106 protein-coding genes (2 of these 106 cut by a window edge) are annotated in these 113407 nt (G+C 71.7%); 53 read left to right on the forward strand and 53 right to left on the reverse strand.

The window, feature by feature from the left end; genetic code table 11:
* From DMB42_RS45775 to DMB42_RS45795, 5 genes are all read left to right on the forward strand, one after another.
* Positions 1-170, forward strand: the end of a protein-coding gene (locus DMB42_RS45775) for a DUF3000 domain-containing protein (RefSeq protein WP_125646279.1). Its footprint begins 427 nt before the window's first position; the window shows 170 of its 597 coding nt (coding positions 428-597); its start codon lies off the left edge, out of view; its stop codon occupies positions 168-170.
* Between the two features lie 45 nt (positions 171-215).
* Positions 216-1442, forward strand: coding sequence for a ribonuclease D (locus DMB42_RS45780; protein WP_125646280.1), 1227 nt, complete (start codon positions 216-218; stop codon positions 1440-1442).
* A 150-nt stretch (positions 1443-1592) separates the two neighbouring features.
* Entirely contained in the window at positions 1593-2738 is a 1146-nt protein-coding gene (locus DMB42_RS45785) for a Gfo/Idh/MocA family protein (protein WP_125646282.1), read from the forward strand.
* Positions 2735-3895: a DUF993 family protein gene (locus tag DMB42_RS45790; RefSeq protein WP_125646284.1), complete on the forward strand. Its 1161-nt coding sequence runs from the start codon at positions 2735-2737 to the stop codon at positions 3893-3895. Before DMB42_RS45785 ends, DMB42_RS45790 begins: the two co-directional genes overlap by 4 nt.
* Complete coding sequence (locus DMB42_RS45795) at positions 3892-4791, forward strand: sugar phosphate isomerase/epimerase (protein ID WP_125646286.1); 900 nt, start codon at positions 3892-3894, stop codon at positions 4789-4791. The genes DMB42_RS45790 and DMB42_RS45795 overlap by 4 nt, the downstream gene beginning before the upstream one ends.
* Here the strand turns inward: DMB42_RS45795 and DMB42_RS56190 are convergent.
* The 7 genes from DMB42_RS56190 to DMB42_RS45830 form a co-directional block, all read right to left on the reverse strand.
* Positions 4788-5831, reverse strand: a complete 1044-nt coding sequence (locus DMB42_RS56190) for a glycoside hydrolase family 88 protein (RefSeq protein ID WP_125646288.1) — start codon at positions 5829-5831, stop codon at positions 4788-4790. The genes DMB42_RS45795 and DMB42_RS56190 overlap by 4 nt on opposite strands.
* Before the next feature lie 57 nt (positions 5832-5888).
* Positions 5889-8564: a PEP/pyruvate-binding domain-containing protein gene (locus tag DMB42_RS45805; RefSeq protein ID WP_125646290.1), complete on the reverse strand. Its 2676-nt coding sequence runs from the start codon at positions 8562-8564 to the stop codon at positions 5889-5891.
* A 36-nt stretch (positions 8565-8600) separates the two neighbouring features.
* A complete protein-coding gene (locus tag DMB42_RS45810) occupies positions 8601-9479 on the reverse strand; it encodes an alkaline phosphatase family protein (protein WP_260478341.1) in 879 nt (292 codons plus the stop codon).
* A 44-nt stretch (positions 9480-9523) separates the two neighbouring features.
* Entirely contained in the window at positions 9524-10297 is a 774-nt protein-coding gene (locus tag DMB42_RS45815; protein WP_125646293.1) for a sugar phosphate isomerase/epimerase, read from the reverse strand.
* Between the two features lie 37 nt (positions 10298-10334).
* A complete protein-coding gene (locus DMB42_RS45820; RefSeq protein ID WP_125646295.1) occupies positions 10335-11336 on the reverse strand; it encodes a LacI family DNA-binding transcriptional regulator in 1002 nt (333 codons plus the stop codon).
* 132 nt (positions 11337-11468) lie between these two features.
* The gene (locus DMB42_RS45825) at positions 11469-12536 is read right to left on the reverse strand and encodes a hypothetical protein (RefSeq protein ID WP_125646297.1); all 1068 of its coding nucleotides are present in this window, start codon (positions 12534-12536) and stop codon (positions 11469-11471) included.
* 156 nt (positions 12537-12692) lie between these two features.
* On the reverse strand, positions 12693-14120 hold the full coding sequence (locus DMB42_RS45830; RefSeq protein ID WP_260478329.1) for an FAD-dependent oxidoreductase: 1428 nt from the start codon (positions 14118-14120) through the stop codon (positions 12693-12695).
* 94 nt (positions 14121-14214) lie between these two features.
* Between DMB42_RS45830 and DMB42_RS45835 the strand changes: the two genes are divergently transcribed.
* A complete protein-coding gene (locus DMB42_RS45835) occupies positions 14215-14508 on the forward strand; it encodes a helix-turn-helix transcriptional regulator (protein ID WP_125646299.1) in 294 nt (97 codons plus the stop codon).
* 28 nt (positions 14509-14536) lie between these two features.
* Here DMB42_RS45835 and DMB42_RS45840 read toward each other — a convergent pair whose 3' ends face one another.
* A complete protein-coding gene (locus DMB42_RS45840) occupies positions 14537-16018 on the reverse strand; it encodes an LCP family protein (protein WP_260478330.1) in 1482 nt (493 codons plus the stop codon).
* A 214-nt stretch (positions 16019-16232) separates the two neighbouring features.
* Between DMB42_RS45840 and DMB42_RS45845 the strand changes: the two genes are divergently transcribed.
* The 4 genes from DMB42_RS45845 (at position 16233) to DMB42_RS45860 (ending at position 20754) form a co-directional block, all read left to right on the forward strand.
* On the forward strand, positions 16233-16970 hold the full coding sequence (locus DMB42_RS45845; RefSeq protein ID WP_148109023.1) for a hypothetical protein: 738 nt from the start codon (positions 16233-16235) through the stop codon (positions 16968-16970).
* 1 nt (position 16971) lies between these two features.
* Entirely contained in the window at positions 16972-18195 is a 1224-nt protein-coding gene (locus DMB42_RS45850) for a thiolase family protein (RefSeq protein ID WP_396985835.1), read from the forward strand.
* Positions 18192-20279 (forward strand): 3-hydroxyacyl-CoA dehydrogenase NAD-binding domain-containing protein, encoded by a 2088-nt coding sequence (locus DMB42_RS45855; protein ID WP_125646305.1) that lies wholly within the window; start codon positions 18192-18194, stop codon positions 20277-20279. The genes DMB42_RS45850 and DMB42_RS45855 overlap by 4 nt, the downstream gene beginning before the upstream one ends.
* Positions 20280-20367: 88 nt before the next feature.
* Complete coding sequence (locus DMB42_RS45860) at positions 20368-20754, forward strand: SSI family serine proteinase inhibitor (protein WP_125646307.1); 387 nt, start codon at positions 20368-20370, stop codon at positions 20752-20754.
* A 38-nt stretch (positions 20755-20792) separates the two neighbouring features.
* Here DMB42_RS45860 and DMB42_RS45865 read toward each other — a convergent pair whose 3' ends face one another.
* A complete protein-coding gene (locus tag DMB42_RS45865) occupies positions 20793-22058 on the reverse strand; it encodes an amino acid permease (protein ID WP_396985839.1) in 1266 nt (421 codons plus the stop codon).
* A 296-nt stretch (positions 22059-22354) separates the two neighbouring features.
* Between DMB42_RS45865 and DMB42_RS45870 the strand changes: the two genes are divergently transcribed.
* Positions 22355-22993, forward strand: coding sequence for a DedA family protein (locus tag DMB42_RS45870; protein ID WP_125646309.1), 639 nt, complete (start codon positions 22355-22357; stop codon positions 22991-22993).
* On the opposite strand, the gene dxs is transcribed toward DMB42_RS45870, so the two are convergent.
* Entirely contained in the window at positions 22938-24821 is a 1884-nt protein-coding gene (dxs, locus tag DMB42_RS45875; RefSeq protein WP_125646482.1) for a 1-deoxy-D-xylulose-5-phosphate synthase, read from the reverse strand. The two genes, DMB42_RS45870 and dxs, sit on opposite strands and share 56 nt — an antisense overlap.
* A 148-nt stretch (positions 24822-24969) precedes the next feature.
* On the opposite strand from dxs, the gene DMB42_RS45880 reads away from it, so the two are divergent.
* The 3 genes from DMB42_RS45880 to DMB42_RS45890 all read left to right on the forward strand — a co-directional run bounded on the left by DMB42_RS45880 (position 24970) and on the right by DMB42_RS45890 (position 27506).
* Positions 24970-25854 carry a neutral zinc metallopeptidase gene (locus tag DMB42_RS45880; RefSeq protein ID WP_125646310.1) on the forward strand — a complete coding sequence of 295 codons (885 nt, stop codon included), beginning with the start codon at positions 24970-24972 and terminating at the stop codon, positions 25852-25854.
* Between the two features lie 53 nt (positions 25855-25907).
* A complete protein-coding gene (locus DMB42_RS45885) occupies positions 25908-26720 on the forward strand; it encodes a neutral zinc metallopeptidase (RefSeq protein ID WP_125646312.1) in 813 nt (270 codons plus the stop codon).
* Between the two features lie 69 nt (positions 26721-26789).
* The gene (locus DMB42_RS45890) at positions 26790-27506 is read left to right on the forward strand and encodes a neutral zinc metallopeptidase (protein WP_185845211.1); all 717 of its coding nucleotides are present in this window, start codon (positions 26790-26792) and stop codon (positions 27504-27506) included.
* Positions 27507-27530: 24 nt separating this feature from the next.
* Here the strand turns inward: DMB42_RS45890 and DMB42_RS45895 are convergent, their stop codons facing one another.
* From DMB42_RS45895 to DMB42_RS45910, 4 genes are read right to left on the reverse strand one after another with little or no spacing between them, the layout of a single operon-like run.
* A complete protein-coding gene (locus DMB42_RS45895; protein ID WP_125646316.1) occupies positions 27531-28736 on the reverse strand; it encodes an ROK family transcriptional regulator in 1206 nt (401 codons plus the stop codon).
* Positions 28737-28771: 35 nt separating this feature from the next.
* Entirely contained in the window at positions 28772-30034 is a 1263-nt protein-coding gene (locus DMB42_RS45900) for a sugar ABC transporter permease (protein ID WP_125646318.1), read from the reverse strand.
* Positions 30031-30795: an ATP-binding cassette domain-containing protein gene (locus tag DMB42_RS45905; RefSeq protein WP_125646320.1), complete on the reverse strand. Its 765-nt coding sequence runs from the start codon at positions 30793-30795 to the stop codon at positions 30031-30033. Before DMB42_RS45905 ends, DMB42_RS45900 begins: the two co-directional genes overlap by 4 nt.
* A 60-nt stretch (positions 30796-30855) precedes the next feature.
* A complete protein-coding gene (locus tag DMB42_RS45910; protein ID WP_125646322.1) occupies positions 30856-31974 on the reverse strand; it encodes a sugar ABC transporter substrate-binding protein in 1119 nt (372 codons plus the stop codon).
* A 655-nt stretch (positions 31975-32629) separates the two neighbouring features.
* On the opposite strand from DMB42_RS45910, the gene DMB42_RS45915 reads away from it, so the two are divergent.
* A complete protein-coding gene (locus tag DMB42_RS45915; RefSeq protein WP_125646324.1) occupies positions 32630-32848 on the forward strand; it encodes a hypothetical protein in 219 nt (72 codons plus the stop codon).
* Positions 32849-33092: 244 nt separating this feature from the next.
* On the opposite strand, the gene DMB42_RS45920 is transcribed toward DMB42_RS45915, so the two are convergent.
* Positions 33093-33398 carry a DUF1330 domain-containing protein gene (locus DMB42_RS45920; protein WP_125646325.1) on the reverse strand — a complete coding sequence of 102 codons (306 nt, stop codon included), beginning with the start codon at positions 33396-33398 and terminating at the stop codon, positions 33093-33095.
* Positions 33399-33586: 188 nt separating this feature from the next.
* On the opposite strand from DMB42_RS45920, the gene DMB42_RS45925 reads away from it, so the two are divergent.
* Together DMB42_RS45925 and DMB42_RS45930 are read left to right on the forward strand one after the other, a co-directional pair.
* Positions 33587-34489: a LysR family transcriptional regulator gene (locus DMB42_RS45925; RefSeq protein ID WP_125646327.1), complete on the forward strand. Its 903-nt coding sequence runs from the start codon at positions 33587-33589 to the stop codon at positions 34487-34489.
* A 284-nt stretch (positions 34490-34773) separates the two neighbouring features.
* Positions 34774-35313, forward strand: a complete 540-nt coding sequence (locus tag DMB42_RS45930; protein WP_125646329.1) for a DinB family protein — start codon at positions 34774-34776, stop codon at positions 35311-35313.
* Between the two features lie 9 nt (positions 35314-35322).
* Here DMB42_RS45930 and DMB42_RS45935 read toward each other — a convergent pair whose 3' ends face one another.
* Together DMB42_RS45935 and DMB42_RS45940 are read right to left on the reverse strand one after the other, a co-directional pair.
* Positions 35323-36012 (reverse strand): sulfite exporter TauE/SafE family protein, encoded by a 690-nt coding sequence (locus tag DMB42_RS45935; protein WP_260478331.1) that lies wholly within the window; start codon positions 36010-36012, stop codon positions 35323-35325.
* 272 nt (positions 36013-36284) lie between these two features.
* Positions 36285-37511: an MFS transporter gene (locus DMB42_RS45940; RefSeq protein WP_125646333.1), complete on the reverse strand. Its 1227-nt coding sequence runs from the start codon at positions 37509-37511 to the stop codon at positions 36285-36287.
* An 86-nt stretch (positions 37512-37597) separates the two neighbouring features.
* Here DMB42_RS45940 and DMB42_RS45945 point away from each other — a divergent pair, with 86 nt between their 5' ends.
* Together DMB42_RS45945 and DMB42_RS45950 are read left to right on the forward strand one after the other, a co-directional pair.
* The gene (locus DMB42_RS45945) at positions 37598-38755 is read left to right on the forward strand and encodes a GlxA family transcriptional regulator (RefSeq protein ID WP_185845212.1); all 1158 of its coding nucleotides are present in this window, start codon (positions 37598-37600) and stop codon (positions 38753-38755) included.
* A complete protein-coding gene (locus DMB42_RS45950) occupies positions 38701-39420 on the forward strand; it encodes a neutral zinc metallopeptidase (RefSeq protein ID WP_125646335.1) in 720 nt (239 codons plus the stop codon). Before DMB42_RS45945 ends, DMB42_RS45950 begins: the two co-directional genes overlap by 55 nt.
* A gap of 28 nt (positions 39421-39448) precedes the next feature.
* Here the strand turns inward: DMB42_RS45950 and DMB42_RS45955 are convergent, their stop codons facing one another.
* A complete protein-coding gene (locus tag DMB42_RS45955) occupies positions 39449-40081 on the reverse strand; it encodes a TetR/AcrR family transcriptional regulator C-terminal domain-containing protein (protein ID WP_221762663.1) in 633 nt (210 codons plus the stop codon).
* A 71-nt stretch (positions 40082-40152) separates the two neighbouring features.
* On the opposite strand from DMB42_RS45955, the gene DMB42_RS45960 reads away from it, so the two are divergent.
* Both DMB42_RS45960 and DMB42_RS45965 read left to right on the forward strand, forming a co-directional pair.
* A complete protein-coding gene (locus DMB42_RS45960) occupies positions 40153-41073 on the forward strand; it encodes an ATP-binding cassette domain-containing protein (protein ID WP_125646337.1) in 921 nt (306 codons plus the stop codon).
* 64 nt (positions 41074-41137) lie between these two features.
* Complete coding sequence (locus DMB42_RS45965) at positions 41138-41932, forward strand: ABC transporter permease (RefSeq protein WP_125646339.1); 795 nt, start codon at positions 41138-41140, stop codon at positions 41930-41932.
* 147 nt (positions 41933-42079) lie between these two features.
* Here DMB42_RS45965 and acnA read toward each other — a convergent pair whose 3' ends face one another.
* Positions 42080-44809 carry an aconitate hydratase AcnA gene (acnA, locus tag DMB42_RS45970; RefSeq protein WP_125646341.1) on the reverse strand — a complete coding sequence of 910 codons (2730 nt, stop codon included), beginning with the start codon at positions 44807-44809 and terminating at the stop codon, positions 42080-42082.
* A 145-nt stretch (positions 44810-44954) separates the two neighbouring features.
* Positions 44955-45683 carry a metal-dependent hydrolase gene (locus DMB42_RS45975; protein WP_125646343.1) on the reverse strand — a complete coding sequence of 243 codons (729 nt, stop codon included), beginning with the start codon at positions 45681-45683 and terminating at the stop codon, positions 44955-44957.
* 310 nt (positions 45684-45993) lie between these two features.
* On the opposite strand from DMB42_RS45975, the gene DMB42_RS45980 reads away from it, so the two are divergent.
* The 4 genes from DMB42_RS45980 to DMB42_RS53845 all read left to right on the forward strand — a co-directional run bounded on the left by DMB42_RS45980 (position 45994) and on the right by DMB42_RS53845 (position 49093).
* Positions 45994-46746: a PadR family transcriptional regulator gene (locus DMB42_RS45980; protein WP_125646345.1), complete on the forward strand. Its 753-nt coding sequence runs from the start codon at positions 45994-45996 to the stop codon at positions 46744-46746.
* A gap of 55 nt (positions 46747-46801) precedes the next feature.
* Positions 46802-47296, forward strand: coding sequence for a DUF1707 domain-containing protein (locus DMB42_RS45985; RefSeq protein ID WP_125646347.1), 495 nt, complete (start codon positions 46802-46804; stop codon positions 47294-47296).
* A gap of 90 nt (positions 47297-47386) precedes the next feature.
* Positions 47387-48067, forward strand: a complete 681-nt coding sequence (locus tag DMB42_RS45990; RefSeq protein WP_125646349.1) for a DUF6879 family protein — start codon at positions 47387-47389, stop codon at positions 48065-48067.
* 153 nt (positions 48068-48220) lie between these two features.
* On the forward strand, positions 48221-49093 hold the full coding sequence (locus DMB42_RS53845; RefSeq protein WP_185845213.1) for a CAP domain-containing protein: 873 nt from the start codon (positions 48221-48223) through the stop codon (positions 49091-49093).
* Positions 49094-49132: 39 nt separating this feature from the next.
* Here the strand turns inward: DMB42_RS53845 and mug are convergent, their stop codons facing one another.
* The 6 genes from mug to DMB42_RS46020 form a co-directional block, all read right to left on the reverse strand.
* The gene (gene mug, locus DMB42_RS46000) at positions 49133-49630 is read right to left on the reverse strand and encodes a G/U mismatch-specific DNA glycosylase (RefSeq protein WP_125646353.1); all 498 of its coding nucleotides are present in this window, start codon (positions 49628-49630) and stop codon (positions 49133-49135) included.
* Positions 49631-49661: 31 nt separating this feature from the next.
* Positions 49662-51056, reverse strand: a complete 1395-nt coding sequence (locus tag DMB42_RS46005; protein WP_125646355.1) for a sugar porter family MFS transporter — start codon at positions 51054-51056, stop codon at positions 49662-49664.
* Positions 51057-51141: 85 nt separating this feature from the next.
* Entirely contained in the window at positions 51142-51267 is a 126-nt protein-coding gene (locus DMB42_RS55700) for a hypothetical protein (RefSeq protein ID WP_260478332.1), read from the reverse strand.
* Between the two features lie 67 nt (positions 51268-51334).
* Positions 51335-53794, reverse strand: a complete 2460-nt coding sequence (locus DMB42_RS46010) for a polynucleotide kinase-phosphatase (protein ID WP_125646357.1) — start codon at positions 53792-53794, stop codon at positions 51335-51337.
* Positions 53778-55277, reverse strand: a complete 1500-nt coding sequence (locus DMB42_RS46015) for a 3' terminal RNA ribose 2'-O-methyltransferase Hen1 (RefSeq protein ID WP_125646359.1) — start codon at positions 55275-55277, stop codon at positions 53778-53780. Before DMB42_RS46015 ends, DMB42_RS46010 begins: the two co-directional genes overlap by 17 nt.
* Before the next feature lie 54 nt (positions 55278-55331).
* Positions 55332-56246 (reverse strand): LLM class F420-dependent oxidoreductase, encoded by a 915-nt coding sequence (locus tag DMB42_RS46020; RefSeq protein ID WP_125646361.1) that lies wholly within the window; start codon positions 56244-56246, stop codon positions 55332-55334.
* 119 nt (positions 56247-56365) lie between these two features.
* Between DMB42_RS46020 and DMB42_RS46025 the strand changes: the two genes are divergently transcribed.
* Genes DMB42_RS46025 through DMB42_RS46040 form a run of 4 tightly spaced genes read left to right on the forward strand, consistent with a single transcriptional unit; the run spans position 56366 to position 60218 of the window.
* Complete coding sequence (locus DMB42_RS46025; RefSeq protein ID WP_125646363.1) at positions 56366-57370, forward strand: hypothetical protein; 1005 nt, start codon at positions 56366-56368, stop codon at positions 57368-57370.
* A gap of 36 nt (positions 57371-57406) precedes the next feature.
* Positions 57407-58525: a sensor histidine kinase gene (locus DMB42_RS46030; protein WP_125646365.1), complete on the forward strand. Its 1119-nt coding sequence runs from the start codon at positions 57407-57409 to the stop codon at positions 58523-58525.
* Entirely contained in the window at positions 58522-59622 is a 1101-nt protein-coding gene (locus DMB42_RS46035) for a sensor histidine kinase (protein ID WP_125646367.1), read from the forward strand. The genes DMB42_RS46030 and DMB42_RS46035 overlap by 4 nt, the downstream gene beginning before the upstream one ends.
* On the forward strand, positions 59619-60218 hold the full coding sequence (locus tag DMB42_RS46040; RefSeq protein WP_125646369.1) for a response regulator transcription factor: 600 nt from the start codon (positions 59619-59621) through the stop codon (positions 60216-60218). Before DMB42_RS46035 ends, DMB42_RS46040 begins: the two co-directional genes overlap by 4 nt.
* Positions 60219-60220: 2 nt before the next feature.
* Here the strand turns inward: DMB42_RS46040 and DMB42_RS46045 are convergent, their stop codons facing one another.
* The 3 genes from DMB42_RS46045 to DMB42_RS46060 form a co-directional block, all read right to left on the reverse strand.
* Complete coding sequence (locus DMB42_RS46045; protein ID WP_125646371.1) at positions 60221-61363, reverse strand: DUF418 domain-containing protein; 1143 nt, start codon at positions 61361-61363, stop codon at positions 60221-60223.
* A 114-nt stretch (positions 61364-61477) separates the two neighbouring features.
* Positions 61478-61834 carry an STAS domain-containing protein gene (locus DMB42_RS46050; RefSeq protein ID WP_185845214.1) on the reverse strand — a complete coding sequence of 119 codons (357 nt, stop codon included), beginning with the start codon at positions 61832-61834 and terminating at the stop codon, positions 61478-61480.
* A gap of 697 nt (positions 61835-62531) precedes the next feature.
* Positions 62532-62852, reverse strand: coding sequence for a GYD domain-containing protein (locus tag DMB42_RS46060; RefSeq protein ID WP_125646375.1), 321 nt, complete (start codon positions 62850-62852; stop codon positions 62532-62534).
* A gap of 73 nt (positions 62853-62925) precedes the next feature.
* Here DMB42_RS46060 and DMB42_RS46065 point away from each other — a divergent pair, with 73 nt between their 5' ends.
* Positions 62926-63198, forward strand: coding sequence for a hypothetical protein (locus DMB42_RS46065; protein ID WP_125646377.1), 273 nt, complete (start codon positions 62926-62928; stop codon positions 63196-63198).
* Between the two features lie 193 nt (positions 63199-63391).
* Here DMB42_RS46065 and DMB42_RS46070 read toward each other — a convergent pair whose 3' ends face one another.
* On the reverse strand, positions 63392-64642 hold the full coding sequence (locus DMB42_RS46070; protein ID WP_125646379.1) for a class I SAM-dependent RNA methyltransferase: 1251 nt from the start codon (positions 64640-64642) through the stop codon (positions 63392-63394).
* Between the two features lie 97 nt (positions 64643-64739).
* On the opposite strand from DMB42_RS46070, the gene DMB42_RS46075 reads away from it, so the two are divergent.
* On the forward strand, positions 64740-66380 hold the full coding sequence (locus tag DMB42_RS46075; protein ID WP_125646380.1) for an alpha/beta-hydrolase family protein: 1641 nt from the start codon (positions 64740-64742) through the stop codon (positions 66378-66380).
* Here DMB42_RS46075 and DMB42_RS46080 read toward each other — a convergent pair.
* Positions 66367-68412 (reverse strand): APC family permease, encoded by a 2046-nt coding sequence (locus DMB42_RS46080; RefSeq protein ID WP_125646382.1) that lies wholly within the window; start codon positions 68410-68412, stop codon positions 66367-66369. The genes DMB42_RS46075 and DMB42_RS46080 overlap by 14 nt on opposite strands.
* Positions 68413-68513: 101 nt before the next feature.
* Between DMB42_RS46080 and DMB42_RS46085 the strand changes: the two genes are divergently transcribed.
* Genes DMB42_RS46085 through DMB42_RS46095 form a run of 3 tightly spaced genes read left to right on the forward strand, consistent with a single transcriptional unit; the run spans position 68514 to position 70254 of the window.
* The gene (locus DMB42_RS46085; protein ID WP_125646384.1) at positions 68514-69179 is read left to right on the forward strand and encodes a TrkA family potassium uptake protein; all 666 of its coding nucleotides are present in this window, start codon (positions 68514-68516) and stop codon (positions 69177-69179) included.
* Entirely contained in the window at positions 69179-69838 is a 660-nt protein-coding gene (locus DMB42_RS46090; RefSeq protein WP_125646386.1) for a TrkA family potassium uptake protein, read from the forward strand. Before DMB42_RS46085 ends, DMB42_RS46090 begins: the two co-directional genes overlap by 1 nt.
* An 8-nt stretch (positions 69839-69846) precedes the next feature.
* Positions 69847-70254: a TIGR03668 family PPOX class F420-dependent oxidoreductase gene (locus DMB42_RS46095; RefSeq protein ID WP_125646388.1), complete on the forward strand. Its 408-nt coding sequence runs from the start codon at positions 69847-69849 to the stop codon at positions 70252-70254.
* On the opposite strand, the gene DMB42_RS46100 is transcribed toward DMB42_RS46095, so the two are convergent.
* The 4 genes from DMB42_RS46100 to DMB42_RS46115 all read right to left on the reverse strand — a co-directional run bounded on the left by DMB42_RS46100 (position 70220) and on the right by DMB42_RS46115 (position 72909).
* Positions 70220-70702, reverse strand: coding sequence for an NUDIX domain-containing protein (locus tag DMB42_RS46100; RefSeq protein WP_260478333.1), 483 nt, complete (start codon positions 70700-70702; stop codon positions 70220-70222). The two genes, DMB42_RS46095 and DMB42_RS46100, sit on opposite strands and share 35 nt — an antisense overlap.
* A 301-nt stretch (positions 70703-71003) precedes the next feature.
* Positions 71004-71801 carry an SDR family oxidoreductase gene (locus DMB42_RS46105; RefSeq protein WP_125646390.1) on the reverse strand — a complete coding sequence of 266 codons (798 nt, stop codon included), beginning with the start codon at positions 71799-71801 and terminating at the stop codon, positions 71004-71006.
* Positions 71802-71846: 45 nt separating this feature from the next.
* Positions 71847-72518, reverse strand: a complete 672-nt coding sequence (locus DMB42_RS46110) for a DUF3159 domain-containing protein (RefSeq protein ID WP_260478334.1) — start codon at positions 72516-72518, stop codon at positions 71847-71849.
* 4 nt (positions 72519-72522) lie between these two features.
* Positions 72523-72909 (reverse strand): OB-fold nucleic acid binding domain-containing protein, encoded by a 387-nt coding sequence (locus tag DMB42_RS46115; protein WP_103955393.1) that lies wholly within the window; start codon positions 72907-72909, stop codon positions 72523-72525.
* A 205-nt stretch (positions 72910-73114) separates the two neighbouring features.
* On the opposite strand from DMB42_RS46115, the gene DMB42_RS46120 reads away from it, so the two are divergent.
* The 7 genes from DMB42_RS46120 to DMB42_RS46150 all read left to right on the forward strand — a co-directional run bounded on the left by DMB42_RS46120 (position 73115) and on the right by DMB42_RS46150 (position 80376).
* Positions 73115-73912 carry a hypothetical protein gene (locus DMB42_RS46120; RefSeq protein ID WP_125646392.1) on the forward strand — a complete coding sequence of 266 codons (798 nt, stop codon included), beginning with the start codon at positions 73115-73117 and terminating at the stop codon, positions 73910-73912.
* Positions 73912-75636 carry a peptidoglycan-binding protein gene (locus DMB42_RS46125; RefSeq protein WP_260478335.1) on the forward strand — a complete coding sequence of 575 codons (1725 nt, stop codon included), beginning with the start codon at positions 73912-73914 and terminating at the stop codon, positions 75634-75636. The genes DMB42_RS46120 and DMB42_RS46125 overlap by 1 nt, the downstream gene beginning before the upstream one ends.
* Positions 75629-76303, forward strand: coding sequence for an ABC transporter ATP-binding protein (locus DMB42_RS46130; RefSeq protein ID WP_125646396.1), 675 nt, complete (start codon positions 75629-75631; stop codon positions 76301-76303). The genes DMB42_RS46125 and DMB42_RS46130 overlap by 8 nt, the downstream gene beginning before the upstream one ends.
* A gap of 2 nt (positions 76304-76305) precedes the next feature.
* On the forward strand, positions 76306-77481 hold the full coding sequence (locus tag DMB42_RS46135) for an ABC transporter permease (protein WP_125646398.1): 1176 nt from the start codon (positions 76306-76308) through the stop codon (positions 77479-77481).
* Between the two features lie 15 nt (positions 77482-77496).
* Entirely contained in the window at positions 77497-78189 is a 693-nt protein-coding gene (gene cseB / locus DMB42_RS46140) for a two-component system response regulator CseB (protein ID WP_125646399.1), read from the forward strand.
* Positions 78186-79388: a HAMP domain-containing sensor histidine kinase gene (locus tag DMB42_RS46145; protein WP_125646402.1), complete on the forward strand. Its 1203-nt coding sequence runs from the start codon at positions 78186-78188 to the stop codon at positions 79386-79388. Before cseB ends, DMB42_RS46145 begins: the two co-directional genes overlap by 4 nt.
* Before the next feature lie 115 nt (positions 79389-79503).
* Positions 79504-80376: a D-alanyl-D-alanine carboxypeptidase family protein gene (locus DMB42_RS46150; RefSeq protein WP_125646404.1), complete on the forward strand. Its 873-nt coding sequence runs from the start codon at positions 79504-79506 to the stop codon at positions 80374-80376.
* A 19-nt stretch (positions 80377-80395) separates the two neighbouring features.
* Here the strand turns inward: DMB42_RS46150 and DMB42_RS46155 are convergent, their stop codons facing one another.
* The 5 genes from DMB42_RS46155 to valS all read right to left on the reverse strand — a co-directional run bounded on the left by DMB42_RS46155 (position 80396) and on the right by valS (position 85986).
* Positions 80396-81037 (reverse strand): DUF3710 domain-containing protein, encoded by a 642-nt coding sequence (locus DMB42_RS46155; protein WP_229823258.1) that lies wholly within the window; start codon positions 81035-81037, stop codon positions 80396-80398.
* Positions 81038-81101: 64 nt separating this feature from the next.
* On the reverse strand, positions 81102-81542 hold the full coding sequence (dut, locus tag DMB42_RS46160) for a dUTP diphosphatase (protein WP_125646406.1): 441 nt from the start codon (positions 81540-81542) through the stop codon (positions 81102-81104).
* On the reverse strand, positions 81539-82093 hold the full coding sequence (locus DMB42_RS46165) for a PaaI family thioesterase (protein WP_125646408.1): 555 nt from the start codon (positions 82091-82093) through the stop codon (positions 81539-81541). Before DMB42_RS46165 ends, dut begins: the two co-directional genes overlap by 4 nt.
* 11 nt (positions 82094-82104) lie before the next feature.
* The gene (locus DMB42_RS46170; protein WP_125646410.1) at positions 82105-83349 is read right to left on the reverse strand and encodes an AI-2E family transporter; all 1245 of its coding nucleotides are present in this window, start codon (positions 83347-83349) and stop codon (positions 82105-82107) included.
* Between the two features lie 129 nt (positions 83350-83478).
* Positions 83479-85986, reverse strand: a complete 2508-nt coding sequence (valS, locus tag DMB42_RS46175; protein ID WP_396985875.1) for a valine--tRNA ligase — start codon at positions 85984-85986, stop codon at positions 83479-83481.
* A gap of 78 nt (positions 85987-86064) precedes the next feature.
* On the opposite strand from valS, the gene DMB42_RS46180 reads away from it, so the two are divergent.
* Positions 86065-86349 carry a DUF4235 domain-containing protein gene (locus DMB42_RS46180; protein WP_125646414.1) on the forward strand — a complete coding sequence of 95 codons (285 nt, stop codon included), beginning with the start codon at positions 86065-86067 and terminating at the stop codon, positions 86347-86349.
* Here the strand turns inward: DMB42_RS46180 and DMB42_RS46185 are convergent.
* The 3 genes from DMB42_RS46185 to DMB42_RS46195 are packed head-to-tail and all read right to left on the reverse strand — an operon-like array spanning position 86282 to position 90219.
* Positions 86282-87715, reverse strand: a complete 1434-nt coding sequence (locus DMB42_RS46185; RefSeq protein ID WP_125646416.1) for a trehalose-6-phosphate synthase — start codon at positions 87713-87715, stop codon at positions 86282-86284. The genes DMB42_RS46180 and DMB42_RS46185 overlap by 68 nt on opposite strands.
* Before the next feature lie 9 nt (positions 87716-87724).
* Positions 87725-89275, reverse strand: coding sequence for an FAD-dependent monooxygenase (locus tag DMB42_RS46190; RefSeq protein WP_125646418.1), 1551 nt, complete (start codon positions 89273-89275; stop codon positions 87725-87727).
* Positions 89272-90219, reverse strand: a complete 948-nt coding sequence (locus tag DMB42_RS46195) for an MBL fold metallo-hydrolase (protein WP_125646420.1) — start codon at positions 90217-90219, stop codon at positions 89272-89274. Before DMB42_RS46195 ends, DMB42_RS46190 begins: the two co-directional genes overlap by 4 nt.
* Positions 90220-90394: 175 nt before the next feature.
* Here DMB42_RS46195 and paaI point away from each other — a divergent pair, with 175 nt between their 5' ends.
* Positions 90395-90763: a hydroxyphenylacetyl-CoA thioesterase PaaI gene (gene paaI / locus DMB42_RS46200; RefSeq protein WP_125646491.1), complete on the forward strand. Its 369-nt coding sequence runs from the start codon at positions 90395-90397 to the stop codon at positions 90761-90763.
* Complete coding sequence (paaK, locus tag DMB42_RS46205) at positions 90760-92058, forward strand: phenylacetate--CoA ligase PaaK (protein ID WP_125646422.1); 1299 nt, start codon at positions 90760-90762, stop codon at positions 92056-92058. The genes paaI and paaK overlap by 4 nt, the downstream gene beginning before the upstream one ends.
* A 34-nt stretch (positions 92059-92092) precedes the next feature.
* Here the strand turns inward: paaK and DMB42_RS46210 are convergent, their stop codons facing one another.
* The 4 genes from DMB42_RS46210 to DMB42_RS46225 form a co-directional block, all read right to left on the reverse strand.
* On the reverse strand, positions 92093-92896 hold the full coding sequence (locus DMB42_RS46210) for a hypothetical protein (RefSeq protein ID WP_260478336.1): 804 nt from the start codon (positions 92894-92896) through the stop codon (positions 92093-92095).
* A gap of 90 nt (positions 92897-92986) precedes the next feature.
* Positions 92987-93286, reverse strand: a complete 300-nt coding sequence (locus DMB42_RS46215; RefSeq protein ID WP_020542847.1) for a DUF4193 domain-containing protein — start codon at positions 93284-93286, stop codon at positions 92987-92989.
* Positions 93287-93626: 340 nt separating this feature from the next.
* On the reverse strand, positions 93627-94937 hold the full coding sequence (locus DMB42_RS46220) for a cell wall metabolism sensor histidine kinase WalK (protein ID WP_312024807.1): 1311 nt from the start codon (positions 94935-94937) through the stop codon (positions 93627-93629).
* Positions 94934-95587 carry a response regulator transcription factor gene (locus DMB42_RS46225; protein WP_125646423.1) on the reverse strand — a complete coding sequence of 218 codons (654 nt, stop codon included), beginning with the start codon at positions 95585-95587 and terminating at the stop codon, positions 94934-94936. The genes DMB42_RS46220 and DMB42_RS46225 overlap by 4 nt, the downstream gene beginning before the upstream one ends.
* Positions 95588-95810: 223 nt before the next feature.
* On the opposite strand from DMB42_RS46225, the gene DMB42_RS53850 reads away from it, so the two are divergent.
* Complete coding sequence (locus DMB42_RS53850) at positions 95811-95975, forward strand: hypothetical protein (protein WP_185845215.1); 165 nt, start codon at positions 95811-95813, stop codon at positions 95973-95975.
* 60 nt (positions 95976-96035) lie between these two features.
* On the opposite strand, the gene DMB42_RS46230 is transcribed toward DMB42_RS53850, so the two are convergent.
* Positions 96036-96836 carry an inositol monophosphatase family protein gene (locus DMB42_RS46230; protein ID WP_125646425.1) on the reverse strand — a complete coding sequence of 267 codons (801 nt, stop codon included), beginning with the start codon at positions 96834-96836 and terminating at the stop codon, positions 96036-96038.
* The gene (locus tag DMB42_RS46235) at positions 96836-98812 is read right to left on the reverse strand and encodes an alpha/beta fold hydrolase (RefSeq protein WP_125646428.1); all 1977 of its coding nucleotides are present in this window, start codon (positions 98810-98812) and stop codon (positions 96836-96838) included. The genes DMB42_RS46230 and DMB42_RS46235 overlap by 1 nt, the downstream gene beginning before the upstream one ends.
* A 117-nt stretch (positions 98813-98929) precedes the next feature.
* Between DMB42_RS46235 and DMB42_RS46240 the strand changes: the two genes are divergently transcribed.
* Positions 98930-99889, forward strand: coding sequence for a ferrochelatase (locus DMB42_RS46240; protein WP_125646430.1), 960 nt, complete (start codon positions 98930-98932; stop codon positions 99887-99889).
* Here the strand turns inward: DMB42_RS46240 and DMB42_RS46245 are convergent.
* On the reverse strand, positions 99880-101061 hold the full coding sequence (locus DMB42_RS46245; protein WP_125646432.1) for a lytic transglycosylase domain-containing protein: 1182 nt from the start codon (positions 101059-101061) through the stop codon (positions 99880-99882). The two genes, DMB42_RS46240 and DMB42_RS46245, sit on opposite strands and share 10 nt — an antisense overlap.
* Before the next feature lie 92 nt (positions 101062-101153).
* Between DMB42_RS46245 and DMB42_RS46250 the strand changes: the two genes are divergently transcribed.
* The 3 genes from DMB42_RS46250 (at position 101154) to DMB42_RS46260 (ending at position 104453) form a co-directional block, all read left to right on the forward strand.
* Positions 101154-102356, forward strand: a complete 1203-nt coding sequence (locus DMB42_RS46250; RefSeq protein ID WP_125646434.1) for an MFS transporter — start codon at positions 101154-101156, stop codon at positions 102354-102356.
* 100 nt (positions 102357-102456) lie between these two features.
* Complete coding sequence (locus tag DMB42_RS46255; RefSeq protein ID WP_260478337.1) at positions 102457-103131, forward strand: polysaccharide deacetylase family protein; 675 nt, start codon at positions 102457-102459, stop codon at positions 103129-103131.
* A gap of 44 nt (positions 103132-103175) precedes the next feature.
* On the forward strand, positions 103176-104453 hold the full coding sequence (locus DMB42_RS46260) for a D-arabinono-1,4-lactone oxidase (RefSeq protein WP_125646438.1): 1278 nt from the start codon (positions 103176-103178) through the stop codon (positions 104451-104453).
* A 34-nt stretch (positions 104454-104487) separates the two neighbouring features.
* On the opposite strand, the gene DMB42_RS46265 is transcribed toward DMB42_RS46260, so the two are convergent.
* Entirely contained in the window at positions 104488-105396 is a 909-nt protein-coding gene (locus tag DMB42_RS46265; RefSeq protein ID WP_125646440.1) for a hypothetical protein, read from the reverse strand.
* Between the two features lie 112 nt (positions 105397-105508).
* Here DMB42_RS46265 and DMB42_RS46270 point away from each other — a divergent pair, with 112 nt between their 5' ends.
* Both DMB42_RS46270 and sepH read left to right on the forward strand, forming a co-directional pair.
* Entirely contained in the window at positions 105509-106459 is a 951-nt protein-coding gene (locus DMB42_RS46270) for a protease inhibitor I9 family protein (RefSeq protein WP_125646442.1), read from the forward strand.
* Positions 106460-106620: 161 nt separating this feature from the next.
* Positions 106621-109614, forward strand: coding sequence for a septation protein SepH (sepH, locus tag DMB42_RS54530; RefSeq protein WP_221762664.1), 2994 nt, complete (start codon positions 106621-106623; stop codon positions 109612-109614).
* A gap of 111 nt (positions 109615-109725) precedes the next feature.
* On the opposite strand, the gene DMB42_RS46280 is transcribed toward sepH, so the two are convergent.
* Together DMB42_RS46280 and DMB42_RS46285 are read right to left on the reverse strand one after the other, a co-directional pair.
* Entirely contained in the window at positions 109726-111285 is a 1560-nt protein-coding gene (locus tag DMB42_RS46280) for a PH domain-containing protein (RefSeq protein ID WP_260478338.1), read from the reverse strand.
* Positions 111282-111803, reverse strand: a complete 522-nt coding sequence (locus DMB42_RS46285) for a PH domain-containing protein (RefSeq protein ID WP_229823246.1) — start codon at positions 111801-111803, stop codon at positions 111282-111284. Before DMB42_RS46285 ends, DMB42_RS46280 begins: the two co-directional genes overlap by 4 nt.
* Positions 111804-112525: 722 nt before the next feature.
* On the opposite strand from DMB42_RS46285, the gene DMB42_RS46290 reads away from it, so the two are divergent.
* Both DMB42_RS46290 and DMB42_RS46295 read left to right on the forward strand, forming a co-directional pair.
* The gene (locus tag DMB42_RS46290) at positions 112526-113038 is read left to right on the forward strand and encodes a YbhB/YbcL family Raf kinase inhibitor-like protein (RefSeq protein ID WP_185845216.1); all 513 of its coding nucleotides are present in this window, start codon (positions 112526-112528) and stop codon (positions 113036-113038) included.
* Between the two features lie 198 nt (positions 113039-113236).
* Positions 113237-113407, forward strand: the 5' portion of a protein-coding gene (locus DMB42_RS46295; RefSeq protein ID WP_125646448.1) for a hypothetical protein. It continues 1263 nt past the right edge of the window; the window shows 171 of its 1434 coding nt (coding positions 1-171); the start codon lies at positions 113237-113239; its stop codon lies off the right edge, out of view.

The raw sequence follows: 113407 nt of genomic DNA on the forward strand, positions 1-113407 counted from the left end.
CCGAGCTCGAGCTGCGTGCGTCCTGGTCGCCCGCCGAGGAGGATCTGTCCGGCCACGTCGCCGCCTGGTGCGACCTCATGTGCCTGGCGGCGGGGATCCCGCCGCTCCCGCCCGACGTGGCCGCGCTGCCGCGCCGACGTGATGATCCGGAGAGTGACCGTACGAAGTGAGGGCACCAGTCAAGACAGCACCAGCGTCATGAGGTCGGTGAGCTCATGACAGAAGAACGCACCGTCGAGCCCCTGCTCGAACCCCGCGAGGGCATCCCCCCGGTGATCGCCGACGCCGAGGCGCTGGCGCGCGTCGTCGACGCCTTCGCCGCGGGCACCGGTCCCGTGGCGGTCGACGCCGAACGGGCCTCCGGCTACCGCTACGGCAACCGCGCCTACCTGGTCCAGCTCCGCCGGGCCGGGGCGGGCACCGCGCTGATCGACCCGATGGGCTGCCCCGACCTGTCGGCGCTCGACACGGCGCTGAGCGGCGCCGAGGTCGTGCTGCACGCCGCGTCCCAGGACCTGCCGTGCCTGATGGAGGTCGGCTTCAAACCGCGCGAGATCTTCGACACCGAGCTGGCCGGGCGACTGCTCGGCTACGAGCGCGTCGGGCTCGGCACGATGGTCGAGACCGTGCTCGGCCTGCGGCTGGAGAAGGGCCACTCGGCCGCCGACTGGTCCACCAGACCGCTGCCCGAAGACTGGCTGCGCTATGCCGCCCTCGACGTCGAGGTGCTGGTCGAGCTGCGCGACCTGCTCCGCGAGGAGCTGGCCGGGTCGGGGAAGCTGGAGTGGGCGCGCGAGGAGTTCGCGGCCGTGCTCAACACCCCGCCGCCGGTGCCGAGGTCCGACCCCTGGCGGCGTACGTCGGGCATCCACAAGGTGCGCAACGTGCGCGCGCTGGCGATCGTGCGCGAGTTGTGGACCATGCGCGACACGATCGCGAGGGAGAGCGACCTGGCCCCCGGCCGGGTGCTGCCCGACGCCGCGATCGTCACCGCCGCCCTTGAGGGCCCCCGTACGAAGAAGGCGCTGACGGAGATCTCGGCCTTCACCGGCCGCAGCGCCCGCCGGTACATGAACGACTGGCTGGCCGCCGTCAACCGGGCGCGGGCGTTGCCCGACGGCCAGCTCCCCCAGCCCAGCACGCCCGGCGACGGTCCGCCGCCGCCCAACCGCTGGGCCGACCGCGATCCGGCCGCCGCCAAACGCCTCGCGGCGGCGCGGGCCGTGGTGGCCGCGCTGGCCGAGGAGTACCGCATGCCCACGGAGAACCTGCTCCAGCCCGACGCGGTGCGCAGGCTCACCTGGGAGCCCCCGGCCGACATCACCGACGAGAGCGTGACCGAGCGGTTGCGTTCGCTCGGGGCGCGTGAGTGGCAGCTCTCGCTCGCGGCCCACCCCATCACCAAGGCGCTGGCCCGGCTCGAAGGCCGGGGCGACAGCTAGCCGCCCGCCGGTGCACGGGCGGAGGGCCTGCCTCCGCCCGCCGGCGCTCCCACGCACCTCGCCATGCCAGGCGGCCACTTGACGCTCGGCCGGGCGCAGCCGTACGTTTCGGGAAAGCGCTTTCCTTGCCCGATTCCTGAAGGGATCCCCATGAGCGTGCGCATCATCGGCGTCGTGATGAACGGCGTCACCGGACGAATGGGCTACCGCCAGCACCTCGTCCGGTCCGTGCTGGCCATCAACGAGCAGGGCGGCGTCACGCTCTCGGACGGCGACCGGGTGCAGCTGCGACCGGTTCTGGTCGGCAGAAACGCCGACAAACTCGCAGATATCGCGAACAAGCATGGAATTTCGGATTTCACCACCGACCTCGACGCCGCCCTCGCCGACGGCGACAACCTGATCTACTTCGACGCCCAGGTCACCAGCGCCCGTGTCAAGGCCGTGCTCAAGGCCATCGAGGCGGGCAAGCACGTCTACGCCGAGAAGCCCACGGCCGAGTCGGTGCAGGAGGCCGTCGCGCTGGCCGAGGCCGCAACGGCCAAGGGGGTGAAGAACGGCGTCGTCCAGGACAAGCTGTTCCTGCCGGGCCTGCTCAAGCTGAAGCGGCTGATCGACGGCGGGTTCTTCGGCCGGATCCTGTCGGTGCGCGGCGAGTTCGGCTACTGGGTGTTCGAGGGCGACTGGCAGGAGGCCCAGCGCCCGTCCTGGAACTACCGCGCGCAGGACGGCGGCGGCATCGTGCTCGACATGTTCCCGCACTGGCACTACGTGCTGGAGAACCTGTTCGGCCAGGTCAGGTCGGTCTACGCCAAGGCCGTCACGCACATCCCGTCCCGGGTGGACGAGCGGGGCCGCACGTACGAGGCCGACGCGGACGACGCCGCGTACGGGATCTTCGAGCTCGAAGGGGACGTGATCGCACAGATCAACTCCTCCTGGGCGGTCCGCGTGAACCGGGACGAGCTGGTGGAGTTCCAGGTGGACGGCACGTACGGAAGCGCCGTCGCGGGCCTGCGCAACTGCCGCTTCCAGCACCGCGCCGCCACCCCCAAGCCGGTCTGGAATCCCGACCTGCCCGCCACGGCCCGCTTCCGCGAGGACTGGCAGGAGGTGCCGGACAACGCCGAGTTCGACAACGGGTTCAAGGTCCAGTGGACGGAGTTCGTCCGGCACGTGCTGGAGGACGCGCCCTTCCCGTACGACTTCGCCGCCGGGGCACGCGGTGTGCAGCTCGCCGAGCTGGGCCTGCGTTCGAACGCCGAGGGCCGCCGGATCGAGGTGCCGCAGCTGTGAGGATCGACCTGCCGGGCGGCGCGTACGTGCCGCTCGAGCCGGTGACCTGGCCGGTCGTGGCCATCCCGGCGACCAGCCGGGTCGTCTACGCGGCCGCGCACGTCGTCGCCGACCCGCTCGGCGACAACACCCCGGGCTCCCCCGCCGCCGTGGACTGGGAGGCGACGCTGCGCTTCCGCCGCCACCTGTGGTCGCACGGCCTGCGCGTCGCCGACGCCATGGACACCGCCCAGCGCAACATGGGGTTGGACTGGGCCGCGACCAGGGAGCTGATCCGGCTCAGCGCCGAGGAGGCGCGCTCGTACGGGGACCCGGCGGCGCTGGTGGCCTGCGGCGCGGGCACCGACCACGCGCCGGACGCCGCCGACCTGCACACGATCACCGCCGCGTACGCCGAGCAGGTGGAGACCGTCCAAGCGGCCGGCGCGGGCGTGATCGTCATGGCCTCCCGCGCGCTCGCCCGGGTGGCGGCCGGGCCCCGGGACTACCACCAGGTGTACGGCAAGGTCCTCGGCCTGGCCGACCGCCCGGTGATCCTGCACTGGCTGGGCGAGATGTTCGACCCGCAGCTCGCCGGCTACTGGGGCGCGCCCGGCGTGGACGCCGCGACGGAGTCGTTCCTGGAGCTGGTCCACGCCCACGCCGCGATGGTGGACGGCGTGAAGGTGTCGCTGCTGGACGAACAGCACGAGGTGCGGCTGCGGGCCGCGCTCCCCGAGGGCGTCCGGCTCTACACCGGCGACGACTTCAACTACCCCTCCCTCATCAGGTCGGGCTCGCACGCGCTGCTCGGCATCTTCGACGCGATCGCCCCGGCCGCCGCCGCGGCCCTGCGCGCGCTGGACGCGGCCGAGGCCGCCACCGGCGAGGAGGCGGCCCATCACCTGGCCCGCTACGACGAGATCCTGGCCCCGACGGTCGCGCTGTCACGCAAGATCTTCGAGACGCCGACGTACCACTACAAGACCGGCATCGTCTTCCTGGCCTGGCTGAACGGCCACCAGGACGCGTTCGCCATGGTGAACGGCGCCCAGTCGGCCCGGTCGGTACGCCATCTGGCGGAGGTGTTCAGGCTGGCCGACCAGGCCGGGCTGCTGGCCGACCCGGAGCTGGCCGTACGCAGGATGCGGGCGCTGCTGGAGGTGAACGGCCTGTGAGTCTGTCGCTGAACCAGTGGACGACCAGGCGCTGGTCGGTCGCCGAGGCCGTGGACGGCTGCGTGCGGCACGGCCTGGAGGCGGTCGGGCTGTGGCGCGAGAAGGTGGCCGAGCAGGGGCTCGCGCGCAGCGCCGCGCTGGTGCGGGAGGCCGGGCTGCGGGTGTCCTCGCTGTGCCGGGGCGGCTTCCTCACGGCGGGCGGGCTGCCCGGCGAGGAGGGGCGGCTCGCCTTCGGGCGGGCGCTCGACGACAACCGGCGGGCCGTGGACGAGGCGGCCGAGCTGGGGGCCGCGTGCCTGGTCATGGTGGTCGGCGGCCTGCCCGGGGTCCGGCCCGGCGAGCCACTCCCGTCCGGCTCGTCCAGGGACGTCGCCGGGGCATCGGAGGTGGCCGGTTTCTCCAAGGATGTCGCCGGTGCGCGGGAGCGGGTGGCCGAGGCGTTGTCGGTACTGGCGCCGTACGCGGGTGAGCGGGGTGTCAGGCTGGCGCTGGAGCCGCTGCATCCCGTCTACTGCCCGGACCGGGCGGTCCTGTCCACGCTGGGCCAGGCGCTCGACCTGTGCCTGCCGTACCCGGAGGAGCAGGTGGGGGTGGTGGTCGACACCTTCCACGTGTGGTGGGACCCCAGGCTGTCGGAGGACGTCGCGCGGGCGGCGGGGCGGATCGCGTCGTACCAGGTGTGCGACTACCTGCACCCGCTGCCCGCGGACGTGCTGCTCGGACGGGGGATGATGGGCGACGGCGTGATCGACTTCGCGCCGATCACCCGGGCCGTGCTGGCGGCGGGCTACACGGGCGACATCGAGGTGGAGATCTTCAACGCCGACGTCTGGGCCGCCGACCCGGACGAGGTGCTGGCCACGATGAAGGCCCGCTACGCCGAGCTGGTGGTCTAGAGGCGGCTGGTGTCGATCGCGCCGTCGAGGACGAGGGCGGCTTCGAGCAGGAAGTAGTCGCCCCAGATCAGCTCGTGGCCGACGGCCAGGCCCTTGCGGCGGTTGTAGCAGCCGTCCACCAGGCCGCCGTGCTCGTTGAGGTGGTCGCGGGCCAGCGCGGCGAGGGTGTCGGCGGCCTGCTCGCGGTAGCCGTCCTTGGCCAGCGGCGCGAGCTTGGCCAGGGCGGCGGCGGCGATGGCGGTGGCCGAGGTGTCACGGGGCGCGTCCGGGATGCCGGGGTCGTCGAAGTCCCAGTAGCAGACCAGGTCGGACGGTACGTGGGCGGTGTACCAGTCGGCGACCTCGGCGGCCGGCTCGGTGAACTCCGGCGACAGATGAGCGGCCTGGGCGAGGCCGAGCATGGCCCACGCCTGCGCGCGGGCCCAGGTGCTGCCCGGCGACGAGCCGTTGACGGCGCCGGTCGAGGTCTGGGCGACGGAACCGTCCTCGCGTACGCAGATCGCGCGGCAGGCGCGGGCGTGGGACTCGGCCATGACGAGCAGTTCGCGGGCGCCGGTGCGTTCGGAGGCGAAGGCCAGCAGCGGGACCGTGCCGGGCAGGCCGTCCACGCAGGCGCCGGGGCGGGGCCAGCCGTACTTGGCGACGTCCTCCTCCTGGGGCGGCAGCAGGCCGGCCAGCGGGTCGAAGCCGATGCTCAGGGACTGGGCCGCGGCCAGGGCGGTCGGGGCGCCGGGCTCCTCGTCGCCGGCGAGCACGGCAGGGAGCGCGGCGCCGTACCAGAACAGCAGGCCGCGCAGCAGGGTGGGGGCGTCGGTGCGGGCCGCCAGCCGCCCGGCGACCTCGCCGGCGGCCAGGGCGAAGCGCGGGTCGCCGGTGGCGACCGCGGCCAGGGACAGCAGTCCGCCCCAGAAGCCGCCGCACCAGTCTCCGTCCTCGGACCAGGTCCATTCGCCCGTCACGGGGTCGGCGTGCACGGGGAAGCGCCCTTGCGACTGGGCGAGCGTCGCCTCGACCCTGCGCACGAGCTCTGTGACCACCATGGGACCGCCTCATCCGGAAACGTAGTGCCTTCTCCGGTTACCCCTGGCGGCACGTGCCTAACGGAGCTCGTCCCCGGAACGCGCGGTCACGGTGCCCGCCGCGCCGTCGACGGTGATCTCCTGGCCCGTGGTGATCCGGCTGGCGGCGTCGGGGACGCCGACGACGGCGGGGATGCCGTACTCGCGGGCCACCACGGCGCCGTGCGACATGGCGCCGCCCATCTCCATCACCAGGCCGCCGGCCGTGAGGAACAGCGGGGTCCAGCCCGGGTCGGTCGAGGGGCAGACGAGGATCTCGCCGGGCTCCAGGTGGGCGCCGGTCGGGTCGAGCACCACCCTGGCCACGCCGGTGACCGTGCCGGCCGAGGCGGGCGTGCCGGTCAGCGCGCCCTCGGGGGCGGGACCGGCCAGGGCCTCGGGCTCGGTGCCGTCGGAGAGCATGATCCGGGGCACGTGCCTGCGGCGCGACTCGCGTTCGTACGCGGCCCGCCGCTCGCGTACGAGGTCGCGCAGGTCGCCGCCGGCCAGGGCGGACCTGGCCTCCTCCAGGCGCAGGAAGTACACGTCGTCGGCGGTGTCCAGGACGCCCGTACGGACGAGGTGGTCGCCGACGGCGCGCAGGCTGTGCCGGACGGCGGCGATGCTCCTGACCGCGTAGAACTTGGGCAGCTCGCGCAGCCCGGCGTACGCGCGGGTGCGGCCGAGCGCGAGGCGCACCACGGGCGCCCGCCACCGGCCCTTGGCCGCCGCCAGTGCCGCGGCCCGGTCGGTCTCCGCCCGCGCGGCCCGCGCGCCCTTGGCGAACAGCGCGGCGGGTGCGAGGTCGGAGCCGGCGTCGATGCGCAGGTAGTTGGCCAGTACGCCGAGGATGTGCGTGGGGTCGTCGGACCAGCGAGGCACGCCGAGGTCGATCTCGGCCACGCCGCGGTGTCCGTACTTGTCCAGGAACGCGGCGATCCCCCGCTGGGCCCGCGGCGGCAGCTCCCCCGCCCGGTAGCGGCGGGCCAGCTCGGCCGCGGACGCCTCCCGGAACGGCTCGGGCTCGATCCGGGTGGCCAGGTCCCACAGTTCGAGGTCCATCTCGGTGGTCGGGTTGTTCGGCACGGCGCGCAGGACGTCCTGGAGGTCGCCCACCCGCAGTCCGGCGAGCCGGGCGGCCAGGCCGAGCAGGGCGTAGCCGGTGATCACGATGGGCATGACCGAGACGATGGCCGGGAACAGGCCGCCGAGCACGCGTTCGGCGTGGTCGAGCCGCTGGGCCGGAGTCGCGGCGGCAGGCAGGTCGAGCCGTCTGTCCAGCGCCTCGCCGACCCGGGCGGCGTGGGCGAGCGCCCTGGCCGGGTTCAGCAGCGCGTCGCGGACGCGCGCCGGCGCGTGGACGCGGCGGGCGAAGCGGCGCAGCCCGCGCAGGAACGGCCGGCGCGAGGTCTGGACCACCGACAACCGCGGGTCGTGGACCAGCTCCCGGACGACGGCCGCGGCCCGCGCCTCCCCCAGGGGCATCAGCCGCGTCAGGACCGCCCGGCCCATACGGCTGCGCACCGGCGTGGTCAGGTCGATCCACAACCGCTGCCCCGCCTCGCCCAGGAACGCCGGGCCGTCCAGCGGGTCGGCGGGCCCGTGCCCGAACAGGCTCGCCGCCCCCGAGCTGACCAGGTTGAACGCCGACACCCCCATCGGTGTGAACGGCCCCATCACGCCCTGGGCGACGTTGAGCGACAGGTGCACGCGAAGGCCGGGCCGGGCGGGCTCGGGCAGCGGGTAGAGCGTGGTGATCGGCCTGGCCTGGGTGAGCCAGAGCGTGCCGTCCGGGTCGATCGCCCACTCGATGTCCTGGGGCGCGCCGTAGTGGTCCTCGACGCGGGCGCCGAGCGCGGCCAGGTCGAGCACCTGCGCGTCGGTCAGGCAGAGACCGCCTGTCTCGCCACGTTCGGCGTCACCCACGGATTCCACGCGCTCGACGTGTTCGACGCCGCCGCCGGGCAGGGGTCGGACGGACAGTCGTTTGTCGCCCGCGTGCCGTTCCCGCACCTCGCCGCCGAGGACGACGAACCGGTCGGGGTTGACCGCGCCCGAGACGACCGCCTCGCCCAGGCCGGGGGCGGCGTCCACGACGGCCTGGTGTCGCCGGCCGGTCACCGGGTCGGCCGTGAACAACACCCCGGCCACCCGCGCGTCCACCATCACCTGGACGACCACCGCCAGCCGGACGCCGGCGTGGCCGATGCCCTCGGCCTCCCGGTAGGCCACCGCGCGGTCGGTCCACAGGGAGGCCCAGCAGCGGCGTACGGCTTCGAGCACCGCCTCGGCGCCCACCACGTTGAGGAAGGTGTCCTGCTGACCGGCGAAGCTGGCGAACGGCAGGTCCTCGGCGGTGGCCGAGGAGCGCACGGCCACCGGTACGTCCGCGCCGAGCCCGGCGTAGGCCTTCACGATCGCCTCGCGCACCGGTCCGGGCACGGTGGCCTGGAGCAGGTGCCGCCTGGCGCGCTCGGCGAGCCCGTCGCCCGGGGTGAGGTCGAGCCCGTCGGCGGCCTGGCGGTAGGCGTCGGTGGTCAGGACCCAGCCGGGCGGGACGGGCAGGCCGGCCCTGGTCAGCTCGCCGAGGTTGGCGGCCTTGCCGCCCACGTCGGCGAGCGTCGCGGCATCGAACCCGGAGGCCCGGGAAACGCCGGAGACCCCGGAGACGCCGGTGATCGCGGAGATTTCGGAGAAGTCACGTGTGAGGCTCATGGAGGCACCCCCTCTCCGAAGTCTGCCATAAATTCATCAGCTGTTGAACAGCGGTGTCCCGTCCAGTTCCCAGGCGGGGTCGAGCGGCACGCCGAGCAGGGCGAGGGCCGTCGGGCCGACGTCCACCAGGCGGGGCTCGCCGAGCGGACGGCCGCCCAGGTCCTCGCCCAGGCGGTTCGCGATCACGAACACCGTGCGCTCCTCGTCGGACGTGCCGCCGTGGCCGCCCTCGTCCACGTGGCCGTGGTCGGTGGTGACCAGCACCGTCCAGCTCTCGCCGGGGCGGGCGCGGACGGCGTCGAGGAGTCTGCCGAGGTAGGCGTCCTGGGCGTGCAGGGCGGCGGCGTACTCGGGGCAGTGGGGGCCGAGGGCGTGGGCCACCTCGTCGGTGTCGCCCAGGTAGACGAAGGCGAGGTCGGGGCCGGTGTCGGCGAGGTGGCGCTCGGCGGCGTCGGCGATCCGCTCGTCGGCGACGGTCCAGGTGAGGGCGTAGCCGTCCAGGACCATGCGATGGTCGATGGCGGGGCCGAAGGCGTTGTGCTCGCCGAGGGCGGCCCAGGAGAGGAAGGCGGCGGTCGTGAGATCAGGACGGGCATCCTTCACACGACTCAAGAAGTCCGGAAATTTCGTGAACTGGGGGCTGGTGAAGCTGTTGTCCACAACGCCGTGCTTGTCCGGCCAGGCTCCCGTGGCGATCGACGACCATCCGGGGCCCGAGTCCGTACGTGAGCTGATCACGCGGCCGGCCGACCGAGGCTCCGGAGCCTTGGGCACGACCTCGCCGGGCGCCTCGGTCCTGGGGGCCGCCGCCTCGCCGTACGGGAGTTTGCTGGTGCCGTACGCGCCGGAGGCCATCAGCGACGACAGGACCGGGGGCGCCAGGGCGACGAGCCGGTCGAAGCGCAGGCCGTCCATTCCGACCACGAGGACTTTGTTCTTGTTAAGGGGCATTCCCCTATCTAAGCGGTGAACCGTCGTACCCAGGCGACCGCGCCCGGCAGGATCTCCTCGACCGGCGCCACCTGCGGATACCAGGTCCGCTCCCACTCCAGCGAGACCCATCCCGCGTACCCGGCCGCGCGCAGCAGTTCGCCGGCCTCCTCCAGCGGGACCGAGCCCGTCCCCATCGGGACCGGAGTGGTGTCCTCGGCCGAGACGGCGTCCTTGACCTGGACGTAGGCCAGCGAAGGGCCGAGCGCGGCGAGCGTGCCGGCCGGGGGCTCGCCGTGCCGCCACGGGTGCAGCAGGTCCCACAGCGCGCCGGTCGACTCCGGGCGTCCCGCCTCGGCCAGCAGCCCGGACACGGCCGCGCCGGTCGCCATCCGGTCGTGCGTCTCGACCAGGACGCGTACGCCCAGAGCGGCGGCCGTACCGGCGACGGCCCTGAGCCTGCGGGCGCCGACCGCCGGATCGTCGCCGCGCGGGAACACCCGCACGCCGGGCGCGCCGAGATCGGCGGCGAGCCGCAGGTCGGCGAGGAGCGCCTCGGTGACCGGTTCGTCCGGCCCCGGCTCGCAGATGCCGACATAGCCGGCCAGGGCGGCGATCTCCAGCCCCGCCCGTTCCACCCGCTCCCGCACGCCGTGCCTCTCCGGCGCCGTCAGCCCCGCATGGACGCCGGTGTCGGGATGCAGCCGCAGCTCAAGCCCCTGGCAGCCGTACGCGGCGGCGACGGCGACCGCCCGCTCCAGCCCCTCGCCAGGCATCCCCAACGTGCTGACCGCCAGCTTCACACCGCTCTCCCGCCCCCGGCGGCCCCGCGGGGGCCGCTCATGCCATCTTCCTGACGCTCTCCCGCAGAACGACCTCGCCCGCGACCTGCTCGACCACGGGCTCGGCCGCGCCGTCCTCCCGGCCGAGCGCGAGCTCCAGCGCCCGTGCCCCCATGTCCTTCAACGGCAGCCGTACGGTGGTCAGCGCGGGCACGTGGTCACGCAGCGTGACGATGTCGTCGAAACCGGCCACCGAGACGTCCTCGGGCACCCGGATCCCGCGTTCCCTGTAGGCGGCCAGCGCCCCCACGGCCATCACGTCGTTGACCGCGAACACGCAGGTCGCCTCGCCGATCTCGGACGCGGCCCGGTGGCCGCCGTCGCGGTCGAACGCGCCGTGGACCACGACGGGCTCGGGCAACCCCAGCTCCCGCAGCGCCTCGGCGAACCCCTCGCACCGGTCGGCCGCGGTCACCAGGTGCGGCGGCCCGGCCAGTACGGCGAAGCGGGTGTGCCCGAGCCCGGCCAGCGCGCGGGCCAGGTCGGCGGCCCCGGCCCGGTTGGCGGGCGCGACCGTGTCGACGCCGAGCAGGTCCTGGCCCACGCACGCGGCCCGGCCGCCGCCCTCCCGGTAGCGGGCCAGCTCGTCGCGCAGCCGCCCGGTCACGACGGGGTCGGCGACCCGCGAGCCGACCAGCAGCACGGCGCGGACGCGCTGGGCGTTCATGGTGGCGACGTAGGCGATCTCCTGCTCGGGGTCGCGGTGGGTGGTGCCCACCATGACCAGCAGGCCCTCGGTGGCGGCGGCCCGCATCGCGCCGTCGGCCAGCGCCGCGAAGTAGGGGTCGGTCAGGTCGTGGACGACGATGCCGATGACGTTGCTCGCCCCGCGGGCCAGCGTCTGGGCGGCGATGTTGGCGCGGTAGCCGAGCTCGTCGGCGGCCCGTTCGACACGGGCCCGCAGGGTCGCGCCCACCTGGCGGGTGCTGCCGTTGAGCACCCGCGAGGCGGTTGCCAGGGAAACGCCCGCCTGCTTGGCGACGTCCTCAAGCGTGACCACGAGACCTCCCCGGAAAGCGGTTTCCAAGTCTGCCAGACGGCGACCTGGCTCCGCATCCTCGCACGCCCACCCCCCACCCCGACAGAACCAGAAGCGCGCCGCACAAGGGAACCGCCGGGGCTCAGACGGGGGTCAGGCCCAGGGGAACAGGATGTCGAAGAGGCCCTTCTTCTCGCTCGGCGTCGGGTCGGGCTGCTGCTGCTGGCTCGGCGGGGGCGCCTGCGTGGGGGCCGAGTCCTCCTGCTCCGGCTGCTTGGTGGCGGCCGGGCGGCCGGCGTCCTCCGGAGCGCCGTCGGAGGTGTCGTTCATCTCGCCGCGCGGCCCGTGGGTGGTCTTGCCCTCGGGCGTGTCCGTCGGACGGCTCTCGCGGGCGGGGGTGGTGGGCCGTACCGAGGGCTCGCGGGTGGGGCGGGCGCGGTGGACGACGGGGGTCGGGGTTACGGTCTCGGAAACGGTCGGCTCGGCCGTGTCCGTATCCGTGGGCTCGGGCACGACCTCCTCGGTCTCCTCCGGGGCCGCGGTCTCCGCCGGCGCGCTCACCTCGCTCGCGCCGGCGCAGCGGCCGGCCGCGCACGGGTCGTCGGCGGAGGTGCCGGTGAGCAGCCATCCCGCCCCGACGCCGACCAGCACCACCGCGGCCGCCGCCAGCACCAGCACCCTGGTGCGGCAGCGCACCTGCCTGTCGCCCCCGGAGCCGCGCCGGTCGTCGGAGTCGTCGGTCCAGCCCGAACCGAGGAAGCCGCGCCTCGTACGGTCGGCGTCCTCGTCGCGGTCCGGCTCGTAGCCCTGGTCCAGCGGCAGGTACGGCAGGTCGTCGTCGCCCGCCGCGCGCTCACCGGCGGGCACCTCGAACGACTCCGCGCCCAGGACGGCGTGCGGCCCGCTCAAGCTCCCCAGAGTCTCGTGCGGCCCGCTCAAAGCCTCGTGGGACCCGCTCAGCGTCTCGTGCGGCCCGCTCGCGCCGTCCAGCACGTCATGCGCCCCGCTCACGCCGCCGAGCACGTCATGCGGCCCGCTCAGGCCACCGTCGAGCACGTCGTGCGACCCGCTGGGGGCGTCGAGCACGTCGTGCGCCGGTTCGGCCGGCTGCGCGCCCTTGTCGGCCGGGAGGATGTAGGTCTCGTTGCCGGAGACCTGGATGGCGGGCTGCTCGTCGGTGTCCTCGGTGCTCCACCGCGGGGACAGCACGTCTCCGGTCATCTCCGGATTTAACGACTTCTTACCCTGCCCATCCTCGTACGGCCTGTCGTTCTCGTCGCGCGCCACGGTGGAACCCCTCTAGCTCGAATACGGACCGCGACCTTTCTTAACAGACTTGTCCGGAAATTTCACACGTTTCCCTAAGGTTACTTTCTGTCACATTCGTCCCAGCCACCTGCCCAATGCCGCCTCCAGAGAGTGCCCCCGCGCCTCCGACGTCCAGGCCGTATACCCGTCGGGACGCACGAGCAGCGCCTCGGCGTCGTGGTCCGCGCTCCCCCGTACGATCTCCAGCCGGTCCGCCCACGGAGCCGCCGCGGCCACCACCGCCTCCCGCCCGGCGAGGTCCAGCAGCAGGGCCCGCCCGGCGTGCAGCAGCTCCACCGTGCGCACCACGCCGTCGGCGGTCTTGACCGGCAGGTCGGGCGCCATCCGCCCGGCCCCGGGCACACCCACGTCGTACGCCGTGTCCATCCCGCTGATCATCCCGCTCAGGTACTCGTTGACCTGGTCGAACCGCATCAGCTCGGCGAACAGCTCACGCAGCGGGTCGACGGCCGGATCGGGGTCGGCCAGCGCGCTCTGGGCCCGTACGTTCCACAACACCCGCGCGCCGACCGGGTGCCGTTCGGCGTGGTAGCTGTCCAGCAGCCCGGCGGGCGCGTCGCCGCGCACCTCGGCGGCCAGCTTCCAGCCCAGGTTGAACGCGTCCCCCATCCCGGTGTTCAGCCCCTGGCCGCCCCACGGGAAGTGCACGTGCGCCGCGTCCCCGGCCAGCAGCACCCGGCCGGCGCGGTACGTCTCGGCCTGGAGGGCGGCGTCGCCGTACCGGGACAGGTTGCGCGGGTCGGCCATGGGGACCGGGACGCCGAGGATGTGCTCGGCCGCCTCCCGCAGCTCCTCCAGCTCGACGGGGGCCTCCCGGTCGGTGTGCGGGGCGCGGAAGTCGTACGTGGTGACGCGGCTGTGCCCGGCGGGGTCGAGCCAGACGATGATCCACCCGCGCGGGGTGCGCGTGTAGCCCGGCGGCACCGTGTACGGGCTGAGCAGCCGTACGTCGCCCATGAGCGCGGCGACGCGCGCCCCCGCGCCGCTGAACGGGATGCCGGCCGCCTTGCGCACCGAGCTGCGTGCGCCGTCGGCGCCGACGACGTAGCGGGCGGGCAGTTCGCGGCCGTTGACGGTCAGGACGACGTGGTCGTCCCGCTGCTCCAGGCCGGTGACCTCCTGGCCGCGCCGGATCTCCGCGCCCAGGTTCGCCGCGCGGCGCGCGAACACCTGCTCGGCCCACGCCTGCGGGCTGCCCACGATGCTCGGGCCGCCGTCCGACACCGCGCCCAGGTCGAGCCCGAACATGCCGGAGAAGTGGAAGCTCACGCTCCCGTACGTCGAGCGTCCCACGGCCTCCAGCAGGCCGCGGCGGTCCAGGCTCTGGGCGATGCCCGCGTGCAGCGTCCCGGCCTTGGACTGGCCGGTCGGGACGGCCAGCCGTTCGAGCACCAGCGGCCGTACCCCTTGCAAGCCCAGCTCGGCGGCCAGCAACATGCCCACGGGCCCGCCACCCACGACGGCGACATCGAACACGACACTCCTCCTCAGACCCGGATGAGTACGTAATTCTCGTACAAACGAACAATTGGCGTCAAATCATCGTTCGTGTTTTCCGTACAATGGCCGCATGCTGCACCCGTCGCGTGACCAGATCCAGTTGGTGGAGGTGCTCGCCGCGCTCGGCCATCCCGTACGCGCCCAGATCGTGCGCGCCCTGGCCTCCGGGGACGAGCTGTTCTGCGGGGAGGTGGTGGCCGACGTGCCGAAGTCCACGCTGACCGCCCATTGGCGGGTGCTGCGCGAGGCGGGCGTCATCTGCCAGCGCCCGGAGGGCCGCAAGCTGTTCATCCGGCTGGCCGACGGCGACCTCGACACCCGCTTCCCCGGCCTGATCGCCCTGCTCCTGGCCGAAGAGCTCTAGCCCCCGGCCCGGAGGTCCGGGCGAGTGGTCACATGCAGGGGTTCGTGGTGGAGTCGACCACCTTGTCCTTGAGCGAGTCCGGGATCGCCGACACCACCCGCACGCCCGGCCAGTCGGCCCCGATGACGAGCTGGATGATCGGCCCGCCGGGCGTCCGCGTGGCGGCCTTGCCCGCGTACGGCTTCGGGTTGACGGGGGCGACCTTGCCCGCCTCCGGGGTGCGCTTGTCCTTCGACAGCCGGGCCGCCACCGCGTCCCCGTAGGCGATGCCGTTGTCGGCGTCCTTCTTCGCGTACCTGATCGACGTGGTGGCCGCCGAAGCCGCGTTGCCGACCTGGACCACGACGAACCCCTGATCGGCCAGCTCGTCGGCCACCAGGGCCGCCTTGCCCGCCTCGGCGGTGCCGTTGAGCACCTGGACGCGTACCTGGTCGTTGGCGACCTTGGGCTTGACGGCGGCCGTGGTCGGGGTCACCTCGACGTCGGAGCGCACGGCCTCGAAGAAGTTCCGGGCGTCCGGCTGCTTGAGCTGCACCCGGTTCTTGTCGACCGGGTACGCCTCCACCGGCACGGTGACGCCCTTGAGCTCCTTGGCGGTCAGCCCCTTGACGCTGTCGCCGATCTCCAGCATCCGGGACAGCGTGAGGTCGTCGTCCAAGGTGACGGCCTTGGTCGCGGCCTCGAGGAACCCCTTGAGCTTGATGGGGTCGGTCAGCAGCCCGCCGTCGGTGACCTTGGCCAGCACCTTGTTGAGGAAGACCTGCTGGCGCTGGATGCGGCCCAGGTCGCTGCCGTCGCCGAGGGTGTAGCGGGTGCGCACGTAGCCGAGGGCCTGCTCGCCGGAGACCACGTGCTTGCCCGCGCTGAGCTGGAGCTTGGCCTTGGGGTCATCGACCGCCTTGGGCAGGCAGATCTCGATGCCGCCGAGGGCGTCGACGATGCCCTTGAAGCCGGTGAAGTCCACCTTCACGATGTGGTTGATCTTGATGTTGGTGAGCGATTCGAGCGTCGCGACCGTGCAGTTGATGCCGCCGTCGTTGAAGGCGGAGTTGATCTGGCGCAGCCCCCCGGCCAGCACCGCGCCGGTGCGGCTGCGGCACTGCGGGATCATGACCATGGTGTCCCGGGGGAAGCTCATCATGGTGGCCTTGTCCCTGTTGGGGGAGATGTGCAGCATCATGATCGTGTCGGTGCGCTCGCCGAGGCCCTGCGACTTGGCGCCGTACTTCTTGTTGTCGCCCTCGCGCGAGTCCGAGCCGACGAGCAGCACGTTGAGCGCGCCGGTCTCCGGCGGCCGCGTACGCCCGGGGTCGACGGCCACGCGCGGGATGTTGCCGTCGAGGCTGCGCCAGTACGCGTACCCGCCCAGCGTGACCGCCACCAGCACGAACGTCAGGGCGATGCTCACCCAGCCCATCGGGGAGACACGCCGAGCACGCCCCGGACGGTCGTCGTCGCGGCGACGGGCGCCGTGCTGCGGCCTTACCGCCGTGTCCCAGCCCTTGCTCACAGCTCCCCCTCCACCCGCGCGCCCCAGCAGTGACGCGGCCCCCTCCGGTGTGACGCGCAGCATACTGAAAAATCCTCCGTTTCACGGAATGTCGCGCATTTCATGGGATGCCAGGAAGATGCCGGACTGCCACTGTTACCTGCCGCGAGCCGCCGGAAAGGGCTCCATCCAAAGCACGCGAATCCGGGGCGTCGCTACGGTATGTGACGCCATCATGACGTTCATGCTTCTGACCGAGATGGCGCCCCCTCCAGGCGCCGAGGTGCTGGCCGGACTGCGGGCGCGGGCCCGAGCCGACCGCCGGGCCGTCTTCGTCACGCTCTCCAGCTCGATCGCCCTGCTGGCCACGGCCCAGATCCTGGCCGACCGGGCGCCGACCAGGGAGCAGACGTCGCCGCTCGCCGTACTGTCGCTGGCGGCCTTCGCGGGCGCGCTGCCCGCGCTGGCGCTCACGCAGCTCCTCTGGGGCGCGCGGGCGCGCGCGGTGCGCCGCCGCGAGCGCGAGTTGTTCGCCGTGCCGCCCTCCGCGCGCCGCCGCCCGCTGAGCCGGCTCGCCCTCGCGTGCGGCTGGGCGGTGTTGCTGCTGCTCGGCTGCACCGCTCCCGGCCAGTTCCGGGCGGCCGCCCTGTACGCCGTCGCCGACGCCCTGAGCTGGGGCGTCGAGGCCGTCATGCTGCTCGGCCTGGCCGCCGGGGTGTCGTTCCTGCTCTGGTGGGCACGGGACACGCTGGGGATAGTGGCGCGTGCCGGTCGGCCGGGTGGATCACCTGGCGATCCGTGGGATCCCGGCCGGGGCACGCGCCCACGAGGGGGCGCGGCGCTCTGGACGGCCGCGGCCATGGCGGTCGCCGCCCTGCTCGGAGCCCGCGCCCATCTCTGGGAGCCGCCCATGCCGATCGTTTACGCGCTGCTGACCGCCGCCCTCGTCTGCGGAGTAGTTACCGACGAGTAGCATGGGCCCGGAACCCCATCCAGGAACGAGGAGCGAATCCGTGCCTTCCTCTCGTGACGTCGTGTTCGTCGACGGCGTACGCACGCCTTTCGGCAGGTCAGGACCGAAGGGACTGTACGCGGAGACCCGCGCCGACGACATGGTCGTCCGCGTCATCCGCGAGCTCATCCGGCGCAACCCCGGCCTGCCTCCCGAGCGCGTGGACGAGGTGGCCATCGCCGCGACGACGCAGATCGGCGACCAGGGCCTGACCATCGGCCGCTCGGCGGCGGTGCTGGCCGGATTGCCCAAGACCGTGCCCGGCTACGCGATCGACCGCATGTGCGCGGGCGCGATGACCGCCGTCACCACGGTCGCGGGCGGCATCGCCTTCGGCGCGTACGACGTGGCCATCGCCGGCGGCGTCGAGCACATGGGCCGCCACCCGATGGGCGAGGGCGTGGACCCCAACCCGCGCTTCCTGTCGGAGAAGCTGGTCGACCCGAGCGCGCTGGTCATGGGCATGACCGCCGAGAACCTGCACGACCGCTACCCGTCGATCTCCAAGGAGCGCGCCGACGCCTACGCGGTGCTCTCGCAGGAGAAGGCGGCCAAGGCGTACGCCGACGGCAAGATCCAGCCGGACCTCGCGCCCACCGCCATCCGTACGGCCGAGAAGGGCTGGGGCCTGGCCGCCGAGGACGAGGCGCCGCGCCCCGGCACCACGATGGAGGCGCTGGGCGCGCTCAAGACGCCCTTCCGCCCGCACGGCAACGTCACCGCGGGCAACTCCTCCGGCATCAACGACGGCGCCACCGGCTGCATCGTGGCCGCCCGCGACGTCGCCGCCGAACTGGGCCTGGCGCCGAAGATGCGCCTGGTCTCCTACGCGTTCGCGGGTGTGGACCCCGAGGTGATGGGCGTCGGCCCGATCCCGTCCACCGAGCGGGCGCTGCGCCTGGCCGGGCTGTCCATCGGCGACATCGGCCTGTTCGAGATCAACGAGGCGTTCGCCGTCCAGGTGCTGGCGTTCCTGGAGCACTTCGGCCTCGCCGACGACGACCAGCGTGTCAACGCCTACGGCGGCGCGATCGCCTTCGGCCACCCGCTGGCCTCCTCCGGCGTACGGCTGATGACGCAGCTCGCCCGCCAGTTCGGCGAGCGGCCCGACGTGCGGTACGGCATCACCACCATGTGCGTGGGCATGGGCATGGGCGGCACTGTGATCTGGGAGAACCTGGCATGAGCGACATCGAGACCTGGCGCGCGCTGCTGAGCGGACGCAACACCGACGAGGTCGTCACCAAGGCGCTGGTCCGCGACGTGCCGCTGCCCGGCGGCGCGGGCACGATGGCCCTGATCACGCTGGACAACGGCTTCGACCACACCAAGCCCAACACCTTCGGCCCGAACGGGCTGTTCGCCCTGGACGAAGCCCTGACGGAGATCGCCGGGCGCACCGACCTGGCCGCCGTGGGCGTCACGGGCAAGCCATTCATCTTCGCCGTCGGCGCCGACCTCAAGGGCGCGGCGTCCGTGGCCTCGCGCGAGGAGGCCCTGGCCATCGGCGCGCTGGGCCACCACGTCTTCCGCAGGCTGGGCGAGCTGCCGATCCCGTCGTTCGCGTTCGTGAACGGCGCGGCCATGGGCGGCGGCCTGGAGATCGCGCTGCACTGCGCGTACCGGACGATCTCCTCCGGCGTGCCCGCGGTGGCGCTGCCCGAGTGTTTCCTCGGCCTGGTGCCCGGCTGGGGCGGCACGCAGCTCCTCCCCCGCCTGATCGGCCCGGCGGCCGCGATCAAGCTGATCATCGAGAACCCGCTGTCCCAGAACCGCATGATCAAGGGCGCGGACGCGTACGAGCTGGGTGTCGCGGACGCGATGTTCGAGCCGGCCGACTTCCTGGAGGAGTCGCTGCGCTGGGCGGCCCGCGTGCTCAAGGGCGAGGTCACCGTCGAGCGCCGGGAGCACGACGGCTGGGAGAAGGCCGTCGCCGACGCGCGCTTCCTGGTGGACATGAAGCTGCGCGGCGCCTCCCCCGCCCCCTACCGGGCGCTCGACCTCGTCGAACGGGCCGCGACCGCCTCCCGCGACGAGGGCTTCGCCGCCGAGGACGAGGCCCTGGCCGACCTGCTGATGAGCGACGAGCTGCGGGCCGGGCTCTACTCCTTCGACCTGGTCCAGCGGCGTGCCAAGCGCCCGGCGGGCGCGCCCGACAAGGCGCTGGCCCGCAAGGTCACCAAGGTCGGCGTCGTGGGCGCCGGGCTGATGGCCTCGCAGATGGCGCTGCTGTTCGCCCGCCGCCTGGAGGTGCCGGTCGTCCTGACCGACCTCGACCGGGCCCGCCTGGACAAGGGCGTCGGGTACGTGCACGCCGAGGTCGACAAGCTGCTGGGCAAGGGCCGCGTCTCGGCCGACCAGGCCAACCGGCTCAAGTCCCTGGTCACCGGCTCACTGACCAAGGACGCCTTCGCCGACGCCGACTTCGTGATCGAGGCCGTCTTCGAGGACATGGCGGTCAAGAAGCAGGTGTTCGCCGAGGTCGAGGCCGTCGTCTCGGCCGAGTGCGTGCTCGCCACCAACACCTCCTCGCTCTCGCTCACCGAGATGGGCGCCGGGCTGGCGCACCCCGAGCGGCTGGTCGGGTTCCACTTCTTCAACCCGGTCGCGGTGATGCCGCTGCTGGAGATCATCAGGGGCGCCGCGACCGACGACGCCACGCTGGCCACGGCGTTCGCGGTCGGCAAGACGCTGCGGAAGTCGTCCGTGCTGGTCAAGGACGCTCCGGCGTTCGTGGTCAACCGGCTGCTGACCTGCTTCATGGGCGAGGTCGTCGCCGCCGTGGACGAGGGCACGCCGCTGGAGGTCGCCGAGCACGCGCTCGACGGGCTCGGGCTGCCGATGACGCCGTTCGCGTTGTTGCAGCTCGTCGGCCCGGCCGTCGGCCTGCACGTGGCCGAGACGCTGCACGAGGCGTTCCCCGAGCGGTTCGGCGTCTCGGAGAACATGGCCAAGCTGGTCGCCTCGGGCAAGCCCGGCGTCTACCGTCCGGACTTCTCGCTCGACCCGGAGGCGGTGGCCCTGTTCGGCGGGGGCACCTCGCCGTCCACGGCCGAGCAGGTCCGCGAGCGTGTGCTCGGGGCGCTGGCCCGGGAGATCCGGATCATGCTGGACGAGGACGTCGTCGCCGCGCCGCAGGACATCGACCTGTGCATGATCCTGGGCGCCGGCTGGCCGTTCCATCTGGGTGGCGTCACGCCTTATCTGGACAGGTCGGGCATCGCCCAGCCGCGGTTCCTTCCGCCCGGTGTGGCCTCGCTGCCCGCGTGATTTTACGGAGGCCCGCCCGGCGGGCCTCCCCGCGTCCGGGCCTTCTCCGCCGTAGCGTACTGTGCCGTCCTACGAACGGAGAGTAACCATGATGCGAGCAGTCGGCACGATCGCTCTGTGCGGAGCTTTCGTGCTGGGCGCGTCGTCGCCCTCCCTGGCGGCGCCGCGTACCCCCAAGGTCGTCCTCAAGATCACCGTCGCGGTGAAGAACGGCCCCACCAAGGGCGCCTGGCTCAACTGCAGCCCCGACGGCGGCACCCACCCCTCCGCCCACGCGGCCTGCGAGCTGCTGCGCAAGGTGGGCGGCGATCCGGCCAAGCTCAACGTCTCGCCGAAGGCGTCGTGCGGCAAGGAGGTCGAGCCGCGCGCCGTCATGATCCTCGGCAAGTGGAACGACAAGACGATCAAGTGGGGCAAGGTCTACGCCAACGCCTGCATGATGAAGGCCGGCGGCGGGGCCGTCCTGTCGATCTGAGCAGGTAGGAGGGGCGGGCGCCGGCCCGCCCCTCCGCCTCACTCGCCGGACGGGGCGGCGACGGCGCCCCGCCTGCTGTGGCGGTAGCCGTAGCCGAAGTAGACGACCACGCCGATGACCATCCAGATGACGAACCGCAGCCAGGTCTCCAGCGGCAGGTTGAGCATCAGGTAGAGGCAGGCCAGCACCGACAGGATCGGCAGCAGCGGCACCAGCGGCACCCGGAAGCCGCGTTCCAGGTCGGGACGGGTGCGCCGGAGCACGACCACACCGATCGAGACCACCATGAACGCGAACAGCGTGCCGATGTTCACCAGCTCGGCCAGCTCGCCGAACGACACGAACCCGGCCAGCGCCATGGTCACCACGCCGACGAGGATGGTGAGCCTGGCGGGCGTGCCGAACGTGGGGTGGACCACGGCCAGCCGGCGCGGCAGCAGGCCGTCGCGGCACATGGCGAACAACACCCGGGTCTGCCCGAGCAGCAACACCAGCACCACGGTCGTCAGGCCGGCGATGGCGCCCACGCTGATGATCGTGGCCAGCCAGGGATGGCCGACAGCGGTGAACGCGTCCGACAGGGGCGCGCTCGTGCTCAGCTCCTTGTACGGCTGCATGCCGACGACGACCAGCGAGACGGCGACGTAGAGCACCGTGCAGACGGCCAGCGAGCCGATGATGCCGCGCGGCACGTCACGCTGCGGCCGTACGGTCTCCTCCGCCGCGGTGGCCACGATGTCGAAGCCGATGAAGGCGAAGAACACGATCGCCGCGGCCGAGAAGATGCCGATCACCCCGAACGCGACGGGCGTGACGCCGAACAGCACCTGGATCAACGGCGCCTTCAGCCCCTCGACCTCCGGCGAGCTCACCGGCTCGGGGATGAACGGCGTGTAGTTGGCGCCCTTGACGAAGAACAGCCCGGCCACGATGACCAGCAGCACCACCGTGATCTTGGTGATCACCAGGATCAGGTTGACCCGCGAGGAGATCTTGATGCCGACCACCAGGATCGCGGTGAGGAGGAACACGATCACCACCGCGGGCAGGTTGACCACGGGGTCGTCGCCCGCGATGGAGGGCGGCAGATGGATGCCGACGGAGTCGAGCATCGAGGCGAAGTAGCCCGACCAGCCGACCGACACCACGGCCGCGGCCAGCGCCAGCTCCAGGATGAGGTCCCAGCCGATCACCCACGCGGGGAACTCGCCAAGGGTGGCGAAGGAGAAGGTGTAGGCGGACCCGGCCACCGGGATCGTGGAGGCGAACTCGGCATAGCACAGCGCCGCCAGGCCGCACACCACGCCCGCACGACGAACGAGACCGCGACCGCCGGCCCCGCCACCTCCTTGGCGACCTGGCCCGTGAGCACGAAGATTCCGGTGCCGACGATGACGCCGATGCCGAAGACCATCAGGTCCATGGCGGTCAGGCGCTTTCGCAGCTGGTGTTCGGGAGCTTCGGTGTCGCGGATCGACTGTTCGACGCTCTTCGTGCGAAAGATGTCCACGATCAGCGATCCTTCCCAGACCCTGAGTGATCATGCGCTCGCGCCGGGCTTCCCGGTGAAGCGCCGCCCCGGGGGTAGCGGACCCGCATCATGTTCGACGACCTGCTCGACAGGCTGGCCAGGCAGGACGTGGCGGTGGTGTTGCCGTTCGTCCTGGTCTTCCTGACCTTGGACGCCTCGGTGGGGATCGGCCTGATCACGCCGGGGGACGCGGTGCTGCTCGTGGCGGGCGCCACGGCGCGCAGCGTGCCGGAGGTGCTGGCGCTGATCGGCACGGGCGTGCTGGCCTGTCTGGCGGGCGCGACGGGCGGCTACTGGCTGGGCCGCCGGTACGGCCCCCGCCTGCGCCGCAGCAGGCTCGGCCGGCGCGTCGGCGAGAAACGCTGGACACGCGCGGAGCAGATCCTGCGGCGCAGCGGCTGGGCGCTGGCGCTGGCCTACTTCCTGCCGATGTTGCACGCGCTGACGCCGGCCGTGGCGGGCGCGGTGGGCATGCCCTACCGCCGGTTCATGCCGTGGGTGTTGCTGGGCAGCACGGCGTGGGTCAGCACGTACGTGTTGCTGGGGGCGGTGGCCGGTCAGGTGGTGCGGCGGCAGGCGGGCCTGCTGCTGCCGGTGGCGGCCGCGGCGGTGGTCGCGGTGCTGGCGATCACCGCCGTGGTCCGCAGGGTGCTCAACGGCGGACGGGCTGCTCCACGCGGGAGGTCCGCTTCGCGACGGCCTCGGTGATCTGGCGGGCGAGGTCCTGGCCGGTCAGGCCGATGCGGCCGAGGATCGCGGCCCGCTTGGCGTGGTCGAGGAACTCCTGCGGGATGCCGAACGTGCGCACCGGCACGTCGACGTCGGCGTCGCGGAGCAGGCGGGCCACGGCGTCGCCCACGCCGCCCACGCGGCCGTTGTCCTCGACCACGGCCACCAGCTTGTGGGCGGAGGCGGCCAGCGTCAGCGCCTCGTCGAGCGGCTTGACCCAGCGCGGGTCGACCACGGTGGCGGAGATGCCCTGCGCGTCGAGCAGGACGGCCGCCTCCATGCAGATGTGCGCCATCGGGCCGACGCCGACCAGCAGCACGTCGGGCTCGCCCTCGGCGGCACGCAGGAGGTCCATCTCGCCCAGGCGGCCCACGGACTCCAGCGGCTCGGCCACCGGGCCCTTGGGGAAGCGCAGCACCGTGGGCCCGTCGGAGACCTCCACGGCCTCGCGCAGCAGCTCGGTGACGCGGTCGCCGTCGCGCGGGATCGCGATCAGCAGGCCGGGCACGACCTGGAGGATCGACAGGTCCCACATGCCGTTGTGGCTGGCGCCGTCGTCGCCGGTGACGCCGGCCCGGTCGAGGACGACGGTGACCGGCAGCCGGTGCAGGGCGACGTCCATCAGGAGCTGGTCGAAGGCGCGGTTGAGGAAGGTGGCGTAGACGGCCACGACCGGGTGCAGGCCGCCGAGCGCCAGGCCGGCGGCGCTGGTCAGCGCGTGCTGCTCGGCGATGCCGACGTCGTAGATGCGGTCGGGGAAGGCGTCGGCGAAGGCGTTGAGGCCGGTGGGGTGGAGCATGGCCGCGGTGATGGCGACCAGGTCCTCCCGCTCCTTGCCGAGCCTGACCAGCTCCTCGCTGAACACGTTGGTCCAGATGCGGGGCTTGGGCTTCTCGGCGCCGGTGGCGCGGTCGAAGGCGCCGGGCGAGTGGAACTGGTCCTCGTCGTGGTTCTCGGCGGGGGTGTAGCCGCGGCCCTTCTGGGTGAGGGCGTGGACGATGACCGGGCCGCGGAAGGCGCGGGCCTTGCGCAGCGCCGCCTCCATGGCCTGCTCGTCGTGGCCGTCGATGGGGCCGACGTACTTCAGGCCGAGGTCCTCGAACATCACCTGCGGGGCCAGGACGTCCTTGACGCCCTTCTTGAAGCCGTGGAGGGCGTCGTAGATGACGGGAACGTTCCCGAGCTTGTCCTTGACGTATTCGAGCATGTCCTCGTAGCGGCGGTTGACGCGCAGCGAGGACAGGTGGGAGGCCAGGCCGCCGATGGTCGGGGAGTAGGAGCGGCCGTTGTCGTTGACCACGATCACGACGGGCAGGTCCTTGATCCCGGCGATGTTGTTCAGCGCCTCCCAGGCCATGCCGCCGGTGAGCGCGCCGTCGCCGATCACCGCGACGGCCGTGCGCTCGCGATCGCCGCGCAGCTTGAACGCCTTGGCCAGGCCGTCGGCGTAGGACAGCGCGGTGGAGGCGTGGGAGTTCTCGACGAAGTCGTGCTCGGACTCGGCCTGGCTCGGGTAGCCGGACAGGCCGCCCTCCTGCTTGAGCGCCTCGAAGCCGGCCTTGCGGCCGGTGAGCAGCTTGTGCACGTACGACTGGTGGCCGGTGTCCCAGATGACGGGATCGTCGGGGGAGTCGAAGACGCGGTGGATGGCGATGGTCAGCTCGACCACCCCGAGGTTCGGCCCCAGGTGGCCGCCGAACCTGGCGCAGGAGTCGACGAGCAGGTCACGGATCTCCCCCGCGAGCCGCGGCAGCTCCTCGACAGCGAGTCGTTTGACGTCGTGCGGTCCCTCTATCGAGCCCAGCAACCCGCTCACGGATGCGACTCCCCTCTGCCTCGTACGCCGTCTGCTTCTTTCGACGACGCAGAAGAGTCTAGTTCGCCGACGTCTCACTGACTCCATCGAGTCAAATCCACCCACATATGTCCGATCTTGACCTAGTCTTGCCGGACATATGAACTCCCTCCCTAAAGGCAGGATCGCGGCCCTGGTCGCCGCGGCTGTCGCACTCACCATGGCCGCCGCCTCGCTTGTCCTCGTGCTCTCCGACGTCGCCGCACCCTCGGCCGAGCGCACACCGGTCAACGTGGCACAGAAGGTCGCCTCTCCTCCCGCCCCCAGCGGCGCCGCCGCCGTGCCCGGCGGCCGGGCGATGGCCACCGCCAACGCCCTCTACAAGACCGGCAGGCTCGCCGACGCGAACTGCGCGCCGGGCGCCCTGCCCGCGGGCAGCATGATCGCCTACCGCCGCTTCCTCACCCGGGTCACGAACTGCCTGAACAAGGCGTGGGCGACCCAGTTCCGCAAGGCCCGGATGCCGTTCAGCAAGCCGCGTCTGCGGATCATCACCAAGAAGGTCAGGACGCCCTGCGGCGCCTGGAACACCGGCGCGGACGGGGTCTACTGCTCCACCGACCGCACGATGTACCTGATGATCAGCCGCGACCAGCTCCGCAACCCCTTCCCGCTGGGCATCAGCCGCCTGATCGCCCACGAGTACGGCCACCACGTCCAGCAGGCCTCCGGCATCTGGAACTACTACTGGACGGCCAGGTCCGCCGCGGGCAAGACCGGACGCCTTCAGCTCTCGCGCAGGTCCGAGCTTCAGGCCGAGTGCTTCTCCGCCGTCTTCATGAGCACGATGAAGGGCACGGAGCTGGTGAACCAGGCCGACTGGGACTACACGGTCCAGTGGTTCTACAAGAACGGCGCCAAGGGCTGGCCGCAGAACGACCACGGCAAGGGCCCGACCCAGGCCGCCTGGATGACCAGGGGCTTCAACCGGGGCATGCCGGGCGCGTGCAACACGTGGGCGGCGGCTGCACGAAACGTCCAGTGACGTCTGGCGTTTCCGCTTTACCTGGAACCCCCTCTTTTGTAGTGTGCCTTCCCATGCGTACCCCCCGATTGGCGATCATTGCCGGCGCCCTGGCGAGCGTGGTCCTCGCCGGTACGGCCCCCGCGGCCGCGGCCGCCCCGGCAAACAAGCCGGTCCTGACGAAGAACCCGATCTACAAGACCGGCCGGCTCGCGCTCAAGACGTGCGAGGAGCCGCCGGTCCAGTCCGGGACCGAGGACGAGGCGCGGGTCTACTTCGACGCGGTGCTCGACTGCCTCAACAAGGCGTGGGGGCCGAAGCTCAAGCAGGCGGGCTTCACCTTCAGCAAGCCGAAGTTCAGGGTGACCACCAAGCTGGGCACTCCGACGGGATGCGGCGGCTTCCCCGAGGGCGCGCAGGCCCTGTACTGCCCGGTCAACAAGACGATGACCCTCCTGCTCAGCCCGAACGTCGTGGAGGAGCCCTCGGACCCGGTGCTGATGCTGGTCCTGGCCCACGAGTACGGCCACCACGTCCAGAAGCTCACCGGCATGCTCCGGCACAACAAGCGCGGCGAGTACGTCCTGGACAACCCTCGTGACCTGGAGCCGGTCCGCCGTACCGAGCTCCAGGCCGAGTGCTACGCCGGTGTGTTCATGGGCAGCGTCTGGGACTCGCTCGGCCGCAGCCAGAAGGAGTTCGACTCGCTGCTGCGGGGCTCGCACAACGCGTTCGACCTGAGCGCGATCGGCGTGAAGACGCGTTCGTCCGCCGACCAGACGCACGGCACGGACGCCAACGTCTCCTGGTGGCTCAAGCGCGGGTTCACCGGCAAGTCCGCGGGCTCCTGCAACACCTGGGTCGCCTCCAAGGGCAAGGTGCGGTAGCCCAAACTCGTACGAACTCCTCTAAGATCCGCGATCGTGCGCATTCCCCTCATAGCGCTTGCTATGTGCATGATCGCGGATCTTCTGCTGCCGGCTCCGGCGGCCGCGGCCGGCCGGCCCGCGCGAGGGGGACTGTCGGCCGCGCCGGCCGTCGGGCGGCAGCGCCTGGCGTGCGCCGTGCCCGCCATCAGGATCGGCAGCCTCGCCTCGCTCAAGTCCTTCCACCGGGCCATGGCCGCGTGCGCCGACCGGTTCTGGGCGGACCGGTTCGCGGCCGCGGGCCTGACGTACACCCCGCCGCGGGTCACCGTCACGACGGGCGCCGACTCGGTGTGCGGCCGGATCACCGTCAACGGCGCGCAGTACTGCCCGGCGCAGCGCACGATCGTCATCCGCATCATGCGGCACGACCTGCGCGACCCGTTCAGGATGAACATCGCGCACTCCGTCGCGCACGAGTGGGGACACCACGTCCAGCAGCTCACCGGCGTGCTGGACGCCCAGAACGCCCTCTACCTGCCCGCCTCCGCCGGCGCGCGCACCACGCTCAGCCACCGGCTGGAGATGCAGGCCGAGTGCTTCGCCGGCGTCTTCTACAGCGCCACGCTCACCTCGATCAAGCCCGACGTCACCTGGCGCGAGTGGCTCGACGCCGTCCGCAGGGCCGACTACAGCAAGATCCACGGACGGCCGCGCAACCTGGCGTACTGGCAGAACCGCGGTTACCGCGGCGGCTCCACGGCCTCCTGCGGCACCTGGACGGCGACCAAGGACCGGGTGCGCTGAGGGTGATCGGCCAGGGGTGACCGGCTAGGTGCTGACCCGGGCCAGCACCTCCAGCGGGTCGGCCAGCACGTGGGCGAAGGCCAGCTCGGCCGCCCCGACGAGGGTCGCGTGGTCGCCGAGCGCCGAGGTGCGCAGCCGTACGTGCTCGCGCTGGGGCGCCATGGCGTGCAGGGCCAGCCGGGAGCGGACCTGCGCCGCCGAGCCGAGGTAGACCTCCCGCAACATGCCCCCGAAGATCACCATCTCCGGGTTGAAGATGTTGACCAGGTTCGCCACGCCGAGCCCGAGCCAGTCGCCGACCCGGCTCAGCGCCTCCTGCGCGACGATGTCGCCCCGGTCGGCCGCGTCCACCACGGCCCGCACCGCGTCGCGGCCGTGCTGGCCGGGGCCGAAGCGGCCGGCCAGCTCCAGCAGCGCCCGCTCCCCCACCTCGGCCTCCAGGCAGCCGTGCGAGCCGCAGGAGCACTCGCGCCCGCCGGGGTTGACGACCATGTGGCCGACCTCGCCGCCGTAGCCGTCGAAGCCGCCGAGCAGGTGGCCGCCGGTGATGATGCCGCCGCCGATGCCCACGTCGCCGTGCAGGCAGATGAGGTCGCGCACGGGCCCGCCGCCGCCCCGGCTGTGCTCGGCCAGGGCCACCAGGTTGGCGTCGTTGCCCACGCTGACCGGCAGCCCGAGCCCCAGCCTGCGGCCCAGCTCCTCGCCGAACGGCACGTCGTGGGCCATCAGGTTGGGCCCGAACGTGACCACGCCGTCGCCCTTGCGCACCCCGCCGGACACCGCGGCGGCGGCGCCGACGCACACGGTGTCGTCGCGCGTCTTGCGCCGCATCTGCCTGGCGAACCCCGACAACACCCCGGCCAGCTCGTCGAGGGCGAACTTGCCGCGCTCGCGGGTGGTCTCCCTGCGGTCGAGGATGACGCCGCCGAGCCCCACCCGGGCGGCCACGAGCCGGTCGGGGCCCACGTCGAAGGCGAACACGTAGACGCGCGCCGACTCCGGGCGCACCACCAGCGAGGGCCGGCCGGCGCGGCCGGTCTCGCGCGGCAGCTCCTCCCGTACCAGGCCGGCGGCCGTGAGGTCGGAGGTGAGCGCCATGATGGTGCTGCGGTTGAGCCCCATCTTCGAGGTCAGCTCGGCCCGCGAGATCGGCCCGCCCAGATGGACATGGCGAAGCAGCGCGCCGAGATTGTGGCGCCTGATGTCCTCCTGGGACGGTCCGGCACGCATCGTCTGGGGTTCCTTCAGGGGCTGCGGGTCGCTGATCACCTTAGACCAGCAGCAGCCGCCCGCTTGCGCGCCAGGGCGTCGACCCCCGCGGCCAGCAGCAGGACCGACCCCGTGACCAGGTACTTCACGCTCGCACCGTACCCCATCAGGCCCATGCCGTTCTCGATCACGGCCACCACGGCGCCGCCGAGCACGGCGTCGAGCACCCGCCCCTTGCCGCCGAACAGGCTGGTGCCGCCGATGACCGCCGCGCCGACCGCGTACAGCAGCACCGAGCTGCCGCCCGTGTTCGGGTCGACCGAGCTGGCCCTGGAGGCGGCCACGATCCCGCCGACCGCGGCCATCGCCGAGCAGATCACGAACGCGGCGATCTTGATGCGGTCGACCGGGATGCCGGCCCGGCGCGCGGCCTCGGTGTTGCCGCCGACCGCGTACAGATGCCGGCCGAACGCCGTGCGCCGGAGCACCAGCGTCCACACGACCAGCAGCACGACGATCACCGGCACCACGATCGGCACGCCGGTGAGCGAGACCAGCGCGGGGTTACGGCTGCGCTCCAGGTTGAGCACGTAGACCGCGAGCCCGCCGATCAGCGCGAGGGCGCCCACGCGGGCCGCGATCAGCGACAGCGGGTCGGCGACCAGGCCGCGCCCGGACCGGCTTCTGGCCCGCCTGAGCTGCACGGCCGCGAAGCCCGCCACGCACACCGCGTACAGGATCCAGCCGAGCAGGGGCGGCAGGTTCTTGTTGGCGACGGCGACGATCACGCTGTCGCGGACCGAGATGTTCGTGCCCTCGTTGACCAGCACCAGGACCAGGCCCTGGAAGGCCAGGAAGGCGGCGAGCGTGACCACGAACGACGGTATGCCGACCTTGGCCACCAGCGTGCCGAGCACGACGCCGATCAGCGCGCCGGTGGCGACGGCGGCCAGCACGCAGACGTACCAGGGCAGGCCGAAGCTCGCGAGCGTGACGGCGAGCACCGCCGCGCAGACGCCGCTGGCGAAGCCGGCCGACAGGTCGATCTCGCCGAGCAGCAGGACGAAGACCAGGCCCATGGCGATGAGCGTGACGTTCGCGCCCTGGGTGAACAGGTTGGCGAAGTTGATCGAGGTGACGAACGCGGGACGGGCGACGGCGAAGACCGTGCAGAGCACGACCAGTCCGAGCACGGCGGGCAGCGCGCCCATGTCGCCACCGCGCACCCGCTCCCAGTACGCGCGCACGCTGTGGGCGATCGACGGCGACTGCGCGGCGGCGATGACGGCCTCGCCCGGGAGTTCCTTGACCTTGCTCATGAGGTGACCCCGTTCTTGAGGCCGAGTTCGCCGCTGCGACCCGAGGTGATCAGTTCGACGACCTGGGCGTGCGTCACGTCGGCGGTCTTGACCTGCGCGGCCATCCTGCCGAGGTAGAGCGCCGCGATCCGGTCGGAGACGGCGAACACGTCGTTCATGTTGTGCGAGATGAGGACGACCGCCAGACCCGTGTCGGCCAGCCTGCGCACGAGTTCGAGCACCTGCGCCGTCTGGGCGACGCCGAGGGCCGCGGTCGGCTCGTCGAGGATGACGACCTTGCTGTTCCATAGGACGGCCTTGGCGATCGCGACGGTCTGGCGCTGGCCGCCGGACAGGCTGGAGACCTGCTGCCTGATGGACTTCACCGTACGCACGGACAGGCTGCTGAGGGTCTTCTCGGCCAGTTCCTCCATGCTGTCCTCGTCGAGCAGGAAGCCGTTCTTGCGTTCCCTGCCGAGGAACATGTTCTGGACGATGTCGAGGTTGTCGCAGAGCGCCAGATCCTGGTAGACGATCTCGATGCCGAGCTCGCCCGCGTCCCGGGGGGTGTGGACGGTGACCTGGCGGCCGTCGAAGAAGATCTGTCCCGAGTCGATCGGGTAGATGCCGCCGATGCACTTGACCAGCGTCGACTTGCCCGCGCCGTTGTCACCGACGAGGGCCGTGACCTCACCGGGATAGGCGGAGAACTCGACCTCGTGCAGCACCTTCACCGGACCGAAGCTCTTGTCGATCCCGCGCACTTCGAGGAGGGGGGTCATGGGGCTCCCTAAAGAGGGGTGCGGCCCCGCGCCGATGGCACCCGGCCACACCCGTCCATGCTATTGAATTCCGGCCTCAGTGCACTTCTTGGCGAAGTCGGCGGTGCAGAGCTCCTCCTTGGTGACGTAACCGTCGGCCACGACGTCCTTGACGGTGTCGAAGGTGATGGCCTGCGGGTCCAGCAGTTCGGAGGGCACGTCCTGGCTGGTCTCGGGGTCCTTGACGCTGGAGCTCGCCGTGGGCTTCTCACCCTTGGCCAGCGCGACGGCGAGCTTGGCCCCGGCGTCGGCCTCCTTCTTGACCGCCTTGTAGACCGTCATGCACTGGTCGCCGACCAGGATGTTCTGCAGGCCCTGGACGGTCGCGTCCTGGCCGGTGACCGGCACCTTGCCGTTGAGGTTCTGCTTCTTCAGCACGGTGATGGCGGCGTTGCCGAGGCCGTCGTTGGCGGCCAGCACGCCGGCGATCTTCGGCTGCTGGGTGAGCATCTGCTCGAAGATCGTCCCGGCCTGGGCGTTGTCCCAGTCGGGCACGGCCTGGTCGGGGCCCTTGACGTACTCGCCGGAGTCGAACTTGGGCTTCAGTACGCCGTCGTAGCCGTTCTTGAACAGGGTCGCGTTGTTGTCGGTCGGCGAGCCGTTCAGGTAGGCGACGATGGGCTTGTCGGCCTTCTTGTCGGCCAGGCACTTGCTCAGGCCCTCGCCCTGGAGCGTGCCGACCTTGGTGTTGTCGAAGCTGACGTAGTAGGCGGCGCCGCCGCCCAGCGTCAGGCGGTCGTAGTCGATGGTGGCCACGCCCTGCGACTTGGCCTTCTCGATCACGGCCTTGCCGCTGCCGCTGTCCAGGTTCACGATCATCAGGACGGTGGCCCCGTTCGTGATCATCTGGTCGGCGATGGTCTGGAACGCCGTCTTGTCGTTCTGGGCGTTCTGGATGTCGTACTCGACGCCGGCGGCCTTGAACGCCTCTTCCAGGTACTTGCGGTCCGCCGTCTCCCATCGGGCCGACGACTTGCTGTCCGGGAGGATGACGCCGATCTTGCCGGCCTTCGCGGACTGCGCCGCTGTGGCGGACGAGCTGGCGGTGGTACCGGTCTGACCGCTTTCGCCCCCGCAGGCGGTGAGACCGAGGGCGAGCGTCGCCGCCGCGGCGGTCAGGCTGAGGATCCCCTTGCGCATGATGCAGGGTCCTTTCTTCCGGAGGGGCCCGGATGAATGTTGTTTGCGGCAACGTATTCCGCGACGGCCTGCTTTGGAAGACCCCTCGCGTGGGGAGTTTGTTGTATCGGGTAACAATCCAGACACGTCACCTCGACCTCCCCGACACCGCGCCGCTGACAGTTGGGGGCGACAGGTGGCCCATCTGGGGGTTGGCCTCGCGTGTCCGCAGGGCAGGTCCGGCTGAGCGCCTGAGTCGGCGGATGTGCGCTTGAGTTGGCGAGTTCCTCGCATACGAGGAGCGAGGAGAGGCTGCTACGGTGCCGCCGAGACTGCTGGGCCGAAGTCTCGCCGGAGGGTACGCGGCCGGGAACGAGGCCGGCCTCCTGAACGCGTACTACAAGCGGCGCCGCGATGCTCGAGCTCGCCCGGAGATGTGACCGGCCGGCGGATCCTCGACGCCGGCTGCGGCTGGGGTGCAGCCAAGGTACGGCGGAAACCGGCAACAGGCGGGTAGCGGGGCCGGTAGTGGGAGCGGGTTCGGGCTACTGGCCCGCGCGGCGTCGGAGTCCCTGAGCCTGGAGGCGGTCGTGGAGCTCGGCTTCCTCGGGCGTTTCCGGCTCGCTGCACTGCCGGATCGGGGCGGGCTTGGGTCTTGGGTCTTGGGTCTTGGGTCTTGGGTCTCAGCGTCACACGGTCGTTCGCGGCGGCCTGTCCGGGCTGCCGCCTCGGCTACGGCGAATGCCCGGTAGAGGCATCCGGCGTCAAGGGCATCACCCGGCCCGGCCTGACCTCCGCCCTCGGCCACATGCGCCGCGGCGACACCCTCGTCGCGCTCGACCCGACGGCGACGACCGCGAGCACGTCGAGGTGTCCGCCCTCGCCCTGCACCTGATCCGGGCGACCGTCGCCTGCCTCGACACCCACCTGATCCAGATCGTCCTGCGCGACGACCCCAAGCTGCGCGCGCCGGGAGTGGGGCCGGTGCCGCTGGTGTGGCTGCCCCGCGACGGCCAGGTCGTGGCCGAGCTCCCGCCGCGCAAGGGCAGCACGAGCACCCACGAACCCCGCCACGCCAGCAGCCGCACCAGCGAAGACCAAGATGGTGGATCTTCAGTGAAGATCCGGCTGGACCTCGGTCAGTCGATGCCTTCGACGATGCGGAAGTCGCGCTCGACGCCGTCGGGGAAGGCCACCAGCGCCTTCTGGTATGCCTCGCTCTCGTATGCCGCGACGGCCTGTTCAAAGCTGTCGAACTCGATCAGAACGACGCGCTGCGTGATTCCGGCCTCGTGGGCGACGACTCGACCGCCAAGGGACGGGAGGAGGACCAGGTTGCGCCCACCCCCAGCCTGTACAGCCGGACCGGCCAGCTTGTCGTAGGCAGCCAGCCTCTCAGTGTCGGAAATGGCGGGGTAGACGCTGACCCAGTAGCCCTTAGCCATGGAAGCCTCCCGTGTTCGGCCGGACACGTCCGACTTCGAATTGACACTCAGATCGATCTATCCCGGCGACGGGTACTGCGGTCAGTTGAATCGACATATGCGCAGGTTAGGGCTTGATATGCGGCCGAGGGAAAGACCCGTTCGGGATAAACTCAGAACGGATCGTTATCAATCGACAGGGAGGGCACGTGGCGCCGGACACGGTGAGCCTGCGCTACTTCCTGGTGCTGGCGCAGGAGTTGAACTTCACCCGCGCGGCCGCACGGATCGGTATCGCACAGCCCGCACTCAGCGCCCGGATGCGCCGATTGGAGGCGGAACTCGGTACGGCCCTGCTGATCCGCAACACGCGTAGCGTCGTATTGACCACGGCCGGTGCGGCTTTGGCGGAGTCCGCGCCGCCCGAGCTGGCGGCGCTGGACCGGGCATGGGACACCGCCCGGAGCGCGGCGGCCGGCGAACTGGGCACGCTGCGCATCGGATACAGCCTCAGCACCGGGGCCGAGACGGCACCGGCCCTGGTGGACAGGCTGATTCGCGGCAACAGCGGACTCGAGGTCAGCGCGGTCCCGATGGCGACACCGGAGATCTCCCCCGCGGTCGCCGACGGCCGCATCGACGCCGGGATCACCCGCGGTGAACAGCCGGGCCGTGGCGTGCGCCGATTCCTGCTGCGGCGTCAGCGCATCGGGGTCCAGCTGGCGCAGCACCATCCGCTGGCCGAACACCCGGAGATCGAGATCGCCGACGCGGCCGCGTATCCGCTGCGACTCCCGGACCGTGCGGCCAACCCCGTGATCCACGATCAGCTGTCCGCACTGTTCCGAGACACCCGACCACAGCCCCGATTCCACACACCCGCAGTCTCTTTCGACATGTCTCAGCGCGACCTGCTCGACGGGATCACCCTCGCCCCGGCCGGAGAAGCCGCGATCACGACATCACCGGCCGGTCTCACCTGGCGACCGCTGCGGGGCGCGCCCAGCCTGACGATCCACCTGGTCCTCCCACGCGAGCCGTCGCCACTGCACCGCCGCGTCCGTGCCGTCGCCAGAACCCTGGCGCACGAGCTGCACTGGCTGCCGGACTGACGCGCAAGAGGTCAAGCGAGACGGACGTCCGCGGTGGCGAGGCGACCAGACTTACACAACCCGAAGCCGAAAGTTTGCCCCTCGCCACGTTAGTGTCTGTCCGCGCGCCTGGCTGGAGCTGGTACCTGCCTACAACATTCGCCTGTCTCGACCATCGGCTCTTCCTCGCCAACCAACGCCCCCTTGTCACGCCGCCGCCCCGCCGGCATACCGGGCGCGCGGTGGCCTGCGGCTCGTCCTCGCCCTTGCGGGTACGGGAGGCCCGGCCGGTACGCTGTCCGCTCATGACCGACTTCGACGAACAGGGACGCCCCGAGCCGCCTCTCATGGGCGACGAGACGGCGACCCTCCTGGGCTACCTCGACTTCCTGCGGGCCACCCTGGAGTGGAAGTGCTCCGGCCTCGACGCGGCGGGCCTGAACACCACCGCCGCCGCCTCCCCCCTGACACTCGGCGGCATGCTCAAGCACCTGGCCTACGTCGAGGACCACTGGTTCTCCCGCCGGCTCCACGACCGCGAGCCGCACCCCCCGTGGAACACCGTCGACTGGAACGCCGACCCCGACTGGGACTGGCACTCGGCCGCCGACGACACCCCCGGCGAACTGCTGGCGCTCTGGCGTGACGCGGTGGCCCGCTCCCGCGACCTGCTCGCCGAGGCCCTGGCCACCGGCGGCCTCGACCAGCCCGCCCGGCGCGCCTGGCCCGACGGCCGGAGCCCCAGCCTGCGCTGGATCCTCGTCCACATGATCGAGGAGTACGGCCGCCACGCCGGCCACGCCGACCTCATCCGCGAGTCCGTCGACGGACTGACGGGCGAGTAGCCCGGCCGGTCAGGCGAGCAGGCTCTGCGTGATCAGGGCCAGCGCCGAGGTGGTGGCCACGAGCAGGACGGCCACACGTACCTTGCCGCCGTCGAGGTAGCGCCGCAGCGGGCCCGACGCCAGGAAGCCCAGCACCATCGGCACGATCAGCGTCGCGCCCGTGGCGAGCGCGCGGGCGGGCAGGTGGCCGACGAGCGCCAGGACGACCATCGACTGGGCGGCGCTGAGGAAGAAGAACATCGCCAAGGTCGCCCGGATCTGGGGCCCCTTGGCGTCCTGGTATACCAGCGCGAGGGGCGGGCCGCCGATGCCCGTGGCAGTGCCGGTGATCCCGGACACGAAGCCCGCGCCGATGATCGTCGCGCCGTTGCGGGTGACGCTGACCGTACGGGCGGTGAGGCCGACGGCCAGCAGCACCATGACGCCGACGAAGACGCCCAGTGCCTGGACCGAGACGTACACGACGATGAACGCGCCGACGGCGCTGCCGGGCAGCCTGCCGAGCACCGCGAACCCGAGCCCCCGCCAATCCACCCGCCGCCACTCCGCGGCCAGCGTGAACAGTGGCAGGGTCATGTTGACCACCTGGATCGCGCCGGGCATCACGGTGTGGTCGAGCATCGTCATCACGGGCGCCGCCACCAGCCCGAGCCCGAACCCCACACTCCCCTGAACCACCGCCCCCACAAATACGGCCAAACCACCAACAACAACCACCAAAACCGCATCTTCCACCCCCCGAGTCAACCACCCCCCAACCCCCCTAAACCCCCAGCCCGTACGGGGCCGGGCACTGGGCGGTGGCGCGGCGCAGGACAGCGAGGCGGCCGGGAAGCGAAGTGGCGGAGCCGGGGACGGCGGGGATGGCCTCGGCGGCGGGGCAGCGGGTGCAGGACTGCGTGGTGGCGAGGTGGTGTGCGGCTCGCTGCCTCGGCCGTCCGACGTCAGGACCGGGGGATGGGGGCCCGGTGTCAGGTGCGGTGGAGGCGGCGGATGGAGGGGGTGAGGAGCAGGGCCGCGCAGACGGCGAACGAGGCCCCCGCCGAGACGAACAGCAGGTCCCGCGAGCCGACCACCTCCGACACCGGCCCCACCAGCGCCTGCCCCACCGCGATCCCGGACACCGACCCCGCGATCTCATAGGCGGTCACCCGATTGAGTACGTCGGGTGCCACCTGCGTCTGCACGCTCGTCGACCACATCACCGCCCAGAACGCCAACGCCATCCCCCCCGCCAGATGCCCCGCCATCAGCAGCGGCAACGGCAACTCCAGCGCCACCACCAGCGGCATGAACCCGAACCCGACGATGGCCGCCCCACCCGCGGCCAGCGGCCGTGACGGCCGGAACCGCATCGCGATCACCCCGCCGAGCACGGTCCCGGCGCCGAGACCGGCCATCACCCACCCGTACGCGGCCTCGCCGAGACGGTCGCCGATCATGCGCGAGCTGAGCGGGACGAACGGGCCGAAGACCAGGATCCCGAAGACCACCCAGATGAGGATCACCGACCACATCCAGCTCCGGGAGCGGAACTCCACCCAGCCGCGCCGCAGGTCCACCAGGACCGTCGAACGCTCCTCCTTCGCCCGGCGGGCCGGAGCCAGCCGGATGAGGGCCAGGCACAGTCCGCTGATCAGGAACGTCCCCGCGTCGACCGCGTAGACGGCGCCCGCGCCGGTCAACATCATCAGCACGCCCGCCAGTACGGGCCCGCCGAGCTGGGTCATCGCGTCAGCGATCTTCAAGGTGCCGTTGGCGCGCTGCGGGTCCTCGGCGACGAGCGGGATCATGCCGTTGACGCCGGGCTGGAACATCGCGCTCGCCGTACCGGACAGGAAGGAGGCGGCCAGCAGCAGCCAGAGCGGCGGGGTGCCGGTGAAGAACGCGACGGCCACGGCGGTCTGGGTGAAGATCCGGATGATGTCCGCGGTCACCATCATGGCCCGCGCGCCCAGCCGGTCGGCGAACACCCCACCGAACAGGATGAAGGCCACAAAGGGGGCGGTGCAGATGGCCAGTACGTACCCGACGCCGGCCACCCCGTAGATCGCGCCGACGGCCAGCGCGGTCGCGACGGGCATCATCGAGTCGCCGAGCAACGACACCGACCTGGCGCCGAAATACAGGACGAAGTCCCTGGTCCAGAGCCCGGCGGGGGCGGCGACGGACGGTTCGCGGTCGTAGAGGGCGGTCATTTCCTGAACTCCATGACCCACTACTCTGGACATCCCGCAACCCCGGCACAGGTGTCCACAATGACATCATTAGGTATATTTCTGCCATGAAGCACCGTGTCGTCGCCCTGGTCGGCCCTGTCCAGGAGCTGTACCCGGTGACCAGCGCCTCCGCGGTCTTCGGCTACCACGGCCCGGACATCCCCCACCACTACGAGTTCGCGCTCTGCGCCGAACGGCCCGGCCCCATCCGCACGACCCTGGGCGTCGACATCGTCGTCGAACGCGGGCTGGAGGCCCTCGCCGAGGCCGACACCCTGATCGTCGCGCTCAGCGGCTGCTCACCGGTGGAGGTCTCCCCCGACCTCGGCGCCGTGGTGCTGGCGGCCCACTCCCGGGGCACGAGGATCGTGGCCATCGCCTCCGGCGTCGTCGTCCCGGCGAGCCTCGGCCTCCTCGACGGCCGCACCGCCGCCGTCCACTGGGAGCTGACCGCCGAACTCGCCGTACGCTTCCCGCGCGTACGTACCGACTCGTCCGTGTTGTACGTGGACCACGGCGACGTGGCGACGGCCGGCGCCACCGCCACGACCGTCGACCTCTGCCTGAACCAGGTCCGGGACGAGCACGGCGCCGCCCTGGCGATGCGCATCGGCCGCCAGTTGTCGGCCGCCCCGCACCGGGAGGGTTGCCAGCGCCAGTATCCCGAGCTGCCGACGACCGGCCCGGTGCCCGACTCGCTCGCCCCGCTGCTGGACTGGATCAACGCCAACCTGGACCGGCCGCTGACGGTCGAGGACATGGCTGCCCGTTCCGGACTGTCGGGCCGTACGTTCAGCCGTCACTTCACCGACCGGCTCGGCATCTCCCCCGGCCGCTGGCTGCTCGCCCGCCACCTGGCCGGCGCCCGCGCCCTGCTGGAGGAGACCGACCTGCCGGTCGAGACCGTGGCCCAGCGCGTCGGGCTGTCCTCGGCGGTGAACCTGCGCCGCCACTTCCACAACGCGCTGAACACCACCCCCGCCGCCTACCGGCGCTCCTTCCGGCCGGACCGCGCACCGCACGTCCACCCCGAGGCCGCGCCCGTGAGCTGCACACCGGGCACATCGGGCACACCGCGCACACCGAGCACGCCGAGCACGCCGCGCACGCCGGGCACACAGGGCACAACGGGCACGCCTCCCGAGGCCGTTCCTCTAAGCTGCTCACCGTGTACTCCCCCGCCCCGCGCGGCCGCGCCGCGTTCGCCGTCCTGGCGCTCCTAGCGGTCCTAGCGGTCCTGACGGTCGTCGCCGCGCCCGCGCAGGCCGCCGCGCCGAAGCTCGGCCGGTCGGCGTGTCCCGAGACGCCCCTCAGCTCCGGCGGCATCCCCAGGAGCCGGGAGTACCTCACGGCGGTCGTGAAGTGCCTGGACACGTCGTGGCGGACGTACGTCGAACGGGTGGGGCGCACGTTCCGCAAGCCCGTCGTGCGCTACTACGACGAGCCGGAGCGCCGGGTGTGCGGGATCGCCTGGCCCGAGCACGCGGCGGCCTTCTACTGCATCGGCCGTAACACCCTGGTCTTCCCCCTCACGGGCGGCTGGATCGAGGGCCGCACCGACCTCTACCCGTTCAAGGTCGCCGCCCACGAGTACGGCCACCACGTGCAGAGCCTCCTCGGCGTGCGCAAGGGCGCCGACAGCCGGCGCTACGAGCTCCAGGCCGACTGCCTGTCGGGCGCGTTCCTGGGCAGCGTGTGGCCGTCGTTGTCCCGCACCCGCCAGGACTGGACGGCGTTGCTCGACGCCACCAGGGCCGCCGGCGACGAGGGCGAGGAACACAGCCACGGCACGGGCGCCAACCGCGTCCACTGGCTGGAGCGCGGCTACCGGGCCGTCTCCCCGGCGGCCTGCGACACCTGGTCGGCCCCGGCCTCGAAGGTCTCCTGACCCAGCCGCGCCTCCATCCCGTCGAGGATCACTCGAAGGTCTCCTGACGCAGCCGCGCCTCCATCCCGTCGAGGATCAGCCGCAGCCCGCCCTCGAACGACCGCTCGCCCTGCGGGTCGCCCACCTCCGCCAGCCCGGCCATGAGCCGCGGGTGGGCCTCCTGGAACGCGGCCAGGTCCGGCATGGCCCCGTCGGCGTCCGGCCGCATCCGGTCGGCCTGCTCCTCCAGCACGAACCCGGCGACGTACGAGCTGACCGCGAACAGCCCGCGCACCGCGTCGCCCGCCGTGAACCCGGCCGACTCCAGTGACGCCACCGACCGCTCCACCACCTCGAACAGCAGCGGCGACGGCCGGGTGCCGGCCACCAGCCGGGCCCCGTCGCGGTAGGAGTTGAGCATCGCCCGGTCCCGGTGGGCGTAGTCCCTCATCCACTCCCGCCAGGCGGCGGGATCGGCGAGCGCGGGACGGGTCATGTGGGCGGCCGTCATCGCCGCGGCCATGGCGTCGAGCAGCTCCTGCTTGTTCTTGACGTGCCAGTAGAGCGCGGGCGCCTGGACGCCCAGCTCCCCCGCGAGCCGCCGCAGGGTGAGCCCGTCGAGCCCCTTGTCCTGCAGCAGCCGCAGCGCCGCGGCCACGATGATGCCCTTTTCGAGTGCCACGATTGACAGCTTAACAACGTTAAATGCATCCTTGACGCTGTTGGATTTAACACCGTTAAGGAGACCTCGCGATGATCTACGCGGAGGGTTTGCGGAAGCGGTACGCCACCAAGGACGCACTCAGGGGCATCGACCTCGACGTCCCGGCGGGCACGGTGTGCGGACTGCTCGGACCGAACGGCGCAGGCAAGACCACGACCGTGCGCATCCTGGCCACCCTGCTCCGTCCGGACGGCCGCCGGGCCGAGGTCGCCGGGCTCGACGTGGTGCGCGACGCGGCCCGGCTGCGTTTCCGCATCGGCCTGGCCGGTCAGCACGCGGCCGTGGACGAGCTGCTGACCGGCCGGCGCAACCTGGAGCTGTTCGGCCGCCTCTACCACCTGTCCAGGGCCCGGGCCAGGAGCAGGGCCGACGAGCTGCTGGAGCGGTTCGGGCTGGCGGAGGCGGGGCGGCGGCTGGTCAGGACGTACTCGGGAGGCATGCGGCGGCGGCTCGACCTGGCCGCCAGCCTGATCGTCGCGCCGCCCGTGTTGTTCATGGACGAGCCGACCGCCGGGCTCGACCCGCGCAGCCGCCTCCAGCTCTGGGACGCCCTGCGCGACCTGGTACGCGAAGGCACCACGCTGCTGCTGACCACCCAGTACCTCGACGAGGCCGACCATCTCGCCGACCAGGTCGTGGTGCTGCACGAGGGCCGCGTGGCGGCGGCCGGCTCACCCGGCGCGCTCAAGAAGCAGGTCGGCGGCGACCGCGTCCAGATCGTCTTCCGCGAGCCCGGTGACGTGGCGGCGGGCCTAAGGGCGCTCGGCCCGGCCGTCTCCGCGGCCGAGCCGGCCGAGCCGGGCGGGACGCGGGTGACGCTGCCCGCGCCCGACGGCGCGCAGTCGCTCGTCCGCGCCGCGCGCGCCCTCGACGCCGCCGGGCTCGCCGTCGAGGACCTCGCGCTGCGCCGCCCGACACTCGACGAGGTCTTCCTCCACCTGACCGCGTGACGCGCCCAACAGCCCGACAGCCCGACCGCGTGACGCACCCGACAGCCTGACAGGAGCCACGAGAATGAACCTGCGCTGGACCATCGTCGACTCCCTCACCATCGCGGGCCGTACGTACTCGCGATGGAAGGCGCAACCGGGCGAGATCGCCGGCTTCCTGGTCTTCCCCGTGATCATGACCGTGCTGTTCGGGTACGTCTTCGGCAGCGCGATCACCCTCCCGGACGGCGGCGACTACCGCGCCTTCCTGATGCCGGGCATCTTCATGCAGGTCATGGCCATGACGGCGACCGCGGCCGCCACGGCGGTCGCCGAGGACATGGAACGCGGGATCATCGACAGGTTCCGGGCCCAGCCCATCGCCCGCAGCGCCGTGCTCGTCGGCCGCACGGTGGCCGACCTGTCGATGCACCTGATGTCGCTGGCCGCGATGGTCGCGGCGGGCGTCCTGCTGGCCGGATGGCGTACGCACGGGTCGCCGGGCGAGACGGCGGCCGCCTTCGGGCTGCTGGCGCTGTTCGGCCTGGCGATGATCTGGGTCGGCACCTACATCGGCCTGTATGTGAAGAGCGGCGCGCAGGCCGACGCCGCCACGTTCGGCTGGCTGTTCCCGATGACGTTCCTGGCCAACACCTTCGTGCCCACGGAGGGCCTGCCCGCCTGGCTCAGGCCGCTGGCCGACTGGAACCCGATGAGCGCGACCGTGGCCGCCGCCCGCCGCCTGTTCGGCAATCCCACCTCGGCGGGCTCGGTCTGGCCGCTGCACCATCCGGTCGCGGCCAGCGTGCTGTGGTCGGTGGCGCTCATCGCCGTCTTCGCCCCGCTGGCCACCCATCGTTACCGCACCTCGAGCCGGTGACGTGGAAAGCGGAGAGCCGCCCGGCGGAGGGTGTTCCGCCGGGCGGCTCTCACGGGTCGGGTGATACCCCCGATGCGGGCGCGTGAGGATCGCGCCCCGTCCCCGGCCCGCGGCCGGCTCTTGACCGTACGCGGGCGCGGGAAGTCACTACTTGGCCAGGAGCGAGCGCAGGACGTACTGCATGATGCCGCCGTGGCGGTAGTAGTCGGCCTCGCCGGGCGTGTCGATGCGGACGACCGCGTCGAACTCCACGTCACCGGCCTTGACGTGCACCGTGGACGGGATGCCGCCCCCGTTGAGCGCCTCGACGCCGGTGATGTCGAAGGTCTCCTCGCCGGTCAGCCCGAGCGAGTCCGCCGTGGCCCCCTCGGGGAACTGCAGCGGGAGCACGCCCATGCCGATCAGGTTGGAGCGGTGGATGCGCTCGTAGGACTCGGCGATCACGGCGCGCACGCCGAGCAGCGCGGTGCCCTTGGCCGCCCAGTCGCGCGAGGAGCCCGAACCGTACTCCTTGCCCGCGAGCACCACCAGCGGCGTGCCGGCCTCGGCGTAGTTGACCGAGGCGTCGTAGATGAACGACACCGGGCCGTCTGCCTGGGTGAAGTCGCGGGTGTAGCCGCCCTCGGTGCCGGGCGCGATCTGGTTGCGCAGGCGGATGTTGGCGAACGTGCCGCGGATCATCACCTCGTGGTTGCCGCGCCGCGAGCCGTAGGAGTTGAAGTCGCGGACCTCGACGCCGTTGGCCTGGAGGTATTGGGCGGCGGGGGTGCCGGTCTTGATCGAGCCGGCCGGCGAGATGTGGTCGGTGGTGACCGAGTCGCCGACCTTGACCAGCACGCGGGCGCCCGAGATGTCGGTCACCGGCTCCGGCTTCTCCGGCATGCCGTCGAAGTAGGGGGCCTTGCGCACGTACGTGGAGGACGGGTCCCACTCGAAGGTGTCGCCGGTCGGGATCGGCAGCGAGCGCCAGTGGTCGTCGCCCTTGAACACGTCGGCGTAGTCGCGCTCGAACATGTCGCGGCCGATCGAGGAGTTGACCACGGTCGCGATCTCCTCCGGCGCCGGCCAGAGGTCCTTGAGGAACACCGGCTGCCCGTCGGAGCCGAGACCGAGCGGCTCGGTGGCCAGGTCGATGTCCATCGTGCCGGCCAGCGCGTACGCCACCACGAGCGGCGGCGAGGCCAGGTAGTTCATCTTGACGTCGGGGTTGATCCGGCCCTCGAAGTTGCGGTTGCCGGACAGGACCGCGGTGACCGCGAGGTCGTTGGCCTGGATGGCGTCGGAGATCTCCGTGGGCAGCGGCCCGGAGTTGCCGATGCAGGTGGTGCAGCCGTAGCCGACCAGGTTGAAGCCGATCTTGTCGAGGTACGGCTGCAGCCCGGACCGCTCGAAGTAGCCCGTGACGACCTGCGAACCCGGGGCCAGCGAGGTCTTGACCCACGGCTTGCGGGTCAGGCCCTTCTCGACGGCGTTGCGGGCCAGCAGCGCGGCGCCGATCATGACGTACGGGTTGGAGGTGTTGGTGCACGAGGTGATCGCGGCGATCGACACGATGCCGTGGTCGATCTCGACCGACGTGCCGTCGGCCAGCGTGACCGGGACCGGCTTGTGCGGCCGGCCGCCGTCGGCGCGGGCGTTGGAGGCGGGCGCGTCGGAGGCGGGGAAGGACTCCTCGCCCTCCTCGTCGACGCCGTCGACCACGTAGTTCTCGACGTCGCGGCGCCAGGTGGCCTTGGCCGCCGACAGCTCGATGCGGTCCTGCGGGCGCTTGGGGCCGGCGATCGACGGGACGACCGTGCCGAGGTCGAGCTCGATGTACTCGGAGAAGACCGGCTCGGGGCCCTGCGGGTCGAGCCAGAGGCCCTGGGCCTTGGCGTACGACTCGACCAGCGCGATCTGCTCCTCGGAGCGGCCGGTCAGGCGCAGGTAGTCGACGGTCTGGCCGTCGATCGGGAAGATGGCGCAGGTGGAGCCGAACTCGGGGCTCATGTTGCCGATCGTGGCCCGGTCGGCCAGCGGCACGGAGGAGACGCCCTCGCCGTAGAACTCGACGAACTTGCCGACGACGCCGTGCTTGCGCAGGATCTCGGTGATCGTCAGGACCAGGTCGGTGGCCGTGGCGCCCGCGGGCAGCTTGCCGCTGAGCTTGAAGCCGACCACGCGCGGGATCAGCATGGAGATCGGCTGGCCGAGCATCGCGGCCTCGGCCTCGATGCCGCCGACGCCCCAGCCGAGCACGCCGATGCCGTTCTCCATCGTGGTGTGGGAGTCGGTGCCGACGCAGGTGTCGGGGTAGGCCTTGCCGTCGCGGATCATCACCACGCGCGCCAGGTGCTCGATGTTGACCTGGTGGACGATGCCGGTGCCGGGCGGGACGACCTTGAACTCGTCGAAGGCCGTCTGGCCCCAGCGCAGGAACTGGTAGCGCTCATGGTTGCGCTCGTACTCGCGCTCGACGTTGCGCTGGAAGGCGTCGGGGTGGCCGAAGTAGTCGACGATGACCGAGTGGTCGATGACCATCTCGGCGGGCGCGAGCGGGTTGATCCGCGCGGCGTCGCCGCCCAGGTCGCGCACGGCCTCGCGCATCGTGGCCAGGTCGACGACGCAGGGCACGCCGGTGAAGTCCTGCATGATGACGCGGGCGGGCGTGAACTGGATCTCCACGCTGGGCACCGCGTTGGGGTCCCAGCCACCGAGCGCACGGATGTGGTCGGCGGTGATGTTGGCGCCGTCCTCGGTGCGGAGGAGGTTCTCCAGCAGGATCTTCAGGCTGTACGGGAGGCGTGCGGCGCCCTCGACGGCGTCAAGCCGGAAAATCTCGTACGCCGCGTCGCCGACGCGTAGCGTGTCACGGCTGCCGAAGCTGTTCGCGGACACGGTGATTCGCCTCCTCCATCAGACAATTGCTCACTTGAATCCTGCCGCACCCACGGAACGACACGTACGTTAGGTGAACCTAACCTGCGGGACTCGCGGCGGATGTCTCGACGTCAAGATATTACTACGGTATCTCGACATCAAGTTAAAGCGGGGCCAGCCGCCAGAAGAGCAGCCCGATGATCGCGACGGACAGGATCGGCGCGAGGATCTTCTGCTCGAACTTCTTGCCGGTCTTGATGCCGATCTTCCACGGCAACACGAACTTGGCGCCGAGCGGCCAGAGCACCGGGCATCCCCGTTCGGTCATGCAGTCGCCGACCACGTGGATCAGGCAGCCGACGCCCACGGCCAGGCCGAGCCAGGCGTACCCGACGTGCAGGGAGAGGAAGACGGCGTAGAGGCCGGCGGTCAGGCCGATGTTGATCATCGCCGAACCGGCCTTGTTGCCCGGGATGCCGACGCCGATGGCCCGCAGGGCCAGCCCGACGAGCAGCACGACCACGATGTCGCGGCCGATCGGATAGGTGTTGGCCAGCCAGTGGACGCCGAACCCGAGCGCCGCGGCGAAGACCAGCGAGTGCGTCATGCCGCGGTGGCCGCCGCTGATCCACGACACGAACTTGCTGAGTAACCAGGTCACCGGACCGAAGGTCTGGGCGATGGTCGCGCTGGGATGGTCGAGGTCGGGCAGCATGGCCGCGCCCGCGCAGACCAGGGCGCCGGCGATCAGCTCGGCCGGGCCGAGCGCGCCGGCCATGATGCCGGTGTCGATGAACCGGGAGCTCTCGTTCAGCAGCGGAAGTGCGGCGAGCGGCGGCGCCAGCGCCAGCCAGGCGATCGCCCCGGTCATCGCGTGCGTGTGCCCCATCATGATCGGGACTGTATTGCAAAGAGCCGCTTTACGCGGAGAGCCCCGCCGCACGAGCCTCCGGACGGTGGAACGGTCCGGCCCGAAGTACCCGCAAACGCAGACGAGGTCGTCTCCGCGGCGACAGCACCCCCCAGCCCTGCCGACGCGGAACGACCTCGTCTGCTCTGTTCAACGGCGCTCATCCCAATACTGTTCCCCGATTCCGCAACTTTTTCGTGATCTGTCTCACTCTTCCCAACGGCTTGTGAACGAAACAGTAGCGATATATCGTTGACGCATCGAGAACAGATCGCGATAGAAGGAGAAAATCATGAGTTACACGCATGCAGCGGGCGGCGAGTGGTTCGCCCCCCGCGAGAACCTGCGCGCGGCCCGCGAGAAGCTGAGGGCCATGGCCGACGCCTTCGAGCAGATGGGCGGCCATCACCACCATCACCGGGGCGGCGGTGGGCAGGGCGAGCGCCGGCAACGCGGCAGGCGCGGCGGGCCGGGCGGACCGTTCCCGTTCGAATTCGGCCGCGGCGGCCCCTTCGGTCCGGGCGGGCCTTTCGGTTCGGGCGGTCCCTGGGGCGGACACCACGGCTGGCGCGGCGGCCGGGGCCGCAAGGCCAAGCGGGGCGACGTACGCGCCGCGATCCTGGCCCTGCTGGCCGAGGAGCCGCGCAACGGCTACCAGGTCATCCAGGAGATCGCCGAACGCAGCGAGGGCGGCTGGAAGCCCAGCCCCGGCGCCGTCTACCCGGCGTTGCAGCAGCTCACGGACGAGGGCCTGGTGATCGCGGAGGAGAACGAGGGCCGCAAGACCTTCCGCCTCACCGAGGAGGGCCGCGCCTACATCGAGGCCCACGCCGACGAGGTACGCGCCCCCTGGGACGACATGCGTCCGGACATCGACGACAACACCGCCGATCTCTGGCACATCGCCCGACAGTCGGCATTCGCCATGATGCAGGTTCTTCAGACCGGAAACGACGCACAAATCCGCGAAGCGCGTAAGACTCTGGTTGAGACCCGGCGCAAGCTCTACCAGATCCTGGCCGACGGCGAACCGGGCGAGGAGTAACCAGGTGACCGGCTCCGCAGCGACAGGCCGGTTCGGGGAGAGCGAGGAACCAGGCATGGACCACAACGATCTCCGTATCGGCGACGCCGAGCGCGAGCAGACGATGGCGGCCCTGCGCGAGCACTTCGCACAGGGCCGTCTGACCCACGAGGAGCTCGACGAGCGGCTCGACCGGGCACTGGCCTCCAAGACGGTCCGCGACCTCTCCCAGGTGACGGCCGATCTGCCCGGCCAGGCGCCCGCCTACAGCCCCGGCTACGCCCCCGCCCAGCAGCTCCCCCAGTTCGACCGGGACGCCTGGCGCGACGCCATGCGGGCACACCGTCAGCAGATGCGGGCCATGCACCACGGGCAGGCGGGCCGCCGCTGGAACCGCCACCACGGTCACGGGCGGGGCCACCACGGTCCCGGACCGTTCCTTCCCTTCCTGATCGTCTTCGGGGTGCTGGGGCTGGTCTTCGGGTTCGGCTTCTTCAAGATCCTGCTGGCGGTCTTCCTGGTGGCCACCGTGTTCAACCTGGTGCACCGCCGCTTTCACTACCGCGGGTGACCGTCACGCCCCTTCGTGATGTTGGGCCTTGACCCGGATCAAGCTCCATTTCATGATCTGGGCGGGTCTCACCGAGCGAAGGGGCGTCGCATGATCAAGCCGGGTTCCGTGCTGGCCGTCACGAATCCGTTCGCCGCCGTGGGCGGCGCCGGCGCACTCGTCCTGGACGCGCCCGGCTACCTGGCCGCCTTCGAGCGCGACCACGCGGGCTGCGCCGCTCCCCTGTGGAAGCTGGAGCGCGCCCAGAGTTTCTACGAGCCCGACGTGGCGAGCTGGCGGGCCATGATGGACGGCGACTGGGCCGGCTCCCTCGCCCTGTCGGAGAAGATGGCGCCGCTGGTGGCCGGCTACTTCCGCCATCGCGTGCCGGTCCGGCGGGTGCGGGTGGTGGAGTTCCCGGTCAGCCCGTACCTGCAGTGGGAGATGCATCTGCTGGACATGCGGGCCAGGGCCGGCTCGCCGTGCCGGGTGGTGCCCGCGGCGCGCGTGGCCGCCCTCGAACCGCTGCCCGAGCTGGTGATCTTCTCCCCCGAGCTGATGTACGAGGTCCTCTACGACGAGTACGGCGGCGGCGCGGGCGGCCGGCGCATCACCGATCCCGGCGTGGTCGGCCCATGCCTGCGGGCGGTCGAGGAACTGTTCGCCGAGGGGGAGGACGTACGCGACTTCCATCGGCGGGAGATCGTGCCGCTGCCGCCGCCGTCGATCACCGACGAGATGCGGGCCGCCGTGCCCGCGTACGCCCACAGGACCGAGGAATTCAGGGTCTGACAACCCCGGGCGTGGAACGGGCCAGGACGCCTCTGGGGACACTTTGGTTTACCCGGACCTCAAGGAAATTTCGCAAATATCGTGACATTGGGGTTCCGGTCCCACCAGAATGCGGTGCGATCCAGCGTCCATCGCAACTGGAGGAAGCCCCCGATGCGCAAACCCCTAGGGGCACTCGCCGGCCTCGTGAGCCTGGCCGCACTCTGTACGCCGATGACCACGGCCGAGCCCGCCACGGCCGGCAGCGAGGCCGCGAGCCGCTGCCGGGTCACCGTGGCCGCCCCTCGTGTCAACGACTCCGCCCAGATCGTCTCCGCCGCCACCCGCCGGGGCTGCCGTACGGACACGCTGCTGCGCGTGCGCGTCAAGCGCGCCGTCCCGGGCCCCGACCCGGTCGTCAAGAGCGGCGCCACCAGGTCCGGCAGCCTCGCGCTCACCCTGCCGTGCGCGCCCGGCGTCTACTACGCGGTCGCCACCGACTACCGCGGACGCGGCGCGAGGTCCAAGGCCGTCAAGCTGTCCTGCGCCCCGGCCGGTACGCCGACGCCCACCCCCACGACCTCGGCCACCCCGTCCCCCAAGCCCAGCGGCACCCCCACCGCCACCCCGACCGGCACCCCGGGCGGCGGCGCCGTGGGCACCGCGGAGGAGAACGAGGTCCTGAAGCTGGTCAACGCCGAGCGGGCCAAGGGCGACTGCAAGCCGCTCAAGCACGACCCGCAGCAGCTCGCCGCCGCGTTCGGCCACTCCTCGGACATGGCGGCCAAGAACTACTTCGACCACACCTCGAAGGACGGCCGCAGCTTCATGGACCGGATCAGGGCGGCCGGGTTCACCGGCGGCACCGCCTTCGCCGAGAACATCGCCTTCGGCCAGGCCACCCCGGCCTCCGTGATGAGCTCCTGGATGAACAGCTCCGGCCACCGCGCCAACATCATGAACTGCCGGTACACCGTGATCGGCGTCGGCGCGGCCAAGAACGCCCAGGGCCGCATCTACTGGACGCAGGACTTCGCGGCCAAGTAGCCCCGCGCGGGTGCCCCGCCACCGCGGGGCACCCGCGGCTCAGTCCAGCGACGCCCGCAGACGGCCCATCTCTTCGGCGATCGTGGCCACGGTCCAGTGGGCGTTGAGCCCGCTCGGGTTCGGCAACACCCACACGCGGGCCCCGCCGACCGTCTCGGGCTGCGGGCCGATGACCGACCTCGGCCGCGCGAAGGCCGTCCGGTACGCCGAGATCCCCAGCACCGCCAGCACCCTCGGCCCCAGCTCCGCCACCTTCCCGGCCAGGTGCCGCCCGCCCTCGGCCAGCTCGTCCCTGGTCAGCTCCGACGCCTTGGCGCTGGCCCGGGGGACGATGTTGGTGATGCCCAGCCCGTACGAGGGGAGCAGGTGCTGCTCGGCGGGGGCCAGCAGGCGCGGCGTGAAGCCGGACAGGTGGAGCGCCGGCCAGAACCTGTTGCCCGGCCGGGCGAAGTGGTGGCCGGTGGCCTCGGACATCAGGCCGGGGTTGATGCCGCAGAACAACACGTTCAGACCGGGACCGAGCACGTCGACGAGCACGTGCCGGAGATTAGCCCACCGCGCGGCCTGGTCAGCCCATGTCTTCGAGCTTGCGGCCCTTGGTCTCCTTGATCCATTTGGCGACGAAGAGGAGGGACAGCAGGGCGAACAGGGCGTACATGGCGTAGGTGAGCGGCAGGTTCCACTCCGACAGCGCCGGGAACGAGACCGTGATCGCCCAGTTGGCCAGCCACTGCGCGGCGGCGGCGACGCCGAGCGCGGCGGCGCGGATGCGGTTGGGGAACATCTCGCCGAGCAGGACCCAGACCACGACACCCCACGACAGGGCGAAGAACAACACGAACACGTTCGCCGCGACCAGCGCGATCGGCCCCTGCGGGCTCGGCAGCGCGCCCCCGGCGCCCGTGGCCGCGTTGAACGCCCAGGCCGCGGTGCCCAGCGCGATCGTCATGCCGGCCGAGCCGATCAGCAGCAGCGGCTTGCGCCCGATCCGGTCGACCAGCGAGATCGCGATGAACGTGCCGATGATGTTGATGATCGAGCTGGAGAAGCTGATCAGCAGCGAGTTGCTCTGGTTGATGCCCACCGACTGCCACAACACGGACGAGTAGTAGAAGATCACGTTGATGCCGACGAACTGCTGGAACGCCGACAGGATGATGCCGATCCAGACGATGGGCAGCAGCCCGAACGCGCGTCCGCGCAGGTCCTTCAGCCCCGGCACGCGCTCGGTCCTGAGCACGTGCTGGATCTCGGCGATCCGGGTGTCGAGGTCCACGTCCTCGCCCTCGACCTCGACCAGCACCTCGCGGGCCTTCCTGGACCGGCCCGACATGATCAGGTAGCGGGGGGACTCGGGGATGGCCGAGGCGAACAGCAGGTACAGCAGGGCCGGGACGGCGCACGCGCCCAGCATCCACTGCCACGCCTGCAACCCCCACAGGTGGTTGTTGACCTTGCCGCCGGCGAGCTGGGCGATCAGGTAGTTGACGAGCTGCGAGACCGCGATGCCGAGCACGATGGCGAGCTGCTGGAACGAGCCCAGCCGCCCCCGGTAGGCGGGCGGCGCCACCTCGGCGATGTAGGCCGGCCCGAGCACCGAGGCCATGCCGATCGCGAAGCCCGCCATGACCCGCCACAGCGCCAGGTCCCAGATCGCGAACGGCAACATCTGCCCGATCGAGCTGACGGTGAACAACACCGCGGCCACCTTCATCGACCGGGTACGTCCCCACCTGTCGGCCAGCCCGCCCCCCACCCAGGCACCCAGCGCGGACCCGAGCAGCGCGATGGCCACGACGAAGCCGATCTCCACCGCGCCCACCCGGAAGTGCCGCTGGATGCCGGTGACCGCGCCGTTGATGACCGAGCTGTCGTAGCCGAACAGGAACCCGCCGATGGCCGCCGCGGCGGTGATGAAGACGACGTGGCCCAGATGCTCCTGATGGGTGTGCCGAGTAGCCATGAAGGTCCCTTCCCCGTGATCGGGGACCTACCCGGCGGTCACCTCTGTAGCGCGGCGCTTACCCAACCTTGGCACAGAACCGGTGTCAGCTCCTGGTCAGCCAGAAGACCGCGATCACGACGAGCGCCACCGCCATCGCCACGGCGTACAGCAGCAGGGCGCGTCCAAGTCGGCGCCGGACGTAGCCGGGACGGTGGCGGTCGGCGGTCATCTCGTCTCCTTCGAAGGGGCCGGGTTCATGGGCGCGAGATCACAGGAACGGCGTCACAGGAACGGCGTCACAGGCGCGGGTCCACGGGCTCGGACTCCAGGGCGAGCACCGCGAAGACCGGCTCGTGCACGCGCCAGCCCGCCTCGCCGTCGGCCAGGCGCGACAGCGCCTCCAGGCCCAGGGCGTACTCGCGCAGCGCCAGCGAGCGCTTCTTGCCGAGGAAACGCCGGCGCAGCACGTCGAGGGACTCGGTGTAGTCGGGCCCGTAGATGATCCGCAGGTACTCCCGGCCCCGCACCTTCACGCCGGGCTGCACCCGGCCGGGCACGTACGCGGCCGGCTTGACCACCATGCCCTCTCCCCCCTCGGCGGTCAGCGACTCCCACCAGGCCGTGGCCTCGGCCCTGGACTCCGGCGAGCCGAGCGTGACGAACACGTGCCGGGTCGGGGCGATGAGCGGCGAGTCGAGCAGCGCCAGCGTGGACAGGTGCCAGGCGTGCGGCTCCAGCGCCGTGGCCCGCCCCTCACAGGCCAGGATCTGGAACGGCGCCACCCGGATCCCGTCCAGCCCGTCGACCGGCCAGCAGTAGCGCGCATAGGCGTCGCGGAACAGGGCAGCGTTGCCGGAGCGGCGTCGGGTGCGGGTCAGCAGCCCGCTCACATCCAGCCCGCGCCCGGCCGCGCCCTCCAGAGCCGCGACCGCCTCGGGCAGCACGGCCCGCGCGGCCGCGCCGACGGAGGCGTACTGGGACCTGATCAGCTCGCCCGCCTTGGCCGACCACGGCAGCAGCTCGCAGTCGAGCACGACCCAGTCCGAGCGCAGCTCCTCCCACAGCGGCGCGCAGGCCGTGCGCAGCGCGTCGACCAGCGGCGCCATGTCCCGGAAGAACGGCCGCCCGGTCCGCGTGAAGACCGCGCCCGCGCTGCCGTCGGTCACGCCGAACCGGGCCGCGGCGACCTCGGGCGTCCTGGCCAGTACGGCGACGGCCCGCGAGCCCATGTGCTTCTCCTCACACACGACCTCGTCCACCCCCGCCGCGGCGAACTCCTCGAACGCCTCGTGCGGGTGCTCCAGGTAGCCGTCGAGCCTGGGCGTCTCCGGCGGCGCCATGGTCGGCGGCAGGTAGACCAGCCAGCCCGGATCGACCGCGAACCGGCTCATGACCTCCAGCGCGGCGGCCGCGTTCTCCTCGCGCACCTTGACCCGGCCGCCGGAGCGGGTCTCGACGTGCCGGGTGCCGATCACGTCGCCGACGTCGAGCGTGCCGGGCTCGCGGGAGGGCGCGCCGAGCGGCTTGGCCGGCTCGTACCAGACACGCTCGGCCGGGACCTGGACGATCTCGCGCTCCGGGTAGCGCAGCGCGGTCAGGTGGCCGCCGAAGACGCAGCCGGTGTCCAGGCAGATCGTGTTGTTGACCCACTCGGGCGTGACCGTGGGCGTGTGGCCGTAGACGACCATGGCCCGGCCGCGGTACTCGTCGGCCCAGGGGTAGCGGACCGGCAGGCCGTACTCGTCGGTCTCGCCGGTGGTGTCGCCGTACAGGGCGAAGGCGCGTACGCGCTTGGAGGCGCGGCCGTGGTAGGACTCCTTCAGCCCGGCGTGCGCGACAACGAGCCGGCCGCCGTCGAGCCGGTAGTGGCTGAGCAGGCCGTCCATGAACGTCCTGGCCCGCTCGGCGAACTCGGGCGGCTCGGCGGCGAGCTGGTCCAGCGACTCGCGCAGGCCGTGCGCGAGCGTGACCTTGCGGCCGTTCATCGCGCGTACGAGCTTCTGCTCGTGGTTGCCCGCCACGCAGATCGCGGTGCCCGCCTCGACCATGTCCATCACCAGGCGCAGCACGCCCGGCGTGTCCGGCCCGCGGTCCACCAGGTCGCCGACGAACACGGCGGTACGGCCCTCGGGGTGCGCGAGCCCCTGCCAGCCCAGCTTCCGCAGCAGCGCCTCCAGCTCGGCCCGGCAACCGTGCACGTCGCCGATGACGTCGAACGGGCCGGTCAGCTCGGTCCGGTCCGACCACGCCTTCTCGTACGTGATCTCGGCGTTGTCGATCTCCTCCAGGCCGCGCAGCACGTGCACCCGGCGGAACCCGTCGGCGGAGATCTTGGACAGCGAGCGGCGCAGCTCCTTGCGCTGGCGGATCACCACGCCGGGGCCGAAGTCGCGGTCGGGACGGGCGGCGTTGCGCTCGATCGCGACCTCCTCGGGCGTGTCCAGCACGATCGCGTCGGCCAGCACGTCGTGCTTCCTGGCCAGCTCGATGAGGCTCTTGCGGGCCGCGTACTGGACGTTGGTGGCGTCCACGACCGTGAACAGGCCCCTGGACAGGCGCAGGCCGACGATGTGGTGCAGCAGGTCGAACGCCGCGGGTGTGGCGGCCTGGTCGTTCTCGTCGTCGGACACCAGGCCGCGGCAGAAGTCGGAGGAGATGACCTGCGTGGGCTTGAAGTGGCGGCGGGCGAAGGTGGACTTGCCGCTGCCGGAGATGCCGACGAGCACCACGAGGGACAGCTCAGGAACGCTGATCACGGGTGAAGACTCCCATCTGGGTGGGCGGGCCGACCTCGGGGTCGTCCTCGCCGACGGGTTCGACGGCGACGTGGTAGCCGTACCGGGCGGCCACCCGGGCGGCCCACTCGGCGAACTCGGCGCGGGTCCATTCGAAGCGGTGGTCGGGGTGGCGCAGGCCGGTCAGGAACTCGTAGCGCACGTTGTGCTCGATGTTGGGGGTGGTGACCAGCACGTGCCGCGGCTGGGCGCGGCCGAACACGACCCGTTCGAGCGCGGCCCGGCGCGGCGGGTCGACGTGCTCGATCACCTCCATGAGCACGGCGGCGTCGTAGCCCGACAGCCGCTTGTCGGTGTAGGTGAGCGCGCCCTGGAACAGGGTGAGCCGGGCCCGCTTGCCGTCGGGCATGCGGTCCAGGCGCAGCTTGCGGGCGGCGATGGTGAGGGCCATGGAGGAGACGTCCATGCCGGCGACGCGGGCGAACCTGGGCCTGGCCAGCAGGGCCGCGACCAGCTCGCCCTGACCGCAGCCCAGGTCGATCACGCTGACCGCGCCCAGCTCTTCGAGCCGGGCGAGCACGGCCTCGCGCCGCAGCGTGCTGAGCGACTTCGCCTTACGTCCCTCAGGCGCGGCGGACTCCTCGGTGGCGGGCCCGTCGGCGGTGGGCTCGTCCGTGGTGGGCTCGCCGTCGGTGGGCTCGTCGTCGGTGGGCTCGTCGGGGGCGGGCTCCTCGGCCAGGGGTGGTTCCAGTTGCTCCTCGGTCTCGTCGCCCAGCTCGGCGAGCCTGGCCAGCGCCGTACGCGCCAGCGACCAGCGCCGTCCCAGGTAGCGCCGGGTGATCAGGCCGCGCTCGGGATGTCCGCCGAGCCAGCCCGTCCCGGCCCTGATGAGCTTGTCGACCTCGTCGGGCGCGATCCAGTAGTGCTTGCCGTCGTCGAGCACGGGCAGCAGCACGTACAGGTGGTTGAGCGCGTCGGCCAGGAGCACGGTGCCGCGCAGGGTGAGCCGTACGTACCGGGACTCGCCCCACTCGGGGAAACCCTCGTCGAGCGGCAGCGCCTCGGCCTCCACCGTCCAGCCCAGCGGCTCGAACAGCCGCCGGGCCAGCTCGGGGCCGCCCCGGCAGGGCAGCGCGGGCAGCCGGATCTCCAGCGGCAGCGGGGTGCCCGGCAGCTCGGGCCTGGCCTTGCAGCGTCCCGCCCGTGCGGTGCGGAAGACGTCGGCCAGCGCGACGGCCGTCATCGACGAGGCCGCGTACGGGCGGTCGTTGACGTACTGCGACAGGCTGAAGTCGGGCGAGTTCCTGCCGCGCGACCTGACCAGCGCGATCGGGTCGACCTCCAGCAGGAGCGCCACCGTGCAGCGCTCCTCGCCCGCCTCTGGGTAGAACACCGTGGCCGTGCCGAACGACTGGCCGAACTCCTGCACGCGCTCAGGATGCTTGTGCAGGAGAAAGCCCAGGTCGGTGGCCGGGTTCGCGGTGGTCGTGATCGTCAGCAGCACGCCCCAAGTGTGCCGTAGCCGGGCGAACCGCCGCCAACGGATTAGCCACCGGAATCACACGTGCGGCAGCGCCTCGGCGGCGATGAGCTCCAGGTGGTCGAGGTCGGCCAGGTCGAGCACCTGGAGGTAGATCCGCTCGGCCCCGAGCCCGGCGAACGCGTCGAGCTTGGCCAGCACCTCGTCCGGCGTGCCGCACAGGCCGCTCTCGCGCAGCGCGCCGGGGTCCTGGCCGATGGCCGCGGCGCGCCGCTCGACCTCGGCCCGGTCGGCGCCCACGACGACGGTCTGCGCCGCCGACAGGATCAGCCCGCGGCCCGCCGCGTCGGCCGCCGCGCGCACCCGCGCGAACGCCAGCCCGGTGTCGGCCACGGTGTGGAACGGCACGTTGTACTCATCCGCGTACGCCGCCGCCAGCCTGGGCGTGCGCTTGGCGCCGAAGCCGCCGATGATCAGCGGCGGCCTGGGCCGCTGGACCGGCTTGGGCAGGGCCGGCGAATCCACGAGCCGGTAGTAGCGGCCCTCGAAGGAGTAGGAGTCCTTCGCCGTCCAGAGGCCGGTGATGATCTCCAGTTGCTCCTCGAACCGGCCGAACCGCTCGCCGAGCGGCGGGAACGGGATGCCGTACGCGGAGTGCTCACCATCGAACCAGCCGGTGCCGAAGCCCAGCTCGACCCGGCCGCCGCTCATCTGGTCGACCTGCGCCACGCTGATCGCCAGCGGGCCGGGCAGCCGGAACGTGGCCGGCGTCACCAGCGTGCCGAGCCTGATCGTGGACGTCTCCCTGGCCAGGGCGCCGAGCGTCACCCAGGCGTCGGTCGAGCCGGCGCCCGGGTCGCCCGGACCGATGCGCTGGTAGTGGTCAGAACGGAAGAAGGCGTCAAAACCCAGGCGTTCGGTGGCTTGGGCGACGGCGAGCAGGTCGTCATAGGTGGCGCCCTGCTGGGGCTCGGTGAAGATCCGCAGCTTCATGATGCTCATTATCCGCACACATCGGACGCCGCCCGGAAAAGGCCCGCGCCATCCGGCGGACGCTTGCTACCTTCACCCTCAACCGCTGAAAGTAACCGATCGATCACCATGGGTGTCATATGCCGCGAAAGAGAAGAGAGTCCGGCACGCTCCCCCGGCCGCTCGCGGTGCTCGCCGCGCTCGTGCTCGCCGGCGCCACGGGACTGGCGATCCGGATGTTGCCCGCGGGCGCCACGCCCGCTTCGACACCTGCCGCGGCCCCGGCACCCGCCCCGCCGCCGCCCAGGGTGCCGGTGGCCGTGCCGGAGCGGACGGGCTCGTTCATGGGGTTCGTCGACACCGCCGACGTCTCCGGGTTCGACCTGCCGGCCGAGTCCCGCCGCACCGGCGTGACCCGGTACGCGCTCGGCCATCTCGTCGCGGGCGGCGACGGCTGCGTCCCCCGGTGGGCCGGGCCGCCGCGGCCGGGCGGCGATCCGGTGGCCGCCGGGCTCGGGCGGCTCAGGGCGGCGGGCGGCGACGCCTTCCCGGTGTTCGGCGGGCCCGACGGGCACGAGCTGGCCGTGGCGTGCACCAGGCCGGGCGGTCTGGCCACCGCCTACCGCAAGGCGGCCGGCGCGCTCGGGGCCGGCACGATGGGCTTCGAGGTCCACGACGCCGCCGACCCGGCCGCCGTGCTGCGCAACGCGCGGGCGCTGCGGGCCCTGCAACAGGAACGCCCGCTGCGGGTGTGCTTCACGCTGCGGCTGGAGCCGGACGGGCTGGACGCGGCCGACCTGGAGATGCTGCGCGCGACCCGGCGGGCCGGCGCCCGGGTGGACACCGTCGAGCTGCTGGCCGAGATGGAGCCGCGTACGGCGCCGTCGGGCCGGCTGCGCAGGCTGGGATCGGCCGTACGGGCGGCGGCCGGGCAGCTCGCGCGGGCCTGGGCGCTGCCCGGCGAGGAGCAGGTGTGGGCGCGCCTCGCCCTGACCCCGGTGCTGGCCCGCGGCGGCGATCTGGACGAGTCGGAGGCCGGCAAACTCTCCGCGTACGCCGTCCGTCACGGGCTGGCCTGGTTGTCGTTGCGCGGTACATCTCCCAAACCGGACGTCTCGCGCATTCTCTGGCGTACCCACTCCTGACATAGGATTTTGCACGATCCAGGGGGGAGGGAACCGATGACCGGCCGTGCCGACACCGCGCGGAAGATCCTCATCTACTGGATGGACGCCATGTACGTCCTCCTGGGCCTGGTGTTCGTGACCCTCGTCACGATCTTCGCGATCCAGGGCGTGATCTCCGTCCCGCAGGCGGTGCTCGCGGCCGCCTGCCTGATCGGCCAGTTCTCGTTCTTCCCCGGCCTGCTCAGGGCCGCCTTCGACGACCGGCCGCGGCCCACGTCCAAACTGGTCCTGTCCGGGGTGCTGGCGGCCGGCTCGGTGTTGCTGCTGCCGCACCAGGAGTTGTCGTACACGGCCACCTGGCTGGAGACCGGCGTGTTGTGGGTGTCGATGGTCGCGTTCTTCCTGCCGCTGTGGGCCACGGCCTGCGTGGGCGCGGCGGTGGTCGGCCTGGTCAGCGCGTACGTCGTGCTGATCACCGACCGGACCTGGCTCGGCACGCTGCTCCCCGAGGCGGCCAGCTGCCTGTTCGTGGTCGCGGCCATGTTGTTGTGGCGCTGGCTCTGGTGGACGATCAGGGACGCCCACGACGGGCAGGAGGCCAAGGCCCGCCTGGCCATCGCCGAGGAACGCCTGCGCTTCGCCCGCGACCTGCACGACCTGCTCGGCCGCAGCCTGTCGGTGATCACGCTGAAGAGCGAGCTGGCGGCCAAACTGGCGGCCAAGGACCAGGCCAGGGCCCTGTCGGAGATGGACGAGGTGCGCCGCCTGGCGACCGGTTCGCTGACCGAGGTGCAACTGGCCGTGGACGGCTACCACACGCTCGACCTGGACGCGGAGCTCACCGGGGTGCGGGCCGCGCTGGAGGCGGCCGGCGCCCGGTGCCTGATCGAGACCAGGGTGGGCGACCTGTCCCCCGCCGGGCGCACGCTGCTGGCGTGGGTCGTGCGCGAGGGCGGCACGAACGTGCTCAAGCACAGCTCGGCCACCACCTGCGCGATCACCATCGACGGCGGCGTGCTGGAGATGCGCAACGACGGCGTCAAGGACGCCTGCGCGGCCCCGGGCAGCGGCCTGCGCGGCCTGTCCGAACGCCTGACCACGGCGGGCGGCTCGCTCTCGGCCGCCCCCACTCCCACCGGCGAGTTCCTGCTGCGCGCGGCGGTGCCCGCATGAGACGTCCGACCCGCCTGGACAAGGTCCGCTGGCTGATCGTCTACTCCACCGACTTCCTCCTGCTGGTGCCCGCCACCGGCTTCTACAACCTCTATGTGCTCCGCGAGACCGTCGGCCTGCCCTGGCAACCCCTCGTGGCCGCCGGCGTGCTGCTGCTGGTCTTCATGGCGCTGACCACGCGGCCGTTCAGGATCGCCGTCCGGGGCGGCCGCCGTCCGACGGCCCTGCTGGCCGTGACCGGGGTGCTCGCCCTGGTCCTCACGGCCTGCACGATCCTGTACGCGATCCCGGCGTGGCTGGCCCTGCTGGCCCCCTTCGTCCGCCGGCGCACGGTCGTCGTGGCGTCCGCCGCCTGGGTCGCCGCGCTCGTCCTCGGCGTCTCGCTGACCCTCGGGATGCCTCTGGAACTGCTGCTGGTGATCGTGATCCTGGCGGTGTTCACGGTGCTCTGCGTGGGCGGCGTGCTGGCGAACCTGTGGTTGTGGCGGATGGCCAAGGAGGCGCACGAAGGACAGGAGGCCAGGGCCAGGCTGGCGGTCTCGGAGGAGCGGCTGCGCTTCGCCCGCGACCTCAACGACCTGCTCGGGCAGAGCCTCGCCGACATCTCGACGAGGACGACGGGCGCGGCGCGATCGCTGCCGGACGACCCGGCCGCCGCCGAGCGGGCCATGTTCGAGGTACGCGACCTGGCCAGGCGGTCGCTGCGCGAGGTGCGCGCGGTGGTGCAGAACTACCGGGCGCTCGACCTGGACGAGGTGCTGTCCAGCGTACGGGCGGTGCTGGAGGCGGCCGAGGTCCGCTGCACGGTACGGGCCGAGACCGCCGCGCTGACCCCGGAGGTGCGCACCCTGCTCGCCACCGTGGTCCGCGAGGGCGCCACCAACGTGCTCAAGCACAGCAAGGCCGAACGCTGCACGATCACGATCGAGAACGGGGTTCTGGAGATGTCCAACGACGGGGTGAGCGGCCCGGCGGGCGAGCACGCGGCCAACGGGCTGGCGGGCCTGGCCCAGCGGGTCGGCGCGGCGGGCGGCGTCCTGCGGGCCGAGCAGACGCCCGGCGGCGGCTACCTGCTGCGCGCGGCGGTGCCGGCATGACCACCCGGGTGTTGCTCGCCGACGACGAGCACCTGATCCGCGGCGCGATCGCCGCCCTGCTCGACCTGGAGGACGGCATCGAGGTCGTGGCCCAGGTGGGCCGCGGCGACGAGGTCGTGGACGCGGTCGCCGAGCACCGTCCCGACGTGGCCGTGCTGGACATCGAGATGCCCGGCATGGACGGTCTGAGCGCCGCCGAGCGGATCAGCGCGCAGTGCAAGATCGTCATCCTGACCAGCCTGGGCCGCCCCGGCTACCTGCGCCGGGCGATGGCCGCCGGGGTGAGCGGCTTCCTGGGCAAGGACGCCTCCGCCGAGGAGCTGGCCATGGCGATCCGCAAGGTCATGGCGGGCGGGCGCTACCTGGACGCCGAACTGGCCGCCGCGGCGATGGCGGCCGGCGACAGCCCGCTGACCGAACGGGAGCGCGACGCGCTGCGCCTGGCGGGCGACGGGGCGACGATCTCCAGGATCGCGGGCGAGCTCCACCTCACCGAGGGCACCGTGCGGAACTACCTGTCCAGCGCCATGACCAAGCTGAACGCCCAGAACCGGCTGGAGGCGATCCGCACCGCCCAGCGCATGGGCTGGCTCTGACCTCAGCGCCAGTGGGTGATCCGGCGCAGCACGTACTCCACCGGGCCGTGGCGGTGGGTGCGCAGCCAGCGTCCGCTCGCCCACACGAGGACGGTGTAGATCACCAGGGCGACGCCCATCACCGCGAGGGGTGACAGCCTGCCCGCGAGCGCGAGGCCGTACCCGGTGAAGACCAGGGCGATGAGCAGCGACTGGCCGACGTAATTGGAGGCGGCGACCCGTCCCGGGGCGGCCAGGACGCGGCCCGCCGCCGGGAACCGGTCGATCACCCGGAGCAGGGTGGCGACGTACGCGGCGGCCAGCAGGATCGAGGTGATCGTGTTGACCGCGTTGCCGATCAGTTCCACGGCGCCGCCCCGGCTCGCGCTCCAGGCGTACAGGAGGCCGCCGGGCAGGCCGGCGCCGAAGCCGATCCACTGCACCCTGCTCAGCAGGCGGGACCGGCTCGCCAGGCCCTCCAGCAGCCCGGACTTGCCGGCCGCGAGCCCGAACAGGAACATGGCCAGCGCGGTCGGCCCCTGGAAGATCCAGATCATGGTCACCAGCGGCGGGTAGAGCTCGGTCTGCATCGTCAGGAAGTCCAGCGGACCGCCGGTGGCCAGGGCCAGCACGCGGGCGGCCTCGGCCGGGTCGGCCGGGACGGGCTGCCCGGCGGCCGGGTCGAGGGTCGTCAACCAGGCCAGCGCCAGCCAGAGCAGGGTCAGCACGCCGATGATCGCCGAGCCGGCGATGACGGCCGTCCTGGGTCTGAGCCCGCGCAGGGCCACCAGCCCGCCGCCGAGCACGGCGTACAGGGTGAGGATGTCGCCGACCCACAACAACAGGCCGTGGGCCAGGCCGATGACGAACAGGGCCAGGCACCGGCGCAGCGTCCTGGCCCGTACGCTCGCCCCGGCCCGCTCGGCGGCGCGCATCTGGAGGGTGAAGGAGTACCCGAACAGGAACGAGAAGACGATGTAGAACTTCGTCAGCACGAAGGCGGTGACGGCCAGGGCCACGGGACCGTCGGGGACGGGCATGGTGCCCGACAGCGCGTACCCCGGGTCGGCCAGGAAGCCGATGTTGGCGACCAGGATGCCCGCCAGCGCGAACCCGCGTACGGCGTCGACCTCCTGAACCCGGCCCGCAAGGGTGGTTTGCGTCATGCTCCGACGCTAGGGACGCCTCCCCGGGCGGCGCGTCCGTCCTTGGTCTCGGCGGGGGTGACCAAAGGCGGGCTCAACGGGACGGGCTCAACGGGCCGGCCGGTCGCGGCGGGCTCAGCGGGACGGGCCGGTCGCGGCGGCCACGGCGGCCTCGGTCGTGGGGAAGACCGGCAGGTGCGCGTCGACCCCGGTGATCTCCAGCAGCCGGGCGGGGGCGCCCCGCGGGGCGGCCAGATGGACCCGCGCGCCGTGCCGCAGCGCGTCCTGGTGACAGGCGAGCAGCACGTGCAGCCCCGCGCTGTCCATGAAGGTCATCGCGCTCAGGTCGAACACCACGTGATCGGCCGGGAGCGCCCTGGCCGACCGGACGTGCTCGCGTAATCGTTCGTGGTTGGTGGCGTCGACCTCACCGCGCACCTCGATCACCGTCACGCCGGGCAGGTGCCGGTGGCACATCGTCAGCGGCGTCATCGGCGGCCTGTCCGATCCTGAGTGACCCGTGCCTCCGGAGGCGACCATGGATGCACGATAGACAGCTTCGCCGCCCCGGCGTTCCGGCAAACCGTCACGATGAGGTCACGCCTTCGGGGCCACCCGCCCCTCACCACCGCCCGGCGGCCGGCAGCGCCACGCACTCCACGTGGTGGGTCGTCGGGAGCACGTCGAATCAGCATCGTTGGAGGCTACCGCGACGCGATCACGCGCCAGACGCCGCCGTACGCTGCCGGCGCGCGATGATCTTCGACTGCGTCCTCAACAGCGTCGTGCGCGTCCGGCGCAAGATGCACATACCGCTGAGTCGTCTGGATGCCCGAATGCCCGAGGAGCGCCCGTACGTCGTACAGCGACACCCCTGCCGCGGCACCGGCACCTCGCGACGGCTGCTGGTGCGAGGACCACCGCAAGCACGAGTGCACCCGGAGCCGGAAGGGCGGCGGAAGGTGCCACGGTGCTGCCCTCATCGGCCAGCTCGTCACGCAGAAGTGCGCAGTCTGTGGCCGGACCCGGATTGGGCGTACGCGGCTCTGGATCGCGCCGCCGGCCGCCCCGCCATCAGGACATCAGACCGGGCGTGATCGTCCGCCGGCCGCCGGCCCTGCCAGAACCGGAGTGCGGCTGTCCCGAGGAAGCCGTCCAGGCCGTCGCCTCGCCTGCGACCGCTCTGCTGTCACCCGCCAGGAGCCCGGTAGGCAACCTCGGTTCGCGTGGCCTCGTCGACCTCCTCCGGCGTCAGCAGGACGATCGTGTTCGTCCGCACAGCCCCAGACGCCGAAACAGCGAGAGCCAGCGCGGCCGAGGCCGCATTGCTCGGCAGATCGAGGATCACATACGTGTCCGTCTCGCCGAACGCGAAATACATCTGCTCGACTCGCCCGCCGACGCTTTGCGCCAGGCGATCGACCGCTTGCCGACGTGCGCTGCCACCGTCTCGCAGCAGCCCACGGAGGCCCTCTGTGGTGTAGGTGGATTGCAGCAGGTATTTGGGCATGGGCGGCCTTCCTCGTCTCGTGCCATCGCCTTGGCGAGCCGTTGCGGTCACGGGTCGAAGTTCTCTGCTTCGAGTGACGGTAACCCCACCCGCTGTCCTGGGTTTCGCCCTGCTGCTGCCCGTCCTCTACCTGGACATCGACGGCACCGTACGGGAAGCACGCTTCGTCAACGGCCCTGAGGACGTGCGCGTGTTCCCCGAAGCGGTCGAGGTGATGCGCCGCTGGAAGCAGGACGGCGATCGCATCATCGGCGTCGAAGTCGGCCAGGGCGGCATCGCGCTCGGCATCGTGTCACCACCACCCGAACGCGAAGTCGCTGGAGTCGGCCCGCTGCTGGTGCCGTAAGCCGTCGCCGGGCCTCCTGGTCGAAGCCAGGGCTGACCGATCTGCAGCACGAGGACGCCCCGTCACCGGATCTCGGTGGCGGGGCGTTTCTTGATCGTGCGCTGCACATGCGTCATGATCTTGGAATATCCAGAATCAACCTGACGCGTCGTGAAACTTATTCTGTTGTCCCGCTGCTGGTCAGGGCCGCAAATCAGCGCTTCACCAGCAGCGCCACGCACTCCACGTGGTGGGTCATCGGGAAGGCGTCGAAGGCGCGCAGGTCGGTCAGCTCGTAGCCCAGCTCGCCCAGCCACTTGAGGTCTCTGGCCAGCGTCGCGGGGTCGCAGGAGACGTAGACGATGCGCAGCGCCTCAAGGGCGGCGACGCGCTCGACGACCTCGCGCCCGAGCCCCGCCCGCGGCGGGTCGACCACCACGAGGTCGGCGCGCTCGATCTGGAACCGGTCGAGCGCCTCCTCGCCCCGGCCGCGCTCGATCCTGGCCTGCGGCAGGTCGCGTAGGTTGGCGCGGGCGTCGCGGACTGCCGCCGCGTCGGACTCCAGCCCGAACACCGCGCCCTCCGGCCCCACCGCCTCGGCCAGCCCGGCCGCGAACAGGCCGACCCCGCAGTAGAGGTCGAGTGCCCACTCCCCCGGTTCGGGGGCGGCGTAGGCCAGCACCGCGTCGAGCAGCGTCTCGGCCGCCCCCGGATGCACCTGCCAGAAGCCACTGCCGGCCACCCGGAACTCGCGGTCGCCCACGTGCTCGCGCAGCACGCCCGAGCCGCGGCGCGGCACGGTACGGCCCTTGCCCTGGTCGAGCAGGATCGAGGCGGGCGCGTCGAGCTCGGGCACGGTCACGCTGCGCCGCGGGCGCGGCGAGACCACCACGGCACGGTCGCCGGCGGCGGAGGCGATGACCTCGATGCCCGCCGCGCCCGGCCATTCGTGGTCCTCCGCCGCGACCGCCTCGACCTCGGGATGGGCGATCAGGCAGGCGTCGACGACCTCGATCTCGTGCGAACGGTGGCGGCGGAAGCCCAGCTCACCGGCGGGCGTGGCGGCGAACTGCACGCGGGTGCGCCAGCCGAGCCCGTCCTTGGCGCCGGGCACCTCCTCCACGACGACCTCGCGCTCGATGCCCGCCAGGCGGTGGAGTTGCTCGGCCACGACCTGGGCCTTGAGCCGGCGCTGCGCCTCCAGGGTGGCGTGCTGCCAGTCGCAGCCGCCGCAGCGGCCGGGGCCGGCGTACTGGCAGGGCGGGACGACACGGTCGGGCGAGGGCTCCAGGATCTCCACGGCGTCGGCGCGCAGGAACCGGGTCGTCTCCTCGGTCACGTCGGCGATCACCCGCTCACCGGGCAACGCGTGCCGGACGAAGACCACCCGCCCTTCGTGGCGCGCCACACACCAGCCGCCATGCGCGACCGGACCTACCGTCAGCTCCAGAGATGCCTGTTCCACACCCCCACCCTATGGTGAGCCGCCACACGCGACGGCCGCGCGCCCCGCGCCACGACCCACATGACTACTATTCGGACTTGATTCAATACTCTAGGTGATGATGGACAGAGGTCGGGTGGTGCGCCGGCGGCTCGGATTCGGGGGCACGCTGCTGGCCACGCTGTTCGCCTGCGCCTCGCTGACGCCCTCGCTGCTGCCGCGCACGTGGTTGTTCCAGGGCGTGATGGGCGCGATCACCGGCATCCTCGGCTACGCGGTGGGGGCGACGCTGGGGGCGCTCGGGCGGGCGGTGATCCCGTACCGGCTGCCCGAGCCGGCGCGGCGGACCGCCTGGCAGGTGATGGTGGGCGGCTGTTGCGGGCTGGGCGTCGTGGCGCTGTGGTACAGCATCGACTGGCAGCGCGACGTACGGGCGCTCATGGGCATGGACACCCGGATCACCTGGTTCCCGCCGGTGATCCTCGCGGTGGCGGTCACGCTGTTCGCGTTGGGCCTGCTGGTGGCCCGGCTCGTACGCCTGGGCGGCCGCAGGCTGATCGGCTGGCTCGACCGGTACGTCCCCGCCTACGTGGGCCATGTGGCCGGGGTGCTGATCATCGCCACGCTGGTCGCGGTGTTCGCCGACGACGTGTTGTTCTCCGGGTTCGTCAACACGGTGAGCGACGTCTCCTCGGTCACCAACAAGGGCACCCATCCGGGTGTGCGCAGGCCGGACTCCGACAAGGTGTCGGGCGGGCCGGGTTCGCTGGTGACGTGGGAGTCCCTGGGCCGGGAGGGCCGCCGCTTCACCGGCACCGCCGCCACGGTCCCCCAGCTGACCGCCTTCTCCGGCCGACCGGCGACCGAGCCCGTCCGCGTGTACGTCGGCCTCGGCGCCGCCTCCTCGCCCCAGGCGCAGGCCGCGGTGGCCGTACGCGAGCTGGAGCGGACGGGCGGGTTCGGCCGTCCGGTGCTCGCGGTGCTCGGCACGACCGGCACCGGCTGGGTGGACCAGCACATCGCCCACTCGCTGGAGTTCATGTACAACGGCGACACCGCCCTGGTCGCGCTGCAGTACTCCTACCTGCCGAGCTGGGTGTCGTTCCTGGCCGACAAGGACAAGGCGGCGGCCGCGGGCCGGGCCCTGTTCGAGGCCGTGTACGCCAGGTGGGAACGGCTCCCGCCGGCCGCGCGGCCCCGGCTGCTGGTCTCCGGCGAGAGCCTGGGCTCGTACGAGCTGGAGGGCTCCTTCCGCGACCTGGACGACCTGGCGGGACGGACCGACGGCGCGCTGTTCGTCGGCCCGCCGAACGCCAACCACATCTGGCACCACCTGACGACCCACCGCGACCCCGGCAGCCCCGTGTGGCGGCCGGTCTACCAGTTGGGCCGGACGGCCCGCTTCGCCCAGCATCCGGCCGACCTGTCCCTGCCCCAGGGGCCGTGGCCGCTGCCCCGGGTGGTCTACCTGCAGAACGCCACCGACCCCGTCGTGTGGTGGTCGCCCACGCTGCTCTACCACCGGCCCGCCTGGCTGGAGGGCCCGCGGGGGCCCGGGGTGAACCCGCAGATGAACTGGTTCCCGCTGGTGACGTTCTGGCAGGTGCTGGTGGACATGACGGCCGCGATGTCCGTACCGCCCGGCCACGGCCACCGGTACGGCGGCAACATCGTGGACGGGTGGGTCGCCGTCGCCGCGCCGCGGGGCTGGACCGCGGACGACACCTGGCGGCTGCGGGCGCTGATCAGCGCGCCTTGATCTGCTCCTCGTCCTGGACCGTCTGGTGCCACGGGCGGCGCACCGCGCCCGGCGCGTACGGCTCGGGCCGGCCCTTGAGCCGGTCGGAGGAGTGGAGCTGCCAGGGCACGCTGGTCACCATGACGCCCGGCTTGAACAGCAGCCTGGCCTTCAGCCGCAGCGCGCTCTGGTTGTGCAGCAGGTGCTCCCACCAGTGGCCGACGACGTACTCGGGGATGAAGACGGTGACGACGTCGCGCGGCGAGCGGCGGCGCAGGGTCTTGACGTAGTCGAGGATGGGCTGGGTGATCTCGCGGTAGGGCGAGTCGAGCATCTTCAGCGGCACCGGGATGCCGCGCCGCTCCCACTCCTCCTGGAGCTGGCGCGCCTCCTCGCCCTCGACGCCCACGGTGATCGCCTCCAGCGAGGAGGGACGGGTGGCGCGGGCGTAGGCGAGAGCGCGCATGGTCGGCTTGTGGATCTTGGAGACGAGCACGATCGCGTGGTTGCGCGCGGGCAGCATGGCGGGCTCGTACTCGTCGGTGATCTCCAGCTCGGCCGCGACCTTGTCGTAGTGGCGGCGGATGCCCTTCATCATGAGGAACAACACCGGCATCGCGATGACCACGATCCACGCCCCGACCAGGAACTTCGTCAGCAACACGACGATCAGCACCAGGCCGGTCATGATGGCGCCGAAGAAGTTGATCACGCGGGAGCGCTGCATCTGGTGGCGGACCTGGCGGTCGGTCTCGGTCTTCAGATGACGGGTCCAGTGGATGACCATGCCGGTCTGGCTGAGCGTGAAGGAGACGAACACGCCGACGATGTAGAGGTTGAGCAGGCGGCTGACGTCGGCCTGGAAACCCCACAGCAGCAGGCAGGCGCCGAGCGCCAGGATGATGATGCCGTTGGAGAAGGCCAGCCGGTCGCCGCGGGTGTGGAGCTGGCGGGGCAGGTAACGGTCCTGGGCGAGGATCGAGCCGAGCACGGGGAAGCCGTTGAAGGCGGTGTTCGCGGCCAGGAACAGGATGAGCGCGGTCACCGCGGAGATCACCACGAACGGCAGCGAGCCGCCCCCGAACACCGCGTCGGCCACCTGGGAGATGATCGGCTGCTGGTAGTAACCCTCGCCGACGGGCTTGCCGTCGAGGCCGAGCAGGTCCTCGGCGACGACGCTCGGCTCGGCCACCCGTACGCCGGAGGCCAGGCCGAGCGCGATGATGCCGCCGAACATGGTGATGGCGATCAGGCCCATCATGAGCAGGGTCGTGGCGGCGTTCTTGCTCTTGGGCTTGCGGAAGGCGGGCACGCCGTTGCTGATGGCCTCGACGCCGGTCAGCGCGGCGCAGCCGGAGGAGAAGGCGCGCAGGATCAGGAAGGCCGCGGCGAAGGAGGCCAGGTTGGTCTGCTCGGGCCGGATCGTGAACCCGGCGCTGGGCGCCCGCAGCTCGTCGCCGAACACCAGCAGCCGTATGCCGCCCCACGCGACCAGGCCGATCACCGCGAACATGAAGGCGTACGTGGGGACGGCGAAGGCGGCGCCGGACTCGCGGATGCCGCGCAGGTTGACCACGGTGAGCAGGATCACGATGACGATGGCGATCACCGGTCGGTGCTCGGCCACGAAGGGGATCGTCGCGCCCACGTAGTCGACGCCGTTGGCCACCGACACGGCGACGGTCAGCACGTAGTCGACCATGAGCGCGCTGGCGACGGTGAGCCCGGCGTTCTTGCCGAGGTTGGTGGTGGCCACCTCGTAGTCGCCGCCGCCGCTGGGGTAGGCGTGCACGTTCTGCCGGTACGACGCCACGACGGTGAGCATCACCACCACGACGGCGATGGCGATCCAGGGGCTGTAGGAATAGAACGAGACTCCGGCCAGCGACAGGATGACCAAAATCTCCTGCGGCGCGTAGGCCACCGAGGACAGCGCGTCACTGGCGAAGACCGGCAGGGCGATGCGTTTGGGCAGGAGTTGCTCGTGGAGCTGCCCGCTACGCAGGGCGCGCCCCACGAGCACGCGTTTGACAAGATCCGTTACCTTCGCCACGTAACGAGATGCTAGCCGCATGCCGCCGTCCTAAACGAGGCGCTCCCCCATCGGGCCATACTGGTGTCGAGCAACCGGCCGACCGCGGAGTGCGGGGGAGTATGCATATAGTGATCATGGGATGCGGCAGGGTCGGTTCGACCCTCGCCCACATCCTCGAGGACAGCGGCCATTCCGTCGCCATCATCGACCGCGACCCGCAGGCGTTCCGCCGCCTGCGCGCGGGCTTCCGCGGGCGGCGGGTGACCGGCGTCGGCTTCGATCGCGACGTGCTCACCGAGGCCGGCATCGAGTCGGCGACCGCCTACGTCGCGGTCTCCAGCGGCGACAACTCCAACATCATCTCCGCCCGGGTGGCCCGAGAGACGTTCGGCGTCGACAACGTGGTCGCCCGCATCTACGACCCCCGGCGGGCCGAGGTCTACCAGCGGCTGGGCATCCCCACGGTGGCCACCGTGCGCTGGACGGCCGACCAGATCCTGCGCCGCATCCTGCCCGAGGGCGCCGAGCCGCTGTGGCGCGACCCCACGGGCACAGTCGTGCTGGCCGAGGTCAGCGCCAACCCGGCCTGGATCGCCACCCGCGTCGTCGACCTCGAAGCCCGCGCAGGCGCCCGCGTGGGCTTCATCAACCGCATGGGCGAGGCCCTGACGATCAAGGACGACACCGTGGTGCAGGAGGGCGACCTGCTCCACGTCATCGCGGCCGAGAACGACATGGACCGGATCAACAAGGTGCTCGCCGCGGCGCCGGAAGAGGACGACTGATGCGCATCGCCATCGCCGGCGCGGGCGCCGTGGGCCGTTCCATCGCCGCCGAGCTGCTGGAGAACGGTCACGAGGTCCTGCTGATCGACGTGGACCCGCGGGCCATCAAGATCGACAGCGTGCCGCGCGCCGAGTGGCTGCTCGCCGACGCCTGCGAGATCGCCTCCCTCGACGAGGCCGGGCTCAGCAACTGCCACGTCGTGGTGGCCTCCTCCGGCGACGACAAGGTCAACCTCGTCGTGTCGCTGCTGGCCAAGACCGAGTACGGCGTTCCGCGCGTGGTGGCCCGCATCAACCACCCCAACAACGAGTGGCTGTTCAACGAGTCGTGGGGCGTCGACGTCGCCGTCTCGACGCCGCGCCTGCTGAGCGCGCTGGTGGAGGAGGCGGTCAGCGTCGGCGACCTGGTGCGCCTGATGACGTTCCGCCAGGGCCAGGCCAACCTGGTGGAGCTGACCCTGGCCGAGGACGCGCCGGTCGTGGGCCAGCGGGCCGGCTCGGTGCCGTGGCCGGTCGACTCGGCGCTGGTGGCGATCCTGCGCGAGGGCCGGGTGCTGGTGCCGACCGCGGACGACCCGCTGGAGGCCGGTGACGAGCTGCTGTTCGTAGCCAGCCAGGAGGTCGAGGAAGAGCTCGCCCACCTGCTCTCCCAGCGCTGAGCACGGCCTTGCACGCCGGCCGCGCCCGGTCGCTGTTCGAGCACGCCCGCGTCGCCCGTCTGGCGACGGCCGACGCGGGCGGGGTGCCGCACCTGGTGCCGGTCACCTTCGCCGTCCTCGGCGACGACGTGGTCTTCGCGATCGACCACAAGCCGAAGACCACGTACGACCTGCGGCGGCTGCGCAACATCCGCGCCAACCCGCGGGTCAGCCTGCTCGCCGACCACTACGACGACGACTGGACCCGGCTGTGGTGGGCACGCGCCGACGGCACGGCGACCATACGCGAACCCGGCCACGACGCCGCCCTGCGGGCGCTGGCCGGCAAGTACGAGCAGTACCGCGGGCGTCCGCCCGAGGGGCCCGTGGTCGTGGTCGCGGTCAGTCGGTGGTCTGGCTGGGCGTACGCGGGATGAGCAGCTCGCGGTGGGCGGCCTGGAGGCCCTCGGGCAGGTCGTCAGGGGTGACCCAGCGGGCTTCGAGGATCTCCAGCGGGTCGATCCGGAGCGTTCCGCCGATGAGCGCGGCCTCGTAGGCCACCTCGGCCCGCAGCCCGAACCCGCTGCGTACGCGCAGCAGCCGCCCGGTGCGTACGCGCAGGCCGGTCTCCTCGAACACCTCGCGCTCCACCGTGCCCTCGAACGTCTCGCCCCGCTTGGCGAACCCCGTGGGGAAGCCCCACTGCCGCCCCTCCTGCCACAGGCGGTGGCGCAGTACGAGCACATGGCCGTCGGGGTCGCGTACGAGGCCGGTGACGCCGACCATGAAGGTGGCGTGCGTGAGCCACAACACCCGCCACCGCACCCGCCCGCCGAGCACCCCCCACACCCGCGACACCAGCCTGACCACAAGCCCACCCCTCACCCACCCACACTCCCACGCCCTCACTCCCCCTCAGACCACCCAAAGCCCCCACCAGAGGGCGGGCCGGCCACCGGCGCATTCCAGGGCGCTGCTGGCGAGCGATAGTGCGGCGACTCCCACCCGTCGTACGCGCAGTGGCTCCCCAGAGGGCCGGACTGCGGGGGCAGCCGGCGGGCGGCGGCTCCTGGGAGCTGGGCCTCCAGGGGCAGGCTGGGGGGCTGCGAGGTGGTTCGGTGGTGCGCAGGGGGTTCAGACGTTCGAGGGGCCCTCAGCCCGGAGGGGCGAGCCCAGGGGGCGGGGGTTATTTGGTCCAGCGGCGGAAGCCGCCTTCGGAGTTGATTACCTGGCCGGTGATCCAGGCGGCCTCGTCCGTGGCGAGCCAGCGGACGAGCCGGGCGGCCTCCTCCGGGCGGCCCCACCGCCCTGCCGGGAGCGCGGTCCCGACCTGGCGGGCGAGTTCGGGGCCCGCCCAGCCCGTGTCGACCGGGCCCGGGTTGACGCAGTTGACGGTGATGCCGCGATCGGCGAGCGCGTCGGCGAGGCTGAGCGTCATCTGGTGGATCGCGCCCTTGCTGATCGCGTACGGCAGTTCGTCGGGCATCGGCCCCAAATGCTGACCGGAGGTGAACAGCACCACCCGCCCACCGGGACGCCGGTCGTCGTGCCGGGCGGCGAACGCCTGCGTCAGCAGCACACTGGCCCGCGCGTTGACCGCCCACGCCAGGTCGAGCTCCGCCGCGGTCACCTCCTCCAGCGACTGCTTGGAGCTGCGCGCGTGGTTGGCGACCAGCACGTCGACATGCCCGAACCGGCTCGCGGCCCGCTCCATCACGTACGCGGGGGCCGCCGGGTCGGCGAAGTCCGCCTCGATGTGCAGCAGCCGGTCACCCGTGCCGCCCAGGGCGTCGAGCACGCCGTCGATGCCCGCCGGGTCGCTGCCCCACGGCTGCCCGGCGTCGTGCGGGGTCCAGGACTGAACCGCCACCCGCGCGCCGGACGCCAGCAGCTCGCGCGCGACCGCGAAGCCGATCCCGGCCCGGCGGCTCACCCCGGTCACCACCGCGACCCGCTCGGCCAGCGGGCCTTCGTCGTACGTCATCCGAGAATCATGGCCGAACGAGCGGGCAGGGGCGACGGGTCGAGGTCAGGCGGGGGCGACGGGGGGCTTGATGGGGGTGCGGCCGCGGCCGAGCAGCGAGAGCATCGCGGCCAGGGCCGCCACCTGGAGGGGCCAGCCCATCACGATCTTGGCGAAGCCGAGCGCGGCCACCGCCTGGTCGCCGCCGCCGAACAGGTAGACGGGACCCTGCACCGCCACCCGCACCACGCACGGCACCATGAGGAGCCAGGTCAGCCGCGTGCACAGGCGGACGACGCCGGGGTCTTTGTGCCAGCCCACCGGGTCGTTGGTGACCGAGCCGATGAGGAAGCCGACGACCGGCCAGCGGGTGACGATGGACAACAACATGCCCACCGAGTACGCGCCGTTCCACAGGATGCCGGGCAGGAAGTAGTCTTTCGCGTTGCCGGTGCGGCTGGCGAAGAACGCGCCGATCGCGATGCCGATCAGGCTGTTGATCACGAACTGCGGCGTCGACCGCTGGAGCACTCTGGCCAGCAGGAGCACCACCGACAGCGAGACGCTGACGATGAGCGACAGCTTGAGCTCCTCGGTGGCGATCCACGACACCGTGAAGGCGATCGTCGGCACCGCGGCCTCGATGATGCCCCGGACCCCGCCGAACGCCTTGGCGAGCTGGGCTCGCACGGCCGCCTCGACAGTGTCGTGCGCGACCTCTTCCGCCTCAGCACTCACCTGATCAACTCCCTGGGCGCAGTTCGTATCGCGGATTGAACATCACCTTGCGCCCGTCCTGCATGCTGACCAGGCCCTCGGCCTTGACCGTGCGGCCGGGCTCGATGCCGGCGATCTTGCGGCGGCCGAGCCAGACGAGATCGATCACGTCGGACCCGTCGTACAGCTCGGCCTCCAGGGCGGGGGCGCCGCCCCTCGGACGCAATGTCACCGTACGTAGCGTACCCGCTACGCAGAACCTGCGGCGCCCGCCACACGACACGATGGGGGTCGCGCCCACCTCGTCGGCGTCTTCCCGCAGTTCCTGGGCCTCGATCTCGGACTGGGTGGTGGCCAGCCGGCTGAAGAAGCCGCGCAATCCCCCGCGTTTCGGAGGCTCTGCCGTACTCATGATGGTTCAGCCTATGTGATGGCCAGCCGTCCGCGAATATCGCCGTTACGGGTGTCGCAAATGTCGCCGTTGGTGGCTTTGATGCACGGCGGATACATGGCTGAGCGTCCCGGGATACACAGCGGACGCGGGACGGACGCGTACGGCCTCCAGAGTGGCCACCGCGCCGCACGGGCGGCGCGTTCCCACCGACAAGGAGCCCCTGATGCGTGTGCTGGTGTGCGGTCTGCTCGTCCTGGCGGTGCTGACCGGCTGCGGAGGCGCGCCGGCGGGAGACCCGGAGCCGGCGGCCGGCGGCGGGAGCACGACGGCGGGCAAGGTACGCGAACGGGAGACCGTCATCGCCACCTGCATGAAGCAGAAGGGCTTCGCCTACACCCCCTCGGTCGCCGGACCGGCCAGGGTCGAGGCCGAGCCCGCCGAGTACGGCGCGATGAAGGCCGACCGCGCCAAGAACGGCTTCGGCGTCTTCTCCGCCATCGTCTACCCGAAGCCGCGGGAGACGCGGGCGCCGGACCCCAACCAGGCCACGATCGACGCCCTCTCGGGCAGCGCGCGGGCCGCGTACGTCAAGACCATGAACGAGTGCCGCGTCACCGCCCTGCGCCAGGTGGACGGTCTCATGGTCACCTCGGTCGCCGACTACCAGGACCAGATGAGCACCGAGATCGAGAACATCGACAAGTCCCTCGACGGCGACCCCAAGCTGCTGGAGCTGGCCGCGCCGTTCGCCGAGTGCCTGAAGTCCAAGGGTGAGCGGGTGCCCTCGGCCAGGCCGCTGGCGCTGAGCGCGCGCGGGATGACGGTGTGGGGCGAGCAGGCCGACCGGCTGGCGAAGGCGGGCAAGGTCACGGCGGAGGCGGCGCGGCCGTACCTGGCCAAGGAGATCAGGTCGGCGCTGGCGGACCTGGAGTGCGGCAAGGACTTCTACGCCGTGTTCATCCCCCAGCAACGGCGGCTCACCAATGAGGCCAGGGTGAAGTACGGGTTCCAAGAGCGGTGATGCGTACTCCTCGTGGCAAGCTGCTGATCGTCCTGGCCGTGGTCGTGGTGATCGCGGCGGCCGGGTGGGGGGTGGGCACCCTGCTGCGTTCCCCGGCCGACGAGGCGGCGGCGCGCAGACCGCCCAAGCCGTCGCTGGTCACCGTCGAGGTCGAGCGGCGCAAACTGGTCGCCACCGTCGTGGTCAGCGGCACGCTGGAGTACGGCTCGCCCTACCCGGTGTCGCTGGCGGGGACGGTGGGCGGCGGCGAGACCGTCCAGCGCGCCACCCGCGCTCCCCGCCGGGGCACGCTCGCGGAGGGCGCGGTGCTGATGGAGGTGAACGGGCGCCCGGTGTTCGTCCTGTCGGGACGGGTGCCGATGCACCGGGGCATCGTCCCCGGTGCCGAGGGGGCCGACGTCGAGCAGTTGCAGAAGGCGCTGCGCAGGCTCGGCCACCGCGTGCCGCTGACCAGGGTGTTCGACCGGGCGACCGTCGCCGCGCTGTCGCGCTTCTACGCCAAGCGGGGCTACGAGGCCCAGGAACCCACGCTGGAGCTGCGGGAGAAGCGCGAGGAGCTGCTCCGGTCCGTACGGACCGCGCGGGAAGTGCTGGCCACCGAGCGCAAGGCCCTCGACCAGGGCCGGGACGTGCTCCCGCTGAAGGTCAGGCTCGCCAACGCCCGGCAGGACCTGCGGGCGGCCGAACGGGCACTGGACAGGGAGCGGGCGGAGGACCGCAGCGCCGAGGACGAGGCCAAGGTCGAGGCCGCCGAGAGCGCCGTACGGGCGGCCGAGGAGAGGCTGCTGACCGCGCAGCAGGAGCTCGCCCAGGCCACCGCGAAACCCACCGCCCCGGCGGCGGACCCCACCGCGCCCCCCACGACCGCCCCCACAGCCGCGCCCACCCTGGGGTCGCCCGCCGACACCCGCCTGGCCGAGCTCCGGGTCGCCAACGCGCGGGCCGACCTGGCCGCCGCCCGGACGGCCCTGGACCGCGTACGGGAGGAGGCCGGGCTCGCGCGGGCGCGACGGCTGACCGAGCTGGAGAAGGACGTACGGACGGCGCGCGAGGCCGTACTGACCGCCGAGCAGGCGCTCCGGCAGGCCAGGCAGCTCTCCCCCGCCGAGCTGAAGGTGGCCGGCGCACGCAGCGACCTGGCGGCGGCGCGGGCGATGCTGGCCGAGTTCTCCCGGACGTACGGGACGACCGTGCCGCCGGGAGAGGTCGTCTTCCTGCCCAAACTGCCCGTCCGCCTGCACAAACCGGCCGTCAAGGCGGGCGAGACGGTGGACCGGGCGGTCGCCACGGTCACCGGCTCCGCCTTCGTGGTGTCCGGCTCGCTGGACGCGGCCGAGGCCGGACGGGTCAAGGCGGGGCTGACGGCCAACATCGAGACCGAGGCCGGCACGACCGTTCCCGGCTCGGTGACCTCGATCGGCGGACGCGACGCGAAGGGCGCCGTGCCGGTGGCGATCACGCCGGTCTCGATGAAGGGGCTCAAGAAGCTCGCCGGCGCGCCCGTCACGGTCCGCGTGACCATCGGCGCGACCGACCGGGAGGTGCTCGTGGTGCCCGTCGCGGCGGTCGTCACGGCCGCGGACGGCAGGGCCAGGGTGCAGGTGGCGACCGCGGCCGACCGGACCAGGGAGGTCGAGGTGCGTACCGGGTTGTCCGCCGACGGGGCCGTGGAGGTGACCGGCGACCTCAGGCCGGGTGACCAGGTGGTGATCAACAGTGCCTGAGCCGGTCATCCTGCTGAGCGGCCTGACCAAGGAGTTCCCCGCCGACCCGCCCGTCAGGGCGCTGTCCGCCGTCGACTTGCGGGTCGAACGGTCGGACTACGTCGCCGTCGTCGGCCCGTCGGGGTCGGGGAAGTCGACCCTGCTCAACACCCTCGGCCTGCTCGACCGGCCGACCGGCGGCAGCTACCGGCTCGACGGCATCGAGACCACCACCCTGAAGGACGGCGTGCGCACCGCCGTACGCGGCAGCCGGATCGGCTTCGTCTTCCAGTCCTTCCACCTGCTGCCGCACCGCACCGTACTGGAGAACGTCATGCTGGCCGAGGTCTACGGCGCCGCGCCGCGCGCCGGACGGCGGGAGCGCGCGATGCGCGCCCTGGAACGAGTACGGCTGTCGCACCGGACGGGTTTCCTGCCCGGCAGGCTGTCCGGCGGCGAGCGGCAGCGCGCCGCCATCGCCCGCGCCCTCCTCGGCGGGCCGTCGCTGCTGCTGTGCGACGAGCCCACCGGCAACCTCGACAGCAGGAACACCGACGCCGTGCTCGACCTGTTCGCCGAGCTGCGCGCCCAAGGGATGACCATCGTCGTCATCACCCACGAGACCGAGGTGAGCGACCGGGCCGGACGCCGGGTGCGCATCACCGACGGCGTCCTCACGGAGGAGTAGACGTGCACCCGCGCGACCTGCTGACCGAGTCGATGGCGGGCCTGCTGGCCCGCCCGGTGCGCTCGGCCCTGACCACGCTGGGCACGGTGCTGGGCATCACCACGCTCGTGGTGACCCTTGGCGTCGCCGCCACGGCGGGCAACCAGATCGTCGGCCGCTTCGACGAGCTGACCGCCACCTCCGTCACGGTCGAGGTGCCGGCGAACCCGTTCCCCCTGGTCGGCTGGGCCGACGTCGGCCGGGTGAGCCGGCTGCGCGGGGTGGTCTCGGCCGCCGCGCTGGCCGAGTCGGACCAGAGCGCCAACCTCGTCGTACGTTCGAACGACGTCGTGGACCCGTCCCGGGTGACCGACCAGACGCTGACCGTGGTCTCCAGCGGGCCCGGCCTGCCGGCGGCGGTCAAGGGCCGGATGATCGAGGGACGCTACTTCGACGCCGGGCACATCGCCCGCGGGGACGAGGTCGTCGTCCTCGGCCGGAACGCGGCCGAGCTGCTGGGCATCACCCGGCTGACGCGGGCGCCGGCCGTCTTCATCGGCACCCGGGCGTACACGGTGATCGGCGTGCTCGGGGACCCGCAGCGGGAGAAGAGCCTGACCAGCGCGGTCATCCTGCCGCCGACGACCGGCGCGCGCTACGGCCTGGGCACCGTGACCCGGGTGCTGGTCAACACCTCGGTCGGGGCCGCGGAGCTGATCGCCGGGCAGGCCCCGACCGCGCTCAGCCCCGGCAACGAGGCGCTGCTCCAGGTCATCTCGCCGCCGAGTCCCACGCGGGCGCGCGACGCGGTGGAGGGCGACGTGAACGCCCTGTTCCTGATCCTCGGGCTGGTCTCGCTGGTCGTGGGCGCGGTCGGCATCGCCAACGTCACGCTGGTGACGGTGATGGAACGGGTCTCCGAGATCGGCCTGCGCCGCGCGCTCGGCGCCGCCCGCCGCCACATCGCCGCGCAGTTCCTGCTGGAGTCCACCCTCACGGGGCTGACCGGCGGGATCATAGGCGCTTCGGTGGGGATCGTAGTGATCGTCACCGTCTGTGCCGTCAAGCAGTGGACGCCCGTCCTGGACGTACGGCTGGCCGTGCTGGCCCCCGCCGCCGGGGCCGTCGTCGGGCTGCTCGCGGGCCTCTACCCGGCCCTGCGCGCCGCCCGCATGGAACCTGTCACCGCACTTCGCTAGGTATGGTGCACATTCATGACATCCCTCCTGCTCGTCGAGGACGACGCGGTGATCCGTACGTCGTTGGGCAAGGCCCTGGAACGGTACGGCTACCGGATGACCACGGCCGCCGACGGGCTCGACGGGCTGGAGGCCGCCCGTACCGGGGATCACGACCTGCTGCTGCTGGACGTGATGCTGCCCGGCCTGGACGGCATCAGCGTGTGCCGCCGGATCAGGGAGACCAGCCAGGTGCCGATCCTCATGATGTCGGCCCGCGGCGACGGGCTGGACGTGGTCGCCGGGCTGGAGGGCGGCGCCGACGACTACGTGGTCAAACCGGTCGACCTGCCGGTGCTGGTGGCCAGGATCCGGTCGCTGCTGCGCCGGGCCACGTTCGCGCGGCCGCCCGCCGCCGGGGCCGAGCCGGGGCCCGCGCAGGCCGTGCTGGAGTTCGGCGAGCTGAGCGTCGACACCGGCGCGCTGGAGGTGCGGCGGGCCGGGCGGCGCGTCGAGCTGTCGCCGACCGAGCTGCGGTTGTTGCTGGAGTTCGCCGCCCATCCCGGCATCGTGCTGGAACGCGCCACGCTGCTGCGCAACGTGTGGGACTACGGATGGGACGGCGACAGCCGCGTGGTCGATCTGTGCGTGCAACGGCTGCGCAGGAAGATCGGCGTCGAGCGCATCGAGACGGTACGCGGGTTCGGCTACAAGCTGGCCGTCACATGAACCCGTCCTCGCTGCGCTGGAAGATCGCCGCCCTGGTCACGCTCGCCTCGACCGTCGTCGCCGCAGTGGTGGGGCTCCTGGTGCACCGGGCGACCTGGCAGCGGTCGCTGGCCATCGGCGAGGCGCGGGCGGTGGCGGCCATCGAGAAGTCGCTGGCCGTCGCCGGTGGGCCCGCCGACGTGGTGAGCGTCGAGGAGCTCCCCGACGCCCTGGCCGCGCAGCTGCGGCCCGGCGAGCGGGTCGTCTGGTACGGCCTCGACCACCGGGACGAGCCCTGGGTGTGGGCGGTGCAACCGTACGGGGACGACGGCACGCAGGCGGTGAGCACGCAGATCTCGATGGGCTCGGAGCTGCGCGGCCTCTACGCGCTGGACCGGAACATGGCCAAGGCCGGGCTGCTCGCCCTGGCCGGGGTGGTGCCGCTGTCGGTGCTGGCGGCCGAGCTGCCCAACCGGCGGCTGCGGCGGGTCGCCCGTACCGCCCGCCGGATCGCCGACGGCGACCTGGCCGCCCGCATCGGCGCGCGCGGCCGGGACGAGATCGCCGGGATCTCCGCCGCCGTGGACTCCATGGCCGCGAGCCTGCAACACCGGCTGCTGGCCGAGCAGCGGTTCACCGCCGACGTCGCCCACGACCTGCGGACCCCGCTGATGGGCCTGGTCGCCGTCGCCGAGCTGCTGGAGGAGGGCGAGACCGCCGATCTGGTACGCGACCGGGTGCGGGTGCTGCGCACGCTGGTGGAGGACCTGCTGGAGGTGTCCCGGCTGGACGCGGGCGCCGAGGTCGCCGAGCGCGTACGGGTGCCGCTGGCCGACCTGGCCGCTGAGTCGGCCGCCCGGGTGGGGGTGACGGCCCGGGTGCTGGCGGCGGGGAACCCGGTGGCCGAGACCGACCCACGCCGCCTGGACCGCGTCCTGGCCAACCTGGTGCTGAACGCCCATCGGCACGGCGCGCAGCCGGTGGAGATCACGGTCGGGGACCGGCTGATCGAGGTCCGCGACCGGGGGCCCGGGTTCCCGCCGGAGTTGCTGGCCGAGGGGCCGAGGCGGTTCCGTACGGGGGCGGCCGAGCGGGGGCACGGCCATGGGCTGGGGCTGACGATCGCGCTGGGCCAGGCCCGGGTCATCGGCGCCGAGCTGACCCTGTCCAACGCCCCGGACGGCGGCGCCGTCGCCACGCTGCGCCTCCCGGCGGGCTGACAGCCGGCCGAGCGCGGACGGACGCGCCGGCTGATGCGTGGCTGATACGCGGCCGAGCGCGGGCGGATACGCGGCCACGGCCGGGCGGACATGTCGGTGGCCGATCGTGTCCGGTATGCGACGTTCTTTCATGCTTCTGCTGCTGGTGAGCGTTCTGTCGGGCTGTGCGACCGTCCCGTCCGCCTCCGGGGGCGTGCCCCTGCCGTGGCCCGCCGAGGGGCAGGCGGCGGTCGAGGTCGAGGACGTCGGCAGCCTGGGCGTCAGCGGCGATCCCGCCCCGGTGCCGATCGCCAGCGTGACGAAGGTGATGACCGCCTACGTGATCCTGCGCCGCCACCCGCTGCGACCGGGCGACGAGGGCCCGCCGATCACGGTGGACCGCACGGCCGCCGAGGAGTCCTACTCGCGGCTGGAGTCCACCGTGCCGCTCAGGGAGGGCCGGACCGTACGGCTGCGGCGGCTGCTGGAGCTGATGATGGTGCCGTCGGGCAACAACGTGGCCCGCCTCCTGGCCCGCTGGGACTCCGGCTCCCAGGAACGCTTCGTGACGCGGATGAACGACGCCGCGCGCCGCCTCGGCATGTCGGGCAGCACGTACACGGGCGCCAGCGGCAACGAGGACAGCACCGTCAGCACCGCCGCCGACCAGCTCAAACTGGCCAGGGAGGCGATGCGCGACCCGGTGCTGCGCGAGGTGGTGGCCCAGACGGACACGTCGGTCCCGGGCGAGGCCGGCCGGCTGCCCAACACCAACACCCTGCTGAACAGGCACGGCGTGATCGGCATCAAGACCGGCTCGGGCACCGCCGCGGGCGGCAACCTGATGTGGGCCTCCCGCGTACGGTGCCACCTCGTGCTCGGCGTGATCCTCGGCCAGGCCGCCCACACCAACCCCGCCGCGGCCAAGGCGGCGGCGCTGGAGGCGGGCGGCAGGATGAGCGCCGCGGTCGAACGATGGCTGACCGGACGCCCCGCGACCTGTGCCTGAGGCCCCGGACGCCCGAGGGTCAGCGGGTCTCGCTGATCTCCGGGCCGCGTTTGAAGGGGCTGAACGCCGGGCGTTCGTCCGGCTCGCCGGCGGCCTGCCGCTCGTGCGGACGGCTCAGCGTGATGGGCTCCTCGCGGGCCATCGGCTCGTCGCCGCGTACGACCACGACGTCCTTGACGAAGTCGATGAACGCCCCGGAGACGCGCTCGTCGAGGGCGCCGGGGCCGGTGATGGCCGCCAGGAGGAACCAGCGCGGGCCGTCGACGCCGATGTAGCGGGCCGCCCTGACGTCGCCGTCGATGTTGACCTCGCCGGCCAGCTCGGTGCCGAACGGGCCCTGCCGCTCCTCAAGGGTCTTGGCCTGCGCCATGATCTTGGTCTTGACCTCGTCCCACAGGCCGGCCGTGCGCGGCGCGGCCAGGGCCTGGAGCTGCAGGGAGCTGTCCTCGTACAGGACGACGACGCCGACGTGCTGGTCGCCGAGCGAGGCCAGCCGTACGTCGAAGTCGGGGTTGTGCGGCAGCCGCAGGCCGCCGAGGTCGATCCTGTCGGTGTCAGGGTGGGGCTCGTCGGCGTCCCACGGGCCGGACTCGTGGGTGGGGGCCGCGGGCTCCTGATCGGCCACCGCTTCCGGCTGCTCACGACGACGACGTCGGAACACGTTCCTCACTCTCCCTGTTCGCGGGGGCCGTGACCCCTGGCTGGCTTGCTTCGGGCCGGCTGCTTCAGCGGCCCGTCGATCCGAATCCGTTGGCGCCGCGCATCGAGCCGGGCAGGCGTTCGACCTCGTGGAAGGCCGCGCGCTCGACCCGCTGGACGACGAGCTGGGCCACCCGGTCGCCCCGCCGGAGGCGGAACGGCTCCTTGGCATCGGTGTTGATCAACGTCACCTTGATCTCGCCCCGGTAGCCGGCGTCGACCGTGCCGGGGGCGTTGACGAGCGTGACGCCGTGGCGGGCCGCCAGGCCGGAGCGCGGGTGCACGAACGCCGCGTAGCCGTCGGGCAGCGCGATCGCCACGCCGGTGCCGACCACGGCCCGCTCGCCCGGCAGCAGCTCGACGTCCTCGGCCGCGTAGAGATCGGCGCCGGCGTCGCCCGGGTGGGCGTACGACGGCACCGGCAGCCCGGTGTCGAGCCGCTGGATGAGGACCGCCACGTCGCTCAAGGGTTCACCTCGAAGTCCTGGTGTTCGGCGGCGATGGCCGCGAGATCGCCGTGCTTTGCGAAGTGTTCCATGCCCACCTCGATGAACAGCGCTGCCGCGCGGACGGCGACCGGCCCGTCGGGAGCGCCGACGCGCCCCTCAGCCTCAAGGTACGCCTTCCTGCCCGTGATCCCGTTGCACCAGGCGCGCAGGTGGAGTGTCGTGCCCACGGGAACGGGGAGGAGGTAGTCGGTCTCCAGCCGTGCCGTCACATACGGCTTGTGGAACAGGTAGACGGACATTCCGATGACTTCGTCCATCGCGGCGGCCAGCACACCGCCGTGGGCGAGCATCGGCGCGCCCTGGTGGGCCTCCCCCACGGTGAACTCGGCCTCGACCGTGACGCCGTCGGGCGTGGCCGCCTTCAGGTGCAGGCCGGTCGGGTGGTCGTCGCCGCAGCCGAAGCAGCGGCTGTAGTGGGCACCGAGGGAACTGCCCGCCGCCGGGGCGGCGGGATGGGCCGCGGGCGCCGAGGCGTCCGGCGGCGGGGTGGTGAGGGAGGAACGCGTCACGGGTGACGAGGTTACTCTCTGCCGCCCCCCGGCTCGCCCTCGACACCGGAACGGGACCACATGCCCTGCCCCACGGCCTCGCCCCCCGACGCCTCGCCCCGCCCGGACGGCGGCTCCCCGGACGGCGACCTCCCGGCGGCCGGCGGCTCCCCGGACGGCGGTTCCCCCGCGGGCAGGGGGTGTTCTGGCGGCGGCGGAAGCGCGGGCGGTTGGTGCCGCAACTCCGGCAGCGCCCGGTAGATCACCGCCGCCACCGGAACGGCCACGGCCGCCCCGGCGATGCCCGCCAGGATGCCGCCCACGGACAGCACCAGGATGATCGCCAGCGGGTGGAAGTTGAGCGCCCGTCCCACGATCAGCGGCTGGAGCACATGGTTCTCCAGCTGCTGCTCGACGATCAGGATCCCCAGGAAGATCAGCGCGTAGACCAGGCCCTTGGCGCCCAGGGTGACGAGGGTGGCGACGGTGCCGGCGAAGAAGATGCCGACGATGGGGATGAAGCTGGCGAAGAAGATCAGCACGGCCAGCGGCGCCCACAGCGGCACCCCCATGCCGGCCAGCACGATGCCCATGATCAGGCCGTGCACGGCCGCCACGGCCACGGTGCCCTGGACGTAGTGGGACAACGTGGTCCAGGCCGCGCGCCCGGCCCGGTCGACGCGCGGCGACATCGAGCCGAAGGCGCGCAGGAACCATCCCCAGATCCGGTCGCCGTCCTTGAGCAGGAAGAACGTCACGAACAGCAGCAGCACGATGGACGCGAGCACCTCGACCGCCACGGCGCTGGCCGACAACACCGTGCCGGTGATGGCGGTGCGCTGGGCGTTGACCATCGTGGCGATCTCGTCGACGTACCCGGTGATCTGGGCCTGTTTGAGGTGGAGCGGGCCGGTGATCAGCCACTCCTGGACCGATCGCGCGGTGGCCTGCACCTGCGTGACCAGGTTGGGGAACTCCTCGCTGGCCCGCGCCCCGACCAGCCAGCCGGTGCCGGCGAGCACGACCAGCGCGACCAGCATGGTGATCCAGGTGGCGTAGATGGGCCGCAGACCCGCCTTGCGCAGGCTCTTGGTCAGCGGGAACAGCAGCGCGGTCAGCAGCAGCGCGATCGCCACGGGCAGCGCCACGAACGTGAGCCTGGCGATCGCCTGGACGAAGAAGTAGACGACCACGCCGACGAGGATCAGGCATCCGCACCAGGCGGCCATCTTGGCCAGCACGGGCGGTACGAGTGTGGTGGGGCGGTCGATCTGCACGTGTTCAAGACTGGCACGTCCGCGCCGGTGATGCGCGCCGATAACCGCGCGGGTGTGCGACGGGCCTGGTCAGAGCCCGATGAACGGACGGCGAGGCGTGCTCCTCGCCGTCCGCCGGGGACCCGGGACTCAGCCCAGGTGCACCTCGACCGTCAGCACGTCGCCGCCGTGCAGGACGAACTCCTCGACGTTGCCCGCCGCGCACAGGTCGTCCTGGGCCTGCCGGACGAGGCCGGCCTCCGGCCCCGAGACCGTGAGCCTGGACACCTCGGCCCGCATCGACAGCTTGGCCTCGGACTTGGCCTTGCGCACCTGGCGCAGCACCTCGGAGGCCACGGCCAGCACCGCCGGGTCACCCGCGCCGCGCTCGGGCGCCGGCCAGGCCGCGCGGTGCACCGAGCCCTCGCGCCACCACGACCACACCTCTTCGGTCACGAACGGCAACACCGGCGCGAACAGCCTCAGCAGCGCGTCGAGCGCCTGCCGCAGCGCGGCGTGCGCCGAGGCGGCGGCCGGCCCGGACTCGTACGCCCGCGCCTTGACCAGCTCCAGGTAGTCGTCGCAGAAGGACCAGAAGAAGCGTTCGACGGCCTCCAGCGCCCTGGTGTGGTCGTAGGACTCGTACGCCTGCGTGGCCTCGCGCGCCATGTCGGACAGGGCGGCCAGCATCGACAGGTCGACGGGCTCGGTGACCTCGCCCTCGCTGCCGGCCAGCCCGAGCACGAACTTCGAGGCGTTCAGGATCTTGATCGCCAGCCGCCGGCCGATCTTGAGCTGGCCCACGTCGAAGGTGGTGTCCACGCCGTAGCGGCCGTTGGCGGCCCAGTAGCGGACCGCGTCGGAGCCGTGCTGCTCCAGCAGGTCGAGCGGGGTGACCACGTTGCCCTTGGACTTGGACATCTTCTTGCGGTCGGGGTCGAGGATCCAGCCGGAGATCGCCACGTCGCTCCACGGCAGCTCGCCGGACTCCAGGTGGGAGCGCACCACCGTCGAGAACAACCAGGTACGGATGATCTCGTGCGCCTGCGGGCGCAGGTCGTAGGGGGACACGCGCCGGTAGAGGTCGTCGTCGGTCTCCCAGCGGCCCGCGATCTGCGGGGTCAGCGACGAGGTCGCCCAGGTGTCCATGACGTCGGGGTCGGCCATGAAGCCGCCGGGCACGCCCCGCTGCTCCTCGGTGTAGCCGGGCGGCACGTCGGAGGACGGGTCGATCGGCAACGAGTCCTCGGCCGGCAGGATCGGCGCGTCGTGGACCGGGTGGCCGCTCTCGTCCAGCGGGTACCACACCGGGAACGGCACGCCGAAGAAGCGCTGGCGCGAGATCAGCCAGTCGCTGGTCAGGCCCTCGACCCAGTTGTCGTAGCGCACCCGCATGTGCGGCGGGTGCCAGCGCAGCTCGCTGCCGCGCTCCAGCAGCCGGGCGCGCAGCGCCTGGTCGCGCCCGCCGTTGCGGATGTACCACTGGCGGGTGGTGACGATCTCCAGCGGCTTGTCGCCGCGCTCGTAGAACTTCACCGCGCGCTGCACCGGACGCGGGTCGCCGTCGAGGTCGCCGGACTCGCGCAGCAACTCCACGATGCGCTCGCGGGCGCTGTGGACGGTCTTCCCGGCCAGCTCCTTGTACGGCTCGGGCTCCACGCCGTCGGGCGGCTCGGGCAACATCCGGCCGTCCCAGCCGATGACCGGCCGGGTGGGCAGGTGCAGCTCGCGCCACCAGGTGACGTCGGTGATGTCACCGAACGTACAGATCATCGCGATGCCGGACCCCTTGTCGGGCTCGGCCAGGTGGTGGGCCAGGATCGGCACCTCGACGCCGAACAGCGGCGTCAGCGCCGACGTGCCGAACAGCGGCTTGTAGCGCTCGTCGTCGGGGTGGGCGACCAGCGCGACGCAGGCCGGGATCAGCTCGGGCCTGGTCGTCTCGATCCAGATCGGCCCGCGCTCGCCGTAGAAGGAGATCCGGTGGAAGGCGCCGGGCCACTCGCGGTCCTCCAGCTCGGCCTGGGCCACGGCGGTGCGGTAGGTGACGTCCCACAGCGTGGGGGCCTCGGCGAGGTAGGCCTCGCCCCTGCCCAGGTTGCGCAGGAACGCCCGCTGCGACACCGCGCGCGACTCGTCGCTGATCGTGGTGTAGAGCAGGTCCCAGTCGACCGACAGGCCGACCCGCCGCCAGACCTCCTCGAACGCCTTCTCGTCGATGGCGGTGAGCTGGTGGCACAGCTCGACGAAGTTGCGCCGGGAAACAGAGATCTCACGTTTGCCCGGCTTGTCCGGTGGAACGAAGTCGGGATCGTACGGCAGCGACGGATCGCAGCGCACCCCGTAGACGTTCTGCACCCGTCGTTCGGTGGGCAGGCCGTTGTCGTCCCAGCCGATGGGGTAGAACACCGACTTGCCGATCATCCGCTGATAACGGGCCATGATGTCGGTGTGGGTGAAGGAGAAGACATGACCGACGTGGAGCGAACCGGACACGGTCGGCGGCGGCGTGTCGATCGAGTAGACCTGCTCGCGCGGCCTGGACCGGTCGAAACGGTAGGTGCCCTGCTCCTGCCAGCGAGCTACCCATACCTGCTCCAAGCCGTCAAGTGTGGGTTTTTCCGGCATGGATGCATGGCGTAGTCGCTGTTGAGTCATGCCTCCTTATGGTAGGGCTTCGGGGGCCCGGCAAGCGTTAGAGGCTAGTGTTCGTTACATAGGGGAAGGGAGTTCGGCATGGCGGAGGACAAGCCCGACATCGCCTGGCGCGTCATCGGCGGTCTGGTGGGCATGGCGACCGCTTGGGGGATGAGAAAGCTGCTCGGGTTCGTCTGGGTCAAGGCGACCGGCAAGGAGCCGCCCCTCGACGACGACTCGCCCGAGGTCAGCATGGGTGAGGCGATCGGTTACGCGATCCTCACCGGCGTCGGGATGTCCGTGGCGCAGATCGTGGTCAACCGGACCGCCAAGAAGCGTTACGACGCGTGGAAGTCTGTGAAGCAGGTGTCTCAAGGGCACTGAGGAACTCACTCGCCCAGCGGTCCACGTCGTAGGTGGCCACCCGGCGGCGCATCGTGCGCATCCGCCGGGCCAGCTCGTGCGGCGTGGCCCGCATGGCGGCGATCATCTGCCGCTTGACGTCCTCGATGTCGTACGGGTTGACCAGGTACGCCTGCCGCAGCTCGTCGGCGGACCCGGTGAACTCGCTCAGCACCAGCGCCCCGTGCAGGTCGTGGTGGCAGGAGACGTACTCCTTGGCCACCAGGTTCATGCCGTCGCGCAGGGGCGTGACGACCATGACGTCGGCCGCCAGGTAGAGCGCGGCCAGCTCGTCGTGGCCGTAGGACTGGTGGAAGTACTGGATCGGCTGCACGCCGATCTGGGCGTGCTCGCCGTTGATCCGGCCCACCTGGAGTTCGATGTCGTCGCGCAGCTTGCGGTACTCGTCCACGCGCTCGCGGCTCGGGGTGGCGATCTGCACGAAGACCGCCTCGTTCGGGCGCAGGCTGCCGTCCTTGAGCAGCTCGCCGAACGCCTCCAGGCGCTGCCCGATGCCCTTGGTGTAGTCGAGCCGGTCCACGCCGAGCAGCACGTGCTCGGGGTCGCCCAGCTCGGCCCTGATCTCCTTGGCCCGCGCCACGACCTGCGGCTCGCGTACGAGTGAGTCGAGCTGCCCGAAGTCCACCGAGATCGGGAACGCCTGCGTGGTCACCACCCGGTCGTCGAGGAAGATCTCGTTCCCCTTGTACGGCAGCCCGAGCAGCCGCCGGCACAGCCTGCGGAAGTTCGAGGCGCCGCCGGGCAGCTGGAAGCCGACGAGGTCGGCGCCGAGCAGTCCCTCGACCAGCTCCTTGCGCCAGGGCAGCCGCCAGAACAGCTCGACCGGCGGGAACGGGATGTGCAGGAAGAACCCGATCCGCAGGTCGGGCCGGAGCCGGCGGAGCATCGCGGGCACGAGCTGGAGCTGGTAGTCCTGCACCCAGACGACGGCCCCCTCCTCGGCGGCCTCGGCGGCGGCCGCGGCGAAGCGCTCGTTGACCGATCGGTAGGTCTCCCACATCTCCCGTTCGAACACCGGCGGCGCCACCACGTCGTGGTAGAGCGGCCAGAGCGTGGCGTTGGAGAAACCCTCGTAGTAGAGCTCGACCTCCCGGGCGGACAGCGGGATCGGGATGAGGCTCATGCCGTCCTGCTCGAACGGCTCAAGCTGCTCGTCCGGAGCCCCGTGCCAACCGGCCCAGGCGCCGTGGCGGCGCTTCATCACGGGCGCGATGGCCGTCACGAGCCCTCCCGGGCTCCTGCGCCACGAGGCCGTTCCGTCTGGCCCGATCGCGCGATCGACCGGCAAGCGGTTCGCGACGATCAGAAACGAGCTACGGCCGGTCACGCAGTCCTCCTACGGCTCAGGTGGTGGAGAGCCGCAGGCGCGGCTCACGGCAGCCGCGACAGCGTCCGGCCCCGCGTGGGGAATGATCGCGGCGATGTGGGCATCTGGCCTGATCACCCATGCTTCGTCCGGCCGCGCACCGAGTCTTTCGGCGAGCGAGCCGGTCGCATCCATCTCCGTGAGCTCGCGGACGGCGAGCGGTGCCGTAATGACCTTGCCCAAGACCTGCACAAACAAACTCGAATCGCACATATCACCCAAAAGAACGAGGAAACCATCCCGGCAGATCTCCCGCAGCCGTCCCTTCGCCAACGGCACGTCCGGAAGGATCACGCCGGGGGCCGGTTCGCACAGCGCGCCCTTCGGCGGCCGGCCCTTGAACGGACGTTCCGGCTCGGGCGTGGTGAGCGGCGAGTCCACGTACCAGTAGGGCTCGGCGAAGCGCCCCGAGTCCACCTCGGCGACCAGCCCGCCCTCCAGCACCTCCCGCCGCCGGGCCCGGTCCCGGTCGGTCCGGGGCGCGAGGAAGCGCATGGTGGCGCCGGTGACCTCCAGGTTCTCCCGCGCCGCCGCGTGCCGCTCGGCGTGGTACGACTCCAGCAGCTCCGGCCCGGCCCAGCCGTTGAGCGTGAAGGCCAGCTTCCAGGCCGCGTTCTCGGCGTCGGGCACGCCGGAGTTGAGCCCCCGGGCCCCGAAGGGCGCCACCAGATGGGCGCAGTCGCCGGCCAGCAACACCCGCCCGACCCGCATCCGCGAGGCGATCCGCGAGTGGAACCGGTAGGTGCTATGCCAGATAACCTCATACGCCCGATCCCCCACAATTTGCCTGATATTTCGCGAAATATCGGCTTCTGTTGGGATGAAGTCCGGCGCGATCTGCCAGTCGATCCGGTACGTCCCGTTCGGGCAGGGATGGATGAGGACCTGGCGACCCGGGTTCCAGACGGGGTCGAAGTAGAAGCGCCGCTCGTTCTCCCAGCCGGGCAGATCGGCCTTGATGTCGCAGATCAGGAACTGGTCCTCGAACGCCTCGCCGTCGAAGGAGACGCCGATCGACCGGCGTACCTGCTGGGCCCGCGCACCGGCGCAGACCAGCACGTAGGGGGCGCGCAGCAACCGCTGACCGCACTGGACCTCCACCCCCGCGGGGTCCTGCACCAGCCCGGTGACCTCGTGGTGCCAGCGCACCTCGATCAGCGGCTGGTCGGCGATGACCTCGTCGAGCAACTGCTCGGTACGGGCCTGGGAGATGTTCACGCACGGCGGCAGCGGGCCCTGGCCGTCGAAGGACCAGGAGAACAGCTCGCGCTCGCGGAAGTACGTGCGGGCGGTGGTCCAGGCCAGGCCCTCCTCCGCCACCCGCCCGGCGCCCGCCGCGGCCCAGATGTCCAGCACGTCGCGCTGCTGGCAGATCGACTTCGAGCCGCCGCCGTCGCGGGCCGGCCGCCGGTCGAGCACCAGGGTCCGGATGCCCCAGCGGGCCAGCAGCAGCGCGGCGGTCTGCCCGACCGGGCCCGCGCCGACCACGATGACCTGCGGCCCGGACTCCTCCGGTCTCATGACTGGAGCTCGTCCCAGACTTCGCGGTCGCGTTCGGCGGTCCAGATGCGCGGTCGTTCGACGCCGTGGAGCTCGTCCCAGAGGCGGGAGACGTTGAAGGGCAGGCAGTGCTCGAAGATGGGCCAGCCGCCGTAGCGCGGCCGCAGGGCCCGGTGGACGCGTTCGAACGCCTCCTTCAGCCCGCTCGACGCGCCGACCTCGCGCAACATCACGGTGAGGAAGTCGCGGCTCTGGGCGATGGCCGCCTCGACCCCGGCCTTGCCGTGGGCCACCGCTCCTCTGCCGCCGACCAGCGTCTCGGCCCCGAACGAGGCGACGCGGTCGAGCGTGCCCGTCGCCCACTCGCGGTGGAAGGCGTCGCCGGTGTAGAGCGCGGCCTGCGACTCCACCAGGTCTCCGGCGAACATGATCCGCCGCTCCGGCAGCCAGGCCACCAGGTCGCCCTCGGTGTGGCCGCGTCCGCAGTGGGCCAGCACCAGGTCGCCCCTGCCGCCGCCCAGGTCGATGGTGAAGGTGTCGCTGAAGGTGGCCGTGGGCCAGGTCAGGCCGGGGATCGAGCCGGGGTCCTTGAACAGGCGGGGCATCCGGGCGTACTCGCTGGCCCAGTCCTGCTCGCCGCGCTCGGCGATCAGCTCGCGGGTCTTGTCGTGGGTCACGATGACGTCCGCGCCGAACGCCGAGGCGCCCAGCACCCTGACCGCGTGGTAGTGCGAGAGCACGAGGTAGCGGACGGGTTTGCCGGTGTGCTCGCGCAGGCGGGCCAGCCAGTCGCGGGCGGCGGCGGGGGTGGCCAGCGCCTCGAAGCAGACCAGGAAGTCCTCGCCCTCGATCGCGCCGACGTTGGGATCGCCCTCCGCGGTGAGCGCGTAGACGCCTTCGGCCAGCACCTCCAGGGACTGCCGTTTCTCACCGAGATCCGCCGACGAGGCGAACGGCTTGATCATCGCTCCTCCTCACGCGCCGAGGTCAATCCCGCCACCAAACCAGGACATACCCCACAAACGGCTCTTCCAGCTGCGCACGCGCGTCCTCCCTTGACAGTGCTCGGCAGGACGGTGAAGTGTTTACCGAACATTCGGTCAGTAAGCAAGGGAGACCTGTGTGGACAGCGCGCGGCGCATGATGGACGCCGACACCGCCTCGGCTGCCCTGGGCATCGAGCTGGTGGAGCTGGCCGACGGCCGCGCGGTGTGCCGCATGACCGTGACCCCGCAGATGATCAACGGGCACTCCCTCTGCCACGGCGGCTACGTCTTCCTGCTGGCCGACACCACCTTCGCCTGCGCGTGCAACACCCAGGGGCCGGTGACCGTGGCGGCCGGGGCCGAGATCACCTTCGTCGCCCCCGCCCACGAGGGCGACGTGCTGGTGGCCGAGGCGGCCGAGCGCACCCGGTACGGCCGCAGCGGCATCTACGACATCACCGTGCGCGGGGCCGGCGGCCGGGTGGTCGCGGAGTTCCGCGGGCGTAGCAGGGAGCTGAGATGAGGCCCTTCCCGCCGCCGTCCCCCGAGGAGCTCGACCCGGTCGAGCGCGTGTCCAGGGACGAGCTGATGGCCCTCCAGCTGGAGCGTCTGCGGTGGACGCTGTCCCACGCCTACGACAACGTCCCGCTCTACCGGCGCAAGTTCGACGAGCACGGGGTCCACCCCGCCGACTGCCGGAGCCTCGACGACCTCGCGCTCTTCCCGTTCACCACCAAGGAGGACCTGCGCGAGTCGTACCCGTTCGGGATGTTCGCGGTGCCGCGCGAGCGGGTGGCGCGCATCCACGCCTCCTCGGGCACCACGGGCCGGCCCACGGTCGTCGGTTACACGCGGGGCGACCTCGACGTCTGGGCGCAGGTGATGGCCCGCTCGATCCGCGCGTCGGGCGGCCGTCCCGGCGACGTGGTGCACGTGGCCTACGGCTACGGCCTGTTCACCGGCGGCCTCGGCGCCCACTACGGGGCCGAGCGGCTGGGCTGCACCGTCGTACCGGTCTCCGGCGGCATGACGGCCCGGCAGGTCCAGCTCATCACCGACTTCCGGCCCCGGGTCATCATGGTCACGCCGTCGTACCTGCTGGCGCTGCTGGACGAGTTCGCCGCCCAGGGCCTGGACCCGCGCGAGAGCTCGCTGGAGATCGGCATCTTCGGCGCCGAGCCCTGGACCGAACGCATGCGCGCCGAGATCGAGGAACGCTTCGACCTGCACGCGGTCGACATCTACGGCCTGTCCGAGGTGATGGGCCCCGGCGTGGCCAACGAGTGCGTCGAGACCAAGGACGGCCTGCACGTCTGGGAGGACCACTTCTACCCCGAGACCGTCGACCCGTTCACCGGGCAGCCGGCGCCCGAGGGCGGCGAGCTGGTGTTCACCAGCCTCACCAAGGAGGCCATGCCCGTCGTGCGCTACCGCACCCGCGACCTGACCAGGCTGCTGCCCGGCACGGCCAGGCCCGCCTTCCGGCGGATGGAGAAGGTGACGGGCCGTACCGACGACATGATCATCCTGCGCGGCGTGAACGTCTTCCCGACCCAGATCGAGGAGCTGGTGCTGCGTGTGCCCGCCCTGTCCCCGCACTTCCAGCTCCACCTGACCCGCCCTGACCGGCTCGACGTGCTCACCGTCAGGGTCGAGGCGCGGCCCGGCGCGGGCGGACGGGAGGAGGCGGGCCGCGAGCTGCGCCACGCGGTCAAGGCGAACGTCGGCGTGAGCGTCGAGGTCGAGGTGGTGGATCCCGAGACGCTGGAGCGGTCGGTCGGCAAGCTCAAGCGCGTGGTGGACCGGCGGCACGACTGACGGCACGGCCCCTCGGGCCACCCGTCGGCGCGGGCTACGTGCTCAGTTCGTCGGGGGAGCCGGACGACGGCAACGACGGGCCCTTGACGCGCAGGTCGGCGCGGATGGCCTGGCCGAGCTTCCCGGTCGCGACGCGGTTGAGCGCGCCGCCGGCGACGGCTCCGGTGAGGAACGGGCCGAACGTGGTCAGATGACGCCCGAGCGTACGCATGAGGCGGTTGCGCAGGGCGGTCTTGGTCGCCGCGCCGAGCGCGAGGGAGACGGACGCGGGGGCGAGGGGGTCGATCCCGCGCTGCCTGGCCCAGGCGGCGGTGAAGGCGACGGCCCGCTGGGTGCCGGTGCCCTGGACGCGGACGCCGTAGACCTCGTGCAGCTCGGCCAGCAGCTTGACCTCGATGGCGGCGACGACGATGGTCTCCGCGACGAGCTGCTCGGGGGCGGAGAGCAGGAGGGGTGGCGCGGCGAACTCGGCCGCCGCGAGTGCTCCGCCGATGGCGCCGACCGTCATCGTGGCCTTCTGCGCGGTGCGCACCAGGTCGTCGGCGAGTTGCTCGCCGGTCAGGCCGTGATGGTGCTCGGACAGGGTGTGGAGGTCGCGGATGGGGATGCGGGGCGCGATGGTGAGGAAGACGTCGGCCAGCCAGCGGCCGCGGCCGACGCCGGTCTCGCGAGCCTTCTTCGCTCCCGTCGACAGGGATCTGGCTAGTCGGCCGAGCAGCCTGCGCCGCTCGGCCGGCTCGAGCTCACCTGGCTGGGTGAGCCTGCCAACGAGCTCGCCGACCTCCTTGTCGGGGTCGGCGATCCCGTTGTCAGCTTGCTGGTTGTCCTTCTCGGCCACGCGATGCCTCCGTCCTCTTGGTCGCGACCGCTCAGGGTAGGCAGGCTCGGTTCCTTCGGTCCCTCACCCTGAGCTCCTTCGCCCCAGCGGTCAGGCGGCGCACTCCCGGCAGACCTGCTGGCCGTTCTTCTCGGAGGCCAGCTGGCTGCGGTGGTGCACCAGGAAGCAGCGCGAGCAGGTGAACTCGTCGGCCTGGCGGGGAATCACCCGCAGGGAGAGCTCTTCGTTCGACAGATCCGCACCGGGAAGCTCCAGCGACTCGGCGAGGTCGGTCTCGTCGATGTCGATGCTGCCGGACGACTTGTCGGTACGCCGCGCCTGGAGCTCTTGGAGGCTGTCCTCCCCCAGGTCGTCGTCTGTCTTACGCGGGCTGTCGTAGTCGGTAGCCATTGTGCTTACTCCATCCCCCTCATCTATATGTCTTCGCGCTCATCGCGCGTCTTCTAACGTCCGGGAGACCCATCTTGTGCCCGTTCCGTCGGGGAGATTTTCCATCGGTACCCGGCGGGAACGAACAACGAACCTCCCAACACGTCAGGGCCTGCTGCCGTCGGCAATGGTTAGCCAAATATGGCGAAACCCACAGCCTTGGCGTCATGCGCCACCGTGTTCGACGGCACATCCAACCACATGTACGGCGAGAACGAGACGCCCCCACTACATCAACACGCGGACGAACACGCCGGAACGTCACCCGCGGGCGCCCCTTGGCCGTCTCATGGCAGCTCGGTCAACGCCTCGGAAGCCGAATGGTCACCACAAGTCCTCCGCCATCCCGCGGCACAGCGGTCACATTTCCCCCGTGTGCCTGGACCACCGCACGGACGATGGACAGCCCGAGACCCGATCCCTTGGCCGATTCCACGCGGTCGGCGTGGAGCCTCCTGAACGGCTCGAACAGGCTGTTCACCTCGTACGCCGGGACGTGCTGCCCCGTGTTGGCCACCTGAACAACCAGCCCCCCGTCCGCCATTCCCGTTTGGATCCAGACTTTTCCGTTTTCGGGAAGGTTGTACTTCACGGCGTTCTCCAGCAGGTTGCTGACCGACCGCTCCAGGAGCACCGGGTCGCCCACGGTAGGCGCGCTGACCAGTTCGGCGACAACGCTCACCCCGTGTTCGGCGGCGAAGGGCGCGACCTGTTCCACGGCCGTCTGAGCGACTTCCTGAACGTCGAGCGGTTTGCGCACCGCGAGTTCGCGTTCGCTCCTGGCGAGCAACAACAGCCCCTCGATGAGCTTCTCGTTACGCGCGTTGACTTCCAGCAGCGTGCGGCCGAGCGCTTTGAGGTCCTCGGACGCCTCGGGATCCGACAACGCGATCTCCAGGACGGTCCGGTTAATCGTCAACGGAGTACGCAATTCGTGGGAGGCGTTGGCCACGAATCTTCGCTGGGTGTCGAAGGCGACGTTGAGCCGGGTGAGCATGGCGTCGAAAGTGTCGGCCAGCTCCTTCAGCTCGTCGTTGGGGCCGTGCAGGGCGATGCGCTGGTGGGCGAGCGTGCTCTCCGAGAGCTTGCGCGCGGCGCTGGTCATCTGGGCGACCGGCCGCAGCGCGCGGTCGGCCACGAAGTAGCCGATGATGAGCGCGAGGATGCCGACCCCGGCCAGCGCCATGTACGAGCTGCTGAACAGCGCGTCCCGCGCGCTGTTGATGGCCCGGCCCTTGGCCTGGGTCCACCGGTTCTGCATGATGGCGGCGTCGAGGGGGTCGAGGTCGTCGGTGATCAGGTCCGGCCAGGCTCCCTCGATGGCCCTGCCGACGATCGAGTAGACGACGAACAACAACACGGCCGCGGCGGCGAACACCAGGGCGCTGTAGGTGAGCGTGAGCCGCCACCGGATGCTGACCTTGGCGGGCAACCCTTTGACGCGATCCAGAGGGCTGAGGACGGGCGTCTCGGAGCCGGGCGGTGGCGGGCCGTCCCAGGCGGGCGGCCCGCTCGGTGGTGGCGCCTCCTGCACGCGCGTCGCCTTCCTGGCCGAATGGGGGCTGATCATCGGATGCGTCGGCCCCGCCCCGCGCTCTGGCCTGTCCGTCACAACTTGTACCCAACTCCGGGCACGGTCTCGATCACCTGAGGCTCGCCCAGCTTCTTCCGCAGCGTCATCATGGTCACCCTGACCACGTTCGTGAACGGGTCGATGTTCTCGTCCCATGCCTTGTCCAGCAGGTCCTCCTGGCTGACCACCGCGCCCTCGGCGCGCATCAGCTCCTCCAGGACCGCGAACTCCTTCTTGGTCAGCACGACCTCCTTGCCGTCGCGCTCGACCAGCCGCTTGCCCGGGTCGAGGCGGATCCCGGCCCGTTCCAGCACGGGCGGCAGGGCGGGCGCCGAACGCCGGCCGAGCGCGCGTACCCGGGCCACCAGCTCGATGAACACGAACGGCTTGGCCAGGTAGTCGTCGGCCCCGAGACCGAGCCCCTCCACCTTGTCGTCCACGTCGCCGGAGGCGGTCAGCATGAGGATCCGCGAGGCCGAGCGCTGCTCGACCAGTCTGCGGCACACCTCGTCGCCGTGCACGACCGGCAGGTCACGGTCGAGCACGATCACGTCGTAGTCGATGTAGGAGGTGCGCTCAAGGGCGCCGCCGCCGTCGTAGGCCACGTCGACCGCCATGGCCTCGCGCCGCAGACCGGTCGCGATCGCGTCGGCGAGCACCCGCTCATCCTCTACAACCAGCACTCGCACGCCTGGTACACCTCTTTCCGGTTCTGGTGCCTCATTCTGCCTACAGGCTCGATAAGCGCACGGTAAGGCATGTCCAGGGGTGCCCTGGGGAAGGGGCACGGAATTTCATGTTTCAGAGGGCGACAAGCCGGGGTATGCCGTCGGGACACCCATTGCCCGGACATCAGCTGGCAATGGGCTCATTACGCCCCAGCACAGATCAACCCCTGAGAGAGTAGGTGAGATGGGCGAGTTCACCACCACGATCGAACGCCGCCTCGACCAGGCTTACAAGGGCCTCCGCGAGGCCCGTAGCACCGGCGACGACTACCTCGCCGACACCCTCACCGCCGAGATCGAGGACCTGCGCCGCCTGGCCGACGATCACGGCATCCCACTGCCGCGCTAGACGCGTGCGACGGCCGGGGCCCGTTCGGGCCCCGGCCGTCTTGTCATGCGTACGGGCCGGTCAGGAGTCGCGTTCCGGGTCGAGCGGCACGAGCAGGTCGTGCAGCTCCTCGAACAGGCCGGGCGCGGCGCACAACGTGAACTCCGGGCCGACCGGCCGGCCGCGCAGGCCGCCGAGCCGGGCGACCGACTCGGTCGCCACCAGCCCGGCCGCGGCGTAGTCCCACGGGTTGGTGCCGCGCTCGTAGTAGGCGTCCACACGACCGGCCGCCACCGAGCACAGGTCGATGGCGCACGAGCCGCCGCGCCGGATGTCACGCACCCGCGGCAGCACCTCCGCCACGACCCGCCCCTGCACCTCGCGCCGCGGCGCCGAGTAGCCGAACCCGGTCGCGACCAGCGCCCTGGCCAGCGGCACCCCGCTGTTGCAGCGCAGCCGCTCGCCGCCGAGCCAGGCGCCCTCGCCGAGCGCGGCGGTGAACACCTCGCCCCGCGCCGGCAGGTTGACGACCCCTGCGATGACCTGCCCATCGACCTCGACGGCGATGGAGACCGCCCAGTCGGGCAGGCCGTACAGGAAGTTGACCGTGCCGTCGATCGGATCGACGATCCAGCGCACGTCGGACGCGCCCGGCGCCTCGCCGCCCTCCTCGCCGCCTTCCTCGCCGAGGAAGCGGTCGTCGGGACGGGCCACCCGGACGCGCTCGCGGATCAGCTCCTCCGACGCCTTGTCCAGGATCGTGACCACGTCCGTGGGGCTGGACTTGGTCTCGACGTCCTCCGACATCGTGGGGCGTTTGGCCAGGATCATGTCACCCGCCTCGCGGGCGATGTCCTCGGCCAGCCGCAGGAAGTCGGTCATCAGGCCACCGAGTCCGGGCGCTTCCACTCCTCGCCGAGGACGTGCTTGGCCAGGAAGGCGAGCACCGTCTCGTACCAGGCGACGACGTTGCCCGGCTTGAGGATCCAGTGGTTCTCGTCGGGGAAGTACAGGAACTTCGACTCGACGTCGTTGCGCTGCAGGTCCCACCACAGGCGCAGGGCCTCGCCGATCGGCACCCGGTAGTCCTTGTCGCCGTGGATGACGAGCATCGGGGTGGTGATCTTGTCGAGGGCCACGTGCGGGGAGAGCTGCTCGTAGCGCTCGGAGCCGGGGCCGCCGAACTCGCGCTGCCAGAACACCGAGGAGTCGGTGGTGCCGGCGAACTGGTCGAGGTTCCACAGCGAGGCGTGGGTGACGATGGCCTGGTAGCGGTCGGTGTGCCCGGCCAGCCAGTTGGCCATGTAGCCGCCGAACGAACCGCCCATCGCCGCGACGCGCTCGTGGTCGATGTCGTCCCTGGCCAGGGCGACGTCCACGATGGCGTCGAGGTCGGCCTGGGTGCGCGGGCCCCAGGCGCCCCAGCCGCGGTCGATCATCTCCTGGCCGTAGCCGGTGGACATGCAGGGGTCGGGCATGAGGACGGCGTACCCGCGCTGCGCCATGATCCACGACTGCCAGCGCCACTGCCAGTCGTTCCAGGAGCCGAGAGGGCCGCCGTGGATCCACAACAGGAACGGCGCGGGGCTGTCGGCCGAGGCGCCCTCGGGCAGTACGAGCCAGCCGCGCACGGTCGTGCCGTCGTCGGCGGTGGCCGAGATCTCGGTCAGCGTGCCGGGCACCTCGGGGCGCGGGGCGGGCGAGGGCAGGTCGTCGAGCTCGCCGGTGGCCACGTCGATCCTGGCCGGGGCCGGGGCGAGGGCGATGTTGCTGCGCATGACGTACAGGAAGGCGCCGTCGGCGCTCGCGTTGAGCCCGAGGTAGGCGGCGTCGTCGCCGGTGAGCCTGGTGTGCTCGCCCTCCAGCGGGACGCGGAAGACCGGGCGGCGGCCCTGGTAGTCGGCGACGAGGTGGACGGCCGAGGAGTCGGGAGCCCATTCGACGTCCATCGGGAACAGGTCGTCCGCGTACCCGCGGCCCTCGCCGGTGGCCAGGTCGGCGATCCACAACTCGACCCGGGCGGGCACGTCCTTGCTGGTGATGCGCTCGCGCGCGCAGGCCACGCGGGTGCCGTCGGGCGAGACGGCGAGCGGGCCGCCGAAGTCGTGGGCGACGTCGGTGAGCAGGGTGCGCCGCTGACCGGTGGCCACGTCGATGGCCACCAGGTCGGTACGGCTGTCGCCACCGGACAGGAACCTGCGCCAGGTGGCGATCACGGTGGTGCCGTCGGGGGTGAGCTCAAAGGTGACGTCGCGCAGCGCCTCGCCCGCGTCGGGGATCAGGTCGCGTACGTCCTCAAGGCGGTCGGCGCCGAGCCTGCCGGTGAACAGCCGGGTGCGGGCGGGGCCGAGGTCGTGGTCCCAGTAGCGGACCGGGTAGCCCTCGTGCAGGATCGCGCTGATCCCGGCGTCCTTGCGGGCCTTGCGCCGTTCCTCCTCGGTGGCCTCGTCGCCGTCGAGCACGTCGGAGGCGAACACCACCACGTCGCCCGCGACCCGTACCGTGCCGATGCCGCCGGGCCGGGCGGCGATCTGGCGGGCCTCACCGCCCGCGCGGTCCAGCAGCCACAGCGCCGGCACCTCGTCGGTCGCGTCCTTGACGGTGGTGTCGGGACGCGCGGAGGTGAACAGCACGTCGCCCGCGCCGGTGAAGACGGCGGCCGTCTCCCCCTTGGCGGAACGGGTCAGCCGGTACGGCTCACCGTCGACGGGGATCGCCCAGAGCGCGGTGCCGTACGACTTGCCGTCGGGGTTGAGCGTCTGAACGGTCGAGATCAGGCGGGAGCCGTCAGGCGAGAGCTTCAGGGAGAGGAGCCGGGGAAGGGCCACATAGTCACGAATGTCATCGAATGCGCTCACTCGATCGAACCTACCTGGTCACCGCCCCGCCCGGGAGACGGCACGCGCGGCGCCCCTCCCCGATCCCCGGCGATCCCTCCCGGCGGGACCACCGGCCCTTCTGACTAGGCTTGACACGTGGCTGATTACGACGCTCTGCTCGTCCTGTCGTTCGGCGGTCCGGAGGGGCCCGACGACGTGCTGCCGTTCCTGGAGAACGTCGTGCGGGGCCGCGGCGTCCCGCGCGAGCGGCTGCTGGCGGTGGCCGAGCACTACCAGGGCTTCGGCGGCGTCAGCCCGATCAACCAGCAGAACCGCGAGCTGGTCGAGGCGCTGCGCGAGGTCGTCGGCGTGCCGGTCTACTGGGGCAACCGCAACTGGCACCCGTTCGGCGAGGACACCGTGCGGCAGATGACGGCCGACGGCGTGCGCAAGGCGGCCGTCTTCGCCACCTCGGCGTTCGCCGGCTATTCGAGCTGCCGCCAGTACTACGAGGACATCGCCAGGATCTCCGTCGAGGGCGGCCCCGAGCTGGTCAAGATGCGGCACTTCGGCGACCATCCGGGGTTCGTCGCGGCGATGGCCGACCACACCCGCGACGCGCTGGCCCGGCTCGGCCGCGACGACGCCAGGCTGGTGTTCACCGCCCACAGCATCCCGGTCTCGATGGCCGAGACCGCCGGCCCCGCGGGCGGCCTGTACGAGTCCCAGATCCGCGGGAGCGCCGAGCTGGTCAGCCGGGCGCTCGGCCGCGACGAGCCATGGGACCTGGTGTGGCAGTCGCGCAGCGGCCCGCCGCAGGTGCCGTGGCTGGAGCCCGACGTGTGCGACTTCCTGCGCAAGACGGACGCCGGGTCGGTCGTGCTGGTGCCGATCGGGTTCGTCTCCGACCACATGGAGGTCGTCTACGACCTCGACACCGAGGCCCGGCAGGTGGCCGCCGAGCTAGGCCTGCCGATGGAGCGCGCGGGCACGGCCGGCACCCATCCGGCGTTCGTGCGCATGGTCAGGGAGCTGATGGACGAGCCCGAGCCGGTCCCGTGCCCGCTCACCTGCTGCCCGCGTCCCGTCCGGCCGGCCGCGCGGCCTCAGGCGTAGGTGCGGGCGTACGCCTCGGCGATGCTCATGACCTTGTTCACGTAGTCCCACGAGTGGTTGTAGAACCAGATCGCCTTGCGCAACTTCTGGCCGCCCTTGCCCGCGCCGTTGGCGCACAGGTAGTTGGCCGCGCCGGGCACCGCGTCGTACGGGCTCCAGATGTCGGACTTGCCGTCGCCGTCGCCGTCCACGCCGTAGTGCTTCCAGGTGGCGGGCATGAACTGCATCGGGCCCAGGGCGCCCGCGCTGGAGGGGCCGTTGTTGCGGCCGTGCCCGCTCTCGACCTGGCCGATGGCCGCCAGCACCGTCCAGGACAGGCCGGGGCAGCGGGTGGCCGCGGCCTGGTAGAGCTCCAGGTAGCTGCCCGGCCGCCCGACGTTGACCTGCTGTTGCTGCTGCTGCTGCGGTTGCTGCTGTTGCCGGGTACGGCTGGCCGCGTCGAGGACGACGACCTGCGCGCCCTTGCCGAGCAGCCGGCGCACCCCGGCCTCGCCGATCTTGCCCGGCTTGCCGTGCAGCAGCACCGCGACGCCCCGCGCGAAGCCGAGCGACCTGCCCACCTCGGTGCTGACCAGCCCGTCCACACCGTTGAGCCCGAGCATGGCCGAGGCCGCGACCCGGAGCCTCGGACCGCCGTCCACCTGGTACATCGCGCCGAGGATCATCCCGTACTTGCGCGTCGTGCCCGACTCGGCGACCAGCTCGCCCCTGGCCAGCGCGCTCCAGACGGCGGGCTGGTCGGCGACGGGCTGGGGCGTCCAGGAACGGAAGTCGGCAGGGTCCACGGCCAGCAGGTTCAGCGGCGTGCCGGCGACCTTGACCGCGCCCGCGTCCACGACGGCCGCCTTCTGCACGTACCTGAGCGCGCCGAGCGCGAGCCTGGTCCGCTTGGAGACCGTGCCCGGCGCGATCGCCAGCACGCGCGGCGGCGTCGCGGTGACGCCGGGCCCACCCTGGCCGAAGTCCTTGACCGGCGCCGCCGTGGGTACGAGCTGGTCGAGGCGGGGCGCCGCCTCCGGCGTCACCCGGGTGATCGGCCTGCGCACCGGCTCAGCGGCGGTCCTGACCAGGTCATCGCCCATGATCACGACGACTCCTCCGGCCGCGGCGGTGACCGCGAGCACGCCGAGGACCGTCAGCAGGACCGCGCGGAGAGAGGGAAGACCGGACATCAGGCACACGTTAACCCACTCACCGGAGATATCACTTGCCATCTGGACAGACGGTGCGCAATGGTTGGGTCGCAAAGTAAGGGGGAAACAGCGTGGTCGGGCCTTACCGGGGGTTGTTCAAGGGGCCCGGCGTCAAAGGATTCGTACTGGCCGGGTTCGTCGGCCGGATGCCGATGTCCATGCTCGGCATCGGCGTCGTCCTGCTGATCTCCACCATCACCGGCTCCTTCGCCACCGCGGGCGCGGTCGGCGCCACCACCAACGTGGCCTTCGCGGTCGCGGCGCCGCTGTCGGGGCGGCTGGTGGACAGGTTCGGCCAGAACCGGGTGATCGTCCCCTTCTCCGTGGTCAACGCGCTCGCGCTGGCGTCGCTCATGCTCAGCGCCGCACTCCGGCTGCCCGAGTGGACCCTGTACGCCTCCGGCCTGCTGATCGGCGCGTCCTCGTTGTCCATCGGGTCGATGGTGCGGGCCCGCTGGTCCACCATCCACGGCGGCACTGGAACGTTGCACACCGCCTTCGCCTTCGAGTCCGTGGCCGACGAGGTGGTCTTCGTCACCGGTCCCGCGCTCGTCACGGTGCTGGCCACGGCGGTCAACCCGTACGCGGGGCTGGTCGTGGCGCTGGTGTGCATGCTCGGCGGCTGCCTGGCCCTGGCCGCGCAGCGGCGTACGCAACCGCCGGTGCAGACGGTCAGGACGGGCGGCGGCACACCCATCCTGATCCCCGGCATCGCCCTGCTGGCGTGCGTCTACCTCGGGCTCGGCGCGGTGTTCGGCTCGGTGGACCTGATCATGGTCGCCTTCGCCGAGGAGCACGGCGTGAAGGGCGCCGCCGGATTCCTGCTGGCGGCGTTCGCGGGCGGGTCGATGGTGTCGGGGTTGTGGTTCGGCTCGCGGGAGTGGCGGATCTCGTTGCGTGCCCGGTTCGTCCGCGCGCTGGGCGTGTTCGTGGTGGGCCTGGTGCCGATCCTGCTCGTGGACGACCCCTGGGTCATGGCCGCCGTGGCGTTCGTGGCCGGTCTGGCGATCTCGCCGACGCTCATCACCGGGTTCTCGCTCACCGAACGGCTCGTGCCGCGGTCCCTGCTCACCGAGGGCATGGCGTGGATCTCCACCTCGATCGGGTTCGGCGTGGCGATCGGCGCGTGGGCGGGCGGGCATCTGACCGACACGTTCGGGGCCTCCGACGCGTACGTGTTCTCGGTGGGCGCGGCGCTCCTGGCGGCGCTCGTGGGTGTCGGAGGTTCGGGTTTGCTGAGACTTCCGGGAGCGCCTTCACCCGCGCAGAGTTGATCCGCTACGGTCGGGAGTTATCCCTCGCAACACCCATCACACCGGAAGCTTTGCTATGTCCCGACAAATCACTTCACTTCTAGCTATCGCGGCAGTTTGCGTGACTCTGGCTCCCGCGCCCGCGTTCGCGCAGGCGCAGGCGGCCGAGGTCGACTGCGAGCAGGTCAAGTGCATCGCGCTGACCTTCGACGACGGCCCCGGCAAGTACGCGGGCACGCTGCTCGACACGCTCAAGAAGTACGACGCCAAGGCGACGTTCTTCCTTGAGGGCCAGTACGTGAACAGCCGCCCGGCCTTCGTCAAGCGCATGGTGGCCGAGGGCCACGAGGTGGGCAACCACAGCTACAAGCACCCCGACTTCACCAAGATCGACGCCGGGGTAATCCGAAGCGAGATCAAGAAGACCCAGGACGCGGTCAAGAAGGCGTCGGGCGTCGAGCCCAAGCTGCTGCGTCCGCCGTACGGGCTGGCCGACATCCAGGTGTCCGACGTCGCGACCGAGTTCGGCATGCCCATGGTCCTCTGGACGGCCGGCTCGCACGACTGGGATACCAAGAACGAGGAGGCCATCAAGAAGAAGGTCCTCGAGGTGGCCGAGCGTGACGGCATCATCCTCATGCACGACTGGGTCAAGCAGACCGTGGACGGCATGCCGTCCATCATCAAGTCCCTGCAGGCCAAGGGGTACCGTCTGGTGACGGTCTCGGACGTGATCAAGCGGCAGAACCTGCAGCCCGGTCAGATCTTCCCGGTTCCCGAAGGCTGGGAGAAGTGAGTATCGTTCACGTTTAATCGGAACGACGCTCGGAGGGGCGCCTCATGGTCTTCACTAACTGGGCCGGGAACCAGACGGGTGCCCCTGCCGAGGTGCGCACCCCCGCGAGCGTGGCGGACGTCGTCCAGGCCGTACGGGACGCCTCGGCCGCCGGACGCCGCCTGCGCATGGTCGGCACGGGCCACTCCTTCACCGGGGTGGCCCTCACCGACGGGATCATGTTGCGCCCCGAGGGCCTGGCCGGGATCAGGTCCGCCGGCGAGGACCGCGTGACCGTCCTGGCCGGCACGCCGCTGAAGGTGCTGAACGAGCTGCTCGACCAGCGCGGCCTGGCCCTGGCCAACATGGGCGACATCACCGAGCAGACCGTCGCCGGCGCGATCCAGACCGGCACCCACGGCACCGGACGCGACAGCGGCGGCCTGGCCGACCAGGTCACCGAGCTGGAACTGGTGCTCGCCGACGGCTCGGTCGTCACGGCCGTGCCCGGCGAGGACCTGTTCGACGCGGCCAGGGTCGGACTCGGGGCGCTCGGCGTGCTGACGGCCGTGACGTTCCGGGTGGAGCCCGCGTTCCTGCTGCGCAACCGGCGGCGCAGGATGACGCTCACCGACATCCTCGGCTCGCTCGACTCGCTGACCTCGGCAAACGAGCACCTCGACTTCTTCTGGCTGCCCCACACCGACGCCTGCCTGGTCAAGACCAACAACAGGGACGCGGGCCCGGCCAGGCCGCCGAGCCCGTTCAAGCACTGGCTGGACAACGTCTTCCTGGAGAACACCCTCTTCGGCGCGGCCTGCGCGGTCGGCGGGCGCCGTCCCGCGCTGATCCCGCGGATCAACGCGATCAGCGCCGCCGCGCTGGGCGACTCGGAGGTGGTGGACACCTCGTACAAGGTGTTCACGGCCCGCCGCGACGTGCGTTTCCTGGAGATGGAGTACGCCGTGCCGCGCGAGCACCTGGCCCAGGCGCTGCGCGAGACCCGCGACCTGATCGACCGGATGGACTGGAAGATCACCTTCCCCGTCGAGGTCCGCGTCACGCCGCCCAGCGACGCCTGGCTGTCCACCGCGTACGGCCGCGACTCGGCCTACGTCGCCTGCCACATCTACCGCCCCACGCCCAACCCGGCCTACTTCGAGGGTGTGGAGGAGATCATGAACCGGCTGGAGGGCCGGCCGCACTGGGGCAAGCTGCACACCCGGGACGCCGCGTACCTGCGCAAGGTCTACCCCCGCTTCGACGACTTCGTCGCACTGCGCGACCGGCTGGACCCGCGCCGCGTGTTCACCAACGACTACCTCGACGTGGTGCTCGGCTAGCCGAGCACCACGTCGGCCGGTGAGCTGCCGGGGGCTACTGAGCCTCCGGTGTGACGGCCGGTTCGTCCGGCTGCTGCGTGGCCGGGGGGCCGCTCGACTGCTGCTCGCCCGGGTCGGGCCGCTCCTCGCCCTCGTCGGGCAGGGGCGTCTCGGGGGTGGGCTCGACGGTGTCCGTGGGCGTGGGCGTCGGCGTGACGCTCGGCTTCGGGTCGGGTGTGTGCGACGGCGGCGGCGTGCGCGGCGTGTCCGTCGGCGTCGGGGTGGGTGACTCCGTCGGCCCGGACGGCTCCTCCTCGCGGTCCTGCCGCTCGGGGCCCTGGTCCTGTACGGGTGCGCGCTGCCGCTGCTTCTGAGGTGCCTTCTTGCCGGTGACCTGCTCGTGCAGCGTCTGCTGGGCGACCGCCTGATAGGCGAGGATGCCGCCCATGCTGACCGCGAACACCAGCGCGGCCGCCACCGCCATCTTCAGCCACGGCAGCCTCCTGTGCGGGGCGGGCACGACGACCGGCATGACCAGCGTGTCCCGCCCGTCACCGCTCCCCACCGACCCGCCATGCGCGTCCGTCCTGCTGTCACCCGCCGTGGGGACGGCGTGCGCGGCCGTCCTGTCACCCGGCGCGACGACGGTGTGCGGGGCCGTCTCGTCGGCGGCCTCGGCCGTGGCCGGCGTGGCGTTCGCGGCCGCCGCGAGCAGCCCCTGCCCCTCTTCCTGGTCCTCGTGCCACGCCGACAGCGTGTGCTGCTTGACCCGGTCGCCGGTGCGCTTGAGATAGTGCGTATAGACGGCACTGGCCACCGTGCTCGCGATGCTGACCACTGCCGCGCCGATCACCGTGCCCGCCACCCCGAGGTAGGAGGCGGCCACCGCGGCGGTGACGGCGGCGAGGGCGCTCCCGAGGATCTGTGGCACGCTCAGCTCGAACTTCCGCTGCTCGCCGGTCATCCCCCGGATCAGTCCCCTCTGGTTTGCGTTCGGTAAAGAGCTTCCTCGTGAATAGACGCGAGCGCGTGTCCCGTTGTTCCTGTGACCTGCGCGACAGGCATCCTCGTAACTCGTGCCCCGACGATTCGGCCTACCCTCCGTCTACCTCGCCGCGGCCGTGGCGACCGCCGCGACGACCGCCGTCCCGCTCGCCATGACGCCCGCCTCCGGCCTTGCCCTGCGCCCCTCGGCCTCCGAGCCCACCCGGCCCTACATCGTCACCGCCCGCAGTCGCGTGGACGCCCGGGACCTCGTCGCGGAAGTGAGATGGCGGGTACGGCGTTACTACACCGAGGCGCTGCCCGGATTCGCCACCTTCCTCACCGCCGGGGAGCTGGCCGAGCTCAGGTCCGATCGCCGGGTCCTGGCGATCGAGCCCGACCGCGAGATCCACGCCATGCCCGGCGGCGCGTCCGCCCCCTCCGACTCCGACGACACGGCCACCGGCGCGGGCACGACCGTGTACGTCGTCGACAGCGGCGTCGAGGTGACCCGCGCCGAGTTCGGCGACCGGGCCTGGCGTGCCTTCGACGCCACCGGCGGCACCGGGCGCGACTGCGCGGGGCACGGCACGCGCGTGGCCAGGGACGTCGCCGAACGGGCGCCCGGAGCCAGGATCGCCTCGGTACGGGTGCTCGGCTGCTCGGGCTCGGGCTCGCTGGCCGACGTACTGGCCGGGCTCGACTGGATCCGGCGGCACGCGCGCGGCCCGTCCGTCGTCACGCTCGCCGCCGACGGGGCCGACTCGCCCGCGCTCGGCGCCGCCGTACGGTCGCTGGTGCGCTCGGGCGTGTTCGTCGTGGGCGCGGCCGACTCCGGCGGGTGCCAGGTCGCGTCCGGGGGGCAGGCGTTCTCGGCAGTCGCCCCGTACCTCGCCGCGGCCGCGGCGCGTCATCTCGAACATCGTCCCGCCGTCCCTCCGTCCCTTGTGGCGAGTTCGCTGAAGTGCACAACAACGCGCGCCGCGATTCGCCAGAATCCGTCGAGGAGCTCTAACCTCCTCATGCACAGCGGCGGGCATTGACGGAAATGGAATCCACAAATGTGACCGGCGTCACATCGCCCCCGGGGCTTCCCAGGAAGGCGATGTTCGGACATGCCGGGTACGGTGCTGGCAGGCAACCGGCACACGCGAGAGACTCAAGGGTCCGGGGGAAGAATGGCGACGCTGACGAAGGGACTCGCATGCAGGAGCTCCGACTCGTCGCGGTGAGTGAGGACGGCACCTATCTCGTGCTGGCTACTGCCGGGCGAGGTACGCGCTTCACCCTTCCCGTGGACGACCGGCTCCGTGCTGCCGTCCGCGGCAACTTCTCCCGTCTCGGCCAGTACGAGATCGAAGTGGAGAGCCCGTTGCGCCCCAAGGAGATCCAGGCACGCATCCGTGCCGGAGAGACAGCGGAAGAGATCGCCGCGACCGCCGGGATCCCGGTCGAGCGTGTCCGCTGGTTCGAGGGCCCGGTGCTGCAGGAGCGGGAGTACGTCGCCCAGCAGGCGCAACGTGTCGCCGTCCGCATGCCCGGGGAGACCGCTCCAGGTCCGACCCTCGGCGAGCTGGTGGCCGAGCGGCTGACCAGGCGCGGCGTGCCCACCGACGAGATCGACTGGGATTCGGCCAAGCGCGACGACGGCCTGTGGCGGGTCAAGCTCGGCTACGTCTGGAACGGTCACACGCGCCACGCCGAATGGCTCTTCGACCCGCGCAAGCGCCACGTCTCCCCGCACGACGACGAGGCCATGCGCCTGTCGTCGGCCGACTTCGATCCCGATCCCGCCGTGGTGGAGGACACCACGGTCACGCCGTTCACACCGCGTGTGGCCAAGCTGCAGCCGGTGCCGCCGCTCTCCTCCGACCCGCTGCCGTTCCCGTCCGTCGTACGCCGCGAGCCGGAGGAGCCGGCCGTGGGCTACACGCCGCCGCCGCCGCGGTCCGCCGACACCGGCGGCTACGGCCGGGGGGTGGACGTACCGGGGCGCGACGTGCCGTTCGACCGCCCGTCCCCGGCTCGCGAGTCCGCCCACCACGACACCTCCCGTACCGAGGGCTACCGCCCGGACGGCTTCCGCGGCACCGCCTCCCGCGACGACCTCTCCCGCGAGGACACCCACCGCAACGACCCCTCCCGCGGCGACACCTACCGAGGCGACCCGTCCCGCGGCGACGCCCAGCGCGGCGACGGCACGCGCGCCGATGGTTACCGGGCCGAGAGCTCGCGCGCTGAGGGCTACCGCGGCGAGACCGCGGCGCGTGAGAGCGGCTTCGGCCGTTCCGCCGACGCCTCTTCCTCCCGCCGCGGCGGTACGTCGCCCTGGCTGCCCGACTTCAGCTCCAGCCGTTCCAACGAGCGCGACGACTCCATCTACGCACCGGCCACACCCGGCTCCCGCCCGCCGACCTCGCCCCCCGAGCCCACGGCAACCACCGAGCCCGCCGCGTACGTGGGGCCCGTCACGTCCGCCGAGCCCGCCGCATCCGCTGTGGCGCCGGCAGCCAAGGCCCCGGCCGACCAGCCGCCCGCCGCATCCCACGTCGACGACGCCCAGGCGACCGGCGCCGTACCAGCGCTCACGGACCACAAGCCCGAGACCACCGCCACGCCGCAGCCCCTCGACCAGCAGCCGACCTCGCCTGCCCCGGCGGCCACGGCCGTCCAGCCGGAACGCCTGGCCGCCTCCGAGGCGCCGTCGGCGCCCGCGACAGTCGCGCCTGCCCAGCCGTCCACCACGCCCGAGACCCCCACCACCGGTTCTCCCGCCCACGTGGACGCCGCCTCCTCCGTCGACACGCAGGCCGTCACCGCGCCGACTGCTCCTGAGGCACCCGGGACGGCCCACTCCACCGAGCCCGAAGCAAACAAGCCCACGACATCCGCGACGCCGGACGCCGCGAGCGCCACCACGTCCGACGACACGAAGACCGCCACAGCAGACGTCCCGAGGCCCGGCGCGGAAGCCTCCCCCACCGCCGCCGCGCCCACGACGCCTACTGCCGCCGTACCCACGGCACCCGACGCAGGCACACCCGCGACGCCCGCCGGCGACGCGGCACCCGTCACAGCCGAGAAGCCGGCCACGGAGCAAGGGGCGTCCCAGCCGGCCGCGCCGGAAGCGGCATCGAGCGCACCGGCCACCTCGGAGACCACGGCCACGACGTCCGCGTCCTCTGCACCCACGCCTGCCACGGCGGATGTGACCGCCCCGTCCGACGTCGCGGCGACTGCGGCCGCCGTTCAAACGACTCCGGCCACAACGTCTCAGGACACACCGGGAACCACGGCCCCCGCCCAGGACGCTCCCGACACCACGGCACAAAGCGGGACGGCCGCGTCCGACGACCCGGCCAGCGCGCCGACGCCTGCGGTTGCTGCTCAGGCCGTCGTCACGCCGTCGGATGCGGCAGCCGTCCAGGAGACGGACGCGGCGCAGGAGGCCGCCTCGGCGACGGCACCGGTCGCCCCAGCCGAAGCGACGAAGGCTTCGTCCGAGGTGGCGGAGGCTCCGGAGGCGAGGACGGAAGCGCCGACGGCGGCAGCGGAGACGCCCGTGGCAGCCGACGCACCGATGGCTGCGGAGACAGCGTCCGCGGAGACGTCGGCGGTCGAGGCGAAGGCAGAGGCGGCTGCGGAGACAGCAGCGGCGGGGGGTGCAGCGGCCGAGGTTCCGGTTGCGCAGAGCGGTCCCGGCTCGGAGGCGCATGCCGAAGCCGCCGAGAAGACCGCGGTGGCCGGGGAGCCCAAGGAGGCTGCGGTCGCCGGGGAGCCCGAGAAGGCCGGGGTGGCCGCGGTCGCCGGTGAGCTTGAGAAGGCCGGGGAGCCCGAGGTGGCCGCGGTCGGCGAGGAGCCTGAGAAGGTCGAAGTGCCGGTGAAGGCCGAAGTGGCGGCGAGCGGGCAAGAGGCCGAGAAGGGTGAGGTGGCTGAGAGGAAGGCGCCTGCGCCCAAGCCGAAGCCCGGGCCCGGCGCGCCCAAGGGTGCTCCGCCGGTCCCGGCGGCCCGCCCCGGCAAGGACGACGCCAAGAACGACGCCAAGAACCCGGCCAAGAACCCGGCCAAGGACGACGTCCCGGTGCCTTCCCCGCCGCCCGCTCCGGCCGCGCGTCAGGCACGCAAGGGTTCGCGTGGCCGCCGCGCCTCCGTACCGACGTGGGACGAGATCATGTTCGGCGCCCGCCGCCAGGACTGATCCCCAGCCCGGTCACCGTCAGAGGCCGCGCCCTTCTCATGGCTGAACAGCCGGAGGGCGCGGCCTCGGTCGTTGACAAGGACGAAGCGCCACCTCTGGGGATGAGGGAGGTCAGTCCGGGGCCGAGGTACGGGGGCGCAGGTACGGGGCCAGCCACTCCGGGGTCACCTCGGCCGGGAAGGCCGCCCCCTGGGCCTCGGAGACGTCCAGCGCGGCGTAGCCACCCTTGCCCGCGCCGACCCCCGCGATCAGCGTGAGCACCCCGGCCCGCCGCTGGAACCACGTCTGCCGGAGCCGCCAGCCCACCACGGCCCGGCGTTCGATCACCGCCTCGGCGCGGCGCAGCGAGCCCGACCGGACCGCCAGCCGGGCGCCGTCGTAGCCGTGCCCCAGGGAGGCGTACCGGTCGAGGCCCAGGAACACCCCCGCGCCCGCCAGGAGCAACGCCAGGACCGTCAGGACCCACCAGAGCATCATTCCTGTGGCCCACGCCCCGGCCGCGCTCAGCGCGGCCAGGACGAGCCAGGGGAAGACTGCCCGGAACAGGCGGCGGTTGCGCGCGATGGGCGGATGGGCTCGCAGGGTGGAGCGGAAGGGGCCGACGGCTTCGGCGGTGACGCCGACCGCGACCTGGCGCGGTACGTCCGGCAGGAGCTGCCCGCGCGTCTCGGAGTCGCCGAGCCCGGTCACGATGGCCCAGACGCGTACGACCCCGGCCAGGCGTTCGGCGAGGCCGTCGACGATCTCGTAGCCGCGCACCCGGCGGGACTCCAGCGACACGCTGCGCCGGTTGATCAGCCCGCGCTCGGCGACGAGGTAGCCGTCGCGGCGGTTCAGCCTGAAGTCCCAGTTGAACACCGCGTACATCACGCCGCCGACGAACGGCATGGCGACGACCAGCAGCAGCGCCACGACGAGCAGCAGGTAGGGGTGCTCCCACAACCACTCCCCCGCGCTCCAGGCGGCGTCCTGGCCGAAGCCCAGGTCGTCGCCCCACTGGAAGGCCAGCCCCACCGCGCCCCCGGCGAGCGCGAACGGCGTCAGCAGGTACGCGCCGGACAACGGCCCGTACAGGAGCCACCGGCGTGGGACGGCGATGATCGGCCGGTCGGCGGGGACGTGGGGCTCGGCCGCGTGCTCGGCGGCCCTGACCTGGACGGCGCGGCGCAGCAGCACCGCCTTGAGCCGCTCGGCCTCGCCCACGGTGACGCCGTCGAGCGCGGCCTCCTCGTCGTCGCCGCTCGCGCCCGTATCGATCTTGAGTACGGCCAGCCCGAGTATCCGGTGCATCGGCGGCGTGGACACGTCTACCCCGCGCACCCGTTCCAGCGGGATGGTACGGATCGAACGGCTGATCAACGAGCGCTTGGTCTCCAGGCGGTCACCGACGATCTCGTACGTGAACGTGGCCCAGCGGATGACCGCGAACACGACGGTGCCGACGACGCCGAACGCCGCCCACGCGTACGACCTGGCCGAGAAGCCGCCCACGAACAGCACGCCGATCAGGGGCAGCAGCAGCGAGGGCAGCATGCGTACCGGATCGATGAGCAGCACCTTGGGGCTCAGCCGCCGGGGCGCGCTCGCCGGCGGCGGCGGCGGGAGCTGAGGCGGCGGAGGCGGGAGGGGCACGGACGGGGGCGGAGGCGGGGGCGCGGGCGGCTGGGTCACGTGGCGTCGTCCCTGAGCTGTTCGGCGCGGTGGGCGAGCCGTTCGGCGAGCCCCGCGGCCACCTCGAAGTCGAGGCCCTTGATGGTGGAGGAACCGGCGTGGGAGGCGGTACGGATCTCCAGCGTGGCCAGGCCGAGCAGCCGCTCCATCCACCCCTGGCCCTTGTCGACCGTCTGGATGCGGCTCACGGGCACGAAGACCCACTCCCTGGTCAGGAACCCCGACCTGGCGTAGACGACGTCGTCCGACAGCTCCCAGCGGTGCACGGCGTAGCGGATGAACGGCTCGGCCGCCAGGAACGGCGTCAACACCACCCCGACCACCAGCGGCAGCAGCCAGGAGTGCGCGGCGAACCACGGCGGCACCCATGACCAGCCGCTTCCGCCCACCCACCTGGACACCACGACCGACCCGCCCACGAAGAACACGAACGCGATCGCCGCCTGAAGCAGCCACAGGCGGCGGGCCTTGGGCGAGACTCGGTGCGCGGGGTCACGCAGTGGGCCTTTTGACGTCACAACACCCAGCTTAGGGCGCTCGGCCACAAGACGATCTGACGGAGTCGGGTGAAGATCGGCCGCCCGCCCTGACGGAGGTGAGCCGGGATGGTCCGCGCCCTGACAAGCGCGGGTCAGAACGGGCCGCCCGCCCGGCGCGTCGGGGGGCGGGGGTCATCCCGCGCGGCGGGCGGGTAAAGATCGGCCGGGGAGCGCGGCGTGTCGGGGGGCCGGCCGGGCGCGTTCGGGTGCATGCTCTCCGGCGGCCGGCCGCAGGCTGTCGCGCTTGGCCACGTCGGCGGCGCCACGTTCGTGCCATCCAGGCCCGGCCAGCGCGTTACCGCACCACGCGCGAGAGGCCCTCACGAAGCGTGGCAGCCGCCGTCCGCCCGCATGGCACATCGGCCTCTTCCGGCGCACCCGAATTTTGCCTGCCGGACGCCGACCGAAACCGATGCCCGTTTTGTCCCATCCCCTTGCGCGCCGGCCCTCTGCCGTGCCGCCCCTGGAACGGGCAGGCCAGCAAGGTCACCGGAACACCATGGGGGAACGCCCAGGGGAGGGGCTCGTGTGGCCAACTTCACCCCTCGGATCCCGTGATTCTGGCCGGTTTCGGCTCCTTTACCGACGACCGACCATCGAGAAACGGTCTGCGCACCGCCGAGACCCGCGTAGCATCATCCGGCATGGGGCTGTGTAACGCGGCATCACGTGTGAGGCGAGCCGCTGTCAGTGTGACAGTGGTGGCTTTCGCGCTCACGCTGTCCGGCTGCGCCGCCCTCGGCATCGGAAGATCCCAGGCCAAGGAGATCGCGGAGATCAACGTCTCGAGTCCGGAGCTGCGCGACGGCATGCCGCTGCCGAGCCAGTACTCCTGCCGGGGCCGCCAGGGCAGCCCGCCGCTGCGCTGGTCCAGCGAGCCTTTGCCGAAGGCCAAGTCGATCGCGATCGTGGTCGATTCCCACACTCCCTCCGAATCGGCCGTGCACTGGGTGCTCTTCAACATCCCGGCGACCACGACCGAGCTGGGGCCAGGTGCCGCCGAGAGCCCGCCCGAGGGTTCCGGCCAGGCCAAGGTGACCAGCGGAAAGGCCGGCTACGAGCCGCCTTGCAGCGATCGGGGCACCTACCGCTTCACCGTCTACACGCTGAACGAGAAGGTCACGGTCACCGAGGGCGCCCTCCCCGAGATCCTCAAGGAGATCGCCGACCACACGATCGCCCGCGGCCGGCTGACGGCGGTGGACATCCAGTGACAGGTCGATCACAGCAGGTAGACCCGATGGACCAATTCTTTACGTAGGGTGTGACAACTCTCATAGTGGTCCGACACAATCAGATCCAATTGTTAGGCATTGGTGATCAAAGGGGGCAGATCGCGTCGATGGCCGCGCGATCTCACCGATGCCAAGGGAGGCCATGGCTTTGAGGGTGGTGCAATGATCGCGGTCGTCGTGAGCTTGGTCGCTGTCGTGCTCCTCGTGCTCGTCGTCGTGGCACTGGGCATGCGTTCCATGAACCGCCGGGAGAGCTCTCTCCCTCCGGAACGGCTGAAGGAGATGGCCGAGAAGGAGGAGATGACACACGCCCGGTCCACCGACGAGTTCGCCGCGCACGAACCGCGG

The sequence above is a fragment of the Nonomuraea sp. WAC 01424 genome, from assembly GCF_003947315.1.
GTDB classification, from domain to species: Bacteria; Actinomycetota; Actinomycetes; order Streptosporangiales; family Streptosporangiaceae; genus Nonomuraea; species Nonomuraea spiralis.

Excerpts from the sequence above, each read along its gene's own strand:
- DMB42_RS45780 (WP_125646280.1), top strand. The coding sequence starts at position 216 with ATGACAGAAGAACGCACCGTCGAGCCCCTGCTCGAACCCCGCGAGGGC.
- DMB42_RS45785 (WP_125646282.1), top strand. The coding sequence starts at position 1,593 with ATGAGCGTGCGCATCATCGGCGTCGTGATGAACGGCGTCACCGGACGA.
- DMB42_RS56190 (WP_125646288.1), bottom strand. The coding sequence starts at position 5,831 with ATGGTGGTCACAGAGCTCGTGCGCAGGGTCGAGGCGACGCTCGCCCAG.
- DMB42_RS45805 (WP_125646290.1), bottom strand. The coding sequence starts at position 8,564 with ATGAGCCTCACACGTGACTTCTCCGAAATCTCCGCGATCACCGGCGTC.
- DMB42_RS45810 (WP_260478341.1), bottom strand. The coding sequence starts at position 9,479 with ATGGACGGCCTGCGCTTCGACCGGCTCGTCGCCCTGGCGCCCCCGGTC.
- DMB42_RS45825 (WP_125646297.1), bottom strand. The coding sequence starts at position 12,536 with ATGACCGGAGACGTGCTGTCCCCGCGGTGGAGCACCGAGGACACCGAC.
- DMB42_RS45835 (WP_125646299.1), top strand. The coding sequence starts at position 14,215 with ATGCTGCACCCGTCGCGTGACCAGATCCAGTTGGTGGAGGTGCTCGCC.
- DMB42_RS45845 (WP_148109023.1), top strand. The coding sequence starts at position 16,233 with ATGACGTTCATGCTTCTGACCGAGATGGCGCCCCCTCCAGGCGCCGAG.
- DMB42_RS45850 (WP_396985835.1), top strand. The coding sequence starts at position 16,972 with ATGGGCCCGGAACCCCATCCAGGAACGAGGAGCGAATCCGTGCCTTCC.
- DMB42_RS45855 (WP_125646305.1), top strand. The coding sequence starts at position 18,192 with ATGAGCGACATCGAGACCTGGCGCGCGCTGCTGAGCGGACGCAACACC.
- DMB42_RS45860 (WP_125646307.1), top strand. The coding sequence starts at position 20,368 with ATGATGCGAGCAGTCGGCACGATCGCTCTGTGCGGAGCTTTCGTGCTG.
- DMB42_RS45870 (WP_125646309.1), top strand. The coding sequence starts at position 22,355 with ATGTTCGACGACCTGCTCGACAGGCTGGCCAGGCAGGACGTGGCGGTG.
- DMB42_RS45880 (WP_125646310.1), top strand. The coding sequence starts at position 24,970 with ATGAACTCCCTCCCTAAAGGCAGGATCGCGGCCCTGGTCGCCGCGGCT.
- DMB42_RS45885 (WP_125646312.1), top strand. The coding sequence starts at position 25,908 with ATGCGTACCCCCCGATTGGCGATCATTGCCGGCGCCCTGGCGAGCGTG.
- DMB42_RS45890 (WP_185845211.1), top strand. The coding sequence starts at position 26,790 with ATGATCGCGGATCTTCTGCTGCCGGCTCCGGCGGCCGCGGCCGGCCGG.
- DMB42_RS45895 (WP_125646316.1), bottom strand. The coding sequence starts at position 28,736 with ATGCGTGCCGGACCGTCCCAGGAGGACATCAGGCGCCACAATCTCGGC.
- DMB42_RS45900 (WP_125646318.1), bottom strand. The coding sequence starts at position 30,034 with ATGAGCAAGGTCAAGGAACTCCCGGGCGAGGCCGTCATCGCCGCCGCG.
- DMB42_RS45905 (WP_125646320.1), bottom strand. The coding sequence starts at position 30,795 with ATGACCCCCCTCCTCGAAGTGCGCGGGATCGACAAGAGCTTCGGTCCG.
- DMB42_RS45910 (WP_125646322.1), bottom strand. The coding sequence starts at position 31,974 with ATGCGCAAGGGGATCCTCAGCCTGACCGCCGCGGCGGCGACGCTCGCC.
- DMB42_RS45920 (WP_125646325.1), bottom strand. The coding sequence starts at position 33,398 with ATGGCTAAGGGCTACTGGGTCAGCGTCTACCCCGCCATTTCCGACACT.
- DMB42_RS45930 (WP_125646329.1), top strand. The coding sequence starts at position 34,774 with ATGACCGACTTCGACGAACAGGGACGCCCCGAGCCGCCTCTCATGGGC.
- DMB42_RS45940 (WP_125646333.1), bottom strand. The coding sequence starts at position 37,511 with ATGACCGCCCTCTACGACCGCGAACCGTCCGTCGCCGCCCCCGCCGGG.
- DMB42_RS45945 (WP_185845212.1), top strand. The coding sequence starts at position 37,598 with ATGAAGCACCGTGTCGTCGCCCTGGTCGGCCCTGTCCAGGAGCTGTAC.
- DMB42_RS45960 (WP_125646337.1), top strand. The coding sequence starts at position 40,153 with ATGATCTACGCGGAGGGTTTGCGGAAGCGGTACGCCACCAAGGACGCA.
- DMB42_RS45965 (WP_125646339.1), top strand. The coding sequence starts at position 41,138 with ATGAACCTGCGCTGGACCATCGTCGACTCCCTCACCATCGCGGGCCGT.
- DMB42_RS45975 (WP_125646343.1), bottom strand. The coding sequence starts at position 45,683 with ATGATGGGGCACACGCACGCGATGACCGGGGCGATCGCCTGGCTGGCG.
- DMB42_RS45980 (WP_125646345.1), top strand. The coding sequence starts at position 45,994 with ATGAGTTACACGCATGCAGCGGGCGGCGAGTGGTTCGCCCCCCGCGAG.
- DMB42_RS45985 (WP_125646347.1), top strand. The coding sequence starts at position 46,802 with ATGGACCACAACGATCTCCGTATCGGCGACGCCGAGCGCGAGCAGACG.
- DMB42_RS45990 (WP_125646349.1), top strand. The coding sequence starts at position 47,387 with ATGATCAAGCCGGGTTCCGTGCTGGCCGTCACGAATCCGTTCGCCGCC.
- DMB42_RS53845 (WP_185845213.1), top strand. The coding sequence starts at position 48,221 with ATGCGCAAACCCCTAGGGGCACTCGCCGGCCTCGTGAGCCTGGCCGCA.
- DMB42_RS46005 (WP_125646355.1), bottom strand. The coding sequence starts at position 51,056 with ATGGCTACTCGGCACACCCATCAGGAGCATCTGGGCCACGTCGTCTTC.
- DMB42_RS55700 (WP_260478332.1), bottom strand. The coding sequence starts at position 51,267 with ATGACCGCCGACCGCCACCGTCCCGGCTACGTCCGGCGCCGACTTGGA.
- DMB42_RS46020 (WP_125646361.1), bottom strand. The coding sequence starts at position 56,246 with ATGAAGCTGCGGATCTTCACCGAGCCCCAGCAGGGCGCCACCTATGAC.
- DMB42_RS46025 (WP_125646363.1), top strand. The coding sequence starts at position 56,366 with ATGCCGCGAAAGAGAAGAGAGTCCGGCACGCTCCCCCGGCCGCTCGCG.
- DMB42_RS46030 (WP_125646365.1), top strand. The coding sequence starts at position 57,407 with ATGACCGGCCGTGCCGACACCGCGCGGAAGATCCTCATCTACTGGATG.
- DMB42_RS46035 (WP_125646367.1), top strand. The coding sequence starts at position 58,522 with ATGAGACGTCCGACCCGCCTGGACAAGGTCCGCTGGCTGATCGTCTAC.
- DMB42_RS46040 (WP_125646369.1), top strand. The coding sequence starts at position 59,619 with ATGACCACCCGGGTGTTGCTCGCCGACGACGAGCACCTGATCCGCGGC.
- DMB42_RS46045 (WP_125646371.1), bottom strand. The coding sequence starts at position 61,363 with ATGACGCAAACCACCCTTGCGGGCCGGGTTCAGGAGGTCGACGCCGTA.
- DMB42_RS46050 (WP_185845214.1), bottom strand. The coding sequence starts at position 61,834 with ATGACGCCGCTGACGATGTGCCACCGGCACCTGCCCGGCGTGACGGTG.
- DMB42_RS46060 (WP_125646375.1), bottom strand. The coding sequence starts at position 62,852 with ATGCCCAAATACCTGCTGCAATCCACCTACACCACAGAGGGCCTCCGT.
- DMB42_RS46075 (WP_125646380.1), top strand. The coding sequence starts at position 64,740 with ATGATGGACAGAGGTCGGGTGGTGCGCCGGCGGCTCGGATTCGGGGGC.
- DMB42_RS46085 (WP_125646384.1), top strand. The coding sequence starts at position 68,514 with ATGCATATAGTGATCATGGGATGCGGCAGGGTCGGTTCGACCCTCGCC.
- DMB42_RS46090 (WP_125646386.1), top strand. The coding sequence starts at position 69,179 with ATGCGCATCGCCATCGCCGGCGCGGGCGCCGTGGGCCGTTCCATCGCC.
- DMB42_RS46105 (WP_125646390.1), bottom strand. The coding sequence starts at position 71,801 with ATGACGTACGACGAAGGCCCGCTGGCCGAGCGGGTCGCGGTGGTGACC.
- DMB42_RS46115 (WP_103955393.1), bottom strand. The coding sequence starts at position 72,909 with ATGAGTACGGCAGAGCCTCCGAAACGCGGGGGATTGCGCGGCTTCTTC.
- DMB42_RS46120 (WP_125646392.1), top strand. The coding sequence starts at position 73,115 with ATGCGTGTGCTGGTGTGCGGTCTGCTCGTCCTGGCGGTGCTGACCGGC.
- DMB42_RS46125 (WP_260478335.1), top strand. The coding sequence starts at position 73,912 with ATGCGTACTCCTCGTGGCAAGCTGCTGATCGTCCTGGCCGTGGTCGTG.
- cseB (WP_125646399.1), top strand. The coding sequence starts at position 77,497 with ATGACATCCCTCCTGCTCGTCGAGGACGACGCGGTGATCCGTACGTCG.
- DMB42_RS46145 (WP_125646402.1), top strand. The coding sequence starts at position 78,186 with ATGAACCCGTCCTCGCTGCGCTGGAAGATCGCCGCCCTGGTCACGCTC.
- DMB42_RS46150 (WP_125646404.1), top strand. The coding sequence starts at position 79,504 with ATGCGACGTTCTTTCATGCTTCTGCTGCTGGTGAGCGTTCTGTCGGGC.
- valS (WP_396985875.1), bottom strand. The coding sequence starts at position 85,986 with ATGACTCAACAGCGACTACGCCATGCATCCATGCCGGAAAAACCCACA.
- DMB42_RS46180 (WP_125646414.1), top strand. The coding sequence starts at position 86,065 with ATGGCGGAGGACAAGCCCGACATCGCCTGGCGCGTCATCGGCGGTCTG.
- DMB42_RS46190 (WP_125646418.1), bottom strand. The coding sequence starts at position 89,275 with ATGAGACCGGAGGAGTCCGGGCCGCAGGTCATCGTGGTCGGCGCGGGC.
- DMB42_RS46195 (WP_125646420.1), bottom strand. The coding sequence starts at position 90,219 with ATGATCAAGCCGTTCGCCTCGTCGGCGGATCTCGGTGAGAAACGGCAG.
- paaI (WP_125646491.1), top strand. The coding sequence starts at position 90,395 with ATGATGGACGCCGACACCGCCTCGGCTGCCCTGGGCATCGAGCTGGTG.
- paaK (WP_125646422.1), top strand. The coding sequence starts at position 90,760 with ATGAGGCCCTTCCCGCCGCCGTCCCCCGAGGAGCTCGACCCGGTCGAG.
- DMB42_RS46215 (WP_020542847.1), bottom strand. The coding sequence starts at position 93,286 with ATGGCTACCGACTACGACAGCCCGCGTAAGACAGACGACGACCTGGGG.
- DMB42_RS53850 (WP_185845215.1), top strand. The coding sequence starts at position 95,811 with ATGGGCGAGTTCACCACCACGATCGAACGCCGCCTCGACCAGGCTTAC.
- DMB42_RS46230 (WP_125646425.1), bottom strand. The coding sequence starts at position 96,836 with ATGACCGACTTCCTGCGGCTGGCCGAGGACATCGCCCGCGAGGCGGGT.
- DMB42_RS46245 (WP_125646432.1), bottom strand. The coding sequence starts at position 101,061 with ATGTCCGGTCTTCCCTCTCTCCGCGCGGTCCTGCTGACGGTCCTCGGC.
- DMB42_RS46260 (WP_125646438.1), top strand. The coding sequence starts at position 103,176 with ATGGTCTTCACTAACTGGGCCGGGAACCAGACGGGTGCCCCTGCCGAG.
- DMB42_RS46265 (WP_125646440.1), bottom strand. The coding sequence starts at position 105,396 with ATGACCGGCGAGCAGCGGAAGTTCGAGCTGAGCGTGCCACAGATCCTC.
- sepH (WP_221762664.1), top strand. The coding sequence starts at position 106,621 with ATGCAGGAGCTCCGACTCGTCGCGGTGAGTGAGGACGGCACCTATCTC.